Here is a 111,214-nt window from a genome sequence, read left to right as displayed (position 1 = left end):
GAGATGGTCCTGTCGGGGCAGGTCAACAAGAAGCTGGTGCAGGCCATCAACCGGCAGGGCGGCAAGGCGGTTGGCCTGTCGGGCAAGGATGCGGGGCTGATCACCTGCGTGCCGGCCGATCCCAAGCTGGGACTCGTGGGCGAGCCGGAGGTGGTGGACCCGTCGATCCTGCACACGCTTTTCCGCGATGACGCCATTCCGGTCATCGCGCCCCTGGGCGCCGGCCGCGACGGCGAGACCTTCAACATCAACGGCGATACGGCCGCGGGCGCGATCGCGGCGGCGCTGAAAGCCGACCGCCTGCTGCTTTTGACGGATGTGGACGGAGTGCGCGACGGGGACGGCAACGTGGTGACCGAGCTGACCTCGACCCAGATCCACGAAATGACGGACAGCGGCGTGATCGCGGGCGGCATGATTCCCAAGACGGAAACTGCACTGACAGCGCTGAGCGGCGGCGTGCGCGCCGTGGTGATCATCGACGGGCGCGCGCCCAACGCCGTGCTGCTGGAGCTTTTCACCGAGCACGGGGCCGGGTCGCTGATCCGGGCCGGTTGAGGTGAGCCCCGGGCTGGACGAGATCGAAGCGCGGGCCGCGCGCGAGCATCTGGCGGTCTTCGGCGTCGTAGGGGACGATCTGCCCAAGGGGATCGCAACGCTTGTCCTTCTGGGGCCGAAAGAGCCCGGCTTCTGGGACATGTTCACCGCCACGCCGGAATACGCCGATGGCGCGCCCGATCCGCTTGACCGCTGGTCCGCCCGCGTCATCGGTAGGGTGGCGCGCGACCTGGATGCAAGTGCATATTTGCCCTTCGGCGGCCCACCCTATCAGCCGTTCATCCAGTGGGCGCAGGCGAGCGGGCGGGCGCATGTTTCGCCCGTGGGTCTTCTGGTGCATGACACGGCGGGGCTGATGGTGTCCTACCGGGGTGCGCTGGGATTTGCGCACCGGATCGACGCGCCCGCGCCGCCGCCTTCGCCCTGCGAGACATGCCGGGAAACGCCCTGTCTCGGCGCCTGTCCGGTCGACGCGCTGGGGCCGGACGGCTACGATGTGCCGGCGTGCAAGGCCGATCTGGACAGGCCGGGAAATGATTGCATGACGCGCGGCTGCCGGGTGCGTAGGCTTTGCCCCGTGAGCCAGAGCTATGGCCGGCAATATTCTCAATCGGCCTTTCACATGAGGGCGTTCCGATGAAGACCCTGATCCTGATGCGGCACGGCAAGTCGAGCTGGGGCGATCCCGCGCTGGACGATCACGACCGGCCCTTGAACGACCGGGGCGTGGCCTCGGTCGAGGCGCTTGGGAACTGGCTGCGCGAACGCGGGCACCTGCCTGACCGCGCGCTGGTCTCGACCGCGCGGCGGACGCACGAAACCTTCCGGGGCCTTGGCCTTGACTGTGCGGAAGACGCGCAGCGCGCGCTCTATCTCGCCGAACCGGACACGATGCTGGAGACACTGCGCAAGGCAGAGGGCGACACCGTTCTGATGATCGGGCACAATCCCGGTATCGGCTGGCTGGCGCAGGACCTTGTGACGGCGGCGCCGGATCATCCGCGGTTCGAGGATTATCCCACCGGTGCGACGCTTGTCGTGCGCTTCGACGTCGGGAATTGGTCAGAGGTCAGGCCCGGGCGCGGTGAGGCGGTGGATTTCATCGTGCCGCGCGACCTGACCGACTGAGGCGCGAGCGCCAAATTGCCCCGCTGCGCCCGGCGCGCGGGGCTGCTAGATATACCCCATGCAGGCACCCCTATTCATTGGATCTGAGATCTACCGCGGCTCGAGCTACGGCGCACGTCACCCGCTGAGTATTCCGCGCGTGCCCACGGTGACGGATCTGAGCCGCGCCATGGGCTGGCTGCCGCGCGAGCGGTTCCGCACCAGCCCGCGCGCCAAGCCCGCCGCGCTGATGGCATTTCACACGCCCGAGTACATCGCCGCACTGCAGGAAGCCGAACGGCGCGGCGCGGTCGATGTCGCAAGCCAGGCCCGGTTCAGGCTGGGCACGTTGTCGAACCCGGTCTTTCCCGAGATGTTCCGCCGGCCCGCGACGGCCGCCGGCGGCTCGATCCTGGCCGCCGAGCTGCTGGCGCAGGGCGGCATCGTCTACAATCCCGGGGGCGGCACGCATCACGGCATGGCCGATCATGCGGGCGGATTTTGCTACCTCAACGATCCGGTGCTGGCGATCAAGGCGTTCCTTGCGCAGGGGCTGACGCGGGTCGCCTATGTCGATATCGACGCGCATCATTGCGACGGGGTGGCGGCGGCGTTTCAAGGCGAGCCGCGCGTGCTGATGATCTCGACCCATGAAGAGCGCCGCTGGCCCTTTACCGGCGCGCTGGAGGATCGGGCGGGCGGGCAGGCGATCAACCTGCCGCTGCCGCGCGGCACCGGCGATGCGGGATTCACGATGGCGATGGAGGAGGTCATCCTGCCCCGCCTGCAGGCGCTGCGGCCCGAGGCGGTGGTGCTGCAATGCGGGGCGGATGCGGTCCGCGAGGACCCGCTGGCGCGGCTGGAGTTGTCGAATAACGCGCATTGGTCGGTGGTCCGCGCGCTGATGGGGATAACGCCACGGCTGCTTGTACTGGGCGGCGGCGGGTATAACCCGTGGAGCGTGGGGCGCCTCTGGACCGGGGTATGGGCGACACTGAACGGGTTCGAGATCCCGGATCGCCTGCCGGAGCGGGCGCGTGCGGTTCTCGCGGGGCTGAGCTGGACGCGGACGCCGCGCCTGCCGGAGGATGACCTGATCGAGACCCTGCGCGACGCGCCGCGCCCGGGTGAGATCAGCCCCGAGATCCGCGACCGCGTCCGGTTGTTGCGCGCACGCCAAAAGGTCTGGGTCTAGAACGGCGAAGGCCGCGCTGAAGCACGGCCTACGGAAGCCTGAACTGGTAGGGCGTGCTTCAGCGCGCCCTTTAGTGACCCAGGATCTGGCTGAGGAAGAGCTTGGTGCGCTCGGACTTGGGATTGTTGAAGAACTCTTCGGGTTCGTTCTGTTCAACGATCTGGCCCTGATCCATGAAGATCACGCGGTTTGCGACCTGACGGGCAAAGCCCATCTCGTGCGTCACGCAGAGCATGGTCATGCCTTCCTCGGCAAGGCTGACCATGGTGTCGAGCACCTCTTTGATCATTTCCGGGTCCAGGGCCGAGGTCGGCTCGTCAAAGAGCATGATGCGAGGCTTCATGCAAAGCGAGCGGGCGATGGCGACACGCTGTTGCTGGCCGCCGGACAACTGCCCGGGATACTTGTCGGCCTGTTCGGGGATCTTGACCTTTTCGAGGAAATGCATCGCCGTCTGTTCGGCCTCGCGTTTGGGCGTTTTGCGGACCCAGATGGGCGCGAGCGTGCAGTTCTCGAGGATGGTCAGGTGCGGGAAGAGATTGAAGTGCTGGAACACCATCCCGACCTCGGAGCGGACCTTGTCGATATTCTTGATATCCGAGCTCAGAAGCGTTCCGTCGACCTCGATCTTGCCCTGCTGGTGTTCTTCCAGCGCGTTGATGCAACGGATGAGCGTCGACTTGCCCGAGCCCGAGGGCCCGGCGATCACGATCCGCTCGCCCTTGTAGACCGTGAGGTCGATGTCGCGCAGCACGTGGAAAGAGCCGTACCACTTGTTCATGTTCTCGATGTGGATCGCGACCTCGTCCGAGACCTTCATTTCAGCGGTGTCCGCCATGGAGTAACCCCTTTTTTACTTGTGATCCGTGGTGAGCTCGCGTTCGAGCCACTGGGAATATTGCGAGATGCCGTAGCAGACGACGAAGAACAGAAGCGCGGCGAAGCCGAAAAGCTCCCAATAGACGCCGTTCCATTCAGTCGAGGCGAGGATCGGGCCCCGGATCATGCCGACAAGGTCGAACATGGAGATCACCGAGACGAGCGTGGTGTCCTTGAAGAGACCCACCGCGACGTTCACGATGCCGGGGATCGAAATCTTGAGCGCCTGCGGCAGGATGATCAGCCGCATCGCCTGCGCGTAATCGAGCCCGAGACTGTCGGCGGCCTCATACTGCCCGGTGGGCAGCGCCGCGAGACCGCCGCGGATCACCTCGGCGATATAGGCCGAGGCGAAGGCGGTGATCATGATGATCACGCGGATTATGAGGTCGAAATTCGTGCCCGGCGGGAAGAAATAGGCCAGCACCACGTTCGCCACGAAGAGAAGCGTGATCAGCGGCACGCCGCGGATGAACTCGATGAAGACCACGCAGATCCACTTGATGATCGGCATGGAGGATTGCCGCCCGAGCGCCAGCGCGATGCCGATGGGAATGGACAGCGACACGCAGACGGTGCCGAGGATCAGGTTCAGCATGAAGCCGCCCATGTCGCGCGAGGCGACGGGAACGAGCATGGCCTGTTCGGGATCCATCCCGGCGGTGATGAGTCCGCCGATCCACCACACGATAACGGCCGCCGCAACAGCGCCGAAAAAGCCCGTCGCGAAGGAGCGCTGCACCAGCCGGCCCCAGACGAAATACCCCACCACGAAGCCCACGAGGGCCACGATCGGCGCCAGGATCAGCCCGCCCCAGATCAGCCAGTAGGCCAGGAACGGGTAAAGCGCCGTGAACAGCAGGAACTGGGAGGGGATGTATTTGAAGAACATCACCGGCGCGATGGCCACGAAGAGCAGCAGGAAGGCGATGAGAGGCCGCCAGTACTGATCGTCGGGATACTGGAAGCCGAAGAGAAGCTGGTTCCAGCGTTCGGTCAGCACGGCGAAACAGCCGCCCGCGGCGCCTTGCAGGATCTCGCGGCAGTCACGGATCGACTCGGCGTTCCAGATCCCGTTCAAAAGCCACGGGAGAGACGCCGCGAGGATGTAGTAGATCACGACGATCGACGCGATCGTGAGAATCGAATTCGGCACGTTGGCGAAGAGGTTCTCACGCATCCATTTGATGATGCCCTGCTCGCGCGCCGGGGGCGGCGCCTCGGGCAGCATGGTTTCGCGGACATACGCGACGGAGTGCTGGTGCATGTCACTCATATCAGCGCTCCTTCAGCCGGACGGCGTTGTTGTAGACGTTCATGACGGCGGAAATCGACAGCGAGATCACCAGATAGAACAGCATCAGGAGCAGAACCGCCTCGATAGCGCGGCCCGTCTGGTTGAGCGTGATCCCCCCCAGCGTCCCGGTGATGTCCATGTAGCCCACCGCGATGGCCAGCGAGCTGTTCTTGGTGATGTTGAGATAGTTCGAAATGAGCGGCGGAATGATGATCCGCAGCGCCTGCGGCAGGATCACGAGGTTCATGATCCGGCGCGGACGCAGGCCAAGCGCCGCCGCGGCCTCGGTCTGGCCCTTGGAGACGGCCTGAATACCCGCGCGGACGTTCTCGGCGATGAAGGCGCCGGTATAGATCGCCAGCGCGAACCAGAGCGCGATGAGAGAGCCCAGCACCTGGATACCGCCCTGGAAGTTGAAGCCGCCGAGTTCGGGGTATTCCAGCGAGATCGGCCGGCCGAGCACGAAGAAGCTCAGGATGGCGGGCACGAAGAGGATCGCAAGCGACGGCCAGCCCATCGGCAGCAGTTTGCCGGTGTCATAGAGCAGCTTGGTCGCGTAGCGGCGATAGGCGAACATGCCGATGATCGAGGCGATGAAGATGCCGACCACTACCCAGCCCATCGGTTCGAGCAGGGGTTTGGGCGTGTAGACGCCGCGGTTGGTAAAGGCGAAAGAGCCAAGCACCATCGACGCGTCGGCATCGTCGCCGCGGAAATCGCGTGGCGACGGCATCACGGCGGTCATGACGGTGTAGATGATGAGGATCCAGATCAGCACCGGAACGTTACGGAAGGCTTCGACATAGCCGGCCATCAGCTTGCGCACGAGCCAGTTGTTCGAAAGCCGCAGCACGCCGGCGATCACGCCGATGATCGTCGCGGTCACACAGGCCAGGAAGGCCACCAGCAGCGTGTTGAGCACGCCCACCACGGCGGCGCGCCAATGGCTGGACCGGCTGTCATATTCGATCAGGCGCTGGTTGATATCGTAGTTCGACGGCTCGCCGAGAAATCCGTAAGAGATGTTCAGCCCCGCCTCGCGCAGGTTCTGCGCCAGGTTCGAGCCGAGATAGGCGATCGCCGCGATCAGCAGGATAAGGGCGATGAACTGAAACGTGTAGGAACGATAGCGCGTATCGTTCAACAGCATGGACAGTTTAAACGACGCCTGTGGAGGGTCGGTCATTGTCGTCATCTGGATGAGTCCCCGTTGCCGGCCCGGATTTTTATGTGCGCGTCATGCGCGCGGAAGGCCAGTCGTTCTTTTGAAGCGCGAAGGGCGCGGTTTGCACCGCGCCCTTCCCGGGATTTTTTAGCGGAACGGCGGCGCGTACATCAGGCCGCCATCGGTCCACTGGGCGTTCAGGCCACGGGCCAGACCGACCGGCGTGTTCTCACCGATGTTCTTTTCGAACAGCTCGCCGTAGTTGCCACCGGCCGCGATGGCGCGCATGGCCCAGTCGGCGTCGAGGCCGAGCATCTCGCCGAGGTTGCCTTCGGTGCCGAGCAGACGGTTGATTTCCGGGCTGTCGGTCGGTTCAGCGGCCATATCGGCGATGTTGGCGCTGGTGACGCCGTACTCTTCGGCCGCGACCAGAGCGTTCAGGGTCCAGCGGACCACGTCACCCCATTCGTTGTCGCCGTGGCGGACAAGCGGGCCGAGCGGCTCTTTCGAGACGATCTCGGGCAGGATCACGTGCGCCGAGGGGTCCTCGAACGCGGCACGCGTGGCCGCAAGGCCGGACGCGTCGGTGGTGTAGACGTCACAGGCGCCGGCAAGGTAGTTCTGCTGCGCCTCGGCGTTGGTTTCGATCGGAACCGGCTCGTAGCTCATGTTGTTGGAGCGGAAGAAATCCGCCAGGTTGAGCTCGGTCGTGGTGCCGGTCTGGATGCAGACCGTGGCGCCGTCGAGTTCCTTCGCCGAGCTGACGCCCAGATCTTTCGGAACCATGAAGCCCTGACCGTCATAGTAGTTGATGCCGGTGAATTCGAACTTCAGGTCGACGTCGCGGGAGAAGGTCCAGGTGGTGTTCCGGGCCAGCATGTCGATTTCGCCGGAGGCCAGCGCCGTGAAGCGCGTCTTGCCGGTGGTCGGGACGAATTCGACCGCGGTCGGATCGCCCAGCACTGCGGCTGCGACAGCCCGGCAGACGCCGACGTCGAAGCCATCCCATTCGCCGTTTGCGTCCGGCGCAGCGAACCCGACGAGACCGGTAGTCACGCCGCAATTCAGCGAGCCGCGTGCCTTCACGTCATCGAGCGTGGCAGCCGCAGCGGCGCCAGCCGAAAGGCCAGCGACAGTCAGCGCGCCAAGAAAAACGGTTTTATTCATGTTTACCTCTTCCTGATATCTCCGCCCGGGTATCGGACGGTTTGTGCGGCCCTCTTGCGGACCGAAGCGATAGACAGACCGGGGCGTTGACCCCGATCAATGCGCGCGAGTTTGTTTTGATTCATTCAGGAAGGTCAAGCCCCGGTGCCGCAAAAACGATCACGTTTCGGGGTTATTTCCCCTTGGGAACCCCGTGTTTTCAGGGCAATTGCACAAATGCTGGGCAGGCTGCCCGGGGCACCGGCGGCCCGCTGCAGGCCCCTGCCGAGCCCGCGTTTCGCGCATAAGCTGAGTATGTTAGCGGTCACGCACCAAGTCATGGAAGCGCTTGGCGTCCAGAAATTGCGCACGTTTGGCGAGCGCCATCTGTCGGGCTTCTTCATCCACGCCCCAGAATTCTTCCTGCCAGGTTTCGTCGATCCGCGAGACTGACCAGAGCGCCTCTGGCGTCTGATGCCCGTGCAGAACTGCAAAGCCGATGACGAGCGAACCCGAAAGCCCCACGAGATCGTGAAAGGCGGTGAGCGTGAAAGCATCCATCGCGTGCACCTGCCGCGACAGCCGGTCGAGCGCGCGCGGATCCTGGGGGCGGTGCATCACGCCTTCCACCGGTTGAAGCCGTGCGCCCAGCGCCTCTTCGGCCCAGTCGAGCAGCGGATCCCACGCCTCTTGCTGCCGCGCGATCAGCCCTTCGGGCGCGTCGGCGCGGTAGCACAGCAGGTCCGCGTCGCCATAGGCCGCCACCATGTCGGCGACTTCGGCGTGTTGAGGCGTAACCTTGTCGATGGCGGCGTTCGCCGCGCGCGTGACCGGCATGGTGAGCGGCTTGATCTCGCCCTCCTGCGCGTCCCATTCGGCGGCGATGGCATCGGCCATGGCGCGGGTCGGGACGGCTAGCGTCGCCTTGGCGGGGGTTTTCACCGGCCGCGTGTCCAGAAGGATGCCGAAGCCGCCCGCCGTTTCGGTCACATGCGCCTCGCTCCAGAAACGTTTGGCCTTCCATTCGCTCATGCTGTTCGTTCCCACGTGGTGTCGATCAGCCCGGGCAGGTCGCGAAAATCGCGCAGGATGGCCTGCGCGCCGGTCAGATGATCGGCGGGATGATAGCCCCATCCGACGCCGATGAAGGGCACGCCCGCGGCCCGGGCCATCTCCATATCAAAAGTGGTGTCCCCGATCATCACGGCGTTTTGCGCCGCCACGCCGGTTTCCGCGAGTGCGGTCAGGATCATCGAGGGGTGCGGCTTGGACGGGTGGTGGTCGCTGACCTGCTGGGTCACGAAATGCGCGCGCAGATCGTGACCGTCGAGCAGCTTGTCGAGGCCCCGGCGGGATTTGCCGGTGGCGACGCCAAGCAATGTTTCGGGCCGTGCGTTGAGCGCGTCGAGCGTGTCGCGGGCGTAAGGGTAGAGCGGCGAAGACTGCGCCGCGCCGGATTCGGCCCGCAGATGCATGTAGGCCTCCTTGTACCAGTCAACCATGCGCGCCTGCGTCTGGGGCCCAACGCCCGGTGCGAGGCGCGCCATGGCCTGCGGCAGCGAAAGCCCCACGATGGACAGGATCGTGGCGCGGTCGGGCACCCGCGCGCCGGCGGTCTCGAAGGCGTGGGTCATCGCAGCCACGATGTCGCCCTGGCTGTCGACAAGCGTGCCGTCGACGTCGAAGATCACGAGGCGCAGGTCGGTCATGCGAAATCCTCGAACGGGTCCTCGGGCGCCTGCGCGGGCTGCCATTGAAAGAGGTCCCAGGTGCGCGCCATGTGATCGGGCAGCGGCGCGGTCAGGTGCAGCTTGGCGCGGGTGACCGGGTGGGTCAGCGTCAGCGACCGTGCGTGCAGGTGAAGCTTGCGGCTGACCTCTCCTCCCAGTTGCGCGCCCCAGCCGTCGCCCAGGTTTTCCTGCCCGGATCCGCCGTATTTGCCGTCACCCACGATGGGATGACCCAGTTCGGCCATATGCGCGCGCAGCTGATGCGTGCGGCCCGTGACCGGCACCAGCGCCATCCAGGCGGTGCGGGTGCCCAGCGCCTCGATCACCGCGTAATCGGTGATCGCAGGTTTCGCGCCTGGGGTGGTGTCGACGGCGTCGGGATGCAGGCACAGCATCTTTTCGCCCTCGCCCCCCGCGCCGTGTCCGGGCGCCTTGACGAGGCCGAAGCGGATTGTGCCCATGCGCGGCACCGGCACGCCGGCGACGGCGGCCCAGTAGATCTTGCGCGTGTCGCGGTGGCGGAAGGCGGCGGTCAGCGATTTGGCCACGCTTCGGGTGCGGGCCATGATCAGAACGCCCGACGTGTCCTTGTCGAGCCGGTGCACGAGGCGCGGCTTTTCCTCGGCGTCGAAACTGAGCGCCTCTGCCAGCCCGTCCACGTGGCGCGTCTGTTTGGACCCGCCCTGTACCGGCAGGCCGGGTGGCTTGTTGAGGGCGATGATATGATCGTCGCGATAGATCACGGCGGCGCGGATCATCTGCGCGTCGGCCTCCGTGATGCGCGGGGTGTCGGGCGCCGCCTGTTTCCCCGGCTCGGGCAGTGGCGGGACGCGCACCGCCTGCCCCACCTCGAGCCGCGTGTTGGCCTTGACCCGGCCGCCATCGACGCGCAGCTCGCCCTTTCGGCACATCTTCTCGATCCGGCCCTGCGGCACATGCGGAAAGCGGCGGCGCAGCCAACGGTCGAGCCGTTGGTCGCCCTCGTCCTGGGCCACGGTGATGGTCTGCACCCCGCTCATGCGAAGGCCCCTCGCGCCAGCCAAACCCCCAGCGCCAGCCCTGCGATAGAGAGCACGACCGACAACGCAACATAGGCCAGCGCCTGTCCGGGCAGGCCATCTTCCCAAAGAAGAAACGCCTCCAGCGAGAAGGCCGAAAACGTGGTGAACCCGCCAAGGATCCCGGTCAGCAGGAAGGGATTGAGATGGGTCATCTCTTTTTCCAGCGACCAGATGAAGAGCACGCCCATCACGAACGAGCCCAGCACGTTCACCGGCAGCACGGCCAAAGGGAAGCCGCCTCCAACCAGCCGGGTGAGGCCCACACCGGCGCCGAAGCGCAGCAGGGCGCCGATGGCGCCCCCGAGGCCGACCTGAAGAAGGGTTGCGAACATGGCCGCGTCTGTCGCGCGTGGCCCGCGCTTTGTCAAGCTGCGCCGATTGGGGGGCTGTTGCCCCGGCGCGGGGGGCGCTAGGGTGCTGCGACGATCAAGACCGGAGTGAGCCCGATGCAAGACCCCCTGCCCTTTTTGCGCCGCCTGTTCGACCGGGCCGTCGAGGTGGCCGACCCGATGCAAAGCCTTGCGGGCTATCTGCCGCCGCGCCCCGAGGGCCGGCTTGTGGTGGTGGGCGCGGGCAAGGCCAGCGCGCGCATGGCCGAGGCGGTCGAGGCTGTCTACGGCCCATGCGAAGGGCTGGTGATCACGCGCTATGGCTATGCGCGCCCGTGCAAGGGGATCGAAATCGTCGAGGCGGCGCATCCCGTGCCCGACCAGGCCGGGCTGGACGCCACCGCACGGATGCTGGACCTGGTCGGAGGCCTGGGCGAGGAGGACATGGTGCTGGCGCTGATTTCCGGCGGGGCGAGCGCGCTTCTGGTGCAGCCCGCCGGAGAGATCACGCTGGCCGAGAAACAGGCGGTCAACAGCGCGCTTCTGGCCTCGGGGGCACCCATCGGGCAGATGAACGTGGTGCGCAAGCACCTGAGCCGCGTGAAGGGCGGGCAGCTGGCGGCCGTGGCCTATCCCGCGCGCATGCTGGCGCTTTTGATCTCCGACGTGCCCGGCGACGATCCGGCGATGATCGGCTCGGGGCCGACGGTGGGCGACGGCAGTACGTCCGAAGACGTGCGCAGCATCATCGACCGGTTCGGCATAGATGTCCCGCCCTCGGTCTGGGACGTGCTGGAGGGCGAGACCGGCGTGGTGCCGCCGGGCGACGTGCGGCTTGGCCGGGTCGAGAACGTGATCTACGCCGCACCGTCGCAATCGCTTGAGGCGGCCGCCGAGATCGCCGCCGCCGAGGGCTGCGAGGTGCGGATTCTGGGCGATGCGCTGGAAGGCGAAGCGCGCGATGTGGCCGCCGAGCAGGCGCGGCTGGCGTTGGATACGCAGGCCGCGATGGGCGCGGGCGACGCGCCGGTGCTGCTTTTGTCCGGCGGGGAACTGACCGTGACGCGGCGCGGCGACGGCGTAGGCGGCCCGAACGCCGAGTTCTGCCTTGCGCTGGCGCTGGCGCTGGAGGGGGCGCCGGGGATCCATGCAATTGCCTGCGATACCGACGGCGTCGATGGCGCGGCAGAGGTCGCCGGCGCGCTGATCGGGCCCGACACGCTGGCGCGGGCCGAGGCCAAGGGCGAAAACGCCATGGCCGCGCTCGCCATCAACGACGCCCACGGGTTTTTCGAGCGCACGACCGGTCAGGTCGTCACCGGCCCGACGCTGACCAACGTGAACGACTTTCGCGCGATCCTGATCACACCGGGCTGACCGCGCGCCCGGCCCTGCGCCAGCCCGGTCACATTTGCGCCTTATTTTTACCAGATTGGAGACAAAGTTTTTCCAACTGGCCGGTAGATCGCCGTTAACCTTTTTGGCAGGGTTGCACGTGCCGGGATGTCCACCCGGTCCGGGCGCGGTCGCTTGGATCGACTGCCGGCGGGCGGACATCTCAGCACGAACATACGAGTATTGCGTCGGTCCGGCGCGTGGTCTCCGGTCCGGTGTGCGGATCCAGTGGAGGCGACGTATGGCCAAGACAACGCAAACACCCGAACCGAAGGACAACGCCAAACCGACCGCGGCGACCAAGCCGAAAGCGCCGAAGGCGCCGCGGACCAAGCCGAAACAGGTGATTTTCGACTTCGCGAGTATCTGAGGCACTTTTCGCTTCTTACCAGTTTTCAGGCACCCCGAGTGCGTGGGGAGTGGCGGGCCAAGCCCGCACGGTCGGAACAGCGAGTTACTCCGGCCTGAATTTGAGAAAGGTCTGTCCGCCAGACGCTTCGGCGACAGCCGGTGCTTGGCATCGGATGCGGCGGGCAGGCCGTTTTTCATCGCGCCGGACCTTTTGACTTTGCACGGCAAAAGGCGCAGACCGGGTCTATCTTGGGCCGCATAGGGCCCCGCCGGAGGTCACGCCGTGATATCAGAGCACATCCAGACGGACATGCAGGGCTGGCGGCAGGCGTTTCACCGCCATCCCGAGATCGGCTTCGACCTGCCCTGGACCAGCGCGCGGGTGGCCGAGCTTTTGGAAAGTTTCGGCCTTGAGGTGCATCGCGGGATCGGCGGCACCGGCGTCGTCGGCGTGCTGCAGCGGGGCAACGGGCCGAGATCCCTGGCCATTCGCGCCGACATGGACGCCCTGCCGATTACCGAGGCCAATGACCTGCCGCATGTGTCGCAGACACCTGGGCAGATGCACGCCTGCGGGCATGACGGGCACACGACCATGGCGCTTGGCGCGGCCTGCACGCTGGCGCGGGAAGGCGGGTTTTCGGGGCGCGCGATCTTCGTTTTCCAGCCCGACGAAGAACACGGGCAAGGCGCCCGGGCGATGGTCGAGGACGGGCTTTTCGAACGTTTCGAGGCCGAAGCGGTTTACGGGATGCACAACATTCCGGGCATGCCGCTTGGCCAGTTCGCCACGCGCGCCGGGCCGATCACAGCCAGCGAGGCACTGTTCGAGATCGAGATCGCGGCGCGCGGCGGCCATGCCGCCCTGCCGCATATGGGCGCGGACGCAATCACCATCGGGGCCGAGGTGGTGGGCGCGCTGCAGACCATCGTCGCGCGCAAGCTTGACCCGGCGCAGAACGGGGTGGTGTCGGTCACGCAGTTCGAGACCGACGGCGCGCGCAACGTGCTGCCCAGCCACGCGCGGCTTTCGGGCGATGCGCGGGCCCTCACGCCCGAGGTCAACGCGCGGATCGAGACGGCGATGCGCCGGATCGTCGACGGGCTGTGCGCGGCCCATGACGTGCAGGGCACGGTTCGGTACGACACGATCTTCCCCCCCACGATCAACGCGCCCGGCCCTGTCGAGGCGGTGACGCGCGCCGCACAGTCCATGCAGGCCGAGATCGACAGCGCGGCGCCGCCCAAGCTTTTTTCCGAGGATTTCGCGCATATGGCCGCCGCCGTGCCGGGCTGTTTCGTGCTGATGGGCAACGGCACCGAGGGCCGCCATGCCCGGCCGCTGCACGCGGCGGATTACGAATTCAACGATGCCGCGCTGGCCCATGGCGCTGCATTCTGGGTGCGGCTTGTGCGCCAGGAACTGACCGATGGCCCCGTATGAGGCGCGGCGGGCGCGCCTTTGCGCGGCGATGGGCGCGGCGGGGCTGGACCTTGCGCTGATTTGCGACGAGGACAACGTCTATTACCTGAGCGGTTATTACGATTACCTGCACATGGAATTCGGCCGCCCCACGATCCTGGTCGTGACACGCGACGGCGCGACGCGGCTGATCACCCCCGCGATGGAGGCCGAGATGGCGCAGGCCCGCGCGCAGGTGGACCGGATCGAGCTTTGGAACGACGGGATGGGCCGCGAATGGCGCGGTCCGCTGGACGATGTGCTGCGCCCGCCCGGCCGCATCGGCATAGAGCCTGCCGCGATGCCGCAGGTGGTGCGCGCGCATCTTGAGGCGCGCGTCGCGCCTGAACGGCTGGGCGATGCGACGGCGGTACTGGCGCGGCTGCGGATGATCAAGTCGCCCGAGGAACTGCGGCTGGCGCGCGAGGCGGGCCAGGTCGCGGGCGCGATGATGCAGGCGGCCCGGGACACGATCCGCGCCGGTATCGCCGAATACGAGGTGGCGCTGGCCACCGCCGCCGTCGGCACGCGCGAGGCCGCGCGGCTTCTGGCCGGACACGACAGCGGCGCGGCGATGTCGCCGCTCACGCATTTTCTGCAGATCATGGCAAGCGGGCCTGAGATCACCCAGCCGCATCACCGCGCCTCGGCCCGGATCCTGCAGCGGGGCGAGCCGGTGTTCCTGTGTTTCTGCGGGATGACGAACTTTCACCGCTTCAAGCTGGGCTTCGACCGGACCTTCTGGGTGGGCGAGATCGCCGACCCGGACCAGCGGACGATTTACGAGCTGGCCGTGGCCAGCCAGCGCGCCGCGCTGGAAACGCTGCACCCGGGCGTCACCGCCGAACGCGTGCACGCCGCCTATGCGTCGGTGACCGAAGGCGCGGGCCATGCCTATCCCTTCCGCTGCGGGCGGGCGGTGGGGTTCAGCTATCTCGAAGCGCCGCAGCTTGTGCGCGGCGACACGACCGTGCTGGAGCCGGGAATGGTTCTGGCGGTCGACGGATCGGTCACCGATCCTGGGCGCTTCCGGGCGCAGGTCGGCGACAGTTTCATCGTGACCGAGGACGGCTATGAGCAGATCACGCACCATCCCAAGGCGATAGAGGACGTGATCCTGCCCGCCTGAGCGCGGGGTGTTGGCAGCGCCCATGCGGGCCGGTATGACAGAATCAAGTGGCGCAGCGCGCCGGACAGCAGACGAGAGAGACAGCATGGCGGACAAGCTTTTCGGGACGGACGGCGTGCGAGGGCGCGCCAACAGATATCCAATGACCGCCGATATGGCGCTGAAGCTGGGCGCGGCGGCGGGACGCTATTTCCGGCGCGACCGGCAGGAGCACCGGGTTGTCATCGGCAAGGACACGCGCCTGTCGGGCTACATGATCGAATATGCACTGACCGCCGGCTTCGCGTCGACCGGTATGGATGTGTTCCTGCTGGGCCCGATCCCCACCCCGGCGGTGGGGTATCTTACCCATGGCCTGCGCGCCGATGTGGGCGTGATGATCTCGGCCAGTCACAACCCCGCGGCGGATAACGGGATCAAGCTGTTCGGGCCTGACGGCTACAAGCTTTCGGACGAGGCGGAAGCCGGGATCGAGCAGCTCATGCGCGACGGCGCTCGGCTGGCGCAACCCGAAAACATCGGGCGTGCCAAGCGGTTCGAGGACGCGCGCGGGCGCTACGTGGAATATGCCAAGACGACCTTTCCCTATCGCGGACGACTGGAAGGGCTGCGGATCGTGGTGGATTGCGCGAACGGAGCGGCCTATCGCACCGCGCCCGCCGTTCTTTGGGAGCTTGGCGCCGAGGTGATCCCCATCGGCGTCGAACCTGACGGCACCAATATCAACGCCAATTGCGGATCGACCCGGCCCGAGGCTGCGGCGAAGAAGGTGATAGACGTGCGCGCCGATCTGGGAATCTGCCTGGATGGCGATGCCGACCGGGTGGTTCTGGTGGATGAGAAAGGCCAGGTCGCCGATGGCGACCAGATCATGGCGCTGATCGCGACCCGCTGGGCCGAGGAAGGCCGGCTGAAGGGCGACACGCTGGTGGCGACGGTGATGAGCAATCTCGGGCTGGAACGGCACCTGGAGGCCAAGGGTATCGCGCTCAAGCGAACGGGCGTGGGCGACCGGCACGTGGTCGAGGCCATGCGGGCGGGCGGGCACAACCTTGGCGGCGAACAGTCCGGTCATATCGTGATGACCGATTATGCAACGACCGGCGACGGGCTGATCGGAGCGCTGCAGTTCCTGGCCAGCATGGTCGAGACGGGCAAGCGGGCCTCTGACCTGGCGCGGGTCTTCGAACCGGTGCCGCAGACGCTTGTCAACGTGCGCTATACCGAGGGACGCGAGCCGCTGGAAACCGACGAGGTGCAGCAGGCCATCGCCGACGGCGAAAAGGCCTTTGGCGGCGACGGGCGGCTCTTGATCCGTAAATCTGGCACCGAGCCGCTGATCCGGGTGATGGGCGAGGCGGTGGACGAGGCGCTTCTGGGTCAGGTGGTGAACCGGGTCGTCACGGCGGTGAAGGCGGCGAGCTGACCACTTTGGGTCCCGCGCGACCCGTGGCGCTATAGCCGCCCCAGGAGGACGGACAGCCAAAGAACCGCCGTGCCAACGCGGCGCTGGCGGTAGAGCCGCAGACGCGAGAACCGCCACAGCCGCAGCGGTAACGGCGCGTGGCGCATCGCCTTGAACCGGCGCAACAGCGCGCGGTTGCGCGGCGTGAAACGGTGCGCACTGCGCGACAAGGCCGCGACGTTAAGATCCATCCAGTGGCGATAGGTCCCCCGGACCATCATGCTCAGCCGGCTGGCCTGCGCCTTGGGCGAGGTGTTGGCGCCCATGGCGTTGTGATCGTGCTGGCGGTAGTAAATCAGAGGTGTCTCGTGATGCAGGACGCGCCCGCCCGCTCCGGTCACGATCTGGTAGCTCCACCAGTCATGCATGACGATCGGCCCGGCCTCCTCGGCCGCGGCGCAAAGCAGCCGCGCCCCGGTGGGATTGAGCAGCGAGGTGTTGCCCGACGCGATGTTCTGCACCAGTGCGTTGCGAAACCCCGGCGGGCGGGGCCGCGCCATCGACACCCGAAGCGGCGCGAGGGTCTCGTCGGTGATCATCTGCCGGGCGCAGAACAGCGCGGGTATCTCGGGATCGATGTCGGCCAGCACGGAAAGCCCGGCGGACAGGCGGTCGGGCATCCACACATCGTCCTGATCGCTGAAGGCAAGATAGCTTGGCCCGGGCACGACACGGGACATGCGCATCAGCAGGCTCAAGAAATTGGCCGCCGCGCCCTGTTGCGGGCCGTCCAGCACGGTCACCGCGTGGCCCTTGTCCGCAAAGGCTTGCAGGACGGCGCGGCTGTTGTCCTCGTCGCCGTCGACCGAGGCGATGAGGTGCCAGTTGCGATGCGTCTGGTCGGCGAAGCTTTGCAGTTGCGCAGGCAGATAGCGCGCCCCGTTGTGGACCGCGAGCAAAATGGTGACGTGGGGGATCCCGCGCTCGGTCATGGGTGGCCAGGGCTGGCCGGGGCCGCGCGGCGGGCCGCGATGCGGAAACGGGAGGCGCGGATCAAGTGTCGGTTCCTTGCGCGACGGCCATCTGTGGCGAATTGCGCCCCGCGTAGCAGGCGCAGGGCCCGGTGCACAAGCGCTCGAAGCACAAATTCGGGATCCGGACGGCTGTTTTTCGCGCCCGAATAGGCTCAGTCGTGCGGGGTCTGGCGCAGCGCAACCGTGGCGGCAAGATCGACCTCGGCCCCCGGCCCGTCGCGCAGCACCACGCCGAAGAGATCGCGCGCCTGCCTTGCGGAGAAACGGCCAAGCCGCACATCTTCTGCGACGCGGGCCGGATCGCGGGCGAAGGCCGGACCATAGCCGCCGCCGCCGGGCGTTTTCACCCGGACCCGGTCGCCGGGGCCAAGGGGAATGTCCTGCGCTTTGGACAGGTGTTCGGGCGTCATCGGCTGGCCCGATTGCCAGACGGTCACTTCGCCCGGCGCGCCGTCTTCGCCATCGAGCGCGCCTTGCGGGCCGAACCGCCCGTGATCCATCACGAAGCTCGCCTTGGCCTGCCCGCGCCGGATCTCGATTTCGTAATCGAGACCGAACCCGCCCCGATGCTCGCCCGCCCCGGCCGACCCTTCGCGCAGGGCATAGCGATGGTATAGCACCGGGAAGGCCTGTTCCATGATCTCCACCGGTGGCGCCTTGGAAATGCCGATGGTCGAACAGCCGTTGCTGAGCCCGTCGCCCCCCGCCCAGCCGCCATAGCCGCCGCCAGAGAGCTGATACATCACGTAATCGCGCCCGCGCGCCGGGTCGTGCCCGCCCAGCGCGAAATTCCCCGACGTGCCGGCGGGCGCGGCGGTCACCCGGTCAGGCAAGGCGGGCACCAGCGCGGCAAAGACCGCCTCGGCGATGCGTTGGCTGACCTCCGCCGCGCAGCCCGAGACGGGGCGCGGGTACTGCGCGTCGAGGAACGTGCCCTCGATCCCGGTGACCTCCAGCGGCTCGAACGCGCCCGCGCTGATCGGCACATCGGGAAAGATATGGCGCATGGCAAGATAAACCGAGCTGAGCGTCGTGGCGCGCACCGAGTTCATCGGCCCGAGACAGGGCGGCGCGGAGCCGGTGAAATCAAAGCAAAGATCGTCGCCCGTGCGGCGCACGGTCAGGCGAATGGCCAGCGGCTCGTTCACCACGCCATCGCTGTCGATCCAGGCCACGGCGCTGTGATCGCCCTCGGGGATGGCGCGGATATGCTGGCGCATCTGCGTCGCGGCGCGGGCGCGCAGCTCGGCGATGGCCGCGGTCACCGTGGCGTCGCCATAGCGGTCCATGAGGGCGTTCAGGCGGTCTGCACCCAGATCGAGGGCGGCGGCCTGCGCACGCACATCCCCGATCCGCTGGTCGGCGACGCGGATGTTGGAACAGATGATGGCATAAATTTCGGCATCCATCTCTCCGCGCTTGAACAGTTTCACCGGCGGCAGGCGCAACCCTTCCTGTTCGACCGCGGTGGCCGAGGCGGAAAAGCCCCCCGGCACCGCCCCGCCGGTATCCGGCCAATGGCCGGTATTCGATAGCCAGCAATAAAGCGTGCCCGCGCGATAGAACGGCCGGGCAAAGCGCACGTCCATCAGATGCGTACCGCCAAGATAGGGGTCGTTGACGATATAGATGTCGCCCGGCTCCGGCGGGGCGGTCAGGCCGCGCGCGATCCTGTCGATCAGGATGCGGGTCGATTCCTGCATCGTGCCCACGAAAACCGGCAGACCGCCCGCGCCCTGCGCAATAAGTGCGCCGTCGGCGGCAGCGTAGATCCCATCAGAGCGGTCATTCGCCTCGGCGATGACCGGCGAGAAGGCGGCGCGCGAAAAGGCGAGGTCCATCTCGTCGCAGACCTGCTGCAGCCCGGCCTGGATGACCGACAGGGTGATCGGATCAAGCGTCACGGGCGCGCGCCCCCGATGGTCAGGATCAGGTTGCCATGCGCGTCGCCCCGGGCGCTGTCGCCCGGCTCTATCAGAATGGTGGTGTCCATTTGCTCGACGATGGCGGGACCCTGCAGATGCGCGTCAAGCGGCAGGTGATCGCGCCAGTAGACAGGCGTTTCAATCCAGCCTTGCGCGAAATGCACGCGGCGCGTGCCGGTCTGGGCCGCGGCCAAGGTGGGCTTGCGCCCCGCGGGGTCGATCAAGGTCGAGAGATCAAGCGCCGGGCGTACCCCGACCACCGAGGTGTTGACGTTGACTACCTGTGCTCGGATGTCGCTCAGCCGCACGCGGAACCGGTCGAAATAGGCCGCCTCGAAGCGCGCGCGCAGGTCGGGCGCGTCGATCTCGGGGCTCTCCAGGGGTACCCGCAGCAGGTGGGTCTGCCCGGTGAATTGCATATCGACGGAATGGATGTGGCGCCGCGCGCGGATCTCGACCCCTTCCCCGGCGATCAGCGCCTCGCCCTCGGCCACATGATCCGCGCAGATCCCGGCGATCCTGCCCGGCGGCAGCGCATCGACGGGGGTGTTGATCGTCTGCACGAAATCGTGCCGCAGGTCGGCCACCACACAGCCGATCGCATTGGTGATGCCCGGGCGCGCGGGCACGAGGACACGCGGCACGCCCAGCTCGCGCGCAAGCGCGGCGGCATGCAGCGGTCCCGCCCCGCCGAATGCGAAGAGCGCGAAATCGCGCGGGTCCGCCCCGAGCGAGAGTGACACCATGCGGATCGCCCCCGCCATATGGGTGTTGGCCATGCGGATGACGGCCTGCGCGGCCTCGGTCACGTCCAGACCAAGCGGCGCGGCAAAGCGCCGGGCGACCTCGGCCGGGGCGATGACCTCGGTGCTGGGCAGCTTGGCCGGATCGAGCCGGCCGAGGATCAGGTTGGCGTCCGAGATCGTGGGCTCTTTCCCGCCCCGTCCATAGCAGATCGGCCCCGGGTCGGCGCCCGCGCTGTGCGGGCCGACCTGCAACAGCCCCGCCGCCGTGACCCGCGCGATGGATCCGCCCCCGGCGCCCACGGTGCGCACATCGACCATGGGCACGTGAATGGGCATCGCGTATTCAATCTCGATCTCCGAGGAGACCGCCGGTTCAGCGCCCCGGATCAGCGCCACGTCGGTCGAGGTGCCGCCCATGTCGTAGGTAATGAGGTTCTCGATGCCCGCGACCCGACCGGTATAGGCCGCCGCCATCACACCGGTCGCGGGGCCCGACATCACCGTTTTCGCCGCCTCGCGGGCCGCCTGCCGCGCCGAGACCATGCCGCCATTGCCGGTCATCACCAGCACGTCGCGCCGATAGCCGCCCGCGCTCAGTTCCGCGCGCAGCCGCGTGAGATACCGGTCAAGGATCGGCTGCACGGCCGCGTTGACCGCCGCCGTCACGCCGCGCTCGAACTCGCGGGATTCCTGCAGGATGGCGTGGCCCAGCGTGACATGGTCGTTGGGCCAGAGCGGCGCAAGGATTTCGCCCGCGCGGATTTCGTGCGCGGGATTGGCATAGGCATGCAGGAAATGCACCACCACCGCCTCGCATCCCCGATCAAGCAGGGTACGGGCGGCGGCGTGCAGGGCTGCCTCGTCAAGCGGGATCACGACCTCGCCCGCCGCGTCCATCCGTTCGGGAATCTCCAGCCGCAGATCGCGCGGGATCACCGGGGTGAACTGCCCGGTCATCCCGTAGGCCTGGGGCCGGGTACGGCGGCCCAGTTCCAGCACGTCGCGAAAACCGGCGGTGGTGATAAGGCCGGTGCGGCTCAGCTTGCGTTCAAGAACCGCGTTGGTCGTGGTTGTGGTGCCATGCACGATCAGGTCCAGCGCGGCGAGGTCGCCGCCCGCGGCACCGAGCGCCGCCATCACCCCGAAGGCCTGATTGCCGGGCGTGGTCGCCACCTTGGCCAGCCGGACCGCCCCCGTGGCCCGGTCGAGCTGCACCAGATCGGTAAAGGTGCCGCCCACGTCGATGCCGGCGACGATGCCGCTGCGGTCTTGCGCCATGGCTGTCCCGGCCTTTCCTGTCCGTCGCGGGCCAGCTTGCCGCGCGGGCGGGAAATGTCAATCGGCGGCGCCCCGCAGGCGGCGCGGTGCACGATCCGCGCACTCGCGTAAATTGGGTTAATTTTTCGTTAACTCGTGCTAAAGGGCAATTGGGCCGCGCGGCAACAGCGCGCCCGGAACACGAGGGAACACCGTAATGATTCAAGAATTCAAGACCTTCATCGCCAAGGGCAATGTCATGGACATGGCCGTCGGTATCATAATCGGCGCGGCCTTCACCGCGATCGTGACCTCGCTGGTGGGTGACCTGATCAACCCGATCATCGGGCTCTTCACCGGCGGCATCGATTTCACCAACAACTATGCCGTGCTGTCGGGCGACGTGCCCGAGGGCGCCTCGCTCGACGCCGCGCGCGAGGCGGGCGCGGCGGTCTTCGCCTATGGCGCCTTCCTGATGGCGGTGATCAATTTCCTGATCATCGCCTTCGTCGTCTTCCTGCTGGTCAAGATGGTCAACCGCGTCAAGGACGCCGCCACCGCCGAAGAAGAGGCCGCACCCGAAGAAGAAGCCGGCCCGAGCGAGATCGACGTGCTCATGGAAATCCGCGACGCGCTGAAGAAATAGCGCGGGCCCCTCTTCATCTGGCTATTAATACCTCGGGGAGTTTGAGGGGTGGAACCCCTCATTCCCCGACTCACCTGTGTGGCGCAGCCACGCCTTCGGATCAGCCCTTCACGACCTTCTGCGGCGAGATCACGTCGAGCCCCAGCGCCTTGCCCACCGCGTAATAGGTCAGCTGGCCGGCATGCACGTTAAGCCCGTTAAGAAGATGCGGATCGTCGGCACAGGCCTGTTTCCAGCCCTTGTCGGCCAGCGCCAGCATGAAGGGCATGGTCGCGTTGCCCAGCGCCAGCGTGGAGGTGCGCGCCACGGCGCCGGGCATGTTGGCGACGCAGTAATGCATGATCCCGTCGACCTCGTAGATCGGATCGGCATGGGTCGTCGCCTTGGAGGTCTCGAAACAGCCGCCCTGGTCGATGGCCACGTCGACAAGCGCCGCGCCGGGCTTCATGTCAGCGAACTGCGCACGCTTCACAAGCTTGGGGGCCTCGGCCCCGGGTATAAGGACCGCACCGATCACCATGTCGGCCTGGCCCAGATGCTCGGCCAGAAGGCCCTGGGACGAATACCCGGTGTTGAACGTGTCACCGAAGACGTCATCGAGATAGCGCAGCCGCGGCAGAGAGCGGTCGAGCACGGTTACATCCGCGCCCATCCCCGCCGCGATCCGTGCGGCATGCGTGCCCACGACACCGCCGCCAATGACCAGCACCTTCGCGGGACCAACGCCCGGCACGCCGCCCATCAGCACGCCGCGCCCGCCATTGGCCTTTTGCAGGGTATAGGCGCCCACTTGCGGCGCCAGGCGGCCCGCGACCTCGGACATCGGCGCCAGAAGCGGCAGGCCTCCGCGATCGTCTGTGACGGTCTCATAGGCAATGGCGGTACAGCCGCTTTCCAGAAGGTCCTTCGTCTGCTCCGGGTCGGGTGCCAGATGCAGGTAGGTAAAGAGAAGCTGCCCCTCACGCAGCATCTTGCGCTCGACCGCCTGGGGCTCTTTCACCTTCACGATCATATCGGCGGTGGCAAACACCTCTTCGGCGGTGTCCAGGATGCGCGCGCCGGCGGCGGTATAATCGGCGTCCTCGAACCCCGCGCCCTTGCCCGCACCGGCCTGGATCAGCACCTCATGGCCATGGGCCACGGCCTCGCCGGCGGCGTTCGGGGTGATCCCGACGCGGAACTCCTGCGGTTTGATTTCTGTGGGGCATCCGATTTTCATGGTCTCTTCCTCCTTGGGACTTGGGTACAAAATGCACCGGCAGGCTTGCAAACGGGTTGATATTTTTGCCACCTTCGATTGATACTTTCGAAGGATCTACGATTAAGCGGCTTTTCCGCGAAAGGTATTTGCGAAAATGAGTCTCGACACGATGGATCGCCGTCTTCTGGCCGTTCTGCAAAAGAGCGGCCGGATCTCGAATGCCGAACTCGCCGAGGCGGTGAATCTGTCGGCCTCGGCCTGTCATCGCCGTGTGCAACGGCTCGAGGCGGAGGGTTACATCAGGGGCTACGTCGCCCTGCTTGATCCGCGCCGCATGGGTCTGCCGACCATCGTTTTCGTCGAACTGACGCTCAGCACCCAGTCCGAAGAGATCCTGGACGCCTTCGAGACCGCTGTGAAACGCATCCCCGACGTGCTGGAATGCCACCTGATGGCGGGCACCGCGGATTACATACTCAAGCTGGCCGTCGAGGATACCGAGGATTTCGCACGCATCCATCGCCAGTACCTGACGCGGCTGCCGGGCGTCTCGACCATGCAATCAAGCTTTGCGCTGCGCACCGTGCGCCAGACCACCGCCCTGCCGGTCTGAGCCGGACACAGAAAAGCCCCGGCACGTCTGCCGGGGCTCCCCGCGGTGCGCCGGATAGTCCGTGAGTGGTGGCGCGACCGGATCCGCTTCTCTTGGTTGTTATAGTGCGCGGATCGTTGCCCGCTACATGGGAAAAACAAACGGACCTGTCCCGTAAGGAAAACCTGACTTTTGGGGCCGTCCCCGCGTGACGCTACGTTACGAATCGCCATAAAAAAACCCCGGCGTTACCGCCGGGGTCCTGTCTTTAGGAAAGCCGAAATTACCCTTCGGCTTCTGCCTCTTTCTTGACTTCCTCGCCGGTCTCCTGGTCGACGACTTTCATCGACAGGCGGACCTTGCCGCGGTCATCAAAGCCCAGCAGTTTGACCCAGACCTCCTGGCCTTCCTTGAGCACATCCGAGGGATGGTTCAGGCGGCGGTTCTCGATCTGGCTCACGTGCACAAGGCCGTCGCGCTTGCCGAAGAAGTTCACGAAGGCGCCGAAATCGACGATCTTGACGACGGTGCCCTTGTAGATCTTGCCCTCTTCCGGCTCGGCCACGATCGAGTGGATCATGTCATAGGCCTTCTGGATGGCGTCGCCGTTGGGCGAGGCGATCTTGATGATGCCCTCATCGTTGATGTCGACCTTGGCGCCCGAAACCTCGACGATCTCGCGGATCACCTTGCCGCCCGAGCCAATGACTTCACGGATCTTGTCGGTCGGGATCTGCATGGTTTCGATGCGCGGCGCGTGGATCGAGAATTCACCGGCGCTCGAAAGCGCCTTGTTCATCTCGCCCAGGATATGCATCCGGCCGTCCTTGGCCTGGGCCAGGGCGGTTTTCATGATCTCGGGCGTGATGCCCGCGACCTTGATGTCCATCTGCAGCGAGGTGATCCCGTTCTCGGTCCCCGCCACCTTGAAATCCATATCGCCAAGGTGGTCCTCGTCGCCCAGGATGTCGGTCAGGATGCCGTAGGATCCGTCGTCTTCAAGCACGAGACCCATGGCCACGCCCGCGACCGGCGCCTTGAGCGGCACGCCCGCATCCATCATCGACAGCGATCCGCCACAGACAGACGCCATGGAGCTGGATCCGTTCGATTCCGTGATCTCGGACACAACGCGGATGGTGTAGGGGAAATCGGTGGGGGCCGGCAGAACTGCCTGCAGCGCGCGCCACGCCAGCTTGCCGTGACCGATCTCACGCCGTCCCGGAGGGCCGACGCGCCCGGCTTCGCCGACCGAATAGGGCGGGAAGTTGTAGTGCAGCAGGAAGTTCGAGCGGAAATTGCCGTGCAGCGCGTCGATGATCTGTTCGTCATCGCCGGTGCCCAGCGTCGTGACCACAAGGCCCTGCGTCTCACCGCGGGTGAACAGCGCCGAACCATGCGTGCGCGGCAGGATGCCGGTTTCGGCCACGATCGGCCGGACTTGATCGAGCGCGCGACCGTCGATGCGGCGGCCGTTCTTGACCACGTCACCGCGCAGAACGCCGGATTCCAGCTTCTTGAGAGCCGAGCCGAGGTTGGGATCCTCAAGCTGCTCTTCCGAGAGAGCTGCCTTGATCTCTTCCTTCACCGCGGCCACGGCGCTGGTGCGCTCCTGCTTGTCGGTGATGGCGTAGGCGTCGCGCATCTTCTGCTCGCCGGCGGCCTTCACGGCCTCGTAAAGGTCGGAATAATCCGGCGGCTGGAAGTCGAACGGCTCTTTCGCCGATTCTTCGGCCAGATCGATGATCAGGTCGATCACCGGCTGGATCTGCTCGTGCGCGAAGGTAACCGCGCCCAGCATCTCCTCTTCAGTCAACTCGTAGGCCTCGGATTCGACCATCATCACGGCATTCTTCGTGCCCGCGACAACCAGGTCGAGCCGCTGCTCGGGGTTGTTGCGCAGGTCGTGCATGTCCTCGACATCGGGGTTCAGCACGTATTCGCCGTCGCTATAGCCCACGCGGCAGCCCGCGATCGGGCCCATGAAGGGCGCGCCCGAAATCGTCAGCGCCGCCGATGCCGCGATCATCGCGACCATGTCGGGGTCATTGACGAGGTCATGGCTCAGCACGGTGCACATCACCAGCACTTCGTTCTTGAAGCCCGGCACGAACAGCGGGCGGATCGGACGGTCGATCAGACGCGCGGTCAGCGTCTCTTTCTCGGTCGGACGCGCCTCGCGCTTGAAGAAGCCGCCGGGCACCTTGCCCGCGGCATAGTATTTTTCCTGGTAGTGGACCGTGAGCGGGAAGAAGTCCTGTCCCTCACGCGGTTGCTTGGCGAACGTCACGTTCGCCATGACGGTGGTTTCGCCCAGCGTGGCGATGACAGACCCGTCTGCCTGACGGGCAACCTTGCCCGTTTCCAGTGTCAGCGTTTCCTCGCCCCACTGGATGGATTTTTTCACTTCGTTGAACATGTATCTATCGGTGTCCTGGCTGGAGGCACTCCCGGGCGTATCCCGGGTCCTCCGTTTCATTGGCGGCCCCATTGCCGCCGACCCCTGTCTACCATGCCATGCGCCGGGGTCTAAGGCGTCACGTTTCAGATGGGATTGCCGTTACAGGAAAGCGGGCGATTTTGAAACCCTGAAAATCCCGGGGCGCGCGGGCATGCCGCGCCGCCCGGCGCCGCGGCCTTCTCAGCGCGCGGCGAAGACCGCATCGTATTCGCCATCCGCCACGCGGCCCGTCGCCCCCAGCTTGTGCGCCAGACGGATGAAGCGGATGTTGTCGCGCCGGGTGATCGCATGGGCGGGCAGGTGATGCACCGCGTTGACATCGCGCAGGGCGGCCCGCAGGACGCGCTCGCCCAGATGGACCCCTTGCCAGCCGCGCAGGACCGACACCGCGATCTCGCTGCCCGGTTCGTGGGCATCGCCGAAATCGCCGATCTCGGCCAGGGCCAAGAGACGTCCGAAAAACGTGATCCCGAGAAAGCGCGCGCGGGTCCAGTCGAGCGTGCAATAGCGGTCCGCGATGGCCTGGGCGGTCATGATGCCGTGAAAGCGCGCCGTTCGATCCGTGACCGAAAGGGCGGTATAATGCGCGATGATGCGCCCGGTGTCATCTGGCCCAAGCGCGACCTGCCGGCTCAGCCGGGCCACAAGACGCCGCAGCGGACGGCGCAGGATTTCGGGCAAGGCAAGGCCATGTCCCTGCGTCGGCGCGCCGGACGCGGGATGGCCAACAGCCTGCATCGGTGCGAATAGGGTTTTCAGTTGCCTGAGAAAGGACTGCATCGCTTGCTCCGCTTGCCTGTCCTCCCTTGCCATCCAAGGTAAGACTTTGCACGCGTGAAACAATCACTGGCTGCGCAAGTGAGCTATGCACTCTGCGCGCAGCTTTTCTCGGGGTGCGGCGATGGACAAGTGCCAAGAAGAACGGCGCCTGCCCGGAAGGGCAGACGCCGTGCAAAACGTTTATCTGGCGCGGCTTAGCGGCGGATGCCGAGGCGCTTGATCAGGTCGAGGTAGCGGGCCTCGTCCTTGGCTTTGAGGTAATCCAGCAGCTTGCGGCGCTGGGCGACCATCTTGAGAAGGCCACGGCGGCCGTGGTTGTCCTTCTTGTGGGTCTTGAAATGCTCGGTCAGTGTCGAGATGCGTGAGGTGAGGATGGCGACCTGAACCTCGGGCGAACCGGTGTCGCCTTCCTTGGTCGCGAAGTCCTTCATCACGCGGGCTTTTTCTTCAACAGTAATCGACATCGGGGTCTCCTTTCGGGTCAAGGGTGAAGGGCGCAAGCCGGGATGTCGTCCAGCAAGGTCCTGTGGGAGACGCCGCGGTTCGTCTGCGGCGGTTGCGGGCGTATAGGAGATTCGGCGCTGAAAGGGAAGCGGCAATAGATTGCCGTCTCACGGGGGCGCGTCAGGCGGCCCCGTCAAGCAGACTGATGCGGCACCAGAGCGATATGGTCAAGGCTCAGGCCTCCGGCGCTGTGCACCTGGGCGATGGCCACCCCGTTGAGCAGCACGCGGTGCAGGGCCGTGTCCTCCTCGTCCTGTTCCACGCTCAGCTCCGGATCGGGGTCCTCGGTGTCGTCGAACAGCACCACAAGGCTGTCTTCCTCGGTCGAGAAATCGACCACTTCGGCCTGATGCGCCTGCGAAAGCCAATCGCCCAGCACGACCTGATCCGCGCCCGCCCCACCGGTGACGATGTCACCGCCGCCCGCGACAAGAACATCGTCGCCGGGACCGCCATTGAGGTAATCCGTCGCCTGAACCGCGTCAGCACCGGCTTCGCGCCCGGTCAGCATGTCGTTGCCGTACCCGCCGAAAAGCGTGTCCGCGCCTGCCCCGCCATCAAGGCTGTCATTGCCCAGATAGCCGTGCAGCGCGTCGTTCCCGTCGCCGCCCTCAAGCGTGTCGTCGCCCTGTCCCGCCGACAGGCTGTCGTCGCCCGCGCCGCCGTCCAGCGCGTCGTCACCGCCATGCCCGTAAAGGGAATCCGCGCCCTCGCCCCCGCTCAGCCTGTCCGCGCCAGCCTCGCCGTGCAGACTGTCGTCGCCATCGCCGCCCGACAGGTCATCCGCGCCGCCACCGCCGCGCAGCGCGTCGGATCCACCCGCGCCGTCGATCGTGTCGTCACCGTCATAGCCGTTGAGAAAATCGTTGATCGCGGTCCCGGTCATGGTGTCGGCGGTCACTGTGCCGGTTTGCACGGTCCAGTCGTCGCCCTCTGGATCGGTCTCGGGATCTGTCGCGGTCGCGATGTCCATGATCGACGCGCTGCCGGCCTGTGCCGGCTCTTGCGTATCCCGCGCGGTCTCTGCGGTGTCGTCCTCGGGTTCCTCGCGCACGGCACCCACGTCTTCAAGACCCCAAAGCGCCGCCGCGCCCACGGCCATCATGCCCATCATCCCTGCGAGAAGAAACATCCGCTTTCGTCCACACTACCCCGTCGAAAGGTGGTCACAGCTGGGCCATTCGGTCAAACAATAACCGGTCACATGGTTAATTGTTTCCAAATCCTACCACAGGCCGGACCCCGATGGGTTAACGCGCGGGGGGCAGTGTCAGGCGGTGCGCGGCCGCACCTCGTATCCCGGCTCTTCGGGTTCGTCATCCGTCATGAAAGGCGGAAAGCCCGGCGCGCGGATATCAAGCCCGGTGGCCTCTTCAAGCCGCCGGATGATGTTGGGCGACAGCTCGCGCGGGCCGAAGCGTGCGATGCCGTCCTCGATGATGCGCTGCATCAGCGGGTTCAGTTCCAGCGGCACGCCCGCGCGGTCGGCCACGTCCTGAAAGAGACCGATATCCTTTTTCACCAGATCGAGCGTGAACGAGATATCCCGGCTGCCGTTCAGGATGACCTGGCTTTCCGTCTCGTGCACGAACGACGTGCCGGAACTGATCGCGATGGCCTCATAGGCGGTGGCAAGATCCATGCCCGCACCCGCCGCCGTCACCAGCGCCTCGCAACAGCTCAGCAGGTTGGCGGTGGCGAGGTAATTGGTGATCACCTTGAGCACCGAGGCGCTGCCCAGATCGCCGGTGTGCAACACCCGGCGCCCCATGACCGTCAGCACCGGCAGGATTCGTTCGAACGTGGCGCGATCACAGCCCGCGAAGATGGCGATATTGCCCGTGTCGGCCCGGTGACAGCCGCCCGAGACCGGACAATCCACCGCCGCGCCGCCCATCTCGATCACCTTTTCGCCAAGCCGTTTGACCTCGGCGGCGTCGGTCGTGGACATCTCCAACCATGTCTTGCCGTCGCGCACCGCCGGCAGCATTTCGTCCATCACGGCCGAGGATGCGGCCGGGTTTGGCAGACAGGTGATGACGATATCGCAGGCCTGCATCATCGCCAGCGGGCTTCCCCCCGCAGTCGCGCCACGCGCCACAAACCCTTCGACCAGGGCCGGGTCTAGGTCATGCACCTGCAGATCCACCCCGTTGCGCAAGAGCGACCCCGACAGCTTGCCGCCGACATTGCCCAGACCGATAAACCCGACTTTCATGGCGTTCTCCCGCGCTTGTCCGTCCGGCCATCCTTGGCCCACGGGCGCACCAGGTCTGGTCCGGAAACGACCCAATCGCAGAGAGAGGGGCGCGTTTGCGACCTCAGCCGTGGCGCAGCGTGTCGCCGTGCGAAATCCGCGGCTCCAGCACGATGCGCTTGGGCGCACCGCCCTTCTGCGCGCGCTCCACGATCATCTCGGCAGCCAGCCGCCCGATCTCGTGGCGGCACGAATCCATCGAGGCCAGCTCGCGCGGCAGACCGCGCAGAAGGTTCACTCCGTTGAACCCGGCCAGCCCCATCGTGCCAGGGATGTCGATGCCCTGCTCCAGCAGGTACAGCAGGCCGCCCGCGCCGATCAGGTCATTGGAATAATAGATGAAATCCAGATCCGGCGTGCGCGCCAGCACATCGCGCGTCATCTCGCGCCCCTTGGCCAGCGCCGAGCCGCCCGAATAGAACTCGCTGTCGGCCACCTCGACGCCCGCCTTGGCCAGCGCCTCGGTGAAGCCCTCGAACCGTTTGCGCGCCCGGTGATCGAGCAGCATCTTGGTGCCCAGGAACGCGATCTTGCGATAGCCCGCCTGCACGATCGCCTGCGCCATCTGCTGTCCGGCGCGCCGGTGCGAGATGCCCACGACGGAATCAACCGGCGTGCCGTCGACATCCATGATCTCGACCACCGGGATCCCCGCGCCGCGCAGCATGGCGCGGGCCGCGTCCGAATGCTCCAGCCCCGCGAGGATCACGCCCGAGGGCCGCCACGACAGCATCTCGTAAAGCACCTTTTCCTCTTTTTCCGGCAGGTATCCGGTCACGCCCACCACCGGCTGCAGCCCGGTTTCCTCCAGCACCTCGGTGATGCCGGTCATGACCTCGGGGAAGACCATGTTGGACATCGACGGGATGATGACGGCGACGAGATTGACCCGCTGGCTGGCCAGGGCGCCCGCGATCTTGTTTGGCACGTAGCCCAGCGCGCGCGCCGCCTCCAGCACGCGCTTGCGGGTGGCGTCCGACACGTCGCCGCGATTGCGCAGCACGCGGCTGACCGTCATCTCCGACACGCCCGAGGCCTCGGACACGTCGCGCAGCGTCAGCGGGCGATTCTCCTGTCTGGTCACGAAGCGGCCTGTCTGGTTGGTCGGAACCCATCCCTGTTACCGCAAACACGACAAGCCGCGCAAGCGTCTCGCGCGGCGGGCGCGCCGGATCCGCCTGTTGCCGGTCGCGCCTTGGTTGTGGTAGGCTTCCTTATATTTGAGAGAGTTGTTGCCATGATCCGTTTCATCCTTGCCGCGCTTGTCGCGGCACTGCTTCTTCCCGTGCCCCAGGCCCTCGCGCAGGATCCGCTCGCCCCCATTCCCGCGGGCCGGTGCATGCTTGTCGTGTCCTCGCAGCCGTCGCTGGCGCATACGCGCAACTATATCCTGACCGAGGCGGTCAGCCGGAAATTCATGCAGGTCTTCCCATCCTCAAATGGGTGGTACGCGATCGCGGTGGGCTCGCTGCGGCCCGAGGAACGCGACGGCATCCTGAGCGCCTGGAAGGCGTCGGGTCGCATCCCCGGGGATTCCTTTTGCACCACCGGCGCGTCGTTCCGCGCGCCCATCGACTGGCGCAAGCTCCTGCCGCGCGACCAGATCCTGAACGAAGAGGGGTACTATGAGCACCTCGAACCCGATGGCACGCTGATCGAGGCTTCGATCGACGGCAGCTTCCGCCGCATCACCCATCCCGATGGCGAGGTCGAGGTGTCGATGATCTCGATGCTGCAGGTGCAGGGCGACGCGCTGCCGCCGCTCGGGCAGGCGCATAGCGACTGGGCCAACGCCCTGACCGAGACGGTCGACGAGCTGAGCGAGCGCATCCTGCTGCCGCACGAACACGAGACACTGCAGACCGCCGCCACCGGCGACTTCTTCGACAGCACGCTTTTCAAACTGCGCGTGCTGCGCAAAATCATGGAGGGCCCGTGATGATCCGCCTTGCCGTCATCCTCTGCCTTGCCCTAGCCGGCGCCGTCGCCGCGCAGGACGGCGCGCAGGACGGCGCGCGCGACATCAACGCCGCGATCCTCGCCGCCGAAGAAGAAGCCCGCGAGGACGCGACGCCGAAGCTTCCCGCGCAGCCCGACATCGCGGGCAACCTGGCCAGCCTGACCGCCTTCTACGAGACGGCGACCGAGGCGCAGAAAGCGGCCTTTCTCGATACCTACACAAAGCTCTTCACCGAGGCCTACGCCAACGCGCTTCGGGCGCAGTTCACCTATCGCAAGCAGGGCTTCGAGCACCGCTCAGAGGTCTTCGCGTGGCAACTCACCTCCTCGCGGATCATCTTTTGGACGGTGATCGGCCTTGTCATCGCGGGCCTCGTCTTTTCCTGGATGCAGTTCCGGCTGGGCCTGGAACAGGCGCGCGCGACGGGGCAACCACTGGACATGAACACCGACCTCTCGGGAAGCGAGAAGGGCGTGTCGATCTCATCGAATGTCGTCGGGCTGGTGATCCTCGTGCTGTCGATGGGATTCTTCTATCTCTATCTCGTCTATATCTATCCGATCTCCGAGACATTCTGAGGCGTGACATGCGCGACCGGGACGGCTATCACCGCCCCACGCGGCCCCGTGGCTCAACTGGATAGAGCAGCCCCCTCCTAAGGGGCAGGTTGCAGGTTCGAATCCTGCCGGGGTCGCCAGCCTGAAAATCATGCCGACCGGGCAGGGCATCACACATGCGCGGTCGGATTGGGTATGCGCCGGCGGAGGGGGCCGGCGCATCCTTCAGGGCCCGATGGGGAACGCGGTGACGTCCCCCATGGCCCTCGCCACCCCGTCACCACTCACCCGCGACGGAACACACGCCTCGCCCCCAAAAGACTGCCGGCAACGGTCCGCAACAGCAGCGAGGACGCCGGCCGCGGCACAAAAAGACAGGACAGCTCCTTGCAGGCGGCGCCCGGCAGGTCGGGATAGGCGATTTTCAGTTCGTGCACCATCACATCGCCCAGCGTCTTGTAGGTCGAGCAAAGCCGCTCGCGGAACGCCTCGGACGTGACGGAATAGGCGAGAAAGGCGTCATAGGCCTCGAGGTTGTCGGGCATCTTGTGGCCGTCGGCGAGATCGAAGAAGAAATCGAGGAAAAACGGCAGGCGCTCGACCTGCTTCAAATCGACGATCCCCGCGATCAGGAGATCGCGATAGGCCGCGCCCAGGTGGTCGCAGACCGCGATCATCAGGGCGTCGAGGCTGGGGTAATAGTAACGCACAAGCTGGCGCGATAGGCCGGCCTTTGCCGCAACGGCCTCGAACGAGAGCGCGTTCAGCCCGTCCGAGATGAGCAACTTGGTCGTGGCGCTCAGGATCGCGGCTTTCTTGTCGGAGGATGTGTCGGGTCCTGTAATCAACATACGCTCGGGTTCGAAACGTCCGGTCCGGCCACGCGGGTTGCACGTCCAGGGCGACTGGGCCGTGAAAAGTATGTTTTCGATCTTCCCCGTCTGTAAAGCCTTCTGTGACCGGACGGCCCGACAGGGACCATTCTGCCACGGGGGTCGAGAGCCCGCTTCAACCTTGGGGGAAGCAGGCCCAGCGACGCTGTCCGGCGGATGCGAACGTCATCGACACAACGAGGCTGGCCCGCCTTGCAGAACGGATCCTTGCCCGGTCCGGATCCCGCGGGACGGCTGTGAACAGCAACGACACAGGTTTGCAAGCAACGGAAACACGGCATTGCGCAGCGCAACGGGGCGACTGTGCCATCGATTGACTTGTCGGAAGTTGGTGGAGCCTAGGGGGATCGAACCCCTGACCTCTTGCATGCCATGCAAGCGCTCTCCCAGCTGAGCTAAGGCCCCGTGCCACGGGCCCCGCCGGGCCCATCGTGCGCCGCTATCTACGGAAAGCGGCAGGCGGGATCAAGGGAAAAATCCCGCCCGTTTCCGACCCTCGCGGATCAGTTGTCGTCGTCGTCCTTGGCCACGTCCGCGATCTCGTCGAGCGACACGTTGTCCTCGTCGTCATCGTCCAGAACATCGTCGTCCAGGTCGACATCGACATCCACGTCATCATCGTCGGCCACGGTGTCCGTCTCGGCATCCTTGGCCTTCATCTTCTTGGTCTCGGCATCCTCGGCATCGGCGGTGATGGAGCGGCTCTTGCCGGTGTTCAGCTCGACCACCTCGCCGGTATAGGGGCTGACGATCGGGTTCTTGTTCAGGTCGTAGAAGCGTTTCCCGGTGGTCGGGCACAAGCGCTTAACGCCCCATTCTTCCTTGGGCATGATGGTTCCCTCTGGCATCTGACATGTCTTGCGGACGATCCGCGCCACCTGCCATAAGTCGGGTAAGCTGTCAAAGCCTTTAGCGACGGGCGGCGAAGATCACGGAGTGCGACGTCATATGGGCCATCACCTTCTGCCCGGCAACCCCCCTGTGCCGGTCGAGTTGCGCCGCTCGGGCCGGGCCAGGCAAATTTCGCTGCGCGTCTCGGGAGTGGACGGCAAGGTCACGCTGACTCTGCCGCGCGGCGTGGCCGAGCGCGAGGCGCTGGCTTTCGCGCAATCCAAGGCCGGCTGGCTGCGCAGCCAGCTTGCGCGCCAGCCCGAAACCGTCGTCGTAGGGCTGGGCGCCCGGATCCCCGTCGCGGGCGAGACGGTCACGCTGCAGCCCGGCGCGGGGCGGCGCGTGCGGCTGGAGGACGGCTTGCTCTACGTGCCGGGCGAGGCCGCGACGGCGGCGCGGCGTGTGCAGGCCTGGCTCAAGGCGACGGCGCGTGACCGGCTGGCAAAGGCATCGGACCGTTACGCCGCCGCGCTGGGCCGGCCCTATTCGCGGATCACGCTGCGCGACACCCGCTCGCGCTGGGGGTCCTGTACGCAGGACGGCGGGCTGATGTATTCTTGGCGGCTGGTGATGGCGCCGCCCGAGGTGCTCGATTACGTGGCCGCGCACGAGGTGGCGCATCTGGCCGAAATGAACCATTCCCGCGCCTTCTGGGACACCGTGGCGCGGCTCATGCCGGGCTATAACGCGCCCCGGGCATGGCTGCGCGCGCAGGGCGGCGCCCTGCATCGCTACCGTTTCAAAGATTGACGCGCCTGCCATCTGTGATCACAAATGGCACATGAACGTCCCGCCCCGCCCCGATCCCGTCACGCCCGCAGCCGCCGCCCCGGCAAGCTCGGCGCATGACCGCGTCTATCGCGGGCTGCGCGGCCGTATCATGCATGGCGAACTCAGCCCCGGTCAGCCACTGACCCTGCGCGGCATCGGCGCCGAATACGGCGTCTCGATGACGCCCGCGCGCGAGGCGGTGCGCCGCCTGTCGGCCGAGGGCGCGCTCAGCGTTTCAAGCTCGGGCCGGGTCACCGCGCCGGAGCTTGGCAGCGAACGGATCGAGGAACTGGCCGCGCTGCGCGCGCTGATCGAGGTGGAGCTGGCCAGCCGCGCCCTGCCGCGCGCGCACATCGCGCTGATCGACCGGCTGCACCTCATCAATGCCCGTGTCGCCGACCAGATCGCCCATCAGGATGCGGTCGGCTATATCCGGGCCAACCTGGAATTCCACCGCACGCTTTACCTGCGCGCGCAGGCGCCCGCGATGCTGGCCATGGCCGAAACCGTCTGGCTGCAACTCGGGCCCACGATGCGCGCGCTTTACGGCCGGCTCCGCCAGAAAGAGCCGCCACGCTATCACCGGCTCATCATCGCCGCCCTCAAGGCCGGCGACGAGCCGGGCCTGAGGCTCGCGGTGCGGTCGGACGTGACGCAAGGCCTCAAGATGCTGCTGGGCTAGGTCGACCCCATGCCCGAACAAGCGCAGATCGCCACGCTTCTGATCGCCCTTGGTCTTCTGTTCCTGGCCGGTCTTGCCGCTGACTGGATCGGGCGGCGCACCCGCCTGCCCCGGGTGACGCTGCTGCTGGCCTGCGGGCTGATCGTCGGGCGACCCGGCCTGAACCTCGTCCCGCCCGAGGCGCAGGCGCTTTATGATTTCCTGTCGGTCACGGCCCTTACGATGGTGGCGTTTCTCTTGGGCAGTTCTCTCACCCGCGACACGCTGGCGCGGCACGGGCGGGCGATCCTGCTCATCTCGCTATCCATGGTGGTGGTCTGCGCGCTGGTGGTCACCGGGGGCCTGTGGCTTCTGGGATTGCCGGTGCAGGCCGCACTTCTGCTGGGGGCCATCGCCACGGCGACCGATCCGGCCGCCACGCAGGACGCTATCCGCCAATCCGGCGCCGAGGGTCCCTTTGTCGACCGGCTGCGCGGCATCGTGGCCATCGACGACGCCTGGGGGCTGATCGCCTTTTCACTGGCGGCGGTCCTCGCGCTGGCGCTGACCGGCACGACCGGCACGAACCAGCTCGCCCGCGCGGCATGGGAAATCGGCGGCGCGCTGGCGCTAGGCCTGGCGATCGGCTGGCCCGCGGCGATCCTGACCGGTCGGGTGCAGGAAGGCGAGCCGCTTCTGGTCGAGGCGCTGGGGGTCACGTTCCTGACCGCCGGGATCGCCATCTGGGCCGGGGTGTCGTTCCTGCTGGCGGGCATGACGGCGGGCGCGGTGGTGGCCAATGTCGCGCGCCATCACGACCGCGCCTTCCACGAGATCGAGCATATCCAGTGGCCCTTCATGCTGCTCTTTTTCATTCTTGCCGGCGCGTCGCTGGAGCTTGATCAGCTGCGTCAGGCCGGGCTGATCGGCGCGGGCTATATCGCGGCCCGTCTGGCCGGGCGCGTACTGGGCGGCTGGTTCGGCGCCTCGCTGGCGCGCACCTCCCGCCGGGAACGCCGCTGGTACGGGGTGGCGCTCTTGCCGCAGGCGGGCGTCGCGGTGGGCATGGCGCTGGTCGCGGCGCGCGACTTTCCCGAGCTGGGCGGCCTGATCCTGACCGTGACCGTCGGCACCACCGTCGCGTTCGAGCTTATCGGCCCGGCCCTTACCCTGATCGCTTTGCGCCGCACCGCGCGCTGAGCCAAGGCATAGACCGCGACCGATTGTCGGCCGCCCTAGAAGCGGCCCGCGCCCGGCCTAATTGCCACGTTCATGACCGAGCGTGTCCTTACCCCGCTGCAGCGTTTCTGGCAGCTTTTCACCGGCATCTTCCACCCGCCGCCCGGACGCGGGCGGATCGCCGTCGCGCTTCTTTATGGCGTGGTCTGTCACCTGACCTTCGCCGCCGGCGTGATCGCCATGATCGTCGCCATGTTCTTCGGGATGAGCGAAAGCTTCGGCACCGTGCCGAAGCCTTGGGCATGGCTGGCCAATGCTGCGCTCATTGCGCAGTTTCCGCTGGCCCATTCGCTTTTACTGACGAAACGCGGCATGGCGGCTCTCAACAAGCTGGGGCCGGCCCGCTACGGCAAGACGCTGGCCACCACCAGCTTTGCCATCATCGCCTCGCTGCAGCTTCTGGCGCTCTTCACGCTCTGGACGCCGTCGGGCATCGTCTGGTGGCGGGCCGAGGGCGCTGTCTTCTGGATCATTTGCGCCGCCTATGCCGGCTCATGGCTCCTGCTGATCAAGGCGAGCTATGATGCGGGCGCAGAGCTTCAGTCCGGCGCGCTTGGGTGGATGTCGCTCATCCAGAAGATCAAACCGCGCTTCCCCGACATGCCCACGACCGGGCTTTTCCGCCATATCCGGCAGCCCATCTACGTGTCCTTCGCGCTCACGCTCTGGACGGTGCCGGTCTGGACCCCCGATCAGCTTTTCCTCGCGATAAGCTACACCGCTTATTGCGTGGCCGCGCCCCGGCTCAAGGAAAAGCGGTTCTCGGGCATGTTCGGAGAGCGGTTCAAACGGTATCGCGCGCAGGTGCCCTACATGATCCCGAAACCCGGCCAGAGGTGGCGCGAATGAGAGACCCCAACCGCAACAAGCAAGAGATCTACGACGATGTCGCCGCCCACTGGTGGTCCGACGATATCCGCTGGGTCCGGACGCTGAAAAATCTGGTGCCCGCGCGGCTGTCGTTCTTCGACCGACAGATCGACTGGGCCGGCAAATCGGTGCTCGATCTGGGCTGCGCCGGCGGCTTCATGGCCGAGGCCATCGCGGAGCGCGGCGCAGAGATGACCGGGATCGACCCCGCCGCGGGCGCCATCGACGCCGCCCGCGCCCACGCGCGAGAGGAGGGGCACGAGATCCGCTATGACACCGGCGTCGGAGAGGACCTGCCCTATCGCGATGCCGCGTTCGACACGGTGGTCTGCGTCGATGTCCTCGAACACGTGTCGGATCTCGATCAGGTCCTGCGCGAGGTGATGCGCGTGCTGAAGCCCGGCGGGCTTTTCCTTTTCGACACGATCAACCGCAACCCCATCGCGCGGCTAGCGACGATCACCGTGGCCGAGGACATCCTCGGGCTTCTGCCCAAAGGCACGCATGATCCGGCGATGTTCATCAAACCCGCTGAACTGTCCGAGGCGATGACCCGCGCCGGTCTCATCCCCGGGCCGATGACCGGTCTCGGGCCGCGTGGGATCAACCGGCGGCTCGATTTTACCTTCGGCACGCTGCCAATGAAGACCGTGATCTATATCGGACGCGCCGACAAACCGGGGGCGACATGACCGAAATCGCACTTCTGCTCACCGCGCTGCTTTTCGGCGGCATGGTGCTTTATGCCTTCGGCTTCGCCGCGTTTCTCTTCACCGCGCTGCCCGCCGACACCGCCGGGCCGCTTCTGCGCCGGGCATTTCCGCATTTCTACCTCTTCGTCTTCGGCTGCGCGGTGCTGGCCGGTGCGCTGACGCTCCCGCTCGATCCGGTTTCGGCGGCGGTAATGACGGCCATAGCACTCAGCACCGTTTTCGCGCGGCAGGTCCTGATGCCCGCGATCAACGCCGCCACCGATGCGGGCAACACCCGCCGGTTCAAGCGTTTGCACGGGCTGTCTGTGGGGATCACGCTGGCGCATATCGCCGGCGCAGGCTGGATCCTGCTGCGTCTGGCCGGTTAGGCCGCGAGGCCCTTGGCGCCCATCTGCAGGAATTTCTCGCGCCGGTCGCGGATCAGGTCCTCGGGGGTCTTGCCTTTCAGCTCGTCCAGCATCGCCTGGATCGCCTTCCCGACCGCCCCGATGGCCGCCTTTGGGTCGCGATGCGCCCCGCCCAGCGGCTCGGGGATAACCCGGTCGGCCACGCCCAGCTTGATGAGGTCCTGCGCCGTCAGGCGCAACGCCTCGGCGGCCTCTCGCATCTTCTCGGAATCCTTCCACAGGATCGACGCGCAGCCCTCGGGCGAAATCACCGAATAGACCGAATGCTCCAGCATCGCCACGCGGTTGGCCGAGGCAAAGGCCACCGCCCCGCCCGATCCGCCTTCGCCGATGATGACCGACACAAGCGGCACGCCCAGACGCAGGCACATCTCGGTCGAGCGCGCGATGGCCTCGGACTGGCCGCGCTCTTCGGCGCCCTTGCCGGGATAGGCGCCGGGCGTGTCGACCAGCGTAATGACCGGCAGGCCGAAACGGTGCGCCAGATCCATCAGGCGGATGGCTTTGCGATAACCCTCGGGCCGGGCCATGCCGAAATTGCGCTCGATCCGGCTTTTGGTGTCGTGCCCCTTTTCGTGGCCGATCACCATCACCGGCACATCGTTGAACCGCGCCAGCCCGCCCATCACGGCCTGGTCATCTGCGAAATTCCGATCTCCCGCCAGGGGCGTGTACTCGGTGAACAGCGTCTCAATGTAATGCTGGCAATGCGGCCGCTCGGGGTGGCGCGCCACCTGGCATTTGCGCCACGGCGTGAGGTTCTTGTAGAGATCGCGCAGCATGTCAGCGGCCTTGCGGTCCAGCCCGCCGGCCTCGGCCTCCACGTCCATGCCCTCGCCCGACCGCGCCATCGCGCGCAGTTCTTCGGCCTTGCCTTCGATCTCGGCCAGCGGCTTTTCAAAGTCGAGGTAATTGGTCATGCCCGGGCTCTCCTTTGGTCAAGGGCATATATGGAATGGCGCGGGGGGATCAACTGGCTTGTGCCGCAAGCCCCGCGCGCAGCGCCAGCTCGGGCGAACTCAGCACCGGCACGCCCAGATCCGCCAGCAGGGGCGCGGCCCCCGCCATCGACACCTGCGCCAGGATCACGCCCGCCGTCTCGGGATGCGCGGCGACGGCCTGCCGGATTTCCCCCGCGATCACGGCGGCAAAGGCGTCAAGCTCCCCGGCTTCGAACAGCGGCCAGTAGGGCACCAGCGGCAGCGGCAATACCTTTTGGGGCGTGCCCGCCGCCTCCAGCGCCCGGTCCAGAAGCGCCACGCTCGGCGCGGCGGCGCTTTCCAGACAAAAGGCCAGCATCACCGGGCCTTGAAGCGCGGCGGCGGCCTGCATCATGGGCCAGTCGACCCGGATCGCGCCCAGCATCTCGGCCATCGGGCCAAGGGTCGTGCAGGTGCAGATCACCGGCCCCGTGGCGCGCCCGATCGCCCCGGCAAGATCCGCCTCCAGCGTCGGATCGTCCTTCTGCGCCCGCGCAAGCCAGCCGGGCCGCACCACGTGGCGCAGCCCTGTCCCGGGCGCGATCCGGTCGCGCAGCGCGTCAAAAGTGGCGCGATGCACCTCGGCGGTATGCAGCAGGATCAGCGTCATGATCCGGGCAGTAGCACGGGAATAAGCGTCGCCACCAGCAGGATCGCCATCACCCGGTTGAAGATCCGCAGCCGCGCCTCGCTGCGCAAAAGCCGCCCCATCTGTTGGCCCAGCACGGTCCAGCTTGTGACCGACACGGTGGACACCAGCACATAGGTGCCGGCCACCCAGATCACCGCGCCCAGATCCCGGCTGGCGGCATAAAGCGTGATCGCCGACAGCGCCATGGACCAGGCCTTGGGATTGACCCACTGGAACGCCGCCGATTGCAGGAAGGTCAGCGGTCGGCCCTCGGTTCTGGCTTCTTTCGGGGGCGCGGCATTGGCGATCTTCCAGGCGAGGTACAGCAGATACGCGACGCTCAGGATCTTGAGGAGGATGTAGCTGACGGGCCAGAGATCGAAGAGCTGCATCACACCCACGCCGACCAGCAGAACCATGGTCGGAAAACCAAGCCCGATGCCCAGCATATGCGGCACCGTGCGGCGAAAGCCGAAATTCGCGCCCGACGCCATCAGCATCAGGTTGTTGGGCCCCGGCGTGATCACGGTGACCAGCGCGAAGACGAAAAGCGCGGTATAAAGTTCAAGCGTCATGCCCGCTAAATTAGGCATCGCACGCCCAAGGAAAACCGGTTTCGGCCGTCTTGCGCATCAAGATTTGCACACCCGGCATCACAGACGCTGAACCGGCTTTCGTCCTGGTCGAAATACCGTGTGGGCCGCGCCCCCTTTCCCCGGCGTCCGGGGCGTGCGCTGCGTCAGACGCGCCCTTTCCACGGCACAAGCCACGTCTCGGCCTTGCGCATCAGGATATCGATACCATAGCCGATGACCCCAATCAGGATGATGCCCATGATCACGATATCCGTGAGCTGAAAGCGGCTCGCGACCATGATCATCATGCCCGCGCCCTTCTCGGCGGCGACCAGTTCCGCGGCCACCACCGTGCCCCAGCAGACCCCCATCGCCACCCGCGCTCCGGTGAAGATCTCGGGCAGCGAATTCGGCATGATCACGTATCGCATCAGCTGCCACTTCGAGGCGCCAAGCGAATAGGCCGCATGCACCTTGGAAATCGCCACGCCCGACACGCCCGCCCGGGCCGAGATGGTCATGATCCAGAGGGCCGCGAGAAACAGCAGGATGATCTTGCCGGTCTCGCCGATCCCCGCCCAGATGATCACCAGTGGGATAAGCGCCAGCGGCGGCACCGGCCGCATGAATTCCACGATCGGGTCGAACCAGCCCCGGAACCAGTCCGACAGGCCCATCGCATAGCCCAGCGGGATGCCCACCAGCGCACCGAAGAAGAAGCCGACAATCACCCGGAAAAGCGACCAGTAAAGATGCTCCCACAGGGTGAAGTTCTGATAGCCTTCGCTGGCGATTTCCCCCACCCGGGCCACCACGGCCTCGGGCGGCGGCAACCAGATCGGCTCCATCTGCATGCCCTTGGCCGGCGCAAAGTTAAGCGACCCTTTCGACGTGATCGCGACCGTACCGTCAGCCACGCGCACGGTGTCGCCCGGGTTGACCGCCTGGCCGTCGATGGCGATCACCTTGGCGCCGTCCTTGCGCGTCACCTCGTCGTTGCGATCCATCAGGATGAGGTCGGAGCGCCACGCGCCCACGGCGATCGAATCGTTCTTGGCAAAGCCGTCCCCTGCGTCAACCTCGGCCGGGTCCACGTCCTGCCCGACCTCGAAGACCCGCGCATAAACCGTGGCGTCGTCGGTGGCGCCATCCGGCCCCTCCAGCGTGTAGGTGAACGACGTCTCGCCGATGAACGGCCCGGGCGCGTGGATCGGCACCCATTTCGACCCGGTGAACGCCCCCCAGAGCAGGAACACCGTGACCACCGAAATGACACTCGCCCAGCGGTCGGGCCGCACGGCGCTTTCGTCGCCGAAGGTCACCGTCTTGAGCGAAGTGAAATCCTTCATCTGGCGGAATTTCCGCACGCCGAAGCGCACGACGAAGAAGGACGCGACGAATATGACGATATAGATGATCAGGATGGTCATGCGTCGGCCTCCTCGGTGCGACCCATGATCTCTTCCTCCATGTCCCAGATCATCGACAGGATCTCCTCGCGGCGTTCGCCGAATTCGGGGTTCTTCTTGACCTCTCGCAGGTCCTTGCCCACACCCTCGTCGGCGAAGGGCAGGCGGTATTCCTTGTGGATGCGTCCCGGGCGCGGCGCCATGACCAGCAGGCGTTCGCCCAGCAACAGCGCCTCTTCGACCGAGTGGGTGATCAGGATGATCGTCTTGCCGGTCTCCTTCCAGAGCTTCAGCACCAGCCCCTGCATCTTCTCGCGCGTCAGCGCGTCCAGCGCACCCAGCGGTTCGTCCATCAGGATCACATCCGGGTCATTGGCCAGGCACCGCGCCAGCGCCACGCGCTGCTGCATGCCGCCCGACAGCTCGTAAACCGCCTTTTCCTTGAAATCCTTAAGGCCGACCACGTCGAGCAGGTGATTGACGTTGCCCTCGTATTCGGCGCGCTTCTGCCCCTTCATCCGAGGGCCGAAACTTACGTTGTCGCGCACGCTCATCCATTCGAACAGCGCGCCTTGCTGAAAGACCATGCCGCGCTCGGCGTCCGGGCCGGTCACCTGGTGCCCGTTGAGCACGATCTGCCCGTCGGTGGGCGCGAGGAATCCCGCCACGATATTGAGAAGCGTGGTCTTGCCACAGCCCGACGGGCCCAGCACGCTCATCAGTTCGCCCGATTGCAATTCAAGCGAAACATCCTTGAGCGCCTGCACATGCCCGCCATTCGGCAGGTCGAACCGCATGGACACCTTGTCGATGGTTAAAGCAGACATCCCGCCCCCGTTCCTGTGAACTTGTTTCTTGGCGTCGCGCGGGCCGCCCAAACGGCCCGCGCGCGTGTCAGGTCACGGTCGCGCCGGCATCACATGCCGCTGGCGTCCTCAAGCGGGCCGATATTGACGTTGTCGGCATAGGTCTCGAGCGCGGCATCGATCGAGCCGGCCTCGACGAACACGTCCGCCACACCCTTCATGAACTCCTGTGCACCGCCGCCAAGCCACTTGGCGCCCAGCTGCTCGTCCACGCCGGGGAAGACGAAGGTTTCCATGGTCGCGGCAGTGGCCTCTTCATCCATGCCCGCGTCCTTGGCGATCACGGGCAGCATCTTGTCCACGCCCTCGCCCGAGTTCCACATCTCGTTGGCCTCGGCCGTCACGGCCAGGAACTTCGCCACGACGTCGGGATTCTCCGCAATGTAAGCCGCCGGTCCGCTGGTCACGTCGAAGACGAGAATGCCCAGCTCTTCCTTCTCGGCGCCGGTCAGCAGGACGTTGCCGTGCTCCTTCATGCGGCGCAACGAGCCGCCCCAGCCGCAGGCCATGTCCACCGCGCCCTGCGCGATAGCGGCGGCACCCTCTGGCGGGGCCATGTTGACCACGTCCATGGTCGAGATATCGACGCCGAAATGGTCCATCTGCTTGAGGAAGCCATAATGCGCGGCGGTGCCCAGCGGCACGGCAACCTTCTTGCCTTCCAGCTCGCCGGCGCTGTCCTTGTCGATCTCGAGCTCTTCGCGCACCACGCAGTTGTCGTTCTCGGCATAGCTCACGGCCACATCGACGATCTGCAGGTCCTGGCCCGCGCTGGTGGCCACAACGAAGGGCGGCACGCCCTGGCTGACGGACAGCTGCACATCGCCTGACGCCATCGCGGCGCTCATGGCGGTGCCGGTATCGAAGGCGCGCCAGTTGACGGTCATGCCCAGCGCATCGTCATACATGCCTTCCACCTTGGCGTACTGGAACGGCATCGGCCATTCGAGGAAATAGCCCACGGTGATTTCGCCATGCGCCTCGGCCCAGGCCCCGGTCGCGCCCGCGATCATGGCGGCAGAGGCCGCAGCGGACATCAGTTTGGTTTTCAGTGTCATTGGTGTCGTTCTCCCTTTGGACGTCGGTTTATTCTTGTGTTCTTGCCGCCTTGCCGGATCCGGGAGCACAACAGCCCGCTGCCACACCCCGCCCCGGTGGCGGATGCGCGATCATCCGAGCCGAATTTCGCCCTTCGATCAATGATTTTATGCCGCAGGTTCCGGTTGTTTCGCGTTTCGCCAAAAGCCGCTTCGGATTATCAGGCAGCCGAAGCGCCCGTTTTTTCCCGGATTTCGGGCCGCGCCCTGCGGCTGGCGCGGGCGTCTGGATATAGCTAAAGCCCCGATCTGGCCCTATCGACATGACGCAAAAGCAGGCTGATAATGCGCATAGATCGCGCAGGAGACCTGCGCTGGACCCCGGCCCGCCCGCCGGGCTTTACCCGATGGAGCATCTCATGGATGGCAACCTGCTGAACGATATCGACAAAGTCGTGGACTCCGACCGCGCGCATGTCTGGCATCACCTGATTCACCACAAACCCTTCGAGACCGGCGCGCCCAAGATCATCGTCGAGGGCAAGGGCATGCATGTCTGGGATCAGAACGGCAAGAAACATCTCGACGGCGTGTCCGGCGGGGTCTGGACCGTGAATGTCGGCTACGGGCGCGAACGCATCGCCAACGCGGTCCGCGACCAGCTGATCAAGCTGCCCTATTTCGCGGGCTCCGGCGGGTCCATTCCCGGGGCGCTCTTCTCCGAGAAACTGATCTCGAAAATGCCGGGCATGAGCCGGGTCTACTACACCAATTCCGGCACCGAGGCGAACGAGAAAGCCTTCAAGATGGTCCGCCAGATCGCGCACAAGCTTTATGGCGGCAAAAAGCACAAGATCCTCTACCGCGACCGCGATTATCACGGCTCGTCCATCGGCGCGATGTCGGCGGGCGGCCAGGATCAGCGCAATATTCAGTACGGCCCCTTCGCGCCCGGTTTCGTGCGGGTGCCGCATTGCCTGGAATACCGCGCCCAGTGGGATCTGGAGGGCGAGGCCTACGGTGTGGCCGCCGCCAATGCCATCGAGGAGGTCATTCTTGCCGAAGGGCCCGACACCGTCGGCGCGCTCTGCCTGGAGCCGGTGACCGCCGGCGGCGGCGTCATCACCCCGCCCGAAGGCTACTGGCCCCGCGTGCAGGAGATCTGCCGCAAATACGATATCCTGCTGCATATCGACGAGGTCGTCTGCGGCGTGGGCCGCACGGGCACCGAATGGTTCGGCTATCAGCATTACGGCATCGAGCCCGATTTCGTGACCATGGCCAAGGGCGTCGCCTCGGGCTACGCCGCCATCGCCTGCTGCGTGACGAACGAAAAGGTGTTCGACATGTTCAAGGGCAACATGGACGATCCGCTCGATTACTTCCGCGACATCTCCACCTTCGGCGGCTGCACCGCGGGCCCGGCGGCGGCGCTGGAAAACATGGCGATCATCGAGGAAGAGGGCCTGTTGGAAAACACCACCGCGATGGGCAACTACATGCTCGACCAGCTGCACGGCCTTGCCGACAGGCACGCCGTCATCGGCCATGTGCGCGGCAAGGGGCTTTTCCTCGGGGCCGAACTGGTCTCGGACCGCACCACGAAAGAGCCCGCACCGGAAAAGATGGTGCAGGCCGTGGTCAAGGACTGCATGGAGCAGGGCGTGATCATCGGCGCGACCAACCGGTCCGTGCCGGGCTTCAACAACACGCTGTGCTACTCGCCCGCGCTGATCGCCACCAAAGACGATATCGACGAGATCGTCGCGGCAACCGACGCGGCCCTGACGCGGGTCTTCGGCTGACCAAACTGCGCGATACCGCGCATCTTAAAGAAACCAAGGCCCCGCGCGGATCACCTCCGCGCGGGGCTTTATTCATGGGCCAAAGACCGCGTCAGGCGGCGTTGGGCAGGATCACGATCTCGACCCGCCGGTTCTGGGCGCGGCCCACATCCGTGAGGTTCGACGCCACCGGCTGATCCTCGCCGCGCCCGTAGGTGCGGATCCGGCCAAAGGCCACGCCGCCGTCCATCAGAACGTCCGCAACCGCGTTGGCGCGCCGCTCGGACAGCGCCTGGTTATAGGAGGCCGCGCCGGTGTTGTCGGTGTGGCCCACCACCTGCACCGAGCTGTCGGGATAATTCTGCAGGCTGCGCGCGACGGTCAGAAGATCGCTGCGCAGGCCCGGATTGACGTTCGAGCTGTCCACCGCGAACAGGATATCCTGCGGCATCGTCACGATCAGGCGATCGCCGGTATTGGTGATCCCGATATTGGAATTGTCGAGATTCTGACGCAACTCGGCCTCTTGCCGGTCGAGCATGTTGCCGTAGGCCGCGCCGCCCGCCGCGCCAAGCGCGCCGCCGATCACCGCGCCCTTGGCCTTGTCGTCGCTCACCACGGCGCCCACGCCGGCGCCGATGATCCCGCCCAGCAGCGCGCCCTGGCGGGCCTTCTGGTTGGGGTCCTGGCCGTCAAGATGGGCAGGGTTCGTACAGGCCGCCAGGCTCAGCGCCGACAGGCCGGCCACAAGAAATGCGGGGGTGCGGAATTTGGTCATGGTCTCGTGCCTCATAGTCTGCGCCCCGTCTGCCGGGGCTTTGGCGGGCAATCTAAGCAATAGCCCGCCGATCCCCAAGCGCATTCTACGGGGAATTCGGCGGCAATCCGCGCAGATCGCCACGCGCGCCCGCAGCCCCCGCGCGGATACCCGCCCCGCGCCTCAGCCGATCGCGGTCCGCAGAACGGGCAACAGCGCCGCGGCGCCAATCCCGACCGCAGCACCCACCAGCAACCGCGAACGGGCGCTCGGCAGGGCTGGCGCGGCAAAGCTCAGACCGGCGCAGATCGCCGCGTAATAAAGCAGCGTCACGACATCCACGATCCACTCCCTTCCAACTGGTCCGGGCCGACGGGCGCGCGCGTCAAAGCGCGCGCAGCGTGGCCTCCGCCTCGCGTTCAAGCCGCATCGTGCGGTCAAGTCCCCGCCGCGTAGCCGGCGTCAGCGGGATCGCGCCCTGCGCACAGACATCCGCGCAAAGACCGCACAGGCCACAGCCCAGCGCCTCGGCGAAACGCGGCAGCCCGTCAGCGTCGAGGCGCAAAAGATCGGACGGGCAGACCTCCACGCAATCTCCGCAGCCCACGCAACTTTCGCGCACGCCCAGATAGGTCGCGCCGGGCGGCAAGCCGCCCACGCGCCCGGTCAGACGCGTCTCCTCCGGGGGATCTTGAATTTCGAACATGCTGGGGCCTCCCTCGCGTTGCGGGCCCGACCGGATCGGGCCACGCTGCCACGCCCGGCCTGAGTGTATCCGATTCGTCGGCATTTTGCTCGACAAGCGTCAACGCGGCCGCGAACCCGGGGCGATCCGCCTGGCAATGCTCTGCCGCAAGGGTCTTTCCCCACCCGCCCACCGGCGCTAGGTAAGCGTTCGTAATCCCGCCCCAACCCGACGGAGCCGCCCCTTGTCCGACCTTCTTCTCGTCCGCCACGGCCAGGCCATGAGCCACGCCACCGACGAGGCCGGCTATGACCGCCTGTCGGAACTCGGCCATGTCCAGGCGGGCTGGCTCGGCGCGCATCTGCGCGGCGCGGGCCACCGCTTCGACCGGGTGGTGACCGGCACGCTCACGCGCCAGCAGGAAACGGCCCGCGCCATGGGGCTCGAAATCACCGATATCGACCCCCGCCTCGACGAGCTCAGCTATTTCGCCCTCGCCGGCGCGATGCAGACCGAGCACGGCATCCCCGCGCCCCGCGACGCGACCGAATTCGCGATGCACCTGCCGCAGGTCATCACCTATTGGGCCACGGGCCGCCTTTCGGGCTGTCCCGAACCCTATGACGCGTTCGCCGCCCGCGTGACGGCGGCGATCGACGCGTTGACAGCGCTGTCGGGGCGCAGCCTTGTCGTGACCTCGGGCGGCGTCATCGGCATGGCCATCCGCCATACGCTCGGGCTTGACGAGCCGAACATGGCCAAGATCATGCTGCAGATCCTCAACAGCTCGATGCACCGCCTGCACCATGTGCACGGCACGCTGATGCTGGGCGGGTTCAACGCCACGCCGCATCTCGACGCGCCCGACCGCGCCCACGCCCGCACCTTCGTCTAACCGGGCGGCCCGGGGGCGCGGCCTCCGCACGCCGCGCCGCTTGCAGCGCGCGGCGGGCGGGTCTACCACATGGCGCAGGTTCCGCATCACGAAGATCACCGTCCATGACCCATCTCTGGCTGCGCGCCGAACAGCGCGACAACGAAGACCGCACCGGCCTCACGCCGGACGGGGCGGCCACGCTTCTGGCCAAAGGCATGAAGGTCAGCGTCGAGGACAGCCGCGACCGCGTGATTCCCACCCGCGCCTACGCCGAGGCGGGCTGCGAGATCGTCGCGGCGCATAGCTGGCCATCGGCGCCGCGCGACGCGCTTGTCTTCGGGCTCAAGGAACTGCCCGACGACGGCACCCCGCTCGTGCATCGCCACATCATGTTCGGCCATGCCTTCAAGGGTCAGCATGCCGGCCAGCGCCTTCTGGCGCGCTTCCGCGCCGGGGGCGGCACGCTCTACGATCTGGAATACCTCACCGACGAGACCGGCCGCCGCGTGGCCGCCTTCGGCTACTGGGCGGGCTATGCGGGCGCGGCGGTGTCACTCCTGGCCTGGGCCGCGCAACAGCGCGGGCGGATCTGCCCGCCGGTCTCCGCCTATGCCGACCAAGAGGCGCTTCTGGCCGATCTCGCGGCCACGCTCGACGCCACCGGCGCGCCTCGCCCGACCGCCATCGTCATCGGCGCGCTCGGCCGCGTCGGCACGGGCGCGGCCGATCTCTGCACCGCGATGGGGGTGGCGACGACCCGCTGGGATCTCGCGGAGACCGCCCATGGCGGGCCTTTCCCTGAAATCCTCGACCACGATCTTTTTCTCAACTGCATCTTTGCGCGCACCGGCACGCCGGTTTTCGTGCCGCGCGCCGCGCTGTCGCAGCCGCGCCGCCTGACCGTGATCGGCGACGTCGCCTGCGATCCGGACAGCGATTACAACCCGGTGCCGGTCTACGACGCCGCCACCACCTGGGACGCGCCCGCCACCCGCGTGCATCACGCCCCGCCGCTCGACGTGATGGCGATCGACAACCTGCCCTCGCTTCTGCCGCTGGAATCCTCGCAGGACTATGCACACCAACTCTTGCCCTCTTTGCAAAGCTTGGACAATCTGGACGCGGGCGTCTGGGCCCGCGCTGCGGAGATCTTCCGCGCGCATGCTTGGGGGGAGGACACGGCATGACGATCCATTGGTGCGGCACGGGGCTGTCGGCGCTGCCGGGCCTGCGCCGCCTGATCTCGGCGGGGCAGGACGTCACCGTCTGGAACCGCACGCTGGAAACCGCGCAAAAGGCGGTGGGCGATCTGACCAACCGCGTGCGCGCCTTCGATTTCGACACGCTCAGCGCCGAGGTGACCGAAGGCGACGTGGTCGTGTCCATGCTGCCCGGCGACTGGCACGTGCCGCTGGCCGAGATGTGCATCAACAAGGGCGCGCATTTCGTGTCGTCCTCCTACATCTCGCCCGAGATGCGCGACCTGCACGCCAAGGCGCTCCTGCGCGGGGTGTCCTGCGTCAACGAGATCGGTCTCGATCCGGGCATAGACCACCTGATGGCCCACCATCTCGTGGCCGAATACCGCGCCTCGGACGCTTTCAACCCGGAAAACGACCTCAGTTTCCTCAGCTATTGCGGCGGCATCCCCAAGCACCCCAACCCCTTCCGCTATAAATTCAGCTGGTCGCCGCTTGGCGTGCTCAAAGCGCTCCGCTCGCCCTCCCGCTCGATCCGCGACTTCAAGGAACTCAACGTCGCGCGGCCCTGGGATGCGCTCTCATCCTACACCGCCCCCCTGCCGGACCCGGAAACCTTCGAGGTCTACCCCAACCGCGATTCCGTGCCCTTCCTCGACGATTACGGGTTCGAGCCGAGCTGGCGCGTGAAGGAATTCGTGCGCGGCACGCTGCGGCTCGACGGCTGGTCAAGGGCCTGGTCGGATGTCTTCGCCGAGATTGAAACTCTGGAAGGCGACGCCGGCGAGGCCCGGATGCGCGAGATGTCCGACGCGTTCTGGCGCCAGAACGCCTATGACAAGGGCGAGCCCGACCGCGTCGTTCTGTGCGTCTCGCTCAAGGCCGAGCGGGGCGAGGACGTGGTCTGGCACAAGACCTTCGTGATGGACGCCTGGGGCGACGAGCACGGCACCGCGATGGCGCGCCTCGTGTCGATTCCCGTCTCCATGGCGGTCGAGGCCGTTCTGGCGGGGGAAATCCCCCCCGGCGTCAGCCCCGCCCCAAGCGATCCCGCCCTTGTCGAACGCTTTCTCGACAAGGTGGGCGATCTCGCCCAGCATCTGCAGGTGGTCGATCACCTCGGCTGACAGACGCCGGCGGCTCCTTCATCGCGTTTTCTGGCTGGCAAGGCGAAACCGGGGAGTTCTGAGGCCGAGATCCCTTCGGCTCATGCACCAGGCTCCAAACTGCATCGCTCATGTAGGGCTGATCGTGGGCCTGCAATATTCTTTGCGCGGCCCTCGTGTCCGTCGAAGCGTTCAAACGAACCAGAGATGCGCTCGATGAGAAATACCTTCGCGTTTCCGAGGATTTCGCAGTATTATGGGGTAATTCATATAAATAAAGGGGGATTAACATGTTCAAGACATTGGCCGCAGCCGCGCTATTGAGCGCGAGCCTGACGAGCGCAGCAAGTGCGACGACGTTTTATTTCGATGAAGCAACCTATTTCAGCGCGACAGGCGCGGTGGCGGTCCCTTTGCCCAATCTCGGCAACGTTGGGTCCACCTTCTCCACCGGCGGGTTGACCTTCTCGAGCTTTGGCAGCGCAACCGATCTCTTCAGTGGCACGTCCGGCTTTGAGGGAACGTTCGGCCCCGATTTCGCCCCTGCCATTTCCGGCAACGACCTCGCCATTTCGGGGCCCGAGAATTTCGCGATCGACTTCGGCTCGAGTGTCGCCGCCTTCAGCTTCAAGGCCTTCGAACCGACCGTGTCCGGTCCTGCCAGTCCCTTTTCCGGACCGACGTGCAATGCGCCGTGTTTCGATACAAGCTTCGACATCTCTCTGTTCAGACAGGGCGTCAAAATCACGAATGTGACCTTCTTCCCCTTTGACGATACCCCGACATTCCTCGGCATCTTAGAACCCGGTGGATTCGACCGGGTGGTGTTCACCGATCTGACCGGGACTGTAGACAATGAATTCTTCGGCGAATTCTCGGCGGCAGGCCTCAGCACCGTGCCCGCACCGGCGCCCCTGGTCCTGCTCGCAAGCTGTCTTGGTATCCTCGGCTTCTGCCGTCGCCGGCGGAACTTCTGATACCGACACCGGCGGTTCCGATCAGGAAACGAGGTGTGGCAGCCGGCCACCGAACTTTATGAGCGTTCCAGCTCTCCGATCTACGGAGACCCCGCACGCGAAAAATAGGGCTGGCTGACGGCAAAGCTTAACGTATCCCAGCGCGGACCAGACAGATCACCCCGGTGTACGGCCTGTGTACAGCTTGTGTACCAATGTCACAGCCCGCTTTCGTCCTCTCCGATCATGGTAAACGCGCCGTCCGTTGCACCCCGCTATAATTTCCGGACGAACCGCTCTGGCCCCTCCTCTGGCCCGGCGCTAGTGTCCCGCCATGGCTCAGACCGCGCTCACATATTCCCCAGATCAGGCCGAGGCGCATGACCGCATCGCCGAGGCCCTGCGCGGCGTGGGCGTCGATCTCGACAACGCCATCCTGACGCCCCCGCGCGAAGGCAAATCCGGCGTCATGGCCGTCGTGGGCAAGGCCGGGTCGGGGAAAACCCTTTTGCTGGCAAGCCTTTACGAGGCGCTGGAAGAGGCGGGTGTCGAAATCGTCTCGGGCGACTGGGAAGGCCGCCGGCGCCGCGACCGCCGCACGCTCGCCATCCTCGCGCCCACCAACAAGGCCGCCAGCGTCCTGCGCATGCGCGGCGTGCCCGCCACCACCATTCACCGCATCCTCTATACGCCCGTCTACGATCCCGAATACGAAAGAATCGCCGAATGGCTCGCCGGACAAGGCGAAAAGCCCGAGATCGAAGGCCTTACCGAAGACGCCCTCAATCGCGCTAAAGCCTTCTACAGAATGCATAAATCCATCCCCGGCGCCCTCGCCGCGGCGGGCCTCAGGGGCTCGGATTTCATCACCGGCTGGAAGCGCCGCGAAGAGCCATTGGACATCGGCTTCATTGACGAGGCCTCCATGCTCGACGACCGCCAGTTCGAGGATCTCAAGGAAATCTTCCCCACCCTCCTGCTCTTCGGCGACCCTGCCCAGCTTGCGCCTGTGAACCAGTCCGGCTCCATGGTCTTCGACGCCCTGCCCGCCCCGTCCAAACTGACGCTGAACCGCGTGCACCGGCAGGACGCCGACAATCCGATCCTCGATCTGGCACACGCCCTGGCCGACCCAGAGGTCGATTTCCACGCCTTCGAACACATGGTGGAAGACGCCGCCAAACGCGACGAACGCGTGCAATGGGCCGAACGCGTCAAGGTCGACCTCATGGCCCGCAGCCCCGTTCTCGTCTGGCGCAACGCCACCCGCATCCGCCTCATCACGGCCTTCCGCGCGGTGCACGCCGCGCCGGAAACAGAGCTTCTGGAAGGCGAGCCGCTGATTTGCGACGGGCTTGAATTGCCGTTGAAACACAGGAAGAAACGCCTCGACCTCGAGGCGCGCGGCCTCATCAAGGGCGCGCAGGTGATTTATCTGGGACCGGGGCGGAAACCCGGATTCTCGCGGCTGCACGTCATCGGCGCCGAGGACCCAAGGGTCAGCGCGGCCAGCATCGTCAAGATCGAGAAACCCGACGAGGAAGAGCCCTTCATCCCCTACGCCGCCCGCATGGGCGCCACGTTCCTGCACGGCGCGGCGGTCACGATCCACAAGGCGCAAGGCTCGCAATGGCGCGACGTGCAGGTCTTCGCACCGGATATCTATGCCGCCTCCCGCATGGGCCGCACAGAAGCCGGGCAGCCGCTCTGGAAGCGCCTCGCCTACGTGGCCATCACCCGCGCCGAGGAACGCCTGCACTGGGTTGTGCGCAATCGCCTGTCGAAACCGACCGGCCCATTGCGCATAGATGACCTGAAAGCCGCGGCGGTGCCCTTAGAGTTGGAGTCAGAGACATGAAAACCGCGATCGTGACAGGCGCCAGCTCGGGCATCGGGCGCGCCACGGCAGAGGTGTTGCTGGACGCCGGATGGCAGGTGGGCCTCGTCGCACGACGCGCCGACCGGCTGGGCGAAATTGCCGCGGGCCACGCCCACGCCACCGCGCTGCCCGCGGATGTCACCGATCCGCAGGCGATGGAGGCCGTCTTTCAGGATTTCATCGCCCGCACAGGCCGGCTTGACCTGCTCTTCAACAATGCCGGCACCTTCGGCCCGGCCAAAGCGCCCGACGCCGTCACGGTCGAGGAGTTCGACGCGGTTATGGCCGTGAACCTACGCGGCATGTTCATCACCGCGCGGCTGGCCTTTGCACAGATGCGCGCGCAGGACCCGCGGGGCGGCCGGATCATCAACAACGGCTCGATCTCGGCCCACGTGCCGCGCGAAAACTCGATCTGCTACACCACGTCGAAACACGCGATCACCGGCATGACTCGCTCGCTTTCGCTCGACGGGCGCGATCTCGATATCGCCTGCGGCCAGATCGATATCGGCAACGCCGAAAGTGAGCTTGTAGCAGGCCTGAAACAGGCCAATCCCGGCATGCCCACGATGGACGTCTCCGACGCGGCGCGCTCGGTTCTGCACATGGCCAACCTGCCGCTCAATGCAAATGTGCAGTTCATGACGGTGATGGCCACGCGTATGCCCTATATCGGGCGCGGCTGAATTGTCTTGATTTGCGGCGTCAGAGCGGCAAGTCTTGGGTCATGACCTTCCAGCCCCCCACTCCCTTCCCGGGCGCGCAGGACGCAGGCCAGGTGGCGTTCCACCGCACCGAGCTCGCGGTGATCCTGTCGCTCTACGGGCGCATGGTCGCGGCGGGCGAATGGCGGGATTACGGTATCTCTTCGTTGAGCGACGTGGCGATTTTCTCGGTCTTCCGCCGCACCGCGGAACACCCGATGTACCGGATCGAAAAACGCCCAAAACTGCGGACGCGACAGGGCGAATATGCCGTGATCGGCATGGACGGGCGCGTCCTCAAGCGCGGCCACGACCTTAAAACCGTGCTGCGCGTGCTCGACCGCAAGCTCATCCGCGCAGTCGACTGACGCGGCTCCTGAGGCGGCGCGACTGCGACGCCGAGACAAAATGCGCACCGCAGGCGCACCTTTTGCCTGACGGCTTCAAACCTTGCCTTCGAAATCCTTGTGGACAAGCTTGGCGTCGCAATAGGGACATTCGACAAATCCCGTCTCGCGCGGGATCGAGAGCCACACCCGGGGATGGCCGAGCGCGCCCTCCCCGCCGTCGCAGGCCACGCGCCAGGTGTCGACGATGCGGGTTTCGGGGGCTTGTGTCACCATCTGCGGCCGATCCTCTGCTGGCAAATCCATCGCTGGGACTATATCGGAGGAACAGTCAGGAGCAAGAGGGGCCATGAGCGAGAACGCCATCGAAATCCGCGGTCTGGAAAAGACCTATGCCGGGCGCAAGGGCGAGCCCGCGAAACCCGCATTGACCGGCATCGATCTCGACATTCCCGCAGGCTCGGTCTTCGGGCTGCTGGGGCCCAACGGCGCGGGCAAATCCACGCTGATCAACATTCTTGCCGGGCTTGTGGTCAAAAGCGCCGGACAGGTGACCATCTGGGGTTTCGATCAGGATGTGAACCCGCGCCAAAGCCGCGCGGCCATCGGCGTCATGCCGCAGGAGCTGAACCTCGATCCGTTTTTCGCGCCGCGCGCCGCGCTCGAGGTGCAGGCAGGGCTTTATGGCGTGCCGAAATCCAAACGCCGCAGCGACGAAATCCTGCGGCTGGTCGGGCTCGAGGACAAGGCCGACGCCTATGCCCGCACGCTGTCTGGAGGGATGCGCCGGCGGCTCCTTCTGGCCAAGGCGCTGGTGCATCATCCGCATGTTCTGGTGCTGGACGAACCGACCGCGGGCGTCGATATCGAACTGCGCCAAATGCTTTGGGAAAATGTCCGCCGCCTCAACGACGAGGGGATGACGATCATTCTCACCACGCACTACCTCGAAGAGGCCGAAGAAATGTGCGACGAGATCGCCATCATCAATCGGGGCAGTCTCGTGGCGCGCGACACCACGGCCAATCTGCTTGGACGACTGGACGGCAAGACCATGGTGATCGAGCCCAACGACACACCCAAGCGCCTGCCCGAAGCGGACGGTATCGAGGTTCAGACCCGGCCCGACGGCACGCTGGCCCTGACCTACAATTCTTCCCAAATGCCGGCGGAAACCGTGCTTGCGGCGGTACGCGACGCCGGCATCCACATCCGGGACGTGCGGACCGAACAGGCCGATTTGCAGGATGTATTTCTGGAGCTGACGCGCAGCCGGTAGGACGATCTGCCGTGCCCGTCCTCAAGCGACGGAGAGGTGAGGCGCAGCATGATCTCAAAGCGGTAATGCAGCGCCACCGTCAGGACCGACAATATGGCCACGCGCATGCCAAGCGGCGCATCCGCCGCCAGCAGGCTTTCGTTCACAACGATCACCAGGAAGGCCGTCAACGCATAGAGCCGAAGCAGATGCCGGCGAAATTCCACCGGAATATCCCACCGATCACCGACCGGAACGAACCGATCCATAACTGGCGATCCCCGTGATGACCCAGAAGCAGGCTGCACAGGTAGATGGTGCAGACAGCCGTGAGAAGCCGCTGCGTGACCACCGGATCGGCGAACCAGATCTGCACGGCAAACATTGCAAGAAAGACCACGACGGCGATCCTCATGGCCCTGCCCGCGCGCCCGAAAACCTGCCTTTGCCGGAACACCGACACCGGCATGCCGGCATAAAGATGCGCCACCTGCGCAAGCACCGCCGACCACACAAAGGCGCGCGCCGCCTCATTCTCCAGTCCGCGTAAGGTCGTCCAGCTTGCAACGAACAGCGCGGGCATTAGAAGCCGACCGGGAGAGATCGGCGGCAAAGAGCGCATCGACGCCCAAAGGTAGAGCGATAGCCGCAAGAACGGGTCCATTGCATCATTTTCGCGGTTCCCGGCGGCAAATCTGCGGCGCAGGCAAGGAAAAGACGGGCCTAGCGGTCTCTGCCGCCCTGCTGCTTCAGCGCCTTTTCGATCTCGGTCAGACGGCTCAATACCTCGTCGCGATACGTGCCGGTCAGCTCATCGGCCTCGGCGTGGTGCGCGTCCTGCATCGAGTTCACGATCAGACCCACGACAAGGTTCACCACGGCGAAGGTCGTGACGAGGATGAAGGGCACGAAGAACAGCCACGCATAGGTATAGACCTCCATCACCGGGCGCACGATGCCCATCGACCAGGATTCCAGCGTCATGATCTGGAAGAGCGAATAGGCCGACCGCCCGATCGTGCCGAACCACTCGGGAAAGCTCGCGCCGAAAAGCTTCGTCGCCATGACCGAGCCGATGTAGAAGATAATGCCCATCAGCACGAAGACAGAGCCCATGCCAGGCAGCGCGTTCATCAGGCCTTCGACCACCCGGCGCAGCGACGGCGTAACCGAAAGCACACGCAAAAGACGCAGGATGCGCAGCGCGCGCAGCACGGTCACGCCCTGCCCCGCCGGAATGAGGGAAATGCCCACGATCACGAAGTCGAAGACGTTCCAGCCGTTGCGGAAGAAGGCCGTGCCCCGCGCGAAAAGCTTGAGCACGATTTCGACGACAAAGATCGCGAGACAGATCTTGTCCAGCATCTCGATCAGGGGTCCGGCGGCCGCCATGGCGACATCCGATGTCTCAAGCCCCAGGATCACAGCATTGAACAGGATTACCGCGAGGATGAAATTGCGAAAGCTTGCCCGCTCGACGAACGTCAGGACGCGGGTGCGTAATTGGCTGGGGGCATCGGCGGACTGGGTCATGGCCTCGCATATGGGGCAAGCCGCCGGCCGGAGCAAGATGCACCCGTCCGAATACCGGTTCTGCCCGCGCAACGCTCCGCCGATCGCGGCGGCATTGCGCTCAACCCTTTTGCAGCATCCGGCCCAGGGGACGGCCACCCAGAATATGCAAATGATAATGCGGCACTTCCTGCACCGCGTCCTCGCCGGCATTGCCGATTACGCGAAACCCCTGCCCGCCTTCGCTCGGCGACACGCCTTCACTGGCGCAGATCCGTGCCGTGACGCGCATGAAATCGACGATCTCCGCCTCGCTCGCCTCTGCCGCGAAATGATCGTGGCAGACATAAGGGCCTTTGGGGATCACCAGAACATGCACCGGTGCCTGCGGCTCGATATCGCGAAAGGCCAGCGTATGCTCGGTCTCCGTTACGGTGTCGTTCGGGATCTCGCCGCGCAGGATCTTGGCAAAGATATTCTGGTCGTCATAGGCGTAGGGCATGGGCCACCTCAGTCGGCGTAAAGATGATCGGTCTGGGCAATCTCTATCGCTTTGTCGCGCCCGATATCAAGGAACTGGGCGATCTGCCCGGTAGACTCCTCGACACCTGAGGACTGCTTCAGGATCATGTGGTTCTCGAACTCGGCGTCGCGAATGCGGTCGGATTCGAAATTGATATCCCCCCGGATCGTCGGCAGCAGCCGCTCGAGCGTTTCCTTCGGCGTCTGATCGCCCGCAAGGCCCACGCGCTTGGCGTGCCCGACAAGATACTCGTCGGTGAATTCGCACTGAATTTCCAGAAGGCGGGTGACCGCACGGTCACCGCAGAAATCGTGCAACAGATCGATGCTTCCGGGATCCATGCAGATGATAAGCCGGTCGCTCTCGAAATAGTCGAACAGCATCCGCATCAGCGCCCGGCGATGGCGGGTGCGTTTCTCAAGGCTGGCCTGAATTCCGCCGAGATCCGGCAACTCCGTATTCTCCTCGTTGAAGAGATACTCGATGGCGGGCACGTTGGTGACCTGCCGGATGCGCTGGATCAGCCGCTTGGCGACGTGCCATTTCTTGCAAATCACGATCATCAGCTCGCGCTCTCGGCCCAGAGAGCTTTCGGTTTCCCAGAAGCGCAGCGCGAAACGTCGTCCGATCCGGCCGCGTCCGCTCAGGAACTTGAAAAGGCTCCGGCCCTCGTCCGAGATATTGAACCGCGCCGTGTTGTCCGCGTAAAGCGCCCCGAGCCGCGTCTTGAGTTCCGTTGCCTCCGGGCTGATCTTGCGCGCGAAAAGCGCGTCCTGGCTCAGCAGCAGGTCATAGTGGTCATTGTAGAAAGTGACCGGCATGCCGTAATCGGTGAACATCAGGAAGGTCAGCGTGCGCGTGCGGATCTCACTTTCGGGCACGAGATGGCGCACGAGCGTCTGAAAAAAGGTCTCATCCGGGATCCATGTGGTGCGGAAGAACCGCATGACATCGCGCCGTCGGCGGGTGAAATCGAGGATCCACTCGATGGTCCTGCGGCGCAGGCACCACCACTGGCTGCCGATCTGGATTTGCAGGTCGGCGGGAATCTGACGGGTCAGATGCAAACGCTTCTGGATTTGGAAAGAAGTGTAGAACAGCCACTTGCGTTGCCGCTCGTTGAAGAAATGGCGGTAGATCAGCCGCTCTTCCTTCATGCCGGTCTTGATCCAGTCACTAGCGAAGTAGTCGAAGCTTTCGATGTAGTCGACATCGTGCCGGTCGAGGAATTCATGCGCGAAACGGGCCGACTTGATCGCCGCGCAATCCCCAGAAAGCATGTAGAAATGCGTGGCGCGCGGAAACGCGTCGACCGCCGCCTCGATGGCATAAAGCGTCGCTTGCACCAACGACCACTCCCCCCACCCGCATTTGATCCTTTTGCGCGCGAAAGTCACGTTCGGGTTATCCGCCAGAGCCTCACGGATCTTGCGGTAGTGCTCGGGCTTGGCGCGCGCATCGAAATGGATCGACATGCAATCGCCCACGGCGGTCAGCATGCGCGCCTGCCCGATGATGGCATCGGGGTCTTTGTGGCACAAAAGGATGAAGGCGATTTTTGCCATTATGGAAAAGATTTATGTCCCATACTCGTTATTGTTTACAGTCTTAGTCGTGAATACACCTTGAATAAACAGGCTTTCTTTCGCTTTTTTAAAGCGGTAACAACAAAACAGCCCGACAGAAGCAAGGCAGCGGGCGTGGAGGCAGAAAGATGGGCTTTCCCGGAACGTGGATGACGGAAAGCGAAAGCGTGGTCTATCGCGTGGTGCCGAAATGCGCCTGCTCGACCATCGGGCAGATCATGTACTTTTCCGATCACGGCGAATTTTTCGACGGGGATATCCATGATGCTTCGGAAGGGCTGCACAAATGGGCCCGCGAAGCGAGCCAGCCGCTGATCAATGCCAATGTGAAAACCCATACGTCATTTGCGTTCACCTGCGTGCGCAATCCCTACACGCGCATCCTGTCGAGCTTCTTCGACAAGATCTGCGGCATTCAGCGCAACGGCAAACGCTACCGCGGCAAGCTGGTGCCGCTCTTGATCCAGAAATACGGGATCGAAGTGGGCGGCGAGGACGGCAAGCAGGAGTTCGACCAGATCAAAAGCTTCCGCCGTTTCCTGCTGTTCGCGCGCGACACGATCCGCTGGAAACGCCCCATGGAACCGGACATTCACTGGTCTTCGATGTCGGGCCACGTGTCGACTTTCATCGTGAACGGTGGCACCTATGACAAGATCTTCTGGACCGAGAGTTTCAACGACGGAATGAAGGACGTGCTCGACGCGATCCAGACACCGCATGCCGTGGATCTCGGCACCATCCCGCGGTTCAACGAAAGCGAAGGGCACGGCCCCAAACGCGCGCACCCTGTCGAAGCGTATTTCGACGACCTGTCGATGCATCTCGTCAAGGAAATCTACCACCGCGATTTCGAGCTTTTCAAATACGATTTCGACGACCCGTCCAACAAGATGCCGATCGGGGAGATCGACCTCGACGAGGTGCACGCCAAACTGGGCGAATGACGTAAACCCAGCAGAGCGCGCGTGCCGCGCGCGCCGGTCATCTCGCCGTCGCTGTCGCGCCGGCTCGGGTGGGCGCGCACGTGGCGGGCTCGGCCCCGCGACCAAGGCAGCGCATCTGCGGTCCACCTGCAATATTGAGTAGTTTCTCCGGGAAGAAGTGTAAGAATCGCGTCCGAACCGGGCCTCGGTTGGACCTTTGCCGATACAGGCCCAGAGCCGGATGCGGCTTCTACCTGGGGTAAATACTCACATCGCGAAGCCCGCCATGGGCGCAGGCAGCGGTCATTTCAGATCAGACCTTCGGCTTCGAAACGCGCTTTGACATCCGCCTCGGGCCGGGCGCCGTAATGACCGATCACCTCCGCGGCCGCGATGCAGCCCATGCGCCCCGCCACGTCAAGCGGTGCTCCGGTGGCCAGCCCGAAGAGAAAGCCCGCCGCGAACTGATCGCCCGCCCCGGTGGTGTCGAGCGGCGCAACCCGCGTCACCGGCACGGTGGTGATCTCGTCGTTCTCCACGATCACCACGCCCTCGCCCGAGCGGGTGCACACGATGAGGCCGCTTTCGGCCGCCGCCTGTTCCAGCGCCGCGCCAAGATCATCTGTCTCGTAGAGCGACATCCATTCGTGTTCGTTGCCGATCACGTAATCCAGCCCCTTGACCAGCCGCCGGAAATCCGCGCGATGGCGATCGACGCAGAACGGATCCGACAAGGTAATGCCCGCCTTGCCGCCACCGGCCCGGCAAGCCTGTGCGGCTGCCTCGAACGCCGCCTTTCCCTTGTCCTTGTCGAAAAGATATCCTTCGAGGAACAAAATCTCCGCCTGACCCGCAACCGCGTCGTCCACGTCCTCGGGGCCGAGTTCGGTGGATATGCCGAGATATGTGTTCATGGACCGCTCGCCATCGGGCGACACGAAGATCATCGAGCGGGAGGTAGGCAGATCGCCCGCCGCGGCGGGCGAGTTGATCACGGCACAACCGGCCTGCTCCATATCGCGAATATAGTCGCGGCCCGGACCGTCGTCATGGACGCGCCCGATAAACGCCGCCGAAAGCCCGAGCGCGCCCAGACCGGCAAGGCTGTTGGCGACAGAGCCGCCCGCCTTGTGCACACGGCTCTCCATGTTCTCGTAAAGGTATTCGGCGCGGTCCTGCTCGACGAGCTGCATCACCCCTTTTTCAATCCCCATCCGCGACAGAAAGGCGTCGTCGCACCGGCTGATCACGTCGACGACGGCATTGCCGATGCCGACAACCTGGTATTTAGTCATTGGGTCTTGTCCTCGTATTGGCAGAGATCGCGGATAATGCAGGTGGGGCAGGCCGGCTTGCGCGCCTTGCAGTGATAGCGTCCGTGCAGGATGAGCCAGTGATGCGCATGAAGCTGAAAATCCGCCGGCACATGATCCTCGATCGCGCGTTCGACCGCGTCCACATCCTTGCCCGGCGCGATGCCGGTGCGGTTGCCGACACGGAAAATATGCGTGTCCACGGCCTGTGCGGGATGGCGCCACCACATGTTCAGCACCACGTTGGCGGTCTTTCGGCCCACGCCGGGCAGCGACTGCAGCGCGGCGCGGCTATTGGGCACCTCGCCGCCATACTCCTCGACCAGGAGGCGGCTCAGCTTGATCACGTTCTTGGCCTTGTTGCGGTAAAGGCCAATGCTCTTGATATGCGCGATTAGCCCCTCTTCGCCGAGCGCCAGCATCTTTTCCGGCGTGTCGGCAATCTCGAAGAGCTCTTTCGTCGCGCGGTTCACGCCCGCATCCGTGGCCTGCGCCGACAGCGCGACGGCAACCACTAGTGTGAAGGCGTTGACGTGGTGCAATTCGCCCTCCGGCGTGGCAGAAGCCTCGCGGAAGCGGCTGAAAATCTCGCGGATCGTATGGTAATCGAGCTGTCGCGCCATGGCCGCCCTTTTGCCGCAGGACCTCAGGCGGGGCAAGGCCGAAGCGCCTGTGTGCGGATGCGCAACATTCGGGTCGCGGGCGCGGCGCGGCTGGCCTAGATTTCCTTTTGTCCACGAAAGGGAGGCCATCCATGGGCGAGGCCAGCGAACAGAGCTACCATTTTCACGTGATGCGCCGCGCGATCGACGTGCTGGACGAGGCCGGACCGGGCGCGACCCTGTCGGACCTGGCCGCGCAGATGAGTATGAGCCCCGCCCATTTCCAGCGGCTCTTCACCCAGTGGGTCGGCGTCAGCCCCAAACGCTATCAGCAGTACCTCGCCCTGGGCCAGGCCAAGAACCTTTTGGCCGACCGGTTCACCACGCTCGACACGGCGCAGGAACTGGGCCTGTCCGGCACCGGCCGCCTGCACGATCTCTTCCTGCGATGGGAGGCGATGAGCCCCGGCGCCTTCGCGCGGCGCGGGGCGGGGCTGACGATCTACTGGGGCTGGTTCGACAGCCCCTTTGGCCCGGCGCTCGTGATGGGCACAGACAAAGGGATCTGCGCCATCGGCTTCGCCAGCGAGGCGGGCGAGGCGGCGACCATGCAGGACCTGTCCGGGCGCTGGCCCGAGGCGACGCTTGTCGAGGATCCCGCGCGCCTGCGACCGTGGGTAATGGCAGCCTTCGGGGCGGACGCGTCGGCCGATACCCCGGTGCCGCTTTACCTGATCGGCGCGCCATTCCAGATCAAGGTCTGGGAGGCCCTCTTGCAGATCCCGTCGGGTCAGGTGACCTCCTATTCCGAGATCGCCGGCGCGATCGGAAGCCCGCGCGCGGTGCGCGCCGTGGGCACGGCGGTTGGGCGCAACCCGATCAGTTTTCTAATTCCCTGCCACCGGGCCCTGCGCAAATCGGGGGGCTTGGGCGGATACCACTGGGGCCTGCCCGTCAAGCGGGCGATCCTCGCCTGGGAAGTCGCCCGGTCCGAGGCACAGCACGGGCTTTGACCGACACACCGCTGTCACCGCGCGGCCCGGCCCGTCAGTCCCCGGGCTTCGCGGGGTGCGACATCTAAAAATGGCAAGGAAACCGTTGACCTCCCCGGTCCGCCTCGTCCTACTAAGGGGCACAAGATTCGCCTGCAGGGAACGGGCGGGCTGTTCGCGGCGCGAACAATGGGAGGAAACACATTGGCACAATCGTCGAGCGCGGCGGATGGGCTTTCGTCCATTCCTGCGCTGTTGCAGCGAAATGTCGAGCGGATGGGGGCGCGGCCCGCATATCGCGAAAAGGAATTCGGCATTTGGCAAAGCTGGAGCTGGGCCGAAACCGCCGCGGAAATAGAGGCGCTCGCGCTCGGATTGCTGAATCTCGGTGTCGACGAAGGCGATTTCATCGCCATCGCAGGACGCAACCGGCCCTATTTCTACTGGGCCATGGTGGCCACGCAGTGCGTGGGCGCAATCCCCGTTCCGGTCTATCAGGACAGCGCCGCCGAAGAGATGGCCTATGTGCTCGACCATTGCGGCGCGCGCTTCGCCATCGTCGAAGACCAGGAGCAGGTGGACAAGATCATCGAGGTGCAGGATCAGCTGCATCAGCTTGAGCACATGATCTACATCGATCCGCGCGGTCTGCGGAAATACGACCACCACAAGCTGCATCAATACAGCCACGTGCAGGAACAGGGCCGCGCCGCGCGCGAGGAATTCGCCGAGGATCTCGCGGCGCGCCGCGCCAAGCTCGATTACAACTCGACCTGCGTGATGCTTTACACCTCGGGCACCACAGGCAAGCCCAAGGGCGTGGTGCTGTCCAATCGCAACATCATCGAGGCATCCAAATCCTCGGCCGAATTCGACCATCTGACCAAGAACGAAGAGGTGCTGGCCTACCTGCCGATGGCGTGGGTCGGCGACTTCATCTTTTCGATTGGGCAGGCCTACTGGTGCGGCTTCTGCGTGAACTGCCCGGAAAGTGCGGACACAATGCAGACCGACCTGCGCGAGATCGGGCCCACCTATTACTTCGCCCCGCCGCGCGTGTTCGAAACGCAGCTCACGAACGTGATGATCCGGATGGAGGATGCCGGGCGTTTCAAGAAGTGGCTCTTCGATCACTTCATGGCCCATGCGCGCAAGGTCGGCCCGGCCATTCTGGATGGCAAGAACGTGGGCTTAGGCGCACGGCTCAAATACGCCTTGGGTAACCTCTTGGTCTACGGTCCGCTGAAGGATACGCTCGGTCTGGCCCGCGTGCGGGTGGGCTATACCGCAGGCGAGGCGATCGGGCCGGAAATCTTCGATTTTTATCGGTCTCTCGGGATCAACCTGAAACAGCTTTACGGACAAACCGAGGCGTCGGTCTTCATCACGCTGCAGCCCGATGGCGAGGTGCACAGCGACACCGTGGGCGTGGCCGCGCCCGGGGTCGAGTTGCGGATCGCGGACACCGGAGAGGTTTTCTATCGCAGCGCGGGCGTTTTCGAAGAATACTACAAGAACGCCGAAAGCACCGCCTCGACCAAGGATGCCGAAGGCTGGGTCGCCACGGGCGACGCCGGGTTCATCGACGAGGCCACGGGGCATCTGCGCATCATCGACCGCGCCAAGGACGTGGGCCAAATGGCCGACGGTCAGATGTTCGCGCCCAAATATGTCGAGAACAAACTGAAATTCTACCCCAACATTCTCGAGGCCGTTGTGTTCGGCAATGGGCGCAAGCAATGCGCGGCCTTCATCAATATCGATCTGAGTGCCGTGGGCAACTGGGCGGAGCGCAACAACATCGGCTATGCGTCCTATCAGGAATTGGCCGGACACCCGAAGGTGCTGGAAACCATCAAGTCCCACGTGGAAGAGGTGAATCGCAGCCTCGCCGAAGATCCCATGCTGGCCCATTGCCAGGTCCATCGGTTCCTTGTGCTGCACAAGGAGCTGGATGCCGATGACGGCGAGATGACACGCACCCGCAAGGTGCGACGCGGTGTGATCTCCGAGAAATTCGAGGACCTTTTGGGCGCGCTCTACGACGGGTCGGACGAAATTTATACCACAACCGAAGTGACATATGAGGACGGGCGCAAGGGCAGCATTTCCGCGACGCTCAAGATCATCGACGCCGAGGTCGTGCCGGTGGACGCGCCACAGCAGGAGGCGGCGGAATGAGGACGTTCACGCGCCGCTCCTTGCCCGCAGACGGGCAAGATCGCCCCGCCCTCCGTCCCGAATGGCTTGAGGAGATCCGGCATGCTTGACGCAACCGAAGGCTACACCACGGAAGATGGCCGCAAGATCGGCGGCGTGGTGATGGAGATGAAGAATATCACTCTGCGCTTTGGCGGGGTGACGGCCATCGAAGATATCTCTTTTGACGTGCACGAAGGCGAGATCCGCGCGATCATCGGCCCCAACGGCGCCGGCAAATCCTCGATGCTCAACGTCATCAGCGGGTTCTACAATCCGCAGGAGGGCGAGGTTTGGTACAAGGGCGCGAAACGCCCGCCGATGAAGCCCTACCAGGTGGCCCGCCAAGGGATCGCGCGCACCTTCCAAAACATCGCGCTCTTCGAGGGCATGACCGTGCTCGACAACGTGATGACGGGGCGCATTCGACAGATGAAGGCGGGGCTTCTCTCGCAGGCGCTCTGGAAAGGCAAGGCCGAGCGCGAAGAGGTCGAGAACCGGGCCTTTGTGGAGAAGATCATCGACTTCCTCGAAATCCAGCACATCCGCAAAACCCCCGTGGGCCGCCTGCCCTACGGTTTGAAGAAACGGGTGGAACTGGCGCGTGCGCTGGCCGCCGAGCCGTCGATCCTGCTTCTGGACGAGCCAATGGCGGGCATGAATGTCGAGGAAAAAGAGGACATGAGCCGCTTCGTCCTCGACGTGAACGACGAATTCGGCACCACCATCGTGCTGATCGAGCATGACATGGGCGTGGTCATGGACCTTTCCGACCGCGTGGTCGTGATGGATTATGGCAAAAAGATCGGCGACGGCACGCCCGACGAGGTGCGCGGCAACCAGGCGGTGATCGACGCCTACCTGGGGGTGGCGCATGACTAAGGCCGGCGACGCGACAAGGGGGGTTCGGCATGCCTGAGCAGTTTATCTGGGGGATCGAGGTCTTTCTGAACGGGCTGATGGCCGGGGTGCTTTACGCGCTCGTGGCGCTTGGCTTCGTCCTGATCTACAAAGCCAGCGGCATCTTCAACTACGCACAGGGCGTGATGGCGCTGTTCGCCGCGCTCACGCTGGTGGGCATCATGGAGGGCCAGGTGCCCTTCTCTCACCTGATCAACGCGACTTTCGGCACGGAGATCCACCATTTCGGCTGGCACGTGCCGGCCTTCGCCGCGATCCTTCTGACAATGGTGGTGATGATCGCGCTTGCCTGGGTGGTGAACACGCTGATTTTCAAACATCTCGTGAACCAGGAGCCGATCATCCTCTTCATGGCCACGATCGGCCTTGCCTATTTCCTCGAAGGCTTCGGGGACATGATGTGGGGCTCGGACATCAAGACGCTGAACGTGGGCCTGCCGCAGGGCATCAACCCGGTGATCGACGAGGTGACCTATAACATCTTCGATTACGGCTTCTTTATCGACAATCTCGACATCGTGGCCACGGTCATTGCCGCGGCTCTCGTGTTCACGCTGATCGTCTTTGCACAATACACCAAGCAGGGCCGCGCGATGCGGGCCGTGGCCGACGACCACCAGGCGGCGCTGTCGGTGGGGATCTCGCTCAACTTCATCTGGGTGATGGTCTGGTCGCTTGCGGGCTTCGTGGCGCTGGTCGCGGGCATCATGTGGGGCACCAAGTCGGGCGTACAGTTCTCGCTCTCTCTCATTGCGCTCAAGGCGCTTCCCGTGCTCATGCTTGGTGGCTTCACCTCGATCCCCGGCGCCATTGTTGGCGGGCTTCTCATCGGCGTGGGCGAAAAGCTGTTCGAATTCGCGATCGGCGCGCCCTATCTGGGCGGTGCAACCGAGATCTGGTTCGCCTATGTTCTGGCGCTCATTTTCCTCGTCTTCCGGCCGCAGGGCCTTTTCGGCGAAAAGATCATCGAGAGGGTCTGAGGCCATGCAGAAACTGATCGCCATCGCCAACGTGGTCGCCTGGGCCGGATTCTGGGCCTTCGGCTACCTCGCCTTCAGCGCCGAGGCCGGCAATACCGGCCAGATGGTCATTGCGGCCCTTCTGGCCGCTCTGGGCGGCGGCGTCGGGATGTTGTGTTACCTCTGGCTGGTGCGCCATGCCGAGGAAACCGGCTATGCCCGCCCGGCCAACCGCGTGGCGAAATCCGAAGACGACGACATTCACGGGGAGGTCATCTAGCATGTTTTACCGCGAGGCCGGCGATTTCAAAACGTCCTATGTGGACGACAGCCAGACCTTCCCGATCAAGTTCGATCGGTATCGCTATTACGTGGTGCTGCTCATCGCCTTCGCCATCGTTCCCTTCGTCATCAACGATTACTGGGTGAACGCGGTCTTCCTGCCCTTTCTGATCTACTCGATCGCGGCCATCGGCCTGAACATCCTTGTAGGCTATTGCGGACAAGTCAGCCTGGGCACGGGCGGGTTCATGGCGGTGGGGGCCTACGCGGTCTACAAGCTCATGACCGGCTTTCCCGAGGTCTCGATCTTCTTTCACGTGATCGCGGCGGGGGGGATCACGGCCATCGTCTGCGTACTCTTCGGCTTGCCAAGCTTGCGGATCAAGGGGTTTTACCTTGCCGTGGCGACGCTGGCGGCGCAGTTCTTCCTGGTCTGGCTCTTCAACCGCGTGCCGTGGTTCTACAACTATTCCGCCTCGGGCCAGATCAGCGCACCGGAGCGCGAAATCTTTGGCGTGGCCGTGACGGGCGCCGAGACACTGCCATGGGCGGCCTATCTCTTTTGTCTGGTGTTCTGCGCGGCAAGTGCGATCCTGGCGCGCAACCTGACGCGGGGCATGGCGGGACGCAAATGGATGGCCATTCGCGACATGGATATCGCCGCCGAAATCATCGGCGTGGACCCGCTGCGCGCCAAGCTGTCGGCCTTTGCGATCTCGGGCTTTTTCGTGGGTCTTTCCGGCGCGCTTTTCTTTGCGGTCTATCTGGGCGCCGTTGAGGTCGGCGAGGCCTTCGGCATCAACAAGTCCTTTCTCGTGCTCTTCATGGTGATCATCGGCGGGCTCGGCTCGATCTTCGGCAGCTTTGCGGGGGCGGCGTTCCTCGTGCTCTTGCCGGTGCTGCTGAAAAACGTGCTCGTGGGCACGCTCGGATGGCCCACCGACCTGGCCGCACATCTGGAATTTATGATCGTGGGTGGGCTAATCGTGGTCTTCCTCATCGCCGAACCGCATGGACTTGCCCAGCTCTGGCGCGTGGCAAAAGAGAAATTGAGACTGTGGCCCTTCCCGCACTAGGGCGGGGCCGGAGGTGTGGCGCGCTGAAGCACGCCCTACATAACATCGGACAAAAACCAAGGGAGGATACATGCCGATGAGACGCAAGATTTTGGGGGCTGCCGTTGCGGCCCTGATGGCGACGGGTCCCGCGCTGGCGGACCTGACCATCGTCGACACGAGCTATCGCACCGGGCCTTACGCCGCGAACGGGATCCCGTTCTCGGACGGTTATCAGGATTACTTCACACTCCTCAATGAACGCGACGGCGGCATCGGCGGCGAGATGATCAACCTCATCGAGTGCGAGACCGGCTATAACACCGAAAAAGGCGTCGAATGCTACGAAGCGACCAAGGGCGAAGGCGCGCTTGTCTACCAACCGCTCTCGACCGGCATCACCTATCAGCTGATCCCGAAAGCCACCGCCGACGGCATTCCGCTTCACACGATGGGGTATGGGCGGACCTCGGCCAAGGCCGGTGAGGTCTTCAAGTGGGTCTTCAACTACCCGGCCAACTACTGGGACGGCGCTTCGCTGGCGGTCAAGCACATCCTCGACCAGAACGGCGGCGATATCTCCGGCAAGACGGTCGCGCTTGTCTATCACAACTCCGCCTATGGCAAGGAACCCATCCGTACGCTGGAAAGCCTTGCAGAGAAGCACGGCTATAACCTGACCCTTCTGCCCGTCGACCATCCCGGCCAGGAGCAGAAGTCGCAGTGGCTGCAGATCCGCCGCGAAAGCCCCGATTACGTGCTGATGTGGGGCTGGGGTGTGATGAACCAGGTCGCCATCCAGGAAGCGGTGAATATCCGCTACCCGATGGAAAATTTCATCGGGATCTGGTGGTCCGGCTCTGAAAATGACGTGAAGGCCGCCGGCGAAAGGGCCAATGGCTACAAGGCCCTGACCTTCCACAACCTCGGCTCGGATTACCCGGTCTATGACGACATCCAGACCCATGTCGTGGACGCCGGCAAGGCCGCGGGCGCGGGCGACCAGATCGGCACCGTCCTCTATAACCGCGGAATGTACGCTGCGATGCTGGCCGCAGAGGCGATCAAGACCGCGCAAGAGATGCACGGCACCGCCGCGATCAACGCAGCCCAAATGCGCGACGGCATGGAAAACCTCGAGATGACCGAGGCGAAGATGGCCGCGCTCGGCCTGCCGAACTTCGGGCCGGAATTCACCGTCAGCTGTGAAAACCACGGCGGCAACGGCTTTGGCGCCGTATCGCAGTGGAACGCCGAGGCCGGTGAGTTCGAATTGATCACCGACTACTACCAGTCAGATCAGGAAATCCTGGCCCCGCTGGTGGAAGAGGACTCGCAGGCCTTCGCGGCAGAGAACGGCATCACGCCGGGCTGCTGAAGGCGGCACAAACACACCCGGTCGCGGCCTCGGTCGCGGCCGGGATTACCAGGCATCTGATGAACGAAAAAATCGCCGCCGGTCGCAGAAAAGCGCCCCGGTCGCGACGCGGGAGAGTTGGATCATGGCCGAGGCCGCTGTTGAGACAGAAGAGAACCTGCTGGAAGTCAACAATATCGAGGTGATCTACAATCACGTGATCCTCGTGTTGAAAGGCGTCAGCCTCAGCGTGCCTAAGGGCGGGATCACCGCGCTTCTAGGCGGAAACGGCGCGGGAAAGACCACGACGCTCAAGGCGATCTCGAACCTTCTGCGCTCCGAACGCGGCGAGGTGACCAAGGGCAACATCCGCTATCGCGGCGAACGTGTGCAGGATCTCGTCCCGTCCGATCTGGTGAAAAAGGGCGTCATTCAGGTAATGGAAGGCCGCCATTGCTTCGAGCATCTGACGGTTGAAGAAAACCTGTTAACCGGCGCCTATACGCGCGGGTCGACCAAGGCCGAGATCGAAAAGGATCTGGACCTTGTTTACGAATATTTCCCGCGGCTGAAGGAACGCCGCAAAAGCCAGGCGGGCTATACCTCGGGCGGCGAACAGCAGATGTGCGCCATCGGGCGCGCGCTCATGTCCAGGCCCGAGACGATCCTTCTGGACGAGCCTTCGATGGGGCTGGCCCCGCAGCTGGTCGAACAGATCTTCGGCATCGTCAAATCCCTGAACGAGGAAGAGGGCTATACCTTCCTTCTGGCCGAGCAGAACACCAACGTGGCGCTGCGCTTTGCGCATTACGGCTACATCCTTGAGAATGGCCGCGTGGTGATGGACGGCCCCGCCAAGGAATTGCGCGAAAACCCGGACGTAAAAGAATTCTATCTCGGCATGTCCGATGAGGGCCGCAAAAGCTTTCGCGAGGTGCGCAGCTATCGCCGCCGCAAAAGGTGGCTGAGCTGAGGGGTCAGGAGTGGCTCAGACTTGCCCGCATGTCTTCGATCAGGTCGAGCGCCTCGTCGCGCGTGTTCCGGATATTGGGGCGGAAGCTCTGGCTTTCGGCGCGCAGGCGGATGTCTTCCTCGGTCTCGAACCCGGCCGCGAAGCGCACCGTACCAAGCGACGCGGCTTCGTTAAGCCGCTTGCCGCGCATCGCGTATTGAATCCACGCCGCGGGCAGAATCTCGCAACCGTTGAGATCGACAAGAAAGAACCATCTACGGTCCGTTGCCTTGATGCGTTCCTCGATGTGGTCGTAAAAATCATTCACGTCGCGGCTGTGGTGAAAGGTAAGGTGCGAAAAATCGACATGCATGATCACACGGTCTGTGTCGAACCGGATTCGGCGCACCATGTCGGGCATGGTGAGATTCGGATCATGCTTAATCTTGGCCCGGCGCGTGCTCGGCATCTCGCTCAGACGGGCGATCGCATCGTCGCGATTGGTGAAAAGATTGGGATCGAACGCCTCGGTGTTAGCAGCACGAAGAATCTGGGCGGCGGTTTCGGGCGAGGCGTCAAACCGCACCGAGCCCATCGAATGCGCCTTGTTGAGCGCGCGGCCCCGCCGGGAATAGGCGGTCCATGCGGCAGGATCGATCCGCGTCCTGTTGAGATTGACCAGAAAGAACCAAAGCGGTTCGCCCGTTTCGGCAATGCGCGCCTCAAGCCTGTCATAGACCTGATTGACGATCTGGCTGGTTTCGAAATGAAGATCGGAGAAATCCGCTTCCATAGTCTGCAAGTCGGGGTGAAACAGGATGCGGGCGTCAAGCGTTTTGGTATCGTGATCCAGCACCCCGGCGTGATCATGGGGCATCGGGCTGTCCTTTCGTGTCGTAACGGATCATCGGTTCGGCATACGGATGCACACCTTTTTAGCTTGACCTTACGTCATTCCGCAACTTGGAACGCCCTCGCCTCCCCCCGAAACGGCGAAAGGATGCCGATATGACCCAGTTTTTCGACGATCTCGAAACCCGGTCGCCAGAGGCGCGCGCGACCGAGCAATCCGGCGCCCTGCGAGACCAGATCGCACGGGCAAAGGGCTTGCCCGGCTATGCCGATACACTTGCCGAGGTCGATATAAATGCCATTGTATCTGTCGAGGACCTCGCGACTCTGCCCGTGTTGCGCAAGGATACTCTGGGCGCGGCGCAAAAGGCGGCCGCCCCGTTCGGCGGCTACACCGGGAAACCGGCCGCCGCTTTCGCGCATGTGTTTCAAAGCCCCGGCCCAATCTACGAACCCGGTGGAACGAGCCATGACTGGTGGCGCATCGGGCGCTTCTTGCATGCCTGCCGCGTCGGGCCCGGCGATATCGTGCAGAACTGTTTCGGCTATCACCTGACCCCCGCCGGCATGATCTTCGAGAACGGCGCGCGCGCGGTCGGGGCCGCGGTGCTGCCCGCCGGTACCGGCCAGACCGAGCTGCAGGCGCTGGCGGCACATAACATCGGGGTGACAGCCTATGCCGGAACGCCGGATTACCTGAAGGTCATTCTCGACAAGGCCGAAGAGATGGGCCTGCCGCTGAAAATCACCAAGGCCGCAGTCAGCGGCGGCGCCCTCTTTCCTTCCTTGCGGCAGGATTACGCGGCGCGCGGCATCACCTGTCTGCAATGCTATGCCACGGCCGATCTTGGAAACATCGCCTATGAAAGTCCCGCCCAGGACGGCATGACCGTCGACGAGGGCGTGATCGTCGAGATCGTCACCCCCGGCACCGGCAATCCCGTCGCCCCGGGCGAGGTGGGCGAGGTCGTGGTGACGACGCTTAACCCCGATTATCCGCTTATCCGCTTCGCGACCGGAGACCTCAGCGCCGTCCTTCCGGGCCAAAGCCCGTGCGGCCGGACCAACCTGCGGATCAAGGGCTGGATGGGCCGCGCCGATCAAACGACCAAGATCAAGGGCATGTTTGTGCGCCCCGAACAGGTCGCCGCGCTGGTCGCGCGGCACGACGCCATCCTGCGCGCGCGCGTCGTCGCAAGCCGCGACGGCGAGATGGACGCTATGACCGTCAAGATCGAGGCCGAAGGGATCGACGCCGCCGCCTTGGAAGACGCGGTACAGGAGACACTCAAGCTCCGGGGCCGGATCGAGGTCGTGGCGCCGGGCAGCCTGCCCAATGACGGGCTGGTGATCGAGGATCTGCGCAGCTACGACTGACCGCGCACCTCCCGGCCTTAACCCGGGTCTTCCTAACCGAACTAATCAAATATCCGGCGTTTCGGGAAACGCCGCGGACAGCGCGATCTGCACCATGTCCCCAAAGCTGCGCTCGCGTGCGCCGCTGTCAAGCGCCGCACCGGTCTGCAGGTGGTCAGAGACGGTCAGGACCGCAAGCGCCTGCACCCCGTGGCGGGCCGCCAGCGTATAAAGCTCGGCCGCTTCCATCTCCACGGCAAGCGTCCCATGCCGGATCAACTGCTCGGTCAGGTCAGGGCGCTCGTCGTAAAACGTGTCCGAGGAATAGATGCCGCCCACGTGATGCCGCGTACCCCGCGTCTCTGCCGCCCGGGCCGCGGCCCGCAGCAGGCCCCAGTCGGCACAGGGCGCAAAAGACAGCTCGCGCAGGATCGTGGCCGACGGCGTACTCACGGCACTCGCGGTCTGGGCGAGAACGACATCGCGCAGACCGACATGGGGCTGCATCGCCCCGCAGGATCCTATGCGCAGGATCCGCTTGACCCCATAATCCCGGATCAGTTCGTTCACGTAAATTGACAGCGACGCCATGCCCATGCCGCTGCCCTGCACAGTAACCGGGTGCCCCGCCCACGTGCCTGTGAAACCCAGCATGCCCCGCACGGCGTTCACCTGTCGGACATCGTCGAGAAAGGTCTCGGCCGCCCATTTCGCCCGCAGCGGATCGCCCGGCAGCAGGACCGTGGGCGCGATGTCGCCCTCTGCGGCGCCGATATGCAGGCTCATGACCGCTGGTACTTGATGAACGGGGTGACCTGGCCGATCCGGTCGTAGAGCTGCCGCGCGGTCTGGTTGAACTCCTGCGTCATCCAGTAGACCGAAGGCCGCCCATCAGCATCCGCGGCGGCATAGACCGCCTCGATCAGCGCGCGGCCAACGCCGGTGCCCCGCGCCTCGGGCGCAGCATAGAGATCCTGCAGATAGCAGACCTGCTCCTCGCGCCAATTATGCGCGTGGTAGATGTAATGCACCAATCCGACAGGCACCTCGTCCCGGATCGCCAAAAGACCGTGCTGATCCTCATGCACCGGCGAACAGATCCGCGCGAAAGTCGTGTCGTAGATCCGGTCAGGCAGCGTCGTCTCGTAGAAATCCAGATACGCGCGCCACAGCTCGGCCCAGCGGGGCTTGTCAGAGGCCATGATGGGGCGAATGCGAAGCGTCATGTCGAAACATCCTCGATTGAGCGACTGCGCGTAATCTGCGCCGAACACCTCCCGAGGGCCAGCATTTTTCCGCTGACCGATTTGTAAACCCCCGCCGGGCGGGCCATGTGCAGCAAGACCAACCGGGGACACCGCGCCCCAGATTCAGATCGAACCTGACTCAGATCGAAAAGGATGATGCAGATGACCTTCAAACCGATGCTCACCGCCGCACTGATATCCACCACGGCCATCGCCACGCCGCTTGTCGCTCAAGAGGCGACAGAAACCCCGGCGCCGAAAACCCTGTCCGAGATCCAGCCGACCCCGGGTCTTACCGCGGACCAGGTGACGGACACGCAGGTTTCGGCCTTTGTGGATGCGCTTATCGCCATCGAGCGTGTGCGCGTGACCTACATGCCCAAGATCGAGGCAACGACCGACGGCGAGGCGCGCAGTGCGCTGATCGACCAGGCCAACGCAGCCGTGGTCGAAGCCGTGGACAGCGTCGAGAACATGTCGATTTCGGATTACATCGCAATCGACAAGGCCGCGCAGGCCGATGGCGACCTCAACGATCGCATCATGGCGCAGATCGCCGAGCTGCGCGACGACAGCGAGAACGAGACGACCACGCAATAAGCGGGAATGGTTGCGGCGGGGAATTACTCCGCCGCGACCGCCTTGGGATCGGCAAGCGTTACGATATCCATCATGATCGTGTTCAATTCGAAATCCTTCGGCGTATAGACCCGCGCCACACCCATTTCCAAAAGACGTCGGGCATCGTCGTCGGGAATGATCCCGCCCACGATCAGCGGCACGTCGCCAAGACCAGCCGCGCGCATCCGCTCCAACAGCTCTTCGACGAGAGGCATGTGCGATCCGGACAGGATCGATAGGCCGATGACGTGCGCCTGATCCTCCAGCGCGGCGTTCACAATCTCTTCCGGCGTCAGGCGAATGCCCTCATAGGAAATATCCATCCCACAATCGCGGGCCCGGAATGCGATTTGTTCCGCGCCGTTGGAGTGACCGTCCAGCCCCGGCTTGCCCATCAGGAACTTCAGGCGACGGCCCAGCCTGTCGCTCACCGCGGCCACCGCGTTACGGATATCGTCAAGACCCTCGGTCTTGTTCGACGGGCTGGCCGACACGCCGGTCGGTCCGCGATATTGGCCGTGGATCTCGCGCATCTGTTCGGCCCATTCGCCCGTCGTAACCCCAGCCTTGGCGGCCTTGATTGATGCGGGCATGATGTTTTTACCCGCCCGGGCCGCCGCGCGCAGATCGGCAAGCGCCTCTTTGACCGCCCCGGCGTCCCGCTCCTGCCGCCATGCGTTGAGACGCGCCACTTGCTCCGCCTCGACAGCCGGGTCGACCACCATGATCCCACCATCCTCGGTCTGCAGCGGCGAAGGTTCGGTCGTCGTCCATTTGTTAACGCCGACAACCACGGTTTCGCCCGCCTCGATCCGGCCCAGCCGGTCGGCGTTGCTGTCCACAAGCCGCGCCTTCATATACTCGATCGCTCCAATGGCCCCTCCCATGCCGTCCAGCGTTTCCAATTCGTGGCGCGCGCCTTCCTTGAGTTCCTCGACCTTGGCGTCCACCGCGGGATTGCCATCGAATAGGTCGTCGAATTCCAGAAGGTCGGTCTCGTAGGCCAGAATCTGTTGCATCCGCATCGACCATTGCTGGTCCCATGGGCGCGGAAGGCCAAGCGCCTCGTTCCACGCGGGCAGTTGTACGGCACGCGCGCGGGCCTTCTTGGATAGCGTCACCGCCAGCATTTCGATCAGTATACGGTAGACATTGTTTTCCGGCTGCTGCTCAGTCAGACCGAGACTGTTCACCTGAACGCCATATCGGAACCGGCGGAATTTCGGATCCTCGACGCCGTAGCGTTCCGCCAAAATCTCGTCCCAAAGATCCACAAAGGCGCGCATCTTGCACATCTCGGTGACGAACCGGATGCCGGCATTCACGAAAAAGCTGATCCGCCCGCAAAGAGCCGGGAAATCCTCCGCCGGAACGCGCGGGCGCAGTTCGTCCAGCACCGCGCAAGCAGTGGCCAGGGCAAAGGCCAGTTCCTGTTGCGGCGTGGCGCCGGCCTCTTGCAAGTGGTAGGAACACACGTTCATAGGGTTCCACTTCGGAATATGGGTGTAGCAGTATTCGGCCACATCCCCGATCATCTTCAGCGACGGTTTCGGCGGGCAGATATATGTGCCGCGGCTGAGATATTCCTTGATGAGATCATTCTGCACCGTGCCTTGCAGCTTCGACACATCTGCACCCTGTTCCTCGGCAACGGCCACGTAAAGCGCCAGAATCCACGGCGCGGTGGCGTTGATCGTCATCGAGGTGTTCATCTGTTCCAGCGGAATCTCGTCGAAGAGTGTCCGCATGTCGCCCAGGTGGCAGACCGGCACGCCAACCTTGCCCACCTCGCCCCGGCTGAGCACGTGGTCGCTATCATAGCCCGTTTGCGTCGGCAGATCGAAGGCCACGGACAAGCCCGTTTGGCCCTTGGCGAGGTTGCCACGATAAAGCGCATTCGACGCTTTCGCCGTCGAGTGCCCCGCATAGGTCCGGATAAGCCAGGGACGGTCCTTGGTCTGCTCTTTCTGCGTCTGCGACATGGGGCGACCTCGTGAATCAGATTGCGCAATTTTCTTTCTTCCGGGCGAACCTATTCGGAATAATATGGCGCTGTCAATTCGCTGCATTGCGGCATGACAGGGTGGGCAACGACAATCCTGAAAACACCGCTCCAAAGCTGCGGCGACGGCGCGCATTCAGAATGTACATTTTGCACAAGTCCCGTCTAAGGTTTGGTGCATGTTGTACAATTCTCAGAAACGGGACCGGCAAGACGCGCGTCCTGGCGAGCCGCGTCAGGGGTCGCGCCCATCGGACAAATCGCGCCGTCGCGCATGTCGGGTGGCCGCGTCCTGCAGGAGACGGATGACCGGGGACGGTGATGGGTAAAGAGATCACCCTGCCGCTTTGGCTTTTCGGTCTGATCGTCGTCTTCGCGGCCGTGACTTTTGCCTCGCATTTCCTGTTTCCCTCCGTGCGCTGGTTCTTCCGCAAACGCATGGAACGCGTGGTGGCGCGACTGAATACCCGGCTCGAACGACCGATCGAACCGTTCAAACTGGCCCGGCGCTTCGACATGATCCAACGGCTCATCTACGACCCCGAGGTAAGCCGCGCCATCGCGGAATATGCCCGGAAAAACAAGGTGCCCGAGAATGTCGCCTTCGAACAGGCGCGTCGATACGCCCGTGAAATCGTTCCAAGTTTTTCGGCAACGGCCTATTTCACCATCGCGATCCGCTTCGCCAAATACCTGAGCCTCGCACTCTACCGCGTGCGGCTAAGCCGGTTTCATGATGAACGGATCGCCGATATCGACCCCAAGGCGACCGTGATCTTCGTGATGAACCATCGCTCGAACATGGATTACGTGCTTGTCACATGGCTCGCCGCCGAAAGTTCTGCGCTCAGCTATGCCGTTGGAGAATGGGCCCGGGTCTGGCCACTTTCCCGCCTAATCAAGGCCATGGGCGCGTACTTCATCCGCCGCCGGTCGCGCAACGCGCTTTATAGGCGGGTTCTGTCGCGTTATGTCGGACTCGCCACCGATGGCGGCGTGACACAGGCGCTCTATCCGGAAGGCGGGCTCAGCCTTGATGGCAAGCTTGCCCCACCCAAGCTGGGTCTTTTGAAATACATCGTGGAAGAACGCACCCCCGGCGAACGGGACGTCGTATTCGTTCCGGTTGCGGTAAATTATGACCGGGTATTCGAAGACCGCATCCTCGTCGCTGCGGGACAGTCCGGCGAGCGGCGATTCCGCGCGCGGATCAGTGTTGTCGGACTTTTCGTTCTGAAACAGATCTGGCGCTGGATCACGCGCCGCTATCACCGGCATGGCTATGCGGCGGCAAGTTTCGGACCGCCGATCTCTCTGGCGGATTTCGAAGAGAAGCATCCCGGTGCAAGTATCGAAGACCTGGCAGACCTGCTGATGCAGCGTATCGGTGACGAAGTACCGATACTGCCGGTCCCACTTCTGGCGCGGGCGCTGCTGCAAGCTGACGCGCCGATACCCCGGGCCGAGCTGGAATCGCGGCTTAAGCTGATGGAGAAGGAGTTGGCGCGTGGCCACCTCAGATTGCCTAGTGACGATGCTACCGACATGATGGAGACAGGTTTGCGAATCCTTGAACGACGCGATCTTGTCCGCGAAACGGCCTACGGCATCGAGGCAGTTCCTGAGGAACGACCCATTCTTGCCTATTACGCCAATTCCATAGGGCAGCTTTTCTGCGACAGCAGCATATAACCGGGCGCCTTTCTGCATCCGCGAGGTTATAAAATTTCAAAAATCTACCCACAGGCATTGCATTGTTGCGTGACGGTCTGTATTCCGGTCCCGATCAGCCGCGATTCTGCATCGCGGCAAACCTTGTGACAGGAGGCCCAGATGGCTCTGGATAACGAAACCGGCATCGCGCCCTATGACGCGCCCGAGAAAGACCTCTACGAGATGGGCGAACTGCCCCCGCTGGGATACGTGCCCAAGCAGATGTATGCTTGGGCCATCCGGCGCGAACGCCACGGTGAGCCTGACAAGTCCTTTCAGGTCGAGGTGGTCGACACGCCCACGCTCGACAGCAACGAGGTGCTGGTTCTCGTGATGGCTGCCGGAGTGAACTATAACGGGATCTGGGCCGGTCTCGGTCAGCCGATCAGCCCCTTCGACGGCCATGGCGAGCCCTATCACATCGCAGGGTCCGACGCCTCCGGCGTGGTCTGGGCCGTGGGCGACAAGGTGAGAACGTGGAAAGTGGGCGACGAGGTGGTCATCCACTGCAACCAGGATGACGGGGACGACGAGTTCTGCAATGGCGGCGATCCGATGTATTCGCCGACCCAGCGGATCTGGGGCTACGAGACGCCGGACGGTTCTTTTGCGCAGTTCACCCGTGTGCAGGCGCAACAACTCATGGCGCGGCCCAAGCATCTCACCTGGGAAGAAAGCGCGTGCTACACGCTGACGCTGGCCACGGCTTACCGGATGCTCTTCGGCCACCAGCCGCATGAGCTTCGCCCCGGGCAGAACGTGTTGGTCTGGGGCGCGTCTGGCGGTCTGGGATCCTTCGCGATCCAGCTGGCGAATGCGGCGGGCGCCAATGCGATCGGCGTGATCTCGGAAGAAGACAAGCGCGATTTCGTGATGAACCTCGGTGCGAAGGGCGTGATCAACCGCAAGGAGTTCAATTGCTGGGGCCAATTGCCCAAAGTGGGATCGTCCGAGTACAAGGAGTGGTTCGCCGAGGCACGCAAGTTCGGCAAGGCGATCTGGGACATCACCGGCAAGGGCAACAATGTCGACATGGTGTTTGAGCATCCCGGCGAGGCGACCTTCCCGGTCTCGACGCTGGTGTGCAAGAAGGGCGGCATGGTCGTGATCTGTGCAGGTACCACCGGTTTCAACTGTACCTTTGACGTGCGCTACATGTGGATGCATCAAAAGCGTCTGCAGGGCAGCCATTTCGCGCATCTGGCGCAAGCGTCGGCGGCGAACAAGCTGGTAATCGAGCGCCGGATCGACCCGTGCATGTCCGAGGTTTTCCCGTGGGAGGAAATCCCCGAGGCCCATATGAAGATGCTGCGCAACGAACACAAACCGGGCAATATGGCAGTGCTTGTGCAAGCGCCCCGCACCGGTCTGCGCACGGTTGAGGACGTACTTGCCGCGAAAGCGTAAAGAACACCAAACCTGAACCCGCCCATGAAGCCCGCGAATGACGAAAGTGGTTCGCGGGTTTTCTTTCGTCATCCTGTCCTGCTCCAAGCGCTTTCAAAGGTTTGCAATCAATCACCCTCACTAGATCTGGGGAGGGAAAATGCGCGAGTTCGGCGGAAAACTTAATCGTGTTATGGTTGTATTAACCTTTCATTAACCTTCTATGGACGAGGCTGATCATGCAAAACGAATGGATACTCGACGTTCTGACAGACCTGAGGTCCTTCGCGCATCAGAACGGCCTTGAAGTCTTGGCCGAGCATCTCGACGATACGCGATTGGTCGCCGCGGCGGAACTGACTCTAAAGGATGAAAGGGCTGCGGCTCATGAATGCCCATCCGCGGTCGCGACTGGACAATCTTCTAGAGGAACTCGAACTCGCGCCTGACATTGCCGCCGTGCAGATCGCCAGCGAGCGGCTGCGCGATCATTTCCGTGTCGACCATCTTGTCTACCACTGGGTGAGCGCCGCAGGCGACCAGTACGGATGCGGGACATATGATCAGGCCTGGGTCGAACGGTATCTTGAAATGGAATACCTGCGGGTCGATCCCGTCATCCGGGGCTGTTACCAGCGCTTTCATCCGGTGGACTGGAAGACGCTCGACTGGTCGGGAAAAGCAGCCCAGGCATTTCTCAAGGAGGCCTTGGCGCACGGGCTCGGAAACCAGGGTTATTCGGTGCCCTTGCGTGGCCCAAACGGGCAGTTCGCCCTCTTCACCGTCAATCACCGATGTGACGACGCCAGCTGGCAAAGCTTTACCGAAGCACATCGCCGTGAACTCATACTCTGCGCGCATTACTTCAACACGAAAGCCCTGGATTTCGAGCCGGATCGCGCGCCAGCGCCGGCGCGGCAACTATCTCCACGTGAGGTCGATGCGTTGACGCTTCTTGCTCTGGGCTACGGTCGTGCTCAGGTTGCGGACACGCTTTCGATCTCCGAACACACATTGCGGGTCTATATTGAAAGCGCCCGCTTCAAACTTGGCGCAATCAACACCGTGCATGCCGTGGCACGCGCCATCAGTCAGGGTTTGATCGTTGTGTGATGCAACGCACGGTGTTCTGAAAGACGGTTAACCTTGGCAAACGCAGTCTCGTTCCCGACAGAGAAGAGGGAACGATCATGCTCCGATACCTTTACGCCGACCAGCTTTCCGCCTTTCCCCGCCTTGCGAACAGCATGTTCCTGGACCGCGCCGACCAGTTCAAGACACGCCTGAACTGGGATGTCACGGTCACTGCGAAGGGTCATGAGCGCGATGAGTACGACGATCTCAATCCGCTTTACGTGATCTGGGAAGGACCTGACGGGCGGCATCGCGGGTCCATGCGGTTTCTTCCAACAACGGACCGTACGATGATCAATGAACATTTTCGCGATATTCTGGGCGGCGGTACGATCGAAAGCCCGCTAATCTGGGAATGCACACGGTTCTGCCTGGCTCGGGGCGCGGAAAGTCGCATCGCGGCGGCGCTGATGCTGGGCGGCGGAGAGATCATGCGCCAGTTTGGCGTGCGCCATTTCTCCGGGGTTTTCGATGCCCGGATGGTACGGATCTACCGGACCATCGGATCGTCCCCGGAAATCCTGGGACAGTTGGGTACCGGCCGAGTTCAGATCAGTGTCGGTCTGTGGGAATTCACCGACGCCGCCCGCGCATTGGTCGCAAAACGCGCAGGCGTTTCGCCCGCTCTTTACGAGCTTTGGTTCCGCCGCAGTTTCGGGTCGGACATGGGGAGACAAGCCTTGAGCGCCTAAGGCGCCGCCTTAGCCGCCTCGGACAAGGTCGTCTTCATCCTCCACGACCGAAATCCCCAAAGCATCAAGACCGTTTTCCAAATGATCGGAAAGATGCGGCGTACCGAGAAGGTAATCCGCTGTGGGAGTTGTTGCCTCTTCCGCGGCGGTCGCCTTTGCCTCTTCAAAGTCTTCGGCATCGAAGCTGCCGCGGCCGATCCACATGAGCGCAACGAGACTGGCCTGCTCGTCCTCGCTCAGCCGGTCTATGAAAGCCCGAAGTTCTCCTTCCGCGCGGTCAAGTTCGCGTGACATGAGGATAACCTGGGCGACTTTGTAGTGAGAGATGTCCAACATGCGGCTAACTCCTGTCGCGGTGATGTCATGCACCGTGACAGTCGTGCGGATGGGCGTCCTTGATCTTACGCAAATAGCCGGTAGTAGGCCCAGTTGGGCAGCAACCGCGATAGGCGAAACACCCACGAGAAGACTGTTGGGAAATGCTTGTCGAACGCGGCCTCATCGCACATGAGCTCGAAGACCTGCTGTGCCGCATCATCCGCTTCCATGAGAAACGGCATGTGAAAGTCGTTTTTGTCGGTCAGACGGGTCTTAATAAAGCCCGGGTTGGCCAGCTGCACGCGCACGCCGGTGCGCCAGAGGTCGGCGCGCATGCTTTCGGCAAGGGCCATGACACCGGCCTTTGAGGCGGCATATCCGATCGCACCCGGCAGGCCGCGAAATCCGGATAAAGAGCCGGTGAGCACGATATGCCCGGAGTCCCGCGCGACCATGGGGGGCACAACATGCCCAAGAACACGCATTGTCCCCGTGAAATTCACGTCGGCCATCGCCACGGCCTGGTCGGCATCCCATTCGGTCGCTGGCATTGGCCAGTAAACGCCGGCCAGAAATACAAGCCCGTCGATTTCGCCAACCTCTTCCGCCGCCTTGGCCACGCTTTCGTCGTCACTGACATCCATTGGTACTGCGCGGGCCCGGCCAGGCAAGCTTTCAGCCAATTCGTTCAGACGCTCTTCGCTGCGGGCCGAAAGAATAAGTTCCGCGCCTGCCGCACTGAGCTTGCGTGCCACGGCAGCGCCAAGACCTTCGCTTGCGCCAACCAGCCAGTATCGTTTCCCGCTCCACTCTGTCATGCATTCTCTTTCTTCTGCATCGTCGCCACCAGCTCAGCAACCTTGATTCCCCATTTGCGAAACTGGCTGCGGTTCACGATGGTTCCTCCGGGCGTGAGATACATCCAATCGCTCACGCTCAGAACATGGCCACCGGCATCCTCGGGCAGACGTATCTTGTAGCGGAGCTGGACCGTCGCCCCCGACTGCTGGCCCTGACCTTGACCGACAAGGTCATCGGCATCGGCCTTTATGGCGCCATCATTGCCAAGTTCGAGCCGCCATTCACGATCCTGCGTGTTGCCGCTGTGATATCTGAAGTGCTCTTTCATGATGCCGCGATTGCCGTCCCACTCCGCCTCAAAATCGCCGGAAAAGCGCGACGTGACACGTCCTAGTGGACCATAGATAACGCCTTCGCATTGGATTGGACCATTAAGGTGCTGTCGCAAATCGAAATTCGGAATATCCTCGACATAGTCTGCGGCAGATTGCGCCAAAAACGATGCATACCGTCGATACAAGAGCATCAGCGCGATCATAAGCGCAATGCCGGCGGCAAAATAGAAAAGTTCGGACATCAGGTAGCGCTCCTTTCTTTCAAAGAGTGTGCTGGGGCCGCGATCCGGTCTGTAGGAGTCGTGACCAGCACGCCGATGGCGATCACTTTCAAAACGCAAGGCACGGCACCATAGAGCAGGCTCAACAGCCAGAGTTCGGCCTCGGCATTGTCCTGCCCGGACCGGTATCCGCCCGCCTCGAGGAGCGGCAGTAGAGACACGGCTGCGATTGCCAGCGTGATCTTGCTTACGAACGACCAAAGACTGAAGCCTTCCGCCGCACCGGGCGAGACCTGCTGCATGCGCGCGGCGAACAATGCGGGCAGAAGCGTCATGTCGGCGCCAAGTGCGATGCCGGAGGCAACGCAGATGATGCCAAACGCGATCCCGTCACCGGATCCAAGAAAAATCGCGAAGGCAAAGGAGACGATGGAGAGCACCATACCCGTGACAAGCACCGGGCGTGTGCCGAAGCGTTCCGCGGCCTGCCCCCAAACCGGTGCGGCGAGGGCCGCAGACAAAAAGAACATCAAGAGAAACGGTCCTTCCCATCCGGGAAGATCCAGTCGGTCCTCGACAAAAAAAAGAAAGAGGGTCGAGCTGACTGCGACCGGCGCGGAGTTCGCGAGCGCCACGAGCAAAAGACGCCGGGCAATCGTGTCGCGCAAAACCGGTGAGATACCGGTGCCGGGCGTCTTGATGGCTTTCCATTCTGTCCGCATGGCCCAGAGTGCGATGATCGACAAAAATACGAAGGCTATCGCGAAACCGGTATATCCGCCCAGCGCAACTGGCGCGACCGCCGCCGCGCAGATACCCAGCAGCGCACCCGTCTCGCGCCAGCGTGCGATCGTCAGATGCCCGCCATCGCCCGGCATCTCAGAGGCCGCAGCGACACCTTGGGCGTAGAAACAAATCGTAAGATAGCTGAAGGCGGAAAAGACGAGCGTCAGCATGATGCCAAACCACACGAGCGGCGCGACAGGTGGCGCGACGGCGAAGAGACCGAACATGCCGACCGCCATCATGGATCCTGCAACAATAACGGTGATCGCCCGGTGCCGCCGCAGGCGATCCGCTACATGGCCCAAAAGAGGATCCTGAACGACATCCAGAAGCCGCAGGCAGAAAAGTACAGAACCGAGCGCGGCCAAGGATACGCCGTACTCGTCCACAAAGAATTTGGGGGCGTGCATGTAAAGCGGCAGGCCGGCCGCGGCGATCATCGCCGCGAAAACCGCGTAGGCTGGCAGGCGTGGGGCGGATGTCATCGGGACACCTCGTGGGCGGGGGGTTCCGGACGGGCACGGAACCGCGCGCCTTTCCACCAAAGCTTTAGCGCCTGCCAGTGAATAAGAGCCAGAACCCGCCGTGACCCGAAAGGCCGGCGCATCAGGGCACGCAGCACGCCAACCAGACCAAGCGCGCGTCGCTTACCCGTCAGTGTCGCCGTCACGCCAAAATTCCCATCGGTAAGATCGATCCAGATGCCTACGCGGTCCGCACGGATATCGAAGCGGAAGCTGTAGGTGCCTCCGATCCTCTGAAAGGGCGACACATAGAATATTTTGGTCGCCTCAATCCGGTCTTCCGGAGTGATTGCAGCGTGGTCTTCGCGCGTGCACAGGTAACAATGCCGGTCTCCATAAGTGTTGGTGACCTCGGCAATCGCGGCGCGCAGGGTCTCTTTCTTATCGAAGCAGAGCCAAAAAGACACCGGATTGAACACGTGCCCAAGAACGCGCGGCTGGGCGAGGAGCATGATACGCGCAGGGCTTTCAAGCCCATGCGCGGCAACTACCTCACGCACCCACGCGGCACCGCGACCTTGGCCCGGCTGACCGCCATGATCCCGTTCACGGATGGAAAAAAGTGCTGCACGGTTTCGCGCGAACACAAAACTGTCTTCCAAGGGTGCTTCGGCGTCCAGCATGACGTAATCAATGCTGTAGCGAAAAGCATTGCGCACCTCGCCTTTACGTCCGTGCCACGTGTGACCGGCGATATGGTCGACCTGACTCATTCCGCGGCGACCGGCATCCGGTCACGCGCCAGGATCGCCTCGGCGACCTCAAGCCCGGTTGCAAGCCCGTCTTCGTGAAACCCGTTGCGCAGCCACGCACCGCAGAACCACGTTCCATCGGTACCATTGAACGCCCGAACGCTTTGTTGCGCCGCAATCATGCCCTTGTCGTAGACAGGGTGATGCATCACCGCTTGGTCATAGATCAGATCTTCGCGGATCGGCCGATTAGAATTGAGCGTTACGAAATGCAGATCGTCCATCGGGATCGGCTGCAGGCTGTTCATCCAGTAGGTTATATCGATCTGCCCGTCGCGACGGGCCGGACCCTCGGCGTAATTCCACGAAGACCAGACCGCACGGCGTTTCGGCATGACGGATGTGTCGGCGTGCAGCACCATATCGTTGGCCTGATACCGCACAGCACCGAGCGCTTGGCGTTCCTGAACGGACGGATCTGACAGCAATCGCAGGCTTACATCGCCATGTGTGGCAAGAATGACCTCGTCGAAATACACCCACTCTGCACCTTCGGCGCGCACCTCTGCCCCGATATCGGTGCGCCGGATCGCCGAGACGGGCGTGCCCGGACGCAACGCCACGCCACGGCTTTCCAAGAGACCCGCCAGACGCGACACATACTCTTGCGATCCGTTCTTGACCGTATACCACTGATGCTGACCGCTGTAGTTCAGCAGCGCGTGGTTCTCCATGAAACGGATCATCGCATGTGCCGGGAAATCGAGTATTTTTTCTGTCGGCGTCGACCAGATGGCACCGGTCAGTGGCAGAAGATAGTAGTCGCGAAACCAAGGCCCTACCCGCATGCGATCCAGAAATTCGCCGATGGTCAGGTTGCCTTCTTGACGCGCAAGGTCGACCGCATTGGCGTTAAACCGGAAAATGTCGCGCAGCATGCCCAGAAATCGCGGGCTAACCGCATTCCGGCGTTGTGCAAAGAAGGCTCTGGCGCCATCAAGTCCGTATTCTAGCCTGCCCGCCCGCACCGAGGCGCCGAAACTCATCGTGCTTTTCACAACGGGCACATCGATTTCGTCGAACAGTCTCGAGAGATTGGGGTAATTTGCATAGTTGAACACGATAAAGCCGGTGTCGACGGGCTGATCTCCGCGCTTTCCGGCCATGATTGTTCGGGCATGCCCCCCCAACCGCGGCTCGGCCTCGTAAAGGGTCACATCACATTCTTCGGAAAGACGCCACGCAGCGCCAAGCCCCGTGATACCCGCGCCTATTACGGCGACCTTACGCCGCGGCGGACGTGAATTTTCAAACGGCATTATGTTGCAGACCTGTTTTTCTTTGTTACCTGTGATACGCAGTGATGCGGCAAGCGGATGATAAAGAAAACATGTGTTTTTTCTGATCCATGCCCTGCTCGTCTGCGTAAAGGAGATATGTATCGTGATTCCGAACTCTCAACAGGCAGGCCGGCAAGTGGCCTTGACGGCATGCTCGCAGGGCGGTCTTTGCGCGAGCAATCGGTAGCGGCACGATCTGATACAAATCGTTCAATGAGCAACAACGATCCAGACTGGGCGATTCTTTTGATGCGGGTGCGCGACAGCCAAGACCGCGAGGCCTTTCGCGCGCTGTTTGAGCACTTTGCGCCGCGGATCAAAGCGTTCCTGATGCGATCGGGTACAGACGCCACTTTGGCGGAGGAATGTGCGCAGGACGTAATGGCATCGCTCTGGCGCAAGGCGCATCTTTTCGACCCGTCCCGGGCAAGCGCATCGACATGGATCTTCACGATCGCACGAAATCGGCGGATCGATGCAATCCGCAAGCTGAGACGCCCGGAACCAGAGGATTTGCCCTGGGGACCGGAACACGAACCAGACCAGGCGGACAGCCTGGCTTTACAGCAGGAAAGCGAAAAGCTGGGAGAAGCGATTGCCAAGCTGCCGGCGAAACAGAGGGAGTTGATCGAGAAAGCCTATTTCGGCGATCTGACACATAGCGAAATCGCGGATGAGACAGGTTTGCCACTCGGCACGATCAAATCGAGGATCAGACTGGCGCTGGAGCGACTGCGCCACGCAATGAAGTGACGAACATGACGAAAGACATTAATCATCATCTCAATAACGCGCTGTTGATGGCCTACTCGGCCGGCAATTTGCCCGAGGCGTTCAGCCTTATCGTAGCCTCACACGTGTCGATGTGTGACGAATGCCGGGCGCGCCTTGGCGCTTTCGACGCCATTGGCGGGTCCGTGATGGACGCGTGCGAAACCGTGTCGTTGCGAGAAGACTGCTTTGAAGCAACGATGTCGCGAATTGATGACGCGAATACAGAGCCGGCGATGCCGGTCACTCCCTCGACAGACGGCATCTTGCCGCAGCCCATTCGTGACTACGTCGGCGGCGACCTTGATGCAGTGAAATGGCGCCCGGTTGGCCTTGGGGTCAAACAGGCGATTCTTCCGACCGACGCAGAAGGTACGGCACGCTTGCTTTACATTCCTGCGGGTGCAGCCGTTCCCGATCACGGGCACCGCGGCACAGAATTGACGCTGGTTCTGAAAGGCGCGTTTTCGGATGAGGTGGACCGCTTTGCCGCCGGGGACGTGGAAATTGCCGATGAGGAGCTGGATCATACGCCCGTCGCCGACGTCGGAGAGGACTGTATTTGTCTTGCAGCGACCGACGCTCCGTTAAAGTTCCGGTCGTGGCTGCCCCGGATCGCACAACCGTTTTTGCGGATCTGAGTTGTTCTAGCTGTAGCGGCGGACAAAATTGCGAAGGATCATCTCGGGCGCAAAGACGTCCGCTGCGCGACACATCTCGATAAGCTCTCCAGCCGTTTCGGGCGGAAAGTAGCCGCGGTTCTTGTAAATCTTGATGCGGGTTTCGAAGCCGCTAGCGTCGGCCTCGGGGTGAAATTGCGTGGCATAGACGTTTTCGCGATAACGTAGCATCTGAAACGGGCAGGTTTTCGAACGAACGAGGTGTGTGCACCCGTCCGGCAGCGTCTGTACAGCCTCTTTATGGCCGACAAAAGCGTCGAACGCGGTTGGAATCCCGTTCATTACCGGATCATCCTTGCCGTCGTTGGTCACTTCACAGGCCGCCGTGCCCACGGGTTCACCGTATGAAACCTTGCTGACGTCAGCGCCAAGATGCTTGCCTAATATCCCGATACCGTAGCAACACCCGAGAAAAGGCACGTCTAGCGCTGTGATCTGGGGCATGAGCGACAGGATATCGGCCTCGATCCGCGCTTCGATCGGGTCCTTGTCTTCGGGCGCGTCGCTTACGCATCCGGGTCCTCCTCCGACAATGACGGCGGAGAAACGACCGAGATCGAGACCCTCTGGCAAACGTCTCTGATCAAGTCGGATCCGCTCCACTCGGTCAGGGGCAATCTGGCCCTTGCGCAGAAACGCCTCGAACTCGTCATCCGACGCTTCGGTCTCCGGTCTGAGTTGCAAGACAAGGAAGGGCTTGGTCATTGTGGTCTCTTCAAGGCTATGCGCTCTCGTAGGCCTGTTCGGCCGGTACGGTCAAGGCAAAGGGCCGCTTTGCTTGACCCCGCGCGGCGATTGCCTACCCTGCACGAGGGACTGCAGAGCGGAAGGAAACCCAATGATCCAGAGGTGGTGCGCGAAGTCCCTTACCAAACGCGAGCCCTCCGCGTTCTCCCGCAGACCGCAGGACTAAATGCAATGCCACGTTCGTTAAGCCTTGCGGCTTATCTCGCCTACGCCCGGCGCACCACCAGTGGCACCTACGCGCCGAAGGCCGACCGACCGGAGGGGCCATTGCTTTGGGCGCATGCAAGCGATCAGGCTCATGTGGACGCGCTTTTGCAACTTTTCGATCGTATCCGCGCGCAGCGGTCGAATATGCATTTGCTGCTTACGACGCGGGATGCAGGTGGCGACAGTAAGACGGCAAGCCGACGTGCCGTTCTGCATGAGCAAGTACCGGCGGACAGCCTGCCGGTCGCAGCGCGATTTTTAGATCATTGGCGGCCAGATTTCGTACTTTGGACCGGCGGCGATCTTCACGCCGCGCTGATTCACTTGACAGCAGAGCGCGACTTGCCCCTTGTTCTGATCGATATCGAGGAAAGCGCGCTTTCACGTCCTGCCTGGCGCTGGTTCCCGGACCTGCCGCGCGCGCTTTTGCGGTTGTTCGATGTGATCATGACACGCGACGAGTCTACCCTTCGCTTCATTCGCCGTTTGGGCGTGACCGAGGAGAATTCTCTTGTAACCGGCCCGTTTCTTGACGGCACGACGTCTCTTCCCTGTCACGAGGCCGCGCGGGAGGAAATGGCGGCCATGCTTCTGGGTCGGCCCGTCTGGCTTGCTGCCATGCTTCAGGAGGACGAGATTGCCAGCATTCTTGACGCACACCGGCAAGTCAGCAGGCGGTCTCTGCGAGCGCTTTTGATCGTCGTGCCGCGGGACATCGGCAAGGCAGACATTTTCCGACAGGCCCTGCGACGGAGCGGCCTGCGCTTCGTGACATGGTCGGAGGGCGAATTGCCCGAAGAAACGACGCAAGTCATTCTGGCAGATACGACGGGCGAAATGGGTCTGTGGTACCGCCTTGCGCCGATCAGCTTCATGGGAAGCTCTTTGAGGCCGGGCGCGACAGGCAGCGATCCGAACGAACCGGCGGCGCATGGCTCGGCAATTCTGTACGGACCGAGTATCCGACGTTACCTGACCAGCTATACCCGTTTCGCCGAGGCCGGGGCCGCGAGGATCGTGCGCGATGCAGAGACTCTGGCGAATGCGGTAAGCCGCCTGATCCCACCCGACGAAACGGCCGCCATGGCGCATGCCGCGTGGGAAGTCGCCTCGCGGAGCGCGGCCCTGACCGACCGGGTTGCCGAACTGGTCAACGACCAGCTTGACCGGCGCGAGGCCACGTGATGCGCGCGCCAGGCTTCTGGGACAGACCGCCTGACCACCCGGGAGTGACTGCGCGGGTGCTGGCGCCTTTAGGATGGATCTATGGCGCGCTCACGGCCCGACGGGTGGCGCAGCCACCGCAATACACGCCACCAATCCCGGTGATCTGTGTGGGCAACATCAATGCCGGGGGTACAGGCAAGACACCCACGGTGATCGCCATCGTCCAACGCCTGCAAGCCCATGGGCACCGTCCCGCGATCGTGTCCCGCGGCCATGGTGGCCGGTTGCATGGGCCGGTGCGCGTAAAGGAACAAATACACAGCGCGGCGGATGTGGGTGACGAGCCGATGCTGCTGTCGGCCTTTGCCGAAACGTGGATTGGCCGCGATAGGGCGGTCGCGACCCAAGCGGCGGTTGAGGCGGGCGCGGATGTGATTGTGATGGATGACGGTCATCAGAATCCGACCGTGCGCAAGGATTTGACGATTGTGGTCGTGGACGCAGTCAAAGGTTTTGGAAACGGCCTGTGCCTTCCAGCCGGTCCCTTGCGCGAGCCGGTTCATCGGGGCTTGGCGCGCTCACAGCTGCTTTTGTCGATCGGCCAGCCTGGGGCACAGGCGCGTTTCAAAGCGACATGGGAGAGCCCAGTCGACTTGCCCCATCTCCATGGTCAACTTATCCCATTGCAAACCGGCATGGATTGGACCGACACGCCGCTTCTGGCCTTCGCCGGCATTGGTCATCCCGAAAAATTCTTCGCCACGTTAGAGGGGCTCGGGGCCACCCTGGTGCGCAAAGAGGCTCTTGAGGATCATCAACCTCTGACCGCTGCTCTCATGGCGCGGCTCGAAGGTGAGGCCCGCCTGCGCGGAGCGCAGCTTGTGACCACCGAGAAGGACGCAGTGCGTCTGCCAGCGGATTTTCGGCAGAAGGTCATCACCCTGCCCGTGCGGCTAGAACTGGATGACTGGGCGCCTTTCGATACCGCTTTTGCCCGCATTCTTTGAGCTGACCGGAACCGTATCAGCCGGAAAATGTCTTGAAAGCAATTTATATTTCTCGTTTAGCCGGGGCCCGTGCGGCCCGGAGCGGGTCGATCGAGATCAAGCTCTGCATTGGAAAAACGGATCGGACTGCGGACCCCTGGGACACCGTTTGGCTCGATGCGCATGCCGCGCGCGATAACTTGCGGGTCCGAGAAAACCTCGGCCAGATCGTTGATCGGCCCGGCAGGCACGCCCTCTGACTCGCATGCTGCCAGCAACGTTTCCTTGGTGAAGGTCGCCGTACGTGCGGTCAGCGCCGCATCGAGTGCCTCGCGGTGCGCGACGCGCGCAGCATTGTTCACGAAACGTGAATCCCGCGCCAGCTCCGGCGTGCCGAGAAGCTGACAAAACCGGGCAAACTGGGCATCGTTGCCCACGGCCACGATCAGATGACCGTCACCGCAATCGAAGACCTGATAGGGTGCCAAGTTCGGATGGTGATTGCCTAAACGCCCCGGCGCGACACCGGTCGCGAGATAGTTCATCGCCTGGTTGGCGGTGACGGCCACCGCCACATCCAAAAGCGCCATATCGATGTGACTGCCCACTCCAGTGCTTTGCCGGCGATGGACCGCGGCCAGGATCGCCGTTGTCGCATAGAGACCGGTAAAGATATCCGTGATCGCAACGCCCACTTTCACCGGCTGGCATTCAGGCTCTCCGGTGATGGACATCAGGCCCGACATCCCTTGGATGATATAGTCATAGCCCGCCCGCGCCGCATAAGGCCCATCCTGACCGAAGCCGGTGATCGAACAGTAGATCAGCCCGGGATTAGCCGTTTTCAACGTTTCGTAATCCAGCCCGTAGCGCGCCAATCCGCCGACCTTGAAATTCTCGATTACGATGTCGGCGGACTCGATCAATTGACGCGCCTCCGCCTGTCCCTCGGACGTGCGAAAGTCGAGCACTAGGCTTGTCTTGCCGCGATTGCAGCCGTGGAAATATGCGGCCGAACGGTCGCCGTCATGATCGATGAACGGCGGGCCCCATTTGCGGGTATCGTCACCTTCGGGGCTTTCGACCTTGATCACCTCGGCACCGAGGTCGGCAAGTGTCTGACCGGCCCAAGGGCCAGCCAGGATACGGGCCAGCTCGACGACCTTCAGACCGGCGAGCGGCGCTGTTGTCATTCGTCGATCAGCCCGTCGAGAATGCCCTTGAGTTCGGCGTAGGGCATATTCGAATATGTCTCGCCGTTGATCACGAGCGTCGGTGTCGACTGCACGCCGTCGGCCTCCGCGTTTTCCTGGAACCAAGCGACGAGCGTCTTCGCCTTCTGCGCGTCTGTCAGGCAGGCCTCAAGCTGATCCTCCGAAAGTCCGGCGACCTTGCCGATCTTGCGCAACCGGTCGGTGATCGCCACCGGGTCCTGACCGTTGCCGATCCAGTCTTTCTGTTGATCGTAAATCATGTCGGCGATGCCGAAGAACCGCTGCTCTCCGCCGCAGCGCGCCACCATCGAGGCCCACAGGCCGAACCGGTCGAAATAGACATCGCGATAAATGAAGCGGATCTTGCCAGTGTCGATATAGTCGGCCTTCAACTGCTTGAGCTGATTTGCATGGAAATTGGCGCAGTGCGGGCATGTGAAAGAGGCGTACTCGATGACCGTGACCGAAGCATCCTCCGACCCCATGGTCATCTCTGTAATGGTCGAGGTATCGACTTCGCTCGCGTCTTGCGCGTTGGCCGCACCGAAGAGATCGGTTCCGGCCGGCGCGGTCGGGCTAGCGGACTGGCTGAGCCAATATCCGGCACCAGCGGCGAGAGCGAGGGCAATGGCCCCCGAAAGAAGGACGTTTTTCATTGTGTCACCTTGATGGGTCTAGCGTTTCGTTCTGGATAGGACGTTGCGCCCCAAAGTTTCAAGCGCTGCGCGCAAGTCATCATCGCCCACCGGTTCGGCGAGTTCTGTAACTTTCCGTACGGTTGCGGGATCGGGTTGTGGCGCAGGCTTGGATACCGGGCGATGTTCGAAACTGGCTTGCCCGTCGGCAAAACCGGTTGGCGCAGTTTGCGTGATGTGTATACGGGAGATCGCGTTGTATCCGTACGCGGCGTTGACCCGTTCGCGCAGCTTCTCTTTCTGCATGTCGAGGACAGGTGCCTGAGCACCAGTGGTCAAAACGGTCAGCGTTGCTCCCAGGCCCTGCCGTCCGTAAGAAATCTTGACCGGACGGGAAATGGCGGCGAGATCGGCTCCTGCGATTTCGGACCATTGCGTCAGAACGCGGGATACCGCGAAGCCGCGCTTTTCGGATGCCTCGCGGATGCGGGCCCCCAACAGAGTTCCGCTGCGCTTGAAGCCTTTGGTGGTGCCCTTGTAATTGCCCTTTTGCGCGGGCATGGATGGCCTCCCTTACCGGTAGGTTTAACTTAAGGGATCGGACGGGGGTTGCCACCCCAAAGCGAGGTAAAAGATGCGTGACAGCGACCGGCTACTGGATTGGTATGATCTGCACGCACGGGACTTGCCTTGGAGGGTGGGCCCCGCGGCGCGATCTACCGGTGTGCGACCTGATCCATATCGCGTGTGGCTGAGCGAAGTGATGCTGCAGCAAACGACGGTCGCCGCGGTCAAGAGCTACTTCGAAAGGTTTACGGCGCTCTGGCCTACGGTCAGGGACCTCGCAGCGGCGGAAGATGGCGCCGTGATGGGAGAATGGGCCGGGCTGGGATACTACGCCCGGGCACGGAACCTTTTGAAATGCGCCCGCGAAGTCGCGAGTGTGCATGACGGCACCTTTCCCGACACTGCCGAGGGACTGCGCGCCCTGCCCGGCATAGGTCCTTATTCGTCCGCAGCGATCGCCGCGATCGCCTTCGATCGCCCCGAGGTCGTGGTCGACGGGAATGTCGAACGGGTAATGGCCCGCGTGCATGATATCCGCACGCCAATGCCCGCGGCAAAGCCTGAAATGAAGGCGGCGGCGGCCCAAATGACCCCTTTGCAAAGGCCCGGTGATTATGCGCAGGCGGTGATGGATCTCGGCGCCACGATCTGCACCCCGAGAAGCCCGGCCTGCGGGATTTGCCCGTGGATGGATATCTGCGCCGCACGACGCGTCGGGGTGCAGGCCGACTTGCCAGTCAAAGCTCCCAAGAAGGCCAAGCCGGTCAGGTTGGGTATCGCCTATGTGGCACGGCGCGCCGACGGGGCGTGGCTGCTTGAGCGGCGGGCGGACAAGGGCCTGCTTGGCGGCATGCTTGGCTGGCCCGGCAGCGACTGGCGGGAAACACCGCCCGAACCATTTCCCCCACTTGAAGCGGACTGGCGGCTGTTGCCCGAGGAAGCGCGCCACACCTTTACGCATTTTCACCTGCGACTGCGGATCGCGGTGGCCCACGTGCCAGAGACGGCCACGCCGCAACGCGGCGACTTTTTGCCCCAGATGGCCTTTCGGCCTTCGGATTTGCCGACGGTGATGCGCAAGGTTTTTGACTTGGCACAAGAAAGCCTGCAAGACATCGGTTAGGGTACACGGGCGCAGAACGGGATCGAGGGATCGCGCATATGATCATTCCGGCGGATCAGGTAGGCCGTTTCACCCGCGCTCTGCCTTTTGCCATGTCGCTGCTGCTGGTGCCCCTGGCCGTCTTCAGCGCGGTGCAGGGCGGATGGGCTGTGATTCTTCTGCCGGTCGCGACTTGGTATTTCTTCTCTTTTCTCGATGCGATCCTGGGACTGGAGCTTGACAATGCCGACCCGGAAACCGCGGAGCGGCAGCTGACTTTCTACCGCGCGATCACGCTTGTCTGGGCACCGGTACAAGCTGCCTTGCTCTTTTGGATGATCTGGTACGTCACCGGCCCGGGTGACGCGCATCTCGGCGCGGTCGAGACGATCGTCCTATTCTTCGGCGTCGGTGTGATCACGGGTACTATCGGGATAAACTACAGCCACGAACTCATGCATCAGAAGAACAAGGTAGAGCGCGGCTTGGGTGATATCCTTCTGGCGATGGTGCTCTACTCTCATTTCCGGTCCGAACACCTTCTGGTGCATCACCGCTATGTCGGAACGCCGCGGGATCCGGTGACAGCGCGTTATAATGAAGGATTTCACCGTTTCTTTCCGCGCGTGCTTCGCGAAAGCCTCTTTTCGGCCTTTGCTGCGGAAAAGGACCTACTTTTGCGAAAAGCAAAATCCTGGACTGCCCGCGATAACCCTTTCTGGCGGTACTGGAGCTTGCAGGCCGTCTTTCTTGTGCTGTCTTTCGCAGTCGGAGGATGGGAAGGATTGGCCCTTTTCCTGTGGCAGGCAGGTGTCGCGATCTGGCAGTTGGAATTGGTGAATTACGTCGAGCATTACGGCCTGACGCGCAAGCATTTGGGTGAAGGGCGGTACGAACATGTCCAACCGCGCCACAGCTGGAACGCAGCCCACAAGGCGTCGAATTGGCTACTGATCAATCTGCAGCGCCATTCGGATCATCACTACAAACCGAACCGGCGGTTTCCCTTGCTGCAGAACTACACCGAAGATGAAGCGCCACAACTGCCCTATGGCTATCCGGTCATGACCATGGCGGCAATGGTCCCGCCGATCTGGCGGCGTGTGATGAATCCGCGGGTGCGTGCCTGGCGCAAACAGTATTATCCCGAGATCAAAGACTGGGCGCCCTACAACAAGGCGCTAACGCCAGATCCACGCTAAGCTTCGCTGCACTGCATCTCTCAGGAATCAGTCAGCAGCCCTTCCCTTCCAACTGGCACTATTGGCACGGCAAGGAACAGGTCTGAGACGGCAATCGGCATAAGGACCAAATGCGTTCGCTGTTTTTTGCGCAGTTTTTCACCCTTGAAGAATTTCGACGCAAATCCCATGGCTTACGTTTTTTCCTTTGAGAAAAGGCACCGAACGCGTCTGTGAGCGATAGCCGCAGCCCAAGTGTCAGCCATAATTTACATTTGTTTTTGTCAATTAACTGTGACAGTCTGTCGCTAGGTCACTGCGCCGACTGCGCTGACCGGCAGTGAAGACGATGACCATTTCCGGCTGGGCCGGGCGTGGTTCGCTCCGGCGCACTGTACAGCACAAGACATGAGGAGACGGTAAGATGTCCGATGATCCCGATAAGGTATGGCCGACCGGCCTGACCCTTCGCGAGGCGGAGGAAGTTCACAGCTACATGATTGACGGCACGCGTGTGTTCGGTGTGATTGCGCTTTTGGCGCATATTCTCGTTGCCGTATCCACGCCGTGGCTCGGATAAGGGGGGCAAGAGATGAATAACGCAAAACTCTGGCTCGTCGTATCGCCCAACGTGGGAATTCCGATCTTTCTTGGGGCCGTAGCTGTCAGTTCCTTCGCGGTGCATCTGGCCATCATCAAGAACACGTCCTGGATCGAAAGCTATCATCAGGGCACCGGGATAAATGCCGATAGCGCAGCGCTGACCGAAGAAGGGGCGACCACCTCGACGGCAAGCTATGCGATACCAAGCACTGATGGCGGCACCGAAATTACGGTGATTCTGCCCGACGGCACCCATGCAAAGGCGATTCTTCAGCCGCCCGAGCGCATGGCCTCGGCACGACAATAAGCTACAGGGCCCGCGCGCGAGGTAATCCGCCGCGGGCCCGTGGCCAAAAGGCCGGGCCAAAGCCCCGCCGCTTTTGATTTTGGGACTGCGCCGGTTTGCGCCGGCGCTGGCAAAGCATGTTCAACTATCGGAGCTTCGCGCTACGCAAACTGACTTCGATCGGGCCGAAATATCTGCCATTCGCGGATGTGGCCACCGACGAGGTCCCTTTAACGCGCCTGCTTCGCCTCTCCCTCTTCCAGGTCACCGTGGGCATGGCGCTCGTGTTGCTCATAGGCACGCTCAACCGAGTCATGATCGTCGAATTGGCGGTGCCAGCCAGCGTGGTTGCTATCATGCTGGCCATGCCGTTGCTTTTCGCTCCTTTGCGCGCGTTGATCGGTTATCGCTCTGACACGCATCGCAGCGCGCTCGGCCTAAGGCGTGTGCCCTATATCTGGAAAGGCACAATGTACCAGTTCGGCGGTTTTGCCGTGATGCCCTTCGCGCTTCTTGTTCTGTCCGGATTCGGCGAGGCCGTGGACGCCCCGCGCTGGATCGGTATGAGCGCTGCTGCATTGGCTTTCCTTCTGGTGGGTGCCGGCCTGCATATGGTACAAACCGTCGGCTTGGCGCTTGCCACCGACCTTGTCCGCGACGAGGATCAGCCGAAAGTCGTCGGGTTGATGTATGTCATGCTACTTTTCGGAATGGTCGGAAGCGCCCTTGTTTTCGGCGCCTTGCTGGAGCCTTATAGCCCCGCACGCCTGATCCAGGTGATCCAGGGCGCAGCAGTCGTGACCGTCGGTCTCAACATGCTGGCTTTGTGGAAACAGGAAGCCCGAGACCGCGACCGCGCGGCGCGTATGGATCGTGCCGTGCATGTTCCTTTTGAAACTGCGCTGCGCGGAATTTCGTCGCGGCCTGGCATGTTGCGCCTGTTGGTGGTGATTGCTTTTGGCACCTTTGGCTACGGTATGGCGGATGTGCTTTTGGAACCATACGGCGGACAGGCGCTTGGCCTGAGCGTGGCCGATACGACAAAACTGACGGCCCTTCTCGCGGGTGGCACGCTTATTGGCTTCGGCATCGCTTCGCGTGTTCTGGCTCAGGGAACGGAGCCGCGTCGCGTAGGGATTCTGGGCGCTTTGATCGGATTGCCCGGATTCGGCGCGATCATTGCCGCTTCTTTGGGTGGCGGCATCCTGGCCTTTCTCGTCGGCGTACTTCTGACAGGCGTCGGCGCCGGCCTGTTCGGGCACGCCACCCTGACCGCGACGATGCGCGCCGCCCCCAAAGGACAGATCGGCCTGGCGCTCGGTCTTTGGGGCGCAGTTCAGGCCACATGCGCAGGTCTTGCCGTGGCCCTAGCCGGTATCGTCCGGGACGTTGTTCTCGGCGGCGCTGGATTAAGCGTCACGACGCCTTATCTCGTCGTATTCATGATCGAACTTGTCATGCTGGCACTGGCCGTCCTTGTGGCGCTGCCAATGGTGGCTGGCACCCGTAAACCGCAAAGCGGCGCGCCGGTGGCGCAGCAGGCGGCGGGCACAGAGCAACCATCGGTGGAGGTAACATGACCCTAGTCATCACCCGTCTCTTCGAAGACGAGACCACGGCGCGCAAGGCTTTCGGCGCGTTGCGCGACAAGAAACTGCCGCCGCGTGACATGCGCATCGTGCAAGCCCAAGAGGGCGAAAGCGCTGAGGCATTGGAAAAACGCCTGGGGTCCATGGATGTTGTCGCAGATGCGGTCGGCAAATACGCCAAGAAGCTCGCGGCTGGCGGTAAGGCTGTTCTCGTGGTCAACGCAACCTCCAAACCGCTTGGCGCAGCGCGCATCACACGCGAGACACTGGCGAAGTTCACCTCTGTCGACATCGGTGTGGACGACGAGGAAAATTACGTCCCCGACCGTCCGACACAGGCAGCCAGCATTCTCGACAGGCATCCTCATATCCTGTTTTCGCGTCTCGACTATACGCGCCTGAGAGAGGCGGGGCCGATTTCACGTGGTCTCGGGCCGAAACTTCTGATGAAGCAGCGCCCGCGCACATCCGCCATCCACGGAGGCGCATTCATGTCGAAAAAGATCTGGCCGATGCCCCTGCTGAAGGAAAAGAAATCCGCCAACTCGGCCATGCGCGGTGGCAGATACATGTCGAAAGCATTCTGGCCCATGCCGTTGCTTTCCCGCAAGGAACGCAGCCTTTCTGTCATTCGCGGCGGTGCACTCCCGATGACGCGCGGCCTTGGGTTGGATGCTGTCATCCGCCGCTGAAACGCGCCGCTCAGGATGACAAGACGTTTGAGAGTCCCGCCGGACAACCGGCGGGATTCTCATGTCACGCTAGCCGCAGGTCGGAACGCCGAAACAGGATATGGATCACACCCGCCGCCAAAACGCCAATCGCGGCTGCGACGGCCAAGGATGTGTCGTATCCACCACCTGCGTCGAAAAGAACGCCGGCCAGCCAAGGCCCGGCCAGCCCCGCAGCACCCCATGCAGTAAAAACACGGCCATAGATGCGCGCACTTGCCCCGGGACCCGCCAGCTTGGCTATGGCTGCCGGGAAGGCCGCGATCGTGCCTCCGTAGGCGAAACCGACAAAGCTAAGACCTAGTAACAGAGCAGCGGCGGACTCGAAAAAAAGAAGTGTGACAAGCCCGGCAGACGTGGTCAGTGCCAGAAGAGCCAGTAATCTGCCTGGCGTCACGCTGTCGGCCAATCTGCCCCCTAGGAAGCTTCCCGAAAGGTTGAAGGCGGCGATGACGACAGGAGCCACCCAAGGCGGAATGTCGGGATGAGCCGCCCGCGCAATCGCGGCAGCATGACCGATAACCATCAATCCAGCGAGCACGCTACCAAAGTAGCCAAACCAGAGAAGCCGTTGCACAGCTTTCGACAGCGAAGTGCGTATTGCGTCCCTTGGTTCTGACAAAAAAACAAAGTCAGCCTTTTGCAAAAGCAGGAAAGCCACCCCACCAACCAACACGAGACATATCGCAAGCCCGAGCATGGCAAGGCGGACTCCCCCGCTCTCGAGCGCGATGTCCAACAGGCCGGGAGCGATGACCGAACCGAAAGCATAGGCCGCTGTGACGGTGCCCATAGCAAGACCCTCGCGCTTGGGGTTGACCTGCGCCGAGATCTGAAGCCCGAATCCGTACCCCAGACCGTTCGCGCCGCCGAAGATGAGGCTGTAGCCCAGCCAAATCATCGTCAGGCTTTTGGCGAACGCGGCCATGAGGACGCCCAATGCTCCAAGCGTGCAAATGGCAAGAAAAAACCACGACGGTCGCGCGAGAACGAATAAACGGGGGCCCAAAAGTACCGCGAAGGTCAAAGAAATCAGGGCAAGCGAGTACGTCAACGCAACACCGGACCGCGTTGCGGCGAACAGGCTTTCCAACGGGACAATGAAGACCGAAAATGCGTGGACCGACCCAAGCACAGCCGCGACGAGCGACGCCGCGATCAGTACACGCAATGCCTGAGAAGATCGATGCAAGGGCAATCCGGAACTTTCTGATTGCAACCTTTACAAGCCTATAGCCCGCGTACGGTTTGAGCAACGATGCCAGCAAGACAAGAAAAAAACCCCCGCCGTATTAACCGGCGAGGGCTTTATTTGACTGCGCGGGTGATCCGATCAGGAGCTTTTCTTGCCCTTTTTGATCGGTGCCCAAATCCGCTTGTTCGTCAGGTAGAGCAGAACAGAAACGACCGTCAGGAAAAGCACACCTGTCAGGCCTGCCTGTTTGCGATCCATCATCTTCGGTTCCGCCGTCCACATCAGGAACGCGGCCACGTCCTCGGCCTCGTGGTGCAAGTCGTTGGAATGACCATCAGCATACTCCACGTCTTCGCCGTAAAGCGGCGGTGCCATCGCGATCCACCGGCCCGGATAGGCGGTGTTCTCGTAATAGGTCGTGCCAGCTTCTTCCTTGGTCTCGCCAGTATATCCTGTCAGCAAAGAAGCAATATATTCCGCACCACCCATGCCTTTGACCAGTTGGTTGATCCCGGTGCCATAGGGCCCATGGAAACCAGCCCGCTTTTTGGCCATCAGGCTAAGATCGGGCGCGTTTTCCAGGTTCGACGCGGGGAAATGGTCGGTGGGCTTTGCCGCGCGATAATCATCGAGTTCTTCGTCATAGACCTCGTAATTCTGCTCGGAGTAGGCACGAACCTCGTCCATCGAGAAGCCCGGTCCCGTTTCACTGCTCAACGTGCGAAGCGGCACGTACTTCAAACCATGGCAGGCGGCGCAAATCTCGGTATAAACCTGAAGTCCCCGCTGAAGCTGAGCTTGATCAAAGGACCCGAAAGGCCCTTCGAAGGAGAACTGGATGTCCTCGGTGTGGCCCCAGTCGTCCGCTCCGGCGGCGAAAACGCCGCCGGTGGAAAGGGTCAGGGCGGCCAGTGCGGCGATGCCTGTTTTCTTAAGCATATCCTGTTCCTTTCTTATTCGGCCGGAGCCGGATTGGGGACGGTCGTGGTGCCGCCGCTTTTCGCCTTGTGCGCCTCAAAGTCCTCTTCGATGGTCTCCGGTTGAGGCAGCGGCTTTTCAAGCACGCCCAGCATCGGAAGAATGACCAGGAAGTAGCCGAACCAATAGGCGGAACCGATCAGCGCGATATAGGGATAGATACCCTCTGCCGGCATCGCACCCACCCAAGTCAACACAACGAAATCGACAGCCAATAGCCAGAACCACCACTTGAACATCGGGCGATAACGCCCGGACCTTACCATGGAGGTATCGAGCCACGGCGCCAGTGCCATCACAGCGATCGCACCGAACATCGCCAGCACGCCGAAGAACTTGGCGTCGATGATGCCGCCGGTGATCCAGCTTGCAAACATCACCACCCAGACGTCAGCGGTAAAGGCGCGCAAGATTGCGTAGAAAGGCAGGAAATACCATTCGGGCACGATGTGCGAAGGCGTCGCCAGTGGGTTGGCTTCGATATAATTGTCAGGGTGACCCAGATAGTTCGGCATGAAGCCGACAATCGCGAAGAACACCGCCAAGATTACGGCTAGCGCGAACAGGTCCTTGATCACGAAGTAGGGCCAGAAGGACACGGTGTCCTTCTCGGCTTCGGCCTTGGACGAACGACGCACCTCAACACCGGTCGGGTTGTTGTTGCCGGTCGTGTGGAACGCCCAGATGTGAACCGCCACAAGCGCCGCGATGATGAACGGCATCAGGTAGTGGAGCGAGAAGAAGCGTGTCAGCGTCGCGTTATCAACCGCAGGTCCGCCCAGAAGCCAAGTCTGGATCGGCTCTCCGATGAACGGGATCGCGCCAAAAAGACCCGTGATCACTGTCGCACCCCAGAAGGACATCTGTCCCCAGGGAAGAACGTAACCCATGAACGCCGTGCCCATCATCAGCAGGTAGATCAGCATGCCGATGATCCATGTGACCTCACGCGGGGCTTTGTACGAGCCGTAGTAGAGGCTGCGGAAGATATGCAGATAGACCGCAAAGAAGAACAGCGATGCGCCGTTCATGTGCAGGTAGCGGATCATGTGCCCGCCGTTCACGTTGCGCATGATGTGCTCGACCGAGGCGAATGCGTGATCGACATGCGGAACGTAATGCATCACTAGAACGATCCCGGTGATGATCTGCAAGGCGAGGCAAAAGGTCAGTACGATACCCCAAATCCACATCCAGTTCAGGTTCTTGGGTGTGGGGATCATGATCGTGTCATAAAGCAAGCCGACGATCGGCAGACGGCTATGCAGCCACTTTTCTCCGCCAGTCTTAGGCTCGTAATGATCGTGAGGGATTCCAGCCATGATATGTGCTCCTTATCCCAGTTGAACGGTCGTTTCGTCGACGAACTGCGCGGTCGGCACCGGTAGGTTGGTCGGTGCGGGTCCCCGGCGAATACGGCCTGATGTATCGTAGTGCGAGCCGTGGCAGGGGCAGAACCAGCCCCCAACGCCACCATCCAGCGCAAAATCACCGGCATTGCCAAGCGGCACACACCCCAGGTGGGTGCACACGCCCATCATGACCAGCCACTCGGGATTGCCGCCCAAGGCCCGGTTTTCATCCGCAGCGTCGACGTCACCAAGGTTGGCGTTGCGCGCGTTGTTATCGGGCAGGCTCGACAGATCGACGTCGCGGGCGGCTTCGATCTCTGCCTCGGTCCGGCGACGAATAAACACCGGCTTTCCAAGCCACTTGACGGTCATCTGAGTGCCTTCCGAAATACCAGAAACATCAACCCGGATCGAGCTGAGCGCCTGAACATCGGCTGATGGATTCATCTGGTCGATCAACGGCCAGACGGCGGCACCGGCTGTCACAGCGCCGGCGCCTGCGGTGGCGTAATAGAGGAAATCCCTCCGGGTGCCTTCATGGTCTTCTGCGTGGGACACGAGCGTCTCTCCATTCTCAAAGCCACCAAGGGCTTTAATCCATTAAGGGCCACAGGGAATCCTCCCGGCAGCCGCGTCCTCGCAGGTAAATAGCTGGGCTTGGCTGGGGCGTCCAGTCCACAAACGGGCGGATCGCCGCATGGGGCGCATGTGTCGCGCTTGTGAGCGCGGGAATGCGGGTGTACACGTCGCAGCACGATTTTCGTGCCAGATCAGGGATTACACCGCCATGAAAAAGCTTGCCGCCACGCTTGCCACCCTCCCGGCCCTCGCGACTCCGGCCCTCGCCGAGCTCGAACTGAGCCTCTACCTTGGCGTGCAAAGCGTTCAGGACAGCTCTGTATCCGGAACTCTTCCGGGCGGTGCAGCCGTTAGCCGCGACGTCGACTGGGCCGGCAATCCCTTCGACGCGCCGATCTACTACGGCGGACGGGCGATCTGGTGGCTCGACAATGATTTAGGTTTCGGGCTCGAGGGCACGCACACGAAGGCCTACATGAATTCCAGTGACGCGGCCGCTCTGGGCCTCACGAATTTCGAGTTGTCGGACGGCCATAATATTTTCACGGCGAATGTTATGAAACGCTGGCCAGGCGCCTTTTCAGGTTTTCAAAGCTTCACGCCTTATGTCGGCGGCGGGATCGGCGTTGCAATTCCCCATGTAGACGCTCAGGTCACGGGCGCTGCGATCCGGACCTACGACTATGAGTACACCGGCCTTGCTCTGCGCGGGATCGCAGGAATGAAATACGCCATCAACGAAGACTGGGCGCTTTTCGGGGAATACCAGTTCACGTGGTCCGACAACTCGATCACCGTGGATGCCGATCCGACCGTCGTTGGCCAGACCGCAGGCAAGCTCAACACCGATCTCACCACGCACGCGGTCAATTTCGGCGTCAGCTACAGCTTCTGATACGGTTCATGCCCGCGCTTCGGCTGTAAACCTAGGCTCGCAACACACCTAAGGTCAGCGCGATTTCCAAAGGATCAACCGGGCTTGGTCATTTCCATGCTGTCGCGCTGTGCGAATGCCTCGTACCACCGGGCAAGATCATCGTGTCCGTCGCGCCAATCCCGGTCTCCATGACGGAAATCGAGATAGCCGAGGGCGCATCCGATCGCGATGTGGCCTGCATCGATATGACCGCTGAGATGCGCCATCCAACGCGCCTCGAGCGCGTCGAGACTGCGCTTGACCCGCGCCCATTGTGCCTCGACCCACTCGGGCATCACCTGTTCTTCCGGGCGGAAGCGCAATTCGTAAACCATCGTCAACGCCGCTTCGAGTATACCGTCCGCCGTAGCCTCGAGCGTCAGAACCTCCCAGAGCCGGGTTTCGGGGTAAAGTCCGGCCCCGGATCTGGCGTCGAGATATCGGCAGATTACGCGGCTGTCGTAAAGCGCCGGCCCATCCTCGCGCACCAGCGCCGGGATCTTGCCGGCCGGGTTCGCGGCGGCGACGGCCGGATCGGTTTGCATCGGCGTCGTCGTCACATCGACGATCTCGGTCTCTTCGAGCTGTCCAGTCTCGATCAGCACGACCTTGACCTTGCGCCCGAAGGGCGACGGCGGGGCGGTTAAAAGTTTCATGGCAAACGCTCCTTCGGCGGTATCCATCCGTCCTCAGTCCGGCGGTTCACGCATCATATCCGAGATTTCCCGCGTGCCTATCCCTTGACGCGCAGCACCGAGCGGTGCCGCGGCGCGCAGGCGAACGTCCTCGGGTTTGTTCTGGTTCAGTTTCCACGTTCCGTCGATCTGCTCGACAGTCATGCGGGCGGGCACGATCTGGCGCATCATGCGAACCATCACATCCGGGGTCATCTTGTCGCTCGTCCAAGGGCGTTTTGGCCGCAGGCGTTCCTCGAAAAACGCCGACTGCCGATCAAGCACATCCTGAAGACAGGCATCCGGCATGAGAGAAACCGGGCCGGTCAGGTGCACCGCAACGTAATTCCAGGTCGGCACCTGGTCCTCCACCCCGTACCAGTCCGGCGAGACGTAGGAAAAGGGTCCCTGCACGGCAAGGCGCGCCGGCAACGGTTCGACGAGCGCCCGTACAATCGGATTCGACCTCACAAGATGAAATTCGACCTGAGCGCCATCTTCAGACAAAAGAAATGGCACATGGCTCAGCAACGGCGCGCCCTTGTCCGCAACGGCCAACATGCCGAATCCTAGCTCGCGGGCAAACGCGACGTTCCTGTCGCGGGCGGTTTTTCTGAAAGCGGGATTGGGATGCATTAGGGCGATTCCTTTCAGTCCGAGCATCAGGATATCGCCCAAAAAACGCCAGACCGCGATTGTTCCCGAAACAAAGGCCTACCCCCTTTGTGTTGGTCAGGCCGCGATCAGTTGCGTGTCTGTATGGCCTGTCACAGTCGCCGTCACGATCTGCCCTTCGGGCTGGTCTTCGGCAAAACTGACCTCTGTGAACTGCTCGGTCCGACCCATACGCGGGTTTTCCATCAGAACCCGGTGGGTCACTCCCTGCTGTGCCTCAAGATGCGCGGTCACCCGTGCTGCGCCAGCGGCGCGCAAAAGGGCCGCACGTCCCTTGATGGTACGGCCGGCCACCTGCGGCATTCGCGCCGCAGGCGTACCCGGACGCGGCGAATAGGGAAAGACGTGCAACCAGGTCAGGTGACATTCGTCCACAAGCTTGAGCGAGTTCTCGAACGCGGTCTCGGTCTCGGTCGGGAAGCCGGCGATGATGTCGGCGCCGAAGGTCATATCGGGTCGCAAACGCCGCGCTTCTTCGGCAAAACGGATCGCATCGTCACGCAAATGACGTCGCTTCATCCGTTTGAGAATCAGATCATCACCGTGCTGCAAAGAAAGATGCAGGTGCGGCATCAGGCGCCGCTCCGTGGCGATCGCCTGCATCAGGTTTTCGTCGACCTCGATCGAGTCGATTGAGGAGATCCGCAGGCGGGGAAGATCCGGCACCAACCGAAGGATCCGCATGACCAGATCTCCCAATTTCGGCTGTAGAGGCAGATCGGCACCCCAACTCGTCAAGTCGACACCGGTCAGCACGACCTCGTTGAAGCCTCGATCGACAAGGCGCTTGATCTGCTCGACGACCACTCCTGCCGGGACCGATCGCGAATTACCGCGACCAAAGGGGATGATACAGAATGTACAACGGTGATCGCACCCGTTTTGCACCTGGACATAGGCGCGGCTCCGCGTGCCGAAGCCATCGATGAGGTGCCCTGCAGTCTCGGTCACCGACATGATATCATCGACCTGAAGCTTTTCCGTCTCACCGATGAAGTCCGCTGCCAAACCCGCCCAGGTGCCGGGCTGCATCTTCTCGGTATTGCCGATCACGGCGTCGACCTCTGACATCGCGGTGAAGGTTTCCGGCTCTGTCTGCGCAGCACATCCGGTGACGATCAGACGCGCGCCGGGATTCTCGCGCCGCAAACGCCGGATTTCCTGCCGCGCCTTGCGCACCGCCTCTGACGTCACCGCGCAAGTATTGACGATGACGGCATCTTCCAGACCGGCCTGGCCGGCCAAGTCCTTCATCGCCTCGGTCTCATAGGCATTCAACCGGCAGCCCAAGGTTGTGAAGCGCGGCGTGCTCATTCCACCGCCCCCAGAAACTCGGCCGTCAGAACACCATCGCAAACATGCGATGTGGGCCCGGTCATCCAGACACCGTCGTCGCGCCAATCGACCTGAAGCGTACCGCCATCCAGATCAATCCGCACGTGACGTGCAGTCAGCCTGCGCCGGGCCGCGGCGACGGCGGTAGCGCAGGAAGACGAACCCGAGGCCAACGTCACCCCTGCACCACGCTCCCAGACCCGCATGCGGATATGATCGGGGCCGACGATCTGCGCCACCTGCACATTCGTGCGCTCCGGATAAAGCGGATGATGCTCGTACCTTGGGCCAAACTGCTCCAGCGGAACGGCATCGGCGTTTTCGACAAAGAATGTGCAATGCGGGTTGCCCATGCCGGTCGCCACAGGGGCACCTTCGATTGGCAATTCCAAAGTGTCCATCTCTTCGGCGAGCGGGATGTCATGCCAGTCAAGCTGCGGCTGCCCCATGTTGACCGAGGTCAGTCCGCCGCCGGCATCCGTAGCGAAAAGATCGCCGCGCGCCGTGGTAAGATGAAGATGGCGCTGGCCTGTCTCTTGCATGATATAACGCGCGATGCACCGGGTCGCGTTACCGCAGGCTGCGGATGTCGAACCATCTGCATTCCAGAAGGTCAGGTGCGCGTCGGCCGGGCCTCTTTCGATCAGCGCCAATTGGTCGAATCCGATCCCGGTACGACGATGCCCGACAGCGCGTGCGAACGCGGGCGTGACCGCGATATTTTGATCGCGGGCATCCAGCACGACAAAGTCATTGCCGAGCCCGTGCATCTTCATGAATGGCAGTACGGTGGCGCTTTTCTTGGTCATGGCCGGGCATATAACCGGGGTGCGCGGACGAATCCAGCGGCACGGTCCATTTCGCAGCGATAAGGGGTTGACCGCCTGCCCGGGTCTTTCTAGATAGGCCGCCTAGTGGGCCGTTAGCTCAGTTGGTAGAGCAACTGACTTTTAATCAGTGGGTCGCAGGTTCGAATCCTGCACGGCTCACCACTGAAATCAATAAGTTAGCCTGATATCGTCAGCCGTCCGCTTGCGTGAAGTAGACACATGGTAGACATGCAGCTCAATTTCGTGCGGATGCGCGGTCAATTACCTGTCTTAGCTGGGTGCTTGGATTTGGCGCGAGTATGATCCCTGAAAACTGCCAGAACTGGCCCTTAGGCTACCCAGCACGTAACAGCTTCTTGTGCCGTATTCCTATTATGATCAGTCCGATATCTGCTTGCCATTAGCCTTGAGCGTTAAGCCGAAGAGACCACGGGGACTGCAGGGGGCAGGCATGGGCCACTGGGGGTATCCCGGTATTATGTAGACAGCTTCTGCCAGAGATGGGGGCTAGGGTTTCGTAAAGTAGTTTTGGCCCGAAAGCTTTTTGATGTTCCTGTGTGCAGTGTTTTGTCGGCCGCTTTTGGAGCAGAGCCTCATTATCGTTAGGCTTACCCGGCGGGCACGACATGATAGATCAACCCAGAGCAAACGGGAGACACGCCCGGTTGCGCAGTTCAAAAACCTGTCTCCCGTACATGGCCGATTGATTGATTTCTGCGTATCAACTAAGCTCGAGTATTAAAGAATTAAAAGGGATGGGGACATGAATTGTAAAATTTTGGTGCTGCTGGGGTCATTGATTGCGTTACCGGTTGCCTCGCAAGCAGCAACGATCGGATCACTTGATACCCCGGTTGATGTTGTAAGCACAACCACTGGTATAAGCGGAAACTCATTATCGTTTGCAAGCTTCGCTACGCTTGCCGGCGTACCCACTGGAGCTGTCCTGACAGGCGCGACGCTGTTCCTATCGGTGGATTTTGGAACTGTGGGGACTGTCACTAATACGGAGGCGGATGCAGGTACGATTTCAGTTCGTACAGAGTTGACTGCAGTCTTTCAGAATAGTGATTTTGCGGCGACCTCAGGTGCTGCTGCAGTATATACAGTAGATGGTCAGGAAGTTCAGAACCTTGCTGGCGGTGGAAGGGCCAACGTGGATTATGGCGCGGGTGACGGAACCTCTTTTGTTTCACCAATCTTCATTGCTGACGGTCCAATCGTGGGCGATACCCTTTCGCTAAACGATAACCTTAGTATCTTGACCGGTGCTGCTCCTATCGTTTTCGATATTCTCGGCGGTACGAGTTTGTTCACGTCAAGCACGACCGGCGGTTCAGTTGATGTTACCGTGGTGACTACACGTCAACTCGAAGGGTTTATTACGTACGAGTATGAAACCCAAACCACCGCGGTCCCACTTCCGGCATCAGCTTTGCTATTGATCGCGGGGCTCGGTTTGCTCTTCACAACCAGAATAAGTGGCCGTACGTGATCCCGAGGATTTGGTTACTTTCAAGGATGTTTGGGAGTACGCTGCCGCCCTTCCGTGTTCATTTTGAAGGAGTAGCATGCTGAGAAGTCTAGAGCTTGCTACCTCAGATCAAATGCTTTGTAAGCACTTTATGCGTTGACTCAATTCCGCTGCGAGGCTGCTCTCCACCTTTTTTTGATACCAAACCCTGAATGAAAAGCCTGATGACTGAAACCGGGGCACCAGTGCCAAACCGTTAACCGAACAAGAAGCTATAGAGTACTTATAGGACTTTGTTCGTTTAAGGATTACGGGCCTACCTATGTCCCTTCTGCTGCCCACCCGTCGATGCGCAAATTTTGTACTTTCCCTTCGCCCCAACCGTCCTCCAAGAGCGCCTCGATCTCGCTGAGGTCCCGAAAATTGCCAACAGTCCCGTCAAACAGAACATGGCCCCCTTCTTCGAGAGGCTCGATGCACGTCGGCAGAAACAAATGGGTATGTTCAGTGAGGCGTGGATCACCGGCACGATAGGTAGCTTTGGTGGCCAGAGCTTTCATCTGCGGAGTGAGAAAATCGAGTGCGGTCGGATCGGTAACATTGGACCTGCTTAATATCATCCTTGCCGCATCTTCGCTGGTGCAAAGGTCTGGTTTCAGCTTTCTCAAACTCCTGGCTGTCAGAGGGATATGTCCTGTCTTCAGTAATTCCAACTCTAACCTGTCTGGGAACATGTCGATGGTTGTCCTCAAGCGATCCACAGGGAGTTCGACCGGCAAGTTGCCCAGCATGAAGACGTACTTCGGGTGCTCAGCCCAGACTAACCTCAAGCGCGCTATGGCTTGGATTGTCTCTGCTTCCCTAATCTGTTGATGTACTGCAGCAATCCTTGGGTCCCGAAACACGTTAATCAAAACCCCAGACTGAGGCTGTTCGTTCTTCTTGGACTGCCAATATCCCTGAAGCATCAAAGGCAAGTGATCGCTGGTGTCCTCGAATACCAAAGGTGGCTCAGCTTCCCAGAAGATTGCTCTGGCTTGCTGTTCTACAAGTGCAGCGGGCGGCGAGTTCCGACCGGTAATGAAGACCACCGTGCAATATTCAAACTCGTTACTCCCTCTTATGCCCCCGAAGTGGCCCACCTTTACGCCTTCCAAGTTCAGCGCTCGAACCCTTTCGGCCAGAGGCTTATGAGAAATCAGTAACGGCCTCTCACCACTAGAGACCCAAGCCATCAGCACCTCAACTAGCTGTTCGACCTTGTCTTCATTTTCATTCCAAAACGTATTGCTGCCGGTTTGGTCGCAAACCTGAACGACGATGGCATTTTGACGAACATCTATTCGGTTAAAGTCAGTGAAGGGCAGCAGTTCGTCTAACAGTACGGGATCAGCTGTCGCGTCCAACAGGAGCACCGGCGTTTTGTCATTTATCCGAAGCTCTTTCCTGCGGCATATGGTGATCTCGTTTGTCTCATCGTCATACCAAAGGCGAGCTGGCGCTTTCCGGCCTTCTAAACCCCACTCCTCCCGTAGAACGCGGACGAGGTCTTTCAGGGCATTGTATGTTTTCGCTGACGTGACTCTTGGAGGGCGCTCAGACTCGGGATCGAAAGAAAGACTGGGCGCTATTGCGGATAGGTCAACCTCGGCCAAGTCTTGCTCTGTAACCCCATTATCTTTCAATTCTTTGAACACACCCTCTCCATGCGGATCACCGATAGCGTCAACGATCCAACTTCCCAAACGGCGGTGCGTGTCGTGCTTGACGTGCCTGCGAATGTCTTCTGTTGCTGCGCTCGGAAAGTCACCCACGATACTGCTCAGAAAGCCTTCATCGATTACGACTAAGTCAGGCTCTCGCTCCTCTTCCATCTCGTTTCTGGGAAGGCCAAGAGAAGCATGCGTGTAGAGA

General features: G+C 63.0%; 114 protein-coding genes and 3 tRNA genes (1 of these 117 cut by a window edge). 57 read left to right on the top strand and 60 right to left on the bottom strand.

Annotation, left to right across the window (positions count from 1 at the left end):
- The 4 genes in view from argB to EZV60_RS15920 are tightly spaced (at most 58 nt apart) and all read left to right on the top strand, a layout consistent with a single transcriptional unit that may run on beyond the window.
- On the top strand, positions 1-558 hold the 3' portion of the coding sequence (argB, locus tag EZV60_RS15935; RefSeq protein ID WP_135506601.1) for an acetylglutamate kinase. Its footprint begins 306 nt before the window's first position; the window shows 558 of its 864 coding nt (coding positions 307-864); its start codon lies beyond the left edge, outside the window; it ends in the stop codon at positions 556-558.
- 1 nt (position 559) lies between these two features.
- The gene (locus tag EZV60_RS15930; protein ID WP_245306327.1) at positions 560-1,198 is read left to right on the top strand and encodes a ferredoxin; all 639 of its coding nucleotides are present in this window, start codon (positions 560-562) and stop codon (positions 1,196-1,198) included.
- Positions 1,195-1,686 carry a SixA phosphatase family protein gene (locus EZV60_RS15925; RefSeq protein ID WP_135506600.1) on the top strand — a complete coding sequence of 164 codons (492 nt, stop codon included), beginning with the start codon at positions 1,195-1,197 and terminating at the stop codon, positions 1,684-1,686. The genes EZV60_RS15930 and EZV60_RS15925 overlap by 4 nt, the downstream gene beginning before the upstream one ends.
- A gap of 58 nt (positions 1,687-1,744) precedes the next feature.
- Positions 1,745-2,860 (top strand): acetoin utilization protein AcuC, encoded by a 1,116-nt coding sequence (locus EZV60_RS15920; RefSeq protein ID WP_135506599.1) that lies wholly within the window; start codon positions 1,745-1,747, stop codon positions 2,858-2,860.
- A 70-nt stretch (positions 2,861-2,930) separates the two neighbouring features.
- Here EZV60_RS15920 and EZV60_RS15915 read toward each other — a convergent pair whose 3' ends face one another.
- The 8 genes from EZV60_RS15915 to crcB all read right to left on the bottom strand — a co-directional run bounded on the left by EZV60_RS15915 (position 2,931) and on the right by crcB (position 10,470).
- Entirely contained in the window at positions 2,931-3,698 is a 768-nt protein-coding gene (locus EZV60_RS15915; protein WP_135506598.1) for an amino acid ABC transporter ATP-binding protein, read from the bottom strand.
- Between the two features lie 15 nt (positions 3,699-3,713).
- On the bottom strand, positions 3,714-5,015 hold the full coding sequence (locus EZV60_RS15910) for an amino acid ABC transporter permease (RefSeq protein WP_135506597.1): 1,302 nt from the start codon (positions 5,013-5,015) through the stop codon (positions 3,714-3,716).
- 1 nt (position 5,016) lies between these two features.
- The gene (locus tag EZV60_RS15905) at positions 5,017-6,231 is read right to left on the bottom strand and encodes an amino acid ABC transporter permease (RefSeq protein ID WP_135506596.1); all 1,215 of its coding nucleotides are present in this window, start codon (positions 6,229-6,231) and stop codon (positions 5,017-5,019) included.
- 117 nt (positions 6,232-6,348) lie between these two features.
- Complete coding sequence (locus EZV60_RS15900; RefSeq protein WP_135506595.1) at positions 6,349-7,368, bottom strand: amino acid ABC transporter substrate-binding protein; 1,020 nt, start codon at positions 7,366-7,368, stop codon at positions 6,349-6,351.
- Between the two features lie 297 nt (positions 7,369-7,665).
- Positions 7,666-8,379, bottom strand: a complete 714-nt coding sequence (locus tag EZV60_RS15895; protein ID WP_135506594.1) for an ATP12 family chaperone protein — start codon at positions 8,377-8,379, stop codon at positions 7,666-7,668.
- On the bottom strand, positions 8,376-9,056 hold the full coding sequence (locus EZV60_RS15890) for an HAD-IA family hydrolase (RefSeq protein ID WP_135506593.1): 681 nt from the start codon (positions 9,054-9,056) through the stop codon (positions 8,376-8,378). Before EZV60_RS15890 ends, EZV60_RS15895 begins: the two co-directional genes overlap by 4 nt.
- Positions 9,053-10,096 (bottom strand): RluA family pseudouridine synthase, encoded by a 1,044-nt coding sequence (locus EZV60_RS15885; RefSeq protein WP_135506592.1) that lies wholly within the window; start codon positions 10,094-10,096, stop codon positions 9,053-9,055. Before EZV60_RS15885 ends, EZV60_RS15890 begins: the two co-directional genes overlap by 4 nt.
- Entirely contained in the window at positions 10,093-10,470 is a 378-nt protein-coding gene (gene crcB, locus EZV60_RS15880; RefSeq protein ID WP_135506591.1) for a fluoride efflux transporter CrcB, read from the bottom strand. The genes EZV60_RS15885 and crcB overlap by 4 nt, the downstream gene beginning before the upstream one ends.
- A 114-nt stretch (positions 10,471-10,584) precedes the next feature.
- Between crcB and EZV60_RS15875 the strand changes: the two genes are divergently transcribed.
- From EZV60_RS15875 to glmM, 5 genes are all read left to right on the top strand, one after another.
- Positions 10,585-11,844 (top strand): glycerate kinase type-2 family protein, encoded by a 1,260-nt coding sequence (locus EZV60_RS15875; protein ID WP_135506590.1) that lies wholly within the window; start codon positions 10,585-10,587, stop codon positions 11,842-11,844.
- Between the two features lie 259 nt (positions 11,845-12,103).
- Complete coding sequence (locus tag EZV60_RS19480) at positions 12,104-12,232, top strand: hypothetical protein (protein ID WP_280952601.1); 129 nt, start codon at positions 12,104-12,106, stop codon at positions 12,230-12,232.
- Between the two features lie 264 nt (positions 12,233-12,496).
- Positions 12,497-13,657: an amidohydrolase gene (locus tag EZV60_RS15870; protein ID WP_342588806.1), complete on the top strand. Its 1,161-nt coding sequence runs from the start codon at positions 12,497-12,499 to the stop codon at positions 13,655-13,657.
- Positions 13,644-14,804 (top strand): M24 family metallopeptidase, encoded by a 1,161-nt coding sequence (locus tag EZV60_RS15865; RefSeq protein ID WP_135506589.1) that lies wholly within the window; start codon positions 13,644-13,646, stop codon positions 14,802-14,804. Before EZV60_RS15870 ends, EZV60_RS15865 begins: the two co-directional genes overlap by 14 nt.
- Before the next feature lie 85 nt (positions 14,805-14,889).
- Positions 14,890-16,230, top strand: a complete 1,341-nt coding sequence (glmM, locus tag EZV60_RS15860; protein ID WP_135506588.1) for a phosphoglucosamine mutase — start codon at positions 14,890-14,892, stop codon at positions 16,228-16,230.
- Between the two features lie 29 nt (positions 16,231-16,259).
- Here the strand turns inward: glmM and EZV60_RS15855 are convergent, their stop codons facing one another.
- The 3 genes from EZV60_RS15855 to EZV60_RS15845 form a co-directional block, all read right to left on the bottom strand.
- Positions 16,260-17,201: a glycosyltransferase gene (locus tag EZV60_RS15855; protein WP_135506587.1), complete on the bottom strand. Its 942-nt coding sequence runs from the start codon at positions 17,199-17,201 to the stop codon at positions 16,260-16,262.
- Positions 17,202-17,395: 194 nt separating this feature from the next.
- Positions 17,396-19,147, bottom strand: a complete 1,752-nt coding sequence (locus EZV60_RS15850) for a hydantoinase B/oxoprolinase family protein (protein ID WP_135506586.1) — start codon at positions 19,145-19,147, stop codon at positions 17,396-17,398.
- Positions 19,144-21,192 carry a hydantoinase/oxoprolinase family protein gene (locus tag EZV60_RS15845; protein ID WP_135506585.1) on the bottom strand — a complete coding sequence of 683 codons (2,049 nt, stop codon included), beginning with the start codon at positions 21,190-21,192 and terminating at the stop codon, positions 19,144-19,146. Before EZV60_RS15845 ends, EZV60_RS15850 begins: the two co-directional genes overlap by 4 nt.
- 196 nt (positions 21,193-21,388) lie before the next feature.
- Here EZV60_RS15845 and mscL point away from each other — a divergent pair, with 196 nt between their 5' ends.
- A complete protein-coding gene (mscL, locus tag EZV60_RS15840; protein WP_135506584.1) occupies positions 21,389-21,817 on the top strand; it encodes a large conductance mechanosensitive channel protein MscL in 429 nt (142 codons plus the stop codon).
- Between the two features lie 100 nt (positions 21,818-21,917).
- Here mscL and ald read toward each other — a convergent pair whose 3' ends face one another.
- Positions 21,918-23,036 (bottom strand): alanine dehydrogenase, encoded by a 1,119-nt coding sequence (gene ald, locus EZV60_RS15835; protein WP_135506583.1) that lies wholly within the window; start codon positions 23,034-23,036, stop codon positions 21,918-21,920.
- 136 nt (positions 23,037-23,172) lie between these two features.
- On the opposite strand from ald, the gene EZV60_RS15830 reads away from it, so the two are divergent.
- Positions 23,173-23,631: an Lrp/AsnC family transcriptional regulator gene (locus EZV60_RS15830; RefSeq protein WP_135506582.1), complete on the top strand. Its 459-nt coding sequence runs from the start codon at positions 23,173-23,175 to the stop codon at positions 23,629-23,631.
- Between the two features lie 262 nt (positions 23,632-23,893).
- Here EZV60_RS15830 and pnp read toward each other — a convergent pair whose 3' ends face one another.
- The 6 genes from pnp to EZV60_RS15800 all read right to left on the bottom strand — a co-directional run bounded on the left by pnp (position 23,894) and on the right by EZV60_RS15800 (position 30,696).
- Positions 23,894-26,029 (bottom strand): polyribonucleotide nucleotidyltransferase, encoded by a 2,136-nt coding sequence (gene pnp, locus EZV60_RS15825; protein WP_135506632.1) that lies wholly within the window; start codon positions 26,027-26,029, stop codon positions 23,894-23,896.
- 222 nt (positions 26,030-26,251) lie between these two features.
- Positions 26,252-26,851, bottom strand: coding sequence for a hypothetical protein (locus EZV60_RS15820; RefSeq protein ID WP_135506581.1), 600 nt, complete (start codon positions 26,849-26,851; stop codon positions 26,252-26,254).
- Positions 26,852-27,045: 194 nt separating this feature from the next.
- On the bottom strand, positions 27,046-27,315 hold the full coding sequence (gene rpsO / locus EZV60_RS15815) for a 30S ribosomal protein S15 (protein WP_135506580.1): 270 nt from the start codon (positions 27,313-27,315) through the stop codon (positions 27,046-27,048).
- A 173-nt stretch (positions 27,316-27,488) separates the two neighbouring features.
- Positions 27,489-28,487: a calcium-binding protein gene (locus EZV60_RS19475; RefSeq protein WP_135506579.1), complete on the bottom strand. Its 999-nt coding sequence runs from the start codon at positions 28,485-28,487 to the stop codon at positions 27,489-27,491.
- Between the two features lie 138 nt (positions 28,488-28,625).
- A complete protein-coding gene (locus tag EZV60_RS15805) occupies positions 28,626-29,573 on the bottom strand; it encodes an NAD(P)-dependent oxidoreductase (RefSeq protein WP_135506578.1) in 948 nt (315 codons plus the stop codon).
- A 103-nt stretch (positions 29,574-29,676) separates the two neighbouring features.
- The gene (locus EZV60_RS15800; RefSeq protein WP_135506577.1) at positions 29,677-30,696 is read right to left on the bottom strand and encodes a LacI family DNA-binding transcriptional regulator; all 1,020 of its coding nucleotides are present in this window, start codon (positions 30,694-30,696) and stop codon (positions 29,677-29,679) included.
- 153 nt (positions 30,697-30,849) lie between these two features.
- On the opposite strand from EZV60_RS15800, the gene EZV60_RS15795 reads away from it, so the two are divergent.
- From EZV60_RS15795 to EZV60_RS15785, 3 genes are all read left to right on the top strand, one after another.
- Positions 30,850-31,551 carry a hypothetical protein gene (locus EZV60_RS15795; RefSeq protein WP_135506576.1) on the top strand — a complete coding sequence of 234 codons (702 nt, stop codon included), beginning with the start codon at positions 30,850-30,852 and terminating at the stop codon, positions 31,549-31,551.
- Positions 31,551-32,150: a hypothetical protein gene (locus EZV60_RS15790; protein WP_135506575.1), complete on the top strand. Its 600-nt coding sequence runs from the start codon at positions 31,551-31,553 to the stop codon at positions 32,148-32,150. Before EZV60_RS15795 ends, EZV60_RS15790 begins: the two co-directional genes overlap by 1 nt.
- Before the next feature lie 42 nt (positions 32,151-32,192).
- Positions 32,193-32,269 (top strand) — tRNA-Arg (locus EZV60_RS15785).
- Between the two features lie 144 nt (positions 32,270-32,413).
- Here the strand turns inward: EZV60_RS15785 and EZV60_RS15780 are convergent.
- The 3 genes from EZV60_RS15780 to EZV60_RS15770 form a co-directional block, all read right to left on the bottom strand.
- A complete protein-coding gene (locus EZV60_RS15780; RefSeq protein ID WP_135506574.1) occupies positions 32,414-32,980 on the bottom strand; it encodes a TetR/AcrR family transcriptional regulator in 567 nt (188 codons plus the stop codon).
- Positions 32,981-33,351: 371 nt separating this feature from the next.
- Positions 33,352-33,427, bottom strand: a tRNA-Ala gene (locus EZV60_RS15775).
- 98 nt (positions 33,428-33,525) lie between these two features.
- Positions 33,526-33,852, bottom strand: a complete 327-nt coding sequence (locus EZV60_RS15770) for a TIGR02300 family protein (protein ID WP_135506631.1) — start codon at positions 33,850-33,852, stop codon at positions 33,526-33,528.
- A 118-nt stretch (positions 33,853-33,970) separates the two neighbouring features.
- Here EZV60_RS15770 and EZV60_RS15765 point away from each other — a divergent pair, with 118 nt between their 5' ends.
- The 6 genes from EZV60_RS15765 to EZV60_RS15740 all read left to right on the top strand — a co-directional run bounded on the left by EZV60_RS15765 (position 33,971) and on the right by EZV60_RS15740 (position 38,535).
- Positions 33,971-34,663 carry a M48 family metallopeptidase gene (locus EZV60_RS15765; RefSeq protein ID WP_135506573.1) on the top strand — a complete coding sequence of 231 codons (693 nt, stop codon included), beginning with the start codon at positions 33,971-33,973 and terminating at the stop codon, positions 34,661-34,663.
- A 31-nt stretch (positions 34,664-34,694) separates the two neighbouring features.
- A complete protein-coding gene (locus EZV60_RS15760; RefSeq protein ID WP_135506572.1) occupies positions 34,695-35,366 on the top strand; it encodes a GntR family transcriptional regulator in 672 nt (223 codons plus the stop codon).
- A gap of 9 nt (positions 35,367-35,375) precedes the next feature.
- Positions 35,376-36,545: a cation:proton antiporter gene (locus EZV60_RS15755; RefSeq protein WP_135506571.1), complete on the top strand. Its 1,170-nt coding sequence runs from the start codon at positions 35,376-35,378 to the stop codon at positions 36,543-36,545.
- Between the two features lie 72 nt (positions 36,546-36,617).
- Positions 36,618-37,433, top strand: coding sequence for a methyltransferase family protein (locus EZV60_RS15750; protein ID WP_135506570.1), 816 nt, complete (start codon positions 36,618-36,620; stop codon positions 37,431-37,433).
- Positions 37,430-38,146, top strand: a complete 717-nt coding sequence (gene ubiG, locus EZV60_RS15745; protein WP_135506569.1) for a bifunctional 2-polyprenyl-6-hydroxyphenol methylase/3-demethylubiquinol 3-O-methyltransferase UbiG — start codon at positions 37,430-37,432, stop codon at positions 38,144-38,146. The genes EZV60_RS15750 and ubiG overlap by 4 nt, the downstream gene beginning before the upstream one ends.
- The gene (locus tag EZV60_RS15740; protein WP_135506568.1) at positions 38,143-38,535 is read left to right on the top strand and encodes a DUF4149 domain-containing protein; all 393 of its coding nucleotides are present in this window, start codon (positions 38,143-38,145) and stop codon (positions 38,533-38,535) included. Before ubiG ends, EZV60_RS15740 begins: the two co-directional genes overlap by 4 nt.
- On the opposite strand, the gene EZV60_RS15735 is transcribed toward EZV60_RS15740, so the two are convergent.
- The 6 genes from EZV60_RS15735 to EZV60_RS15710 all read right to left on the bottom strand — a co-directional run bounded on the left by EZV60_RS15735 (position 38,532) and on the right by EZV60_RS15710 (position 44,093).
- Positions 38,532-39,494, bottom strand: coding sequence for an acetyl-CoA carboxylase carboxyltransferase subunit alpha (locus EZV60_RS15735; protein WP_135506567.1), 963 nt, complete (start codon positions 39,492-39,494; stop codon positions 38,532-38,534). The two genes, EZV60_RS15740 and EZV60_RS15735, sit on opposite strands and share 4 nt — an antisense overlap.
- A gap of 49 nt (positions 39,495-39,543) precedes the next feature.
- Positions 39,544-40,164, bottom strand: coding sequence for a hypothetical protein (locus EZV60_RS15730; protein ID WP_210115113.1), 621 nt, complete (start codon positions 40,162-40,164; stop codon positions 39,544-39,546).
- Entirely contained in the window at positions 40,161-40,760 is a 600-nt protein-coding gene (locus EZV60_RS15725) for a LysE family translocator (protein ID WP_210115112.1), read from the bottom strand. The genes EZV60_RS15730 and EZV60_RS15725 overlap by 4 nt, the downstream gene beginning before the upstream one ends.
- A 164-nt stretch (positions 40,761-40,924) precedes the next feature.
- Positions 40,925-42,190 carry an ABC transporter permease gene (locus EZV60_RS15720; protein WP_135506565.1) on the bottom strand — a complete coding sequence of 422 codons (1,266 nt, stop codon included), beginning with the start codon at positions 42,188-42,190 and terminating at the stop codon, positions 40,925-40,927.
- Entirely contained in the window at positions 42,187-42,996 is an 810-nt protein-coding gene (locus EZV60_RS15715) for a taurine ABC transporter ATP-binding protein (protein ID WP_135506564.1), read from the bottom strand. Before EZV60_RS15715 ends, EZV60_RS15720 begins: the two co-directional genes overlap by 4 nt.
- Positions 42,997-43,085: 89 nt before the next feature.
- Positions 43,086-44,093 carry a taurine ABC transporter substrate-binding protein gene (locus EZV60_RS15710; protein ID WP_135506563.1) on the bottom strand — a complete coding sequence of 336 codons (1,008 nt, stop codon included), beginning with the start codon at positions 44,091-44,093 and terminating at the stop codon, positions 43,086-43,088.
- 398 nt (positions 44,094-44,491) lie between these two features.
- Here EZV60_RS15710 and EZV60_RS15705 point away from each other — a divergent pair, with 398 nt between their 5' ends.
- Positions 44,492-45,877, top strand: a complete 1,386-nt coding sequence (locus tag EZV60_RS15705) for an aminotransferase family protein (protein WP_135506562.1) — start codon at positions 44,492-44,494, stop codon at positions 45,875-45,877.
- 91 nt (positions 45,878-45,968) lie between these two features.
- Here EZV60_RS15705 and EZV60_RS15700 read toward each other — a convergent pair whose 3' ends face one another.
- The 3 genes from EZV60_RS15700 to EZV60_RS15690 all read right to left on the bottom strand — a co-directional run bounded on the left by EZV60_RS15700 (position 45,969) and on the right by EZV60_RS15690 (position 47,319).
- Positions 45,969-46,634 (bottom strand): YiaD family glycine zipper/OmpA-like lipoprotein, encoded by a 666-nt coding sequence (locus EZV60_RS15700; protein WP_135506561.1) that lies wholly within the window; start codon positions 46,632-46,634, stop codon positions 45,969-45,971.
- A gap of 162 nt (positions 46,635-46,796) precedes the next feature.
- Positions 46,797-46,955, bottom strand: a complete 159-nt coding sequence (locus EZV60_RS15695; RefSeq protein ID WP_167853547.1) for a hypothetical protein — start codon at positions 46,953-46,955, stop codon at positions 46,797-46,799.
- A gap of 43 nt (positions 46,956-46,998) precedes the next feature.
- On the bottom strand, positions 46,999-47,319 hold the full coding sequence (locus EZV60_RS15690; RefSeq protein WP_135506559.1) for a 4Fe-4S dicluster domain-containing protein: 321 nt from the start codon (positions 47,317-47,319) through the stop codon (positions 46,999-47,001).
- A 223-nt stretch (positions 47,320-47,542) separates the two neighbouring features.
- Between EZV60_RS15690 and EZV60_RS15685 the strand changes: the two genes are divergently transcribed.
- From EZV60_RS15685 to EZV60_RS15655, 7 genes are all read left to right on the top strand, one after another.
- Entirely contained in the window at positions 47,543-48,193 is a 651-nt protein-coding gene (locus EZV60_RS15685) for a histidine phosphatase family protein (RefSeq protein WP_135506558.1), read from the top strand.
- A gap of 104 nt (positions 48,194-48,297) precedes the next feature.
- Positions 48,298-49,362 (top strand): saccharopine dehydrogenase, encoded by a 1,065-nt coding sequence (locus tag EZV60_RS15680; RefSeq protein WP_135506557.1) that lies wholly within the window; start codon positions 48,298-48,300, stop codon positions 49,360-49,362.
- Entirely contained in the window at positions 49,359-50,501 is a 1,143-nt protein-coding gene (locus tag EZV60_RS15675) for a saccharopine dehydrogenase family protein (RefSeq protein WP_135506556.1), read from the top strand. Before EZV60_RS15680 ends, EZV60_RS15675 begins: the two co-directional genes overlap by 4 nt.
- Before the next feature lie 299 nt (positions 50,502-50,800).
- On the top strand, positions 50,801-51,457 hold the full coding sequence (locus EZV60_RS15670; RefSeq protein WP_167853549.1) for a hypothetical protein: 657 nt from the start codon (positions 50,801-50,803) through the stop codon (positions 51,455-51,457).
- Positions 51,458-51,770: 313 nt separating this feature from the next.
- Positions 51,771-53,294: an ATP-dependent DNA helicase gene (locus EZV60_RS15665; protein WP_135506554.1), complete on the top strand. Its 1,524-nt coding sequence runs from the start codon at positions 51,771-51,773 to the stop codon at positions 53,292-53,294.
- Positions 53,291-54,004 carry an SDR family oxidoreductase gene (locus EZV60_RS15660; protein ID WP_135506553.1) on the top strand — a complete coding sequence of 238 codons (714 nt, stop codon included), beginning with the start codon at positions 53,291-53,293 and terminating at the stop codon, positions 54,002-54,004. Before EZV60_RS15665 ends, EZV60_RS15660 begins: the two co-directional genes overlap by 4 nt.
- 41 nt (positions 54,005-54,045) lie before the next feature.
- Positions 54,046-54,390 carry a DUF2794 domain-containing protein gene (locus tag EZV60_RS15655; RefSeq protein ID WP_135506552.1) on the top strand — a complete coding sequence of 115 codons (345 nt, stop codon included), beginning with the start codon at positions 54,046-54,048 and terminating at the stop codon, positions 54,388-54,390.
- Between the two features lie 75 nt (positions 54,391-54,465).
- Here EZV60_RS15655 and EZV60_RS15650 read toward each other — a convergent pair whose 3' ends face one another.
- The gene (locus tag EZV60_RS15650) at positions 54,466-54,645 is read right to left on the bottom strand and encodes a zinc-finger domain-containing protein (protein WP_135506551.1); all 180 of its coding nucleotides are present in this window, start codon (positions 54,643-54,645) and stop codon (positions 54,466-54,468) included.
- A gap of 73 nt (positions 54,646-54,718) precedes the next feature.
- Here EZV60_RS15650 and EZV60_RS15645 point away from each other — a divergent pair, with 73 nt between their 5' ends.
- Positions 54,719-55,648, top strand: a complete 930-nt coding sequence (locus EZV60_RS15645) for an ABC transporter ATP-binding protein (RefSeq protein ID WP_135506550.1) — start codon at positions 54,719-54,721, stop codon at positions 55,646-55,648.
- Positions 55,649-55,814: 166 nt separating this feature from the next.
- Here EZV60_RS15645 and EZV60_RS15640 read toward each other — a convergent pair whose 3' ends face one another.
- From EZV60_RS15640 to EZV60_RS15625, 4 genes are all read right to left on the bottom strand, one after another.
- Positions 55,815-56,291 (bottom strand): hypothetical protein, encoded by a 477-nt coding sequence (locus EZV60_RS15640; protein WP_135506549.1) that lies wholly within the window; start codon positions 56,289-56,291, stop codon positions 55,815-55,817.
- A gap of 59 nt (positions 56,292-56,350) precedes the next feature.
- The gene (locus EZV60_RS15635; RefSeq protein WP_135506548.1) at positions 56,351-57,160 is read right to left on the bottom strand and encodes an ion transporter; all 810 of its coding nucleotides are present in this window, start codon (positions 57,158-57,160) and stop codon (positions 56,351-56,353) included.
- A 100-nt stretch (positions 57,161-57,260) separates the two neighbouring features.
- Positions 57,261-57,641: an HIT domain-containing protein gene (locus tag EZV60_RS15630; RefSeq protein WP_135506547.1), complete on the bottom strand. Its 381-nt coding sequence runs from the start codon at positions 57,639-57,641 to the stop codon at positions 57,261-57,263.
- An 8-nt stretch (positions 57,642-57,649) separates the two neighbouring features.
- Positions 57,650-59,227: a DUF5928 domain-containing protein gene (locus EZV60_RS15625; protein ID WP_135506546.1), complete on the bottom strand. Its 1,578-nt coding sequence runs from the start codon at positions 59,225-59,227 to the stop codon at positions 57,650-57,652.
- 149 nt (positions 59,228-59,376) lie between these two features.
- Between EZV60_RS15625 and EZV60_RS15620 the strand changes: the two genes are divergently transcribed.
- Entirely contained in the window at positions 59,377-60,195 is an 819-nt protein-coding gene (locus EZV60_RS15620) for a sulfotransferase family protein (RefSeq protein WP_135506545.1), read from the top strand.
- 287 nt (positions 60,196-60,482) lie between these two features.
- Here the strand turns inward: EZV60_RS15620 and EZV60_RS15615 are convergent, their stop codons facing one another.
- Complete coding sequence (locus EZV60_RS15615) at positions 60,483-61,469, bottom strand: adenosine kinase (RefSeq protein WP_135506544.1); 987 nt, start codon at positions 61,467-61,469, stop codon at positions 60,483-60,485.
- Positions 61,466-62,110 carry an endonuclease III gene (gene nth / locus EZV60_RS15610; protein ID WP_135506543.1) on the bottom strand — a complete coding sequence of 215 codons (645 nt, stop codon included), beginning with the start codon at positions 62,108-62,110 and terminating at the stop codon, positions 61,466-61,468. The genes EZV60_RS15615 and nth overlap by 4 nt, the downstream gene beginning before the upstream one ends.
- 131 nt (positions 62,111-62,241) lie before the next feature.
- Here nth and EZV60_RS15605 point away from each other — a divergent pair, with 131 nt between their 5' ends.
- From EZV60_RS15605 to EZV60_RS15570, 8 genes are all read left to right on the top strand, one after another.
- Positions 62,242-63,102 carry a bifunctional helix-turn-helix domain-containing protein/methylated-DNA--[protein]-cysteine S-methyltransferase gene (locus EZV60_RS15605; protein ID WP_135506542.1) on the top strand — a complete coding sequence of 287 codons (861 nt, stop codon included), beginning with the start codon at positions 62,242-62,244 and terminating at the stop codon, positions 63,100-63,102.
- Positions 63,103-63,270: 168 nt separating this feature from the next.
- Positions 63,271-65,262, top strand: a complete 1,992-nt coding sequence (locus EZV60_RS15600) for an AMP-binding protein (RefSeq protein ID WP_135506541.1) — start codon at positions 63,271-63,273, stop codon at positions 65,260-65,262.
- An 81-nt stretch (positions 65,263-65,343) separates the two neighbouring features.
- Positions 65,344-66,162: an ABC transporter ATP-binding protein gene (locus EZV60_RS15595; protein WP_135506540.1), complete on the top strand. Its 819-nt coding sequence runs from the start codon at positions 65,344-65,346 to the stop codon at positions 66,160-66,162.
- Between the two features lie 29 nt (positions 66,163-66,191).
- A complete protein-coding gene (locus EZV60_RS15590) occupies positions 66,192-67,181 on the top strand; it encodes a branched-chain amino acid ABC transporter permease (protein WP_135506539.1) in 990 nt (329 codons plus the stop codon).
- A 4-nt stretch (positions 67,182-67,185) separates the two neighbouring features.
- Positions 67,186-67,440, top strand: a complete 255-nt coding sequence (locus EZV60_RS15585) for a hypothetical protein (protein WP_135506538.1) — start codon at positions 67,186-67,188, stop codon at positions 67,438-67,440.
- Position 67,441: 1 nt separating this feature from the next.
- Positions 67,442-68,518 (top strand): branched-chain amino acid ABC transporter permease, encoded by a 1,077-nt coding sequence (locus EZV60_RS15580; protein WP_135506537.1) that lies wholly within the window; start codon positions 67,442-67,444, stop codon positions 68,516-68,518.
- A 76-nt stretch (positions 68,519-68,594) separates the two neighbouring features.
- Complete coding sequence (locus EZV60_RS15575; RefSeq protein ID WP_135506536.1) at positions 68,595-69,875, top strand: ABC transporter substrate-binding protein; 1,281 nt, start codon at positions 68,595-68,597, stop codon at positions 69,873-69,875.
- A 124-nt stretch (positions 69,876-69,999) separates the two neighbouring features.
- The gene (locus EZV60_RS15570; protein ID WP_135506535.1) at positions 70,000-70,827 is read left to right on the top strand and encodes an ABC transporter ATP-binding protein; all 828 of its coding nucleotides are present in this window, start codon (positions 70,000-70,002) and stop codon (positions 70,825-70,827) included.
- 4 nt (positions 70,828-70,831) lie between these two features.
- On the opposite strand, the gene EZV60_RS15565 is transcribed toward EZV60_RS15570, so the two are convergent.
- Entirely contained in the window at positions 70,832-71,683 is an 852-nt protein-coding gene (locus EZV60_RS15565; protein WP_135506534.1) for a hypothetical protein, read from the bottom strand.
- Between the two features lie 131 nt (positions 71,684-71,814).
- Here EZV60_RS15565 and EZV60_RS15560 point away from each other — a divergent pair, with 131 nt between their 5' ends.
- Positions 71,815-73,035, top strand: coding sequence for a phenylacetate--CoA ligase family protein (locus EZV60_RS15560; protein WP_135506533.1), 1,221 nt, complete (start codon positions 71,815-71,817; stop codon positions 73,033-73,035).
- A 45-nt stretch (positions 73,036-73,080) separates the two neighbouring features.
- Here the strand turns inward: EZV60_RS15560 and deoD are convergent, their stop codons facing one another.
- Positions 73,081-73,800, bottom strand: a complete 720-nt coding sequence (deoD, locus tag EZV60_RS15555; protein ID WP_135506532.1) for a purine-nucleoside phosphorylase — start codon at positions 73,798-73,800, stop codon at positions 73,081-73,083.
- Positions 73,797-74,240: a GNAT family N-acetyltransferase gene (locus EZV60_RS15550; protein WP_135506531.1), complete on the bottom strand. Its 444-nt coding sequence runs from the start codon at positions 74,238-74,240 to the stop codon at positions 73,797-73,799. Before EZV60_RS15550 ends, deoD begins: the two co-directional genes overlap by 4 nt.
- Positions 74,241-74,423: 183 nt before the next feature.
- Here EZV60_RS15550 and EZV60_RS15545 point away from each other — a divergent pair, with 183 nt between their 5' ends.
- Positions 74,424-74,861 (top strand): DUF4168 domain-containing protein, encoded by a 438-nt coding sequence (locus EZV60_RS15545; protein WP_167853548.1) that lies wholly within the window; start codon positions 74,424-74,426, stop codon positions 74,859-74,861.
- Positions 74,862-74,884: 23 nt separating this feature from the next.
- On the opposite strand, the gene EZV60_RS15540 is transcribed toward EZV60_RS15545, so the two are convergent.
- A complete protein-coding gene (locus tag EZV60_RS15540; protein ID WP_135506529.1) occupies positions 74,885-76,864 on the bottom strand; it encodes a protein meaA in 1,980 nt (659 codons plus the stop codon).
- Between the two features lie 341 nt (positions 76,865-77,205).
- On the opposite strand from EZV60_RS15540, the gene EZV60_RS15535 reads away from it, so the two are divergent.
- The 4 genes from EZV60_RS15535 (at position 77,206) to EZV60_RS15515 (ending at position 81,809) form a co-directional block, all read left to right on the top strand.
- Positions 77,206-78,576: a 1-acyl-sn-glycerol-3-phosphate acyltransferase gene (locus EZV60_RS15535; RefSeq protein WP_135506528.1), complete on the top strand. Its 1,371-nt coding sequence runs from the start codon at positions 77,206-77,208 to the stop codon at positions 78,574-78,576.
- 141 nt (positions 78,577-78,717) lie between these two features.
- Positions 78,718-80,004: a crotonyl-CoA carboxylase/reductase gene (ccrA, locus tag EZV60_RS15530; RefSeq protein WP_135506527.1), complete on the top strand. Its 1,287-nt coding sequence runs from the start codon at positions 78,718-78,720 to the stop codon at positions 80,002-80,004.
- A 366-nt stretch (positions 80,005-80,370) separates the two neighbouring features.
- Complete coding sequence (locus EZV60_RS15520; RefSeq protein WP_135506525.1) at positions 80,371-81,096, top strand: helix-turn-helix transcriptional regulator; 726 nt, start codon at positions 80,371-80,373, stop codon at positions 81,094-81,096.
- Positions 81,097-81,173: 77 nt separating this feature from the next.
- A complete protein-coding gene (locus EZV60_RS15515; protein WP_135506524.1) occupies positions 81,174-81,809 on the top strand; it encodes an acyl-homoserine-lactone synthase in 636 nt (211 codons plus the stop codon).
- A 9-nt stretch (positions 81,810-81,818) separates the two neighbouring features.
- Here the strand turns inward: EZV60_RS15515 and EZV60_RS15510 are convergent, their stop codons facing one another.
- The 6 genes from EZV60_RS15510 to EZV60_RS15485 form a co-directional block, all read right to left on the bottom strand.
- Positions 81,819-82,145, bottom strand: a complete 327-nt coding sequence (locus EZV60_RS15510; protein ID WP_135506523.1) for a DUF3775 domain-containing protein — start codon at positions 82,143-82,145, stop codon at positions 81,819-81,821.
- Positions 82,146-82,210: 65 nt separating this feature from the next.
- A complete protein-coding gene (locus EZV60_RS15505; protein WP_135506522.1) occupies positions 82,211-82,945 on the bottom strand; it encodes an SDR family NAD(P)-dependent oxidoreductase in 735 nt (244 codons plus the stop codon).
- Positions 82,942-83,505: a DUF3833 family protein gene (locus tag EZV60_RS15500; protein ID WP_135506521.1), complete on the bottom strand. Its 564-nt coding sequence runs from the start codon at positions 83,503-83,505 to the stop codon at positions 82,942-82,944. Before EZV60_RS15500 ends, EZV60_RS15505 begins: the two co-directional genes overlap by 4 nt.
- Positions 83,505-84,755 (bottom strand): MFS transporter, encoded by a 1,251-nt coding sequence (locus tag EZV60_RS15495; protein WP_135506520.1) that lies wholly within the window; start codon positions 84,753-84,755, stop codon positions 83,505-83,507. Before EZV60_RS15495 ends, EZV60_RS15500 begins: the two co-directional genes overlap by 1 nt.
- Positions 84,752-85,507 carry a DUF1365 domain-containing protein gene (locus EZV60_RS15490; protein WP_135506519.1) on the bottom strand — a complete coding sequence of 252 codons (756 nt, stop codon included), beginning with the start codon at positions 85,505-85,507 and terminating at the stop codon, positions 84,752-84,754. The genes EZV60_RS15495 and EZV60_RS15490 overlap by 4 nt, the downstream gene beginning before the upstream one ends.
- Complete coding sequence (locus tag EZV60_RS15485) at positions 85,504-86,805, bottom strand: NAD(P)/FAD-dependent oxidoreductase (protein WP_135506518.1); 1,302 nt, start codon at positions 86,803-86,805, stop codon at positions 85,504-85,506. The genes EZV60_RS15490 and EZV60_RS15485 overlap by 4 nt, the downstream gene beginning before the upstream one ends.
- 234 nt (positions 86,806-87,039) lie before the next feature.
- Here EZV60_RS15485 and EZV60_RS15480 point away from each other — a divergent pair, with 234 nt between their 5' ends.
- Complete coding sequence (locus tag EZV60_RS15480) at positions 87,040-87,579, top strand: sigma-70 family RNA polymerase sigma factor (protein ID WP_135506629.1); 540 nt, start codon at positions 87,040-87,042, stop codon at positions 87,577-87,579.
- Positions 87,580-87,584: 5 nt separating this feature from the next.
- Complete coding sequence (locus EZV60_RS15475; protein WP_135506517.1) at positions 87,585-88,238, top strand: ChrR family anti-sigma-E factor; 654 nt, start codon at positions 87,585-87,587, stop codon at positions 88,236-88,238.
- Between the two features lie 6 nt (positions 88,239-88,244).
- Here EZV60_RS15475 and EZV60_RS15470 read toward each other — a convergent pair whose 3' ends face one another.
- Complete coding sequence (locus EZV60_RS15470) at positions 88,245-88,982, bottom strand: glutamine amidotransferase (protein ID WP_135506516.1); 738 nt, start codon at positions 88,980-88,982, stop codon at positions 88,245-88,247.
- A gap of 213 nt (positions 88,983-89,195) precedes the next feature.
- On the opposite strand from EZV60_RS15470, the gene EZV60_RS15465 reads away from it, so the two are divergent.
- Positions 89,196-90,416, top strand: a complete 1,221-nt coding sequence (locus EZV60_RS15465) for a 3-deoxy-D-manno-octulosonic acid transferase (protein WP_135506515.1) — start codon at positions 89,196-89,198, stop codon at positions 90,414-90,416.
- Positions 90,416-91,405 (top strand): tetraacyldisaccharide 4'-kinase, encoded by a 990-nt coding sequence (lpxK, locus tag EZV60_RS15460; protein WP_135506514.1) that lies wholly within the window; start codon positions 90,416-90,418, stop codon positions 91,403-91,405. The genes EZV60_RS15465 and lpxK overlap by 1 nt, the downstream gene beginning before the upstream one ends.
- 56 nt (positions 91,406-91,461) lie before the next feature.
- Here the strand turns inward: lpxK and EZV60_RS15455 are convergent, their stop codons facing one another.
- From EZV60_RS15455 to EZV60_RS15445, 3 genes are read right to left on the bottom strand one after another with little or no spacing between them, the layout of a single operon-like run.
- The gene (locus EZV60_RS15455; RefSeq protein ID WP_135506513.1) at positions 91,462-92,577 is read right to left on the bottom strand and encodes a CaiB/BaiF CoA transferase family protein; all 1,116 of its coding nucleotides are present in this window, start codon (positions 92,575-92,577) and stop codon (positions 91,462-91,464) included.
- The gene (locus tag EZV60_RS15450; protein ID WP_135506512.1) at positions 92,574-93,254 is read right to left on the bottom strand and encodes a DsbA family protein; all 681 of its coding nucleotides are present in this window, start codon (positions 93,252-93,254) and stop codon (positions 92,574-92,576) included. Before EZV60_RS15450 ends, EZV60_RS15455 begins: the two co-directional genes overlap by 4 nt.
- Before the next feature lie 18 nt (positions 93,255-93,272).
- The gene (locus EZV60_RS15445) at positions 93,273-93,794 is read right to left on the bottom strand and encodes a DUF721 domain-containing protein (protein ID WP_135506511.1); all 522 of its coding nucleotides are present in this window, start codon (positions 93,792-93,794) and stop codon (positions 93,273-93,275) included.
- Between the two features lie 73 nt (positions 93,795-93,867).
- Here EZV60_RS15445 and EZV60_RS15440 point away from each other — a divergent pair, with 73 nt between their 5' ends.
- The 6 genes from EZV60_RS15440 (at position 93,868) to EZV60_RS15415 (ending at position 99,253) form a co-directional block, all read left to right on the top strand.
- A complete protein-coding gene (locus EZV60_RS15440) occupies positions 93,868-94,923 on the top strand; it encodes an A/G-specific adenine glycosylase (protein WP_135506510.1) in 1,056 nt (351 codons plus the stop codon).
- Positions 94,924-94,961: 38 nt separating this feature from the next.
- On the top strand, positions 94,962-96,104 hold the full coding sequence (locus EZV60_RS15435) for an alkane 1-monooxygenase (RefSeq protein WP_135506509.1): 1,143 nt from the start codon (positions 94,962-94,964) through the stop codon (positions 96,102-96,104).
- Positions 96,105-96,507: 403 nt separating this feature from the next.
- Positions 96,508-96,663, top strand: a complete 156-nt coding sequence (gene pufB, locus EZV60_RS15430; protein WP_135506508.1) for a light-harvesting antenna LH1, beta subunit — start codon at positions 96,508-96,510, stop codon at positions 96,661-96,663.
- Between the two features lie 12 nt (positions 96,664-96,675).
- Positions 96,676-96,993, top strand: coding sequence for a light-harvesting protein (locus tag EZV60_RS15425; RefSeq protein ID WP_135506507.1), 318 nt, complete (start codon positions 96,676-96,678; stop codon positions 96,991-96,993).
- A gap of 116 nt (positions 96,994-97,109) precedes the next feature.
- Complete coding sequence (locus EZV60_RS15420; RefSeq protein ID WP_135506506.1) at positions 97,110-98,552, top strand: PucC family protein; 1,443 nt, start codon at positions 97,110-97,112, stop codon at positions 98,550-98,552.
- Positions 98,549-99,253 (top strand): hypothetical protein, encoded by a 705-nt coding sequence (locus tag EZV60_RS15415; RefSeq protein WP_135506505.1) that lies wholly within the window; start codon positions 98,549-98,551, stop codon positions 99,251-99,253. The genes EZV60_RS15420 and EZV60_RS15415 overlap by 4 nt, the downstream gene beginning before the upstream one ends.
- Positions 99,254-99,317: 64 nt before the next feature.
- On the opposite strand, the gene EZV60_RS15410 is transcribed toward EZV60_RS15415, so the two are convergent.
- The 4 genes from EZV60_RS15410 to petA form a co-directional block, all read right to left on the bottom strand.
- A complete protein-coding gene (locus EZV60_RS15410) occupies positions 99,318-100,427 on the bottom strand; it encodes an MFS transporter (protein WP_342588807.1) in 1,110 nt (369 codons plus the stop codon).
- A gap of 198 nt (positions 100,428-100,625) precedes the next feature.
- Positions 100,626-101,426: a cytochrome c1 gene (locus EZV60_RS15405; protein ID WP_135506503.1), complete on the bottom strand. Its 801-nt coding sequence runs from the start codon at positions 101,424-101,426 to the stop codon at positions 100,626-100,628.
- A gap of 14 nt (positions 101,427-101,440) precedes the next feature.
- The gene (gene petB / locus EZV60_RS15400; protein WP_135506502.1) at positions 101,441-102,787 is read right to left on the bottom strand and encodes a cytochrome b; all 1,347 of its coding nucleotides are present in this window, start codon (positions 102,785-102,787) and stop codon (positions 101,441-101,443) included.
- Positions 102,788-102,799: 12 nt separating this feature from the next.
- Positions 102,800-103,375, bottom strand: a complete 576-nt coding sequence (petA, locus tag EZV60_RS15395) for a ubiquinol-cytochrome c reductase iron-sulfur subunit (RefSeq protein WP_135506501.1) — start codon at positions 103,373-103,375, stop codon at positions 102,800-102,802.
- Positions 103,376-103,604: 229 nt separating this feature from the next.
- Between petA and EZV60_RS15390 the strand changes: the two genes are divergently transcribed.
- Positions 103,605-104,291, top strand: a complete 687-nt coding sequence (locus EZV60_RS15390) for an outer membrane protein (protein ID WP_135506500.1) — start codon at positions 103,605-103,607, stop codon at positions 104,289-104,291.
- A 74-nt stretch (positions 104,292-104,365) separates the two neighbouring features.
- On the opposite strand, the gene EZV60_RS15385 is transcribed toward EZV60_RS15390, so the two are convergent.
- The 4 genes from EZV60_RS15385 to dapF all read right to left on the bottom strand — a co-directional run bounded on the left by EZV60_RS15385 (position 104,366) and on the right by dapF (position 107,805).
- Positions 104,366-104,968 carry a glutathione S-transferase gene (locus EZV60_RS15385; RefSeq protein ID WP_135506499.1) on the bottom strand — a complete coding sequence of 201 codons (603 nt, stop codon included), beginning with the start codon at positions 104,966-104,968 and terminating at the stop codon, positions 104,366-104,368.
- A gap of 33 nt (positions 104,969-105,001) precedes the next feature.
- The gene (locus EZV60_RS15380) at positions 105,002-105,622 is read right to left on the bottom strand and encodes an FMN-binding negative transcriptional regulator (protein ID WP_135506498.1); all 621 of its coding nucleotides are present in this window, start codon (positions 105,620-105,622) and stop codon (positions 105,002-105,004) included.
- A gap of 96 nt (positions 105,623-105,718) precedes the next feature.
- A complete protein-coding gene (mtaB, locus tag EZV60_RS15375; RefSeq protein ID WP_135506497.1) occupies positions 105,719-106,975 on the bottom strand; it encodes a tRNA (N(6)-L-threonylcarbamoyladenosine(37)-C(2))-methylthiotransferase MtaB in 1,257 nt (418 codons plus the stop codon).
- A complete protein-coding gene (gene dapF, locus EZV60_RS15370; RefSeq protein ID WP_245306326.1) occupies positions 106,972-107,805 on the bottom strand; it encodes a diaminopimelate epimerase in 834 nt (277 codons plus the stop codon). Before dapF ends, mtaB begins: the two co-directional genes overlap by 4 nt.
- 107 nt (positions 107,806-107,912) lie before the next feature.
- Here dapF and EZV60_RS15365 point away from each other — a divergent pair.
- Positions 107,913-107,988: transfer RNA gene (locus EZV60_RS15365), tRNA-Lys, on the top strand.
- 601 nt (positions 107,989-108,589) lie between these two features.
- Positions 108,590-109,321, top strand: coding sequence for a hypothetical protein (locus EZV60_RS15360; protein ID WP_135506496.1), 732 nt, complete (start codon positions 108,590-108,592; stop codon positions 109,319-109,321).
- Positions 109,322-109,620: 299 nt separating this feature from the next.
- Here EZV60_RS15360 and EZV60_RS15355 read toward each other — a convergent pair.
- A partial coding sequence (locus EZV60_RS15355) for a hypothetical protein (RefSeq protein ID WP_210115111.1) occupies positions 109,621-111,214 on the bottom strand: 1,594 nt, incomplete at its 5' end.

The organism is Roseovarius aestuariivivens (assembly GCF_004761875.1).
Classification (GTDB): domain Bacteria; phylum Pseudomonadota; class Alphaproteobacteria; order Rhodobacterales; family Rhodobacteraceae; genus Roseovarius; species Roseovarius aestuariivivens.
Note: the sequence above shows the minus strand (reverse complement) of the source record. Positions and strands in the feature narration are given on the sequence as shown.

Excerpts from the sequence above, each read along its gene's own strand:
- EZV60_RS15925 (WP_135506600.1), top strand. The coding sequence starts at position 1,195 with ATGAAGACCCTGATCCTGATGCGGCACGGCAAGTCGAGCTGGGGCGAT.
- EZV60_RS15920 (WP_135506599.1), top strand. The coding sequence starts at position 1,745 with ATGCAGGCACCCCTATTCATTGGATCTGAGATCTACCGCGGCTCGAGC.
- EZV60_RS15915 (WP_135506598.1), bottom strand. The coding sequence starts at position 3,698 with ATGGCGGACACCGCTGAAATGAAGGTCTCGGACGAGGTCGCGATCCAC.
- EZV60_RS15910 (WP_135506597.1), bottom strand. The coding sequence starts at position 5,015 with ATGAGTGACATGCACCAGCACTCCGTCGCGTATGTCCGCGAAACCATG.
- EZV60_RS15905 (WP_135506596.1), bottom strand. The coding sequence starts at position 6,231 with ATGACGACAATGACCGACCCTCCACAGGCGTCGTTTAAACTGTCCATG.
- EZV60_RS15900 (WP_135506595.1), bottom strand. The coding sequence starts at position 7,368 with ATGAATAAAACCGTTTTTCTTGGCGCGCTGACTGTCGCTGGCCTTTCG.
- EZV60_RS15895 (WP_135506594.1), bottom strand. The coding sequence starts at position 8,379 with ATGAGCGAATGGAAGGCCAAACGTTTCTGGAGCGAGGCGCATGTGACC.
- EZV60_RS15890 (WP_135506593.1), bottom strand. The coding sequence starts at position 9,056 with ATGACCGACCTGCGCCTCGTGATCTTCGACGTCGACGGCACGCTTGTC.
- EZV60_RS15885 (WP_135506592.1), bottom strand. The coding sequence starts at position 10,096 with ATGAGCGGGGTGCAGACCATCACCGTGGCCCAGGACGAGGGCGACCAA.
- crcB (WP_135506591.1), bottom strand. The coding sequence starts at position 10,470 with ATGTTCGCAACCCTTCTTCAGGTCGGCCTCGGGGGCGCCATCGGCGCC.
- EZV60_RS15875 (WP_135506590.1), top strand. The coding sequence starts at position 10,585 with ATGCAAGACCCCCTGCCCTTTTTGCGCCGCCTGTTCGACCGGGCCGTC.
- EZV60_RS19480 (WP_280952601.1), top strand. The coding sequence starts at position 12,104 with ATGGCCAAGACAACGCAAACACCCGAACCGAAGGACAACGCCAAACCG.
- EZV60_RS15865 (WP_135506589.1), top strand. The coding sequence starts at position 13,644 with ATGGCCCCGTATGAGGCGCGGCGGGCGCGCCTTTGCGCGGCGATGGGC.
- glmM (WP_135506588.1), top strand. The coding sequence starts at position 14,890 with ATGGCGGACAAGCTTTTCGGGACGGACGGCGTGCGAGGGCGCGCCAAC.
- EZV60_RS15855 (WP_135506587.1), bottom strand. The coding sequence starts at position 17,201 with ATGACCGAGCGCGGGATCCCCCACGTCACCATTTTGCTCGCGGTCCAC.
- EZV60_RS15845 (WP_135506585.1), bottom strand. The coding sequence starts at position 21,192 with ATGGCGCAAGACCGCAGCGGCATCGTCGCCGGCATCGACGTGGGCGGC.
- mscL (WP_135506584.1), top strand. The coding sequence starts at position 21,389 with ATGATTCAAGAATTCAAGACCTTCATCGCCAAGGGCAATGTCATGGAC.
- ald (WP_135506583.1), bottom strand. The coding sequence starts at position 23,036 with ATGAAAATCGGATGCCCCACAGAAATCAAACCGCAGGAGTTCCGCGTC.
- EZV60_RS15830 (WP_135506582.1), top strand. The coding sequence starts at position 23,173 with ATGAGTCTCGACACGATGGATCGCCGTCTTCTGGCCGTTCTGCAAAAG.
- pnp (WP_135506632.1), bottom strand. The coding sequence starts at position 26,029 with ATGTTCAACGAAGTGAAAAAATCCATCCAGTGGGGCGAGGAAACGCTG.
- EZV60_RS15820 (WP_135506581.1), bottom strand. The coding sequence starts at position 26,851 with ATGCAGTCCTTTCTCAGGCAACTGAAAACCCTATTCGCACCGATGCAG.
- rpsO (WP_135506580.1), bottom strand. The coding sequence starts at position 27,315 with ATGTCGATTACTGTTGAAGAAAAAGCCCGCGTGATGAAGGACTTCGCG.
- EZV60_RS19475 (WP_135506579.1), bottom strand. The coding sequence starts at position 28,487 with ATGTTTCTTCTCGCAGGGATGATGGGCATGATGGCCGTGGGCGCGGCG.
- EZV60_RS15805 (WP_135506578.1), bottom strand. The coding sequence starts at position 29,573 with ATGAAAGTCGGGTTTATCGGTCTGGGCAATGTCGGCGGCAAGCTGTCG.
- EZV60_RS15795 (WP_135506576.1), top strand. The coding sequence starts at position 30,850 with ATGATCCGTTTCATCCTTGCCGCGCTTGTCGCGGCACTGCTTCTTCCC.
- EZV60_RS15790 (WP_135506575.1), top strand. The coding sequence starts at position 31,551 with ATGATCCGCCTTGCCGTCATCCTCTGCCTTGCCCTAGCCGGCGCCGTC.
- EZV60_RS15780 (WP_135506574.1), bottom strand. The coding sequence starts at position 32,980 with ATGTTGATTACAGGACCCGACACATCCTCCGACAAGAAAGCCGCGATC.
- EZV60_RS15770 (WP_135506631.1), bottom strand. The coding sequence starts at position 33,852 with ATGCCCAAGGAAGAATGGGGCGTTAAGCGCTTGTGCCCGACCACCGGG.
- EZV60_RS15765 (WP_135506573.1), top strand. The coding sequence starts at position 33,971 with ATGGGCCATCACCTTCTGCCCGGCAACCCCCCTGTGCCGGTCGAGTTG.
- EZV60_RS15760 (WP_135506572.1), top strand. The coding sequence starts at position 34,695 with ATGAACGTCCCGCCCCGCCCCGATCCCGTCACGCCCGCAGCCGCCGCC.
- EZV60_RS15755 (WP_135506571.1), top strand. The coding sequence starts at position 35,376 with ATGCCCGAACAAGCGCAGATCGCCACGCTTCTGATCGCCCTTGGTCTT.
- EZV60_RS15750 (WP_135506570.1), top strand. The coding sequence starts at position 36,618 with ATGACCGAGCGTGTCCTTACCCCGCTGCAGCGTTTCTGGCAGCTTTTC.
- ubiG (WP_135506569.1), top strand. The coding sequence starts at position 37,430 with ATGAGAGACCCCAACCGCAACAAGCAAGAGATCTACGACGATGTCGCC.
- EZV60_RS15740 (WP_135506568.1), top strand. The coding sequence starts at position 38,143 with ATGACCGAAATCGCACTTCTGCTCACCGCGCTGCTTTTCGGCGGCATG.
- EZV60_RS15735 (WP_135506567.1), bottom strand. The coding sequence starts at position 39,494 with ATGACCAATTACCTCGACTTTGAAAAGCCGCTGGCCGAGATCGAAGGC.
- EZV60_RS15730 (WP_210115113.1), bottom strand. The coding sequence starts at position 40,164 with ATGACGCTGATCCTGCTGCATACCGCCGAGGTGCATCGCGCCACTTTT.
- EZV60_RS15725 (WP_210115112.1), bottom strand. The coding sequence starts at position 40,760 with ATGACGCTTGAACTTTATACCGCGCTTTTCGTCTTCGCGCTGGTCACC.
- EZV60_RS15720 (WP_135506565.1), bottom strand. The coding sequence starts at position 42,190 with ATGACCATCCTGATCATCTATATCGTCATATTCGTCGCGTCCTTCTTC.
- EZV60_RS15715 (WP_135506564.1), bottom strand. The coding sequence starts at position 42,996 with ATGTCTGCTTTAACCATCGACAAGGTGTCCATGCGGTTCGACCTGCCG.
- EZV60_RS15710 (WP_135506563.1), bottom strand. The coding sequence starts at position 44,093 with ATGACACTGAAAACCAAACTGATGTCCGCTGCGGCCTCTGCCGCCATG.
- EZV60_RS15705 (WP_135506562.1), top strand. The coding sequence starts at position 44,492 with ATGGATGGCAACCTGCTGAACGATATCGACAAAGTCGTGGACTCCGAC.
- EZV60_RS15700 (WP_135506561.1), bottom strand. The coding sequence starts at position 46,634 with ATGACCAAATTCCGCACCCCCGCATTTCTTGTGGCCGGCCTGTCGGCG.
- EZV60_RS15690 (WP_135506559.1), bottom strand. The coding sequence starts at position 47,319 with ATGTTCGAAATTCAAGATCCCCCGGAGGAGACGCGTCTGACCGGGCGC.
- EZV60_RS15680 (WP_135506557.1), top strand. The coding sequence starts at position 48,298 with ATGACCCATCTCTGGCTGCGCGCCGAACAGCGCGACAACGAAGACCGC.
- EZV60_RS15675 (WP_135506556.1), top strand. The coding sequence starts at position 49,359 with ATGACGATCCATTGGTGCGGCACGGGGCTGTCGGCGCTGCCGGGCCTG.
- EZV60_RS15665 (WP_135506554.1), top strand. The coding sequence starts at position 51,771 with ATGGCTCAGACCGCGCTCACATATTCCCCAGATCAGGCCGAGGCGCAT.
- EZV60_RS15660 (WP_135506553.1), top strand. The coding sequence starts at position 53,291 with ATGAAAACCGCGATCGTGACAGGCGCCAGCTCGGGCATCGGGCGCGCC.
- EZV60_RS15655 (WP_135506552.1), top strand. The coding sequence starts at position 54,046 with ATGACCTTCCAGCCCCCCACTCCCTTCCCGGGCGCGCAGGACGCAGGC.
- EZV60_RS15650 (WP_135506551.1), bottom strand. The coding sequence starts at position 54,645 with ATGGTGACACAAGCCCCCGAAACCCGCATCGTCGACACCTGGCGCGTG.
- EZV60_RS15645 (WP_135506550.1), top strand. The coding sequence starts at position 54,719 with ATGAGCGAGAACGCCATCGAAATCCGCGGTCTGGAAAAGACCTATGCC.
- EZV60_RS15640 (WP_135506549.1), bottom strand. The coding sequence starts at position 56,291 with ATGGACCCGTTCTTGCGGCTATCGCTCTACCTTTGGGCGTCGATGCGC.
- EZV60_RS15635 (WP_135506548.1), bottom strand. The coding sequence starts at position 57,160 with ATGACCCAGTCCGCCGATGCCCCCAGCCAATTACGCACCCGCGTCCTG.
- EZV60_RS15630 (WP_135506547.1), bottom strand. The coding sequence starts at position 57,641 with ATGCCCTACGCCTATGACGACCAGAATATCTTTGCCAAGATCCTGCGC.
- EZV60_RS15625 (WP_135506546.1), bottom strand. The coding sequence starts at position 59,227 with ATGGCAAAAATCGCCTTCATCCTTTTGTGCCACAAAGACCCCGATGCC.
- EZV60_RS15620 (WP_135506545.1), top strand. The coding sequence starts at position 59,377 with ATGGGCTTTCCCGGAACGTGGATGACGGAAAGCGAAAGCGTGGTCTAT.
- EZV60_RS15615 (WP_135506544.1), bottom strand. The coding sequence starts at position 61,469 with ATGACTAAATACCAGGTTGTCGGCATCGGCAATGCCGTCGTCGACGTG.
- nth (WP_135506543.1), bottom strand. The coding sequence starts at position 62,110 with ATGGCGCGACAGCTCGATTACCATACGATCCGCGAGATTTTCAGCCGC.
- EZV60_RS15605 (WP_135506542.1), top strand. The coding sequence starts at position 62,242 with ATGGGCGAGGCCAGCGAACAGAGCTACCATTTTCACGTGATGCGCCGC.
- EZV60_RS15600 (WP_135506541.1), top strand. The coding sequence starts at position 63,271 with ATGGGAGGAAACACATTGGCACAATCGTCGAGCGCGGCGGATGGGCTT.
- EZV60_RS15595 (WP_135506540.1), top strand. The coding sequence starts at position 65,344 with ATGCTTGACGCAACCGAAGGCTACACCACGGAAGATGGCCGCAAGATC.
- EZV60_RS15590 (WP_135506539.1), top strand. The coding sequence starts at position 66,192 with ATGCCTGAGCAGTTTATCTGGGGGATCGAGGTCTTTCTGAACGGGCTG.
- EZV60_RS15585 (WP_135506538.1), top strand. The coding sequence starts at position 67,186 with ATGCAGAAACTGATCGCCATCGCCAACGTGGTCGCCTGGGCCGGATTC.
- EZV60_RS15580 (WP_135506537.1), top strand. The coding sequence starts at position 67,442 with ATGTTTTACCGCGAGGCCGGCGATTTCAAAACGTCCTATGTGGACGAC.
- EZV60_RS15575 (WP_135506536.1), top strand. The coding sequence starts at position 68,595 with ATGAGACGCAAGATTTTGGGGGCTGCCGTTGCGGCCCTGATGGCGACG.
- EZV60_RS15570 (WP_135506535.1), top strand. The coding sequence starts at position 70,000 with ATGGCCGAGGCCGCTGTTGAGACAGAAGAGAACCTGCTGGAAGTCAAC.
- EZV60_RS15565 (WP_135506534.1), bottom strand. The coding sequence starts at position 71,683 with ATGCCCCATGATCACGCCGGGGTGCTGGATCACGATACCAAAACGCTT.
- EZV60_RS15560 (WP_135506533.1), top strand. The coding sequence starts at position 71,815 with ATGACCCAGTTTTTCGACGATCTCGAAACCCGGTCGCCAGAGGCGCGC.
- deoD (WP_135506532.1), bottom strand. The coding sequence starts at position 73,800 with ATGAGCCTGCATATCGGCGCCGCAGAGGGCGACATCGCGCCCACGGTC.
- EZV60_RS15550 (WP_135506531.1), bottom strand. The coding sequence starts at position 74,240 with ATGACGCTTCGCATTCGCCCCATCATGGCCTCTGACAAGCCCCGCTGG.
- EZV60_RS15545 (WP_167853548.1), top strand. The coding sequence starts at position 74,424 with ATGACCTTCAAACCGATGCTCACCGCCGCACTGATATCCACCACGGCC.
- EZV60_RS15540 (WP_135506529.1), bottom strand. The coding sequence starts at position 76,864 with ATGTCGCAGACGCAGAAAGAGCAGACCAAGGACCGTCCCTGGCTTATC.
- EZV60_RS15535 (WP_135506528.1), top strand. The coding sequence starts at position 77,206 with ATGGGTAAAGAGATCACCCTGCCGCTTTGGCTTTTCGGTCTGATCGTC.
- ccrA (WP_135506527.1), top strand. The coding sequence starts at position 78,718 with ATGGCTCTGGATAACGAAACCGGCATCGCGCCCTATGACGCGCCCGAG.
- EZV60_RS15520 (WP_135506525.1), top strand. The coding sequence starts at position 80,371 with ATGAATGCCCATCCGCGGTCGCGACTGGACAATCTTCTAGAGGAACTC.
- EZV60_RS15515 (WP_135506524.1), top strand. The coding sequence starts at position 81,174 with ATGCTCCGATACCTTTACGCCGACCAGCTTTCCGCCTTTCCCCGCCTT.
- EZV60_RS15510 (WP_135506523.1), bottom strand. The coding sequence starts at position 82,145 with ATGTTGGACATCTCTCACTACAAAGTCGCCCAGGTTATCCTCATGTCA.
- EZV60_RS15505 (WP_135506522.1), bottom strand. The coding sequence starts at position 82,945 with ATGACAGAGTGGAGCGGGAAACGATACTGGCTGGTTGGCGCAAGCGAA.
- EZV60_RS15500 (WP_135506521.1), bottom strand. The coding sequence starts at position 83,505 with ATGTCCGAACTTTTCTATTTTGCCGCCGGCATTGCGCTTATGATCGCG.
- EZV60_RS15495 (WP_135506520.1), bottom strand. The coding sequence starts at position 84,755 with ATGACATCCGCCCCACGCCTGCCAGCCTACGCGGTTTTCGCGGCGATG.
- EZV60_RS15490 (WP_135506519.1), bottom strand. The coding sequence starts at position 85,507 with ATGAGTCAGGTCGACCATATCGCCGGTCACACGTGGCACGGACGTAAA.
- EZV60_RS15485 (WP_135506518.1), bottom strand. The coding sequence starts at position 86,805 with ATGCCGTTTGAAAATTCACGTCCGCCGCGGCGTAAGGTCGCCGTAATA.
- EZV60_RS15480 (WP_135506629.1), top strand. The coding sequence starts at position 87,040 with ATGAGCAACAACGATCCAGACTGGGCGATTCTTTTGATGCGGGTGCGC.
- EZV60_RS15475 (WP_135506517.1), top strand. The coding sequence starts at position 87,585 with ATGACGAAAGACATTAATCATCATCTCAATAACGCGCTGTTGATGGCC.
- EZV60_RS15470 (WP_135506516.1), bottom strand. The coding sequence starts at position 88,982 with ATGACCAAGCCCTTCCTTGTCTTGCAACTCAGACCGGAGACCGAAGCG.
- EZV60_RS15465 (WP_135506515.1), top strand. The coding sequence starts at position 89,196 with ATGCCACGTTCGTTAAGCCTTGCGGCTTATCTCGCCTACGCCCGGCGC.
- lpxK (WP_135506514.1), top strand. The coding sequence starts at position 90,416 with ATGCGCGCGCCAGGCTTCTGGGACAGACCGCCTGACCACCCGGGAGTG.
- EZV60_RS15455 (WP_135506513.1), bottom strand. The coding sequence starts at position 92,577 with ATGACAACAGCGCCGCTCGCCGGTCTGAAGGTCGTCGAGCTGGCCCGT.
- EZV60_RS15450 (WP_135506512.1), bottom strand. The coding sequence starts at position 93,254 with ATGAAAAACGTCCTTCTTTCGGGGGCCATTGCCCTCGCTCTCGCCGCT.
- EZV60_RS15445 (WP_135506511.1), bottom strand. The coding sequence starts at position 93,794 with ATGCCCGCGCAAAAGGGCAATTACAAGGGCACCACCAAAGGCTTCAAG.
- EZV60_RS15440 (WP_135506510.1), top strand. The coding sequence starts at position 93,868 with ATGCGTGACAGCGACCGGCTACTGGATTGGTATGATCTGCACGCACGG.
- EZV60_RS15435 (WP_135506509.1), top strand. The coding sequence starts at position 94,962 with ATGATCATTCCGGCGGATCAGGTAGGCCGTTTCACCCGCGCTCTGCCT.
- pufB (WP_135506508.1), top strand. The coding sequence starts at position 96,508 with ATGTCCGATGATCCCGATAAGGTATGGCCGACCGGCCTGACCCTTCGC.
- EZV60_RS15425 (WP_135506507.1), top strand. The coding sequence starts at position 96,676 with ATGAATAACGCAAAACTCTGGCTCGTCGTATCGCCCAACGTGGGAATT.
- EZV60_RS15420 (WP_135506506.1), top strand. The coding sequence starts at position 97,110 with ATGTTCAACTATCGGAGCTTCGCGCTACGCAAACTGACTTCGATCGGG.
- EZV60_RS15415 (WP_135506505.1), top strand. The coding sequence starts at position 98,549 with ATGACCCTAGTCATCACCCGTCTCTTCGAAGACGAGACCACGGCGCGC.
- EZV60_RS15405 (WP_135506503.1), bottom strand. The coding sequence starts at position 101,426 with ATGCTTAAGAAAACAGGCATCGCCGCACTGGCCGCCCTGACCCTTTCC.
- petB (WP_135506502.1), bottom strand. The coding sequence starts at position 102,787 with ATGGCTGGAATCCCTCACGATCATTACGAGCCTAAGACTGGCGGAGAA.
- EZV60_RS15390 (WP_135506500.1), top strand. The coding sequence starts at position 103,605 with ATGAAAAAGCTTGCCGCCACGCTTGCCACCCTCCCGGCCCTCGCGACT.
- EZV60_RS15385 (WP_135506499.1), bottom strand. The coding sequence starts at position 104,968 with ATGAAACTTTTAACCGCCCCGCCGTCGCCCTTCGGGCGCAAGGTCAAG.
- EZV60_RS15380 (WP_135506498.1), bottom strand. The coding sequence starts at position 105,622 with ATGCATCCCAATCCCGCTTTCAGAAAAACCGCCCGCGACAGGAACGTC.
- mtaB (WP_135506497.1), bottom strand. The coding sequence starts at position 106,975 with ATGAGCACGCCGCGCTTCACAACCTTGGGCTGCCGGTTGAATGCCTAT.
- dapF (WP_245306326.1), bottom strand. The coding sequence starts at position 107,805 with ATGACCAAGAAAAGCGCCACCGTACTGCCATTCATGAAGATGCACGGG.
- EZV60_RS15360 (WP_135506496.1), top strand. The coding sequence starts at position 108,590 with ATGAATTGTAAAATTTTGGTGCTGCTGGGGTCATTGATTGCGTTACCG.